The sequence below is a fragment of the Streptomyces kronopolitis genome (genome assembly GCF_014646275.1).
GTDB classification, from domain to species: domain Bacteria; phylum Actinomycetota; class Actinomycetes; order Streptomycetales; family Streptomycetaceae; genus Streptomyces; species Streptomyces kronopolitis.
In genome coordinates this window covers 458,773-545,367 of the sequence record NZ_BMND01000001.1, presented here as the reverse complement: position 1 = coordinate 545,367, position 86,595 = coordinate 458,773, and the positions used below count along the sequence as shown (strand labels likewise).

Here is an 86,595-nt window from a genome sequence, read left to right as displayed (position 1 = left end):
TCCAGGATGCACATCCTGTCGGACGCGAACGGACTGCCCTTGGTCGTCGGCGTCTCGGCGGGGAACACCCACGACAGCCAAGGGCTGAAGCCGATGGTCGAGGGTCACCAAACGAGACACGACCCTCACCGCGGCCGCTACTTCAAACCCGCGAGCGCCTGCATGCCGACAAGGCGTATGACAGACCCGACCTGCGGAAATGGCTGCGTGGTAGGCGGATTGGAGTGCGGATCGCCCGCAAGGGCATCGAGTCCAGCGAACGCTTAGGGCGGCGTAGATGGGTGATCGAGCGCGCCATGTCGTGGCTGTCGGGCTACCGCAGACTCAGCCCCCGCTACGAACGCGGCCACCGCAACTACCTGGCCTTTCTCGGACTCGCCGCCGCCATCTGCTGCTACAAGCGATACGTCCGCCTCACCACATAGGACACGGTCTAAGGGCTGTCCCGGATGGCCTCCGGGACGTGAGCGCCCGCTCGTCGGCACACCCAGTGGTCACCGAGGAGCAGGCTCAGTACGCGGGGAGAGACGAACGCCTCCAACATCGCGAAATAGCGATGTTGGAGGCGTTCGCGCGTCGGGGCGCAAAGCTGTGGCCTTGCGACGCGCAAAGGCCAGTCCTCAACTTCCCGGGCTTAGCGTCCGGGATGTTCGTGTCGGCGCGGTAATTCAGCGGGGGTTGGGGAGTTCTGGGCGGCACAGCCAGCCGTTGACAGCGAAGCGGCTGTCCGCGGGCTCCTTGGTCGGGCAGCTGACCTTCCGCACCTCGTGCCAGGCGGAGGGCGGAAGAACACGATGCTGTCGTGTTCGGGCTCCCAGTCCCGCCAGGTACGGTCCTCCCAGGACGCGACGCCCTCGGTGTGCACCGGCAGGACCACGTCGAACACTCTCAGATTCCCGCCCTGAAAAGGGCGGGGTGTGCGATGCAGGTAGTACACGAACGTGAGCAAGCGCTGTGCGGCCGGCCCGGGACCTGTGTCCTGATGCGGTAGATAGAAGTCGCCGTCGTTGTGCACATTGAGGCCATAACTGGGCTCGGTGCCCTCACAGGACACTCCCAGCGTCTGCTCGACTGCCTCCCGTACGTCCTCAATGGCCGACAGCAGCTCAGGCACCGCGAAGTCACCATCCGACCGCGACCTGCGCATCGCCGGGTCCACCTCCCGATTGACGCGAACCGTGGAAGGCGGCAAAGCACCCGAAGCGGAAGTGATGGCGCGCTCCAACAGGGCGCCGGACGCTCGTTCGCCCAGGAAATTGGAGATGCGGCACACCGTCACCGGCAACCGCCACAGCGCATCCATGGACACCAGCGACGGTGCTTCCGACGCCTCAACAGTGATATCCGACCGTGCCATGGTCGCCTCGGATGTCATGCTGCCTACCCTCAACACTCAGAATCGGTGAACCGCCCTCACAGCCGGCCCACGCAAGGGAAAACGGAATGGATGGCGCCGCCGATGCCCCACCCAAGGCGTCATGGCGAACCAAGAACCACGCCCGACCAGAAGCACCCTGACGTCCTTCGGGATGTCCGGTGGCCGTGCCTCCCAGAAACTCCCCCGACCAAATGTCCGCGCTATCACAGCAGACACGTCATGCCATCACGGTGACGCGGCCAATGATCGGCTGGCCCCTCGCCATATCGACAACGACCGATCTAGCGGGACGTTACTCCAACGTGAGCTGTTTTCCCCGCGGGCAGCTCAGCCGACCGGTGCATGCCCCAAGGGCGGTGCGGTCGCATCCATTGGGGGTGACTTTCCGTCCTGGCACTGTCAGCCACATACCGAACAGCCCATCGACGCCTCCTCCACCATCCGCCATTGAGCAGAACAGGTGAAGAGACGGAGCCATTCGCACCCTGCTTCTTCGCTGCTCGTTCTGGGTCTGTGGTCTCATCGACAGGACCGCATTGCTGACCATGGAGGAACAATGCTCAGGCAGGCCGCCTATATCGTAGCTGCGGCGAGCGGGCTCGTGCTCGCGGACGCAGGCTTGGCCATTGCCGACTCGGGCGCCCACCACGCCGGTAACGTTCACCATGTCCAGGTGAACTCCAACAACCTCGACCAAGAGTCTCACAAGGTGTACATGGACTCCCACGACATTGCTCAAAACAGCAGCACCAGGACGTGTGCCATCGCCACCGGGTCACTGGCACCGAACTCATGTGGCAGCGCGAATGTCTACCACCCCGTCATCTTCGGCGACGTGCTCGGGGCAGTACTCTCCCCCGGCGCCGCCACGCCCCTTCTGTAGAGGACGCTGCCCCTGAGCCTGGGTAACTCCTCCTAGGCCCCAGTGCTGAGGTCCGGAGGTCCGCAGTCCACCGACTGCGGACCTCCGGACCTGCCCGGCCACCACCTACCACGCATTTCGCCGCCATTCCGAGCACGAGATGCGTAGCGACGTTGCCTATATGCCGGTCGCGGCGGCGAACACACGAGGCCACTTCGCCAAGGTGCGCGAGATGTACGGCAACGGTGTTCCCTGCAGGTGATTACCCAGACACTGCACATGGACCGCAAGACTGTACGCAAACTCGCCCCTCTGACCCTGCCCTAATCGAACGGCGCGGTCGAAGGCTACGTCAACCGCGGTAATTCCGCAAACGCCAAGGCTACGGGCCGGCCCAATTCGACCTCCTCCGACTCCACATCCTTCTCACGCCGTGCGCGGTCATGCTCGACGAGCTCGAAACGCTGATCAGAGCTGAACCTACTGACCGCCGCCAGCCGCGAAACGCTGCGAGTTCGGCTCCCCTGCAGGAAGTCCGACGAAATGAAACTTGCCACCAGCGTTCCTGGCAGACCGTGGCAACTCTCTGGCATCGTCAACTGCGCGTCGAACGGCGAATCGCCCCTCCCCCGTCATGTGTCGTAAGCGGAACAGGTGAATTGAGAGGGCCATTCGCACCTTGAAGTTTGTCTGGTCGTTGTGAGGTCCGTGGCCTCAACACAGGCCACATCGCCGATCAAGGAGGGGAATTGCTAAGGCAAGCTGCCTACATTGTGGCTGCGGCGGGCGGGCTTGTGCTCCCGGACGCAGGCTGGGCCATTGCTGACTCGGGTGCTCACCACGCTCATGGCGTTCACCATGTCCAGGTGGACTCCCACAATATCGATCAACAGTCTCACAAGATTCACAGGGACTCTCACGACGTTACTCAGCGTCGGCGCAGCAACGTGTGTGCTATCGCCTCCGGAGCGATGGCACCGAACTCGTGTGGCAGCGCGAACTCTTACAACCCAGACCTCCTTGGCGACGTGCTCGGGGCGGTGGTCTCCCCTGGCACTCCCGGGCCCCCGGGTACCCCCGGCACCCCCGGCAGCATCGGACCCCCCGGCACCCCCGGTACCCCCGGGGCGCCAGGCGCCAAGGGAGAAGCAGGCCCCCCGGGCCCCGAGGGACCCCCCGGCCCCCCTGGTCCCTCTTGGTAGGGGGCGGATGGCCTCGACCCTGGCGGCTCGCTGCAAGGGTCTCGGTCCTGAGGTTCGAAGCTCCGCCGAGGGCTGCGGAGCTTCGAATCTGGTCAACCTTGTTGAGATTCAGCGTGGCACCGTGAGTCTGATCTGCCTCGGTTCGTGATCGCCCGAATGCTGATCGCCGTCGGACCGCTTGGCGAGCAAGTCCACATTGAGCTGCGGGACGGGAAGAGAGAGCCGTACCCCAACGATCTATCGGACGGGCAGCAGGCGTTGATCGAGTCGATGATCACGGCCTGGAAGCAGGACAGGTAGCGCGGCCGGCGACCGGGGATCCCGGCCCCGACGACCGCCTCCAGGAAGGTCGTAAACGCGATCTTCGATCAGAACCGGACGAGCCGTCAGCGGCACCTCATGTCAGCTGACTTCCTGGCCTGGTCGGAGCGATGTTCCACTGCTTCTGACTGTGACGTGAGGGGGCTGGATCAGCGGATCCAGGCCCCCCTGTGCTGCCAGATGCGGGAGAAGGCCCGCCGATTAGAGGACGCTTCTCTCGTGATGATCACGCCCAGTCGGCCCGCGCCGCGGCGGGGGTCCTGAGGACCACGATGGGCGGGATGCGACCAAGACGCTTTCTTGCCCCGCCCATTGCGTTAGCGGCCGGCGCCGAAGTCAGCCTGACTGAGGACAAGCGACTCATTGGATCAGCACCGCCCCAACGCCCCGGAATGTCCAAGTTCATTGGATGCCTGCGGCGCCTGTTGTCATTCATTCGTTCGTTTATCGACAGGCGCGGCGCGGGGTAGACCTCACACCTTGAGGCGCCGTGCTCGTCGTGGGGGTTAGCGTCCGGTCCGGTTGGCCTGGGACATGTAGGCCACTACCTTGCGCTTGGTCTCCGGATTGTCCAGGCCGCCGCCGTGGCCTACCTTGTCGGTCCGCACTTCGATGGCCTTGTGCCCGAGCTGGCGTGCCACGCTGTTGACCCAGGTGAGAGGGGTGGCCGGGTCGAGCGTGTTGCTCAACAGCATGGTGGGGTGAGCGCTGCGCGACGTCACCGCCTTGTCCGACTTCTTGGCGGGGTGGGGTCCGGCGAGGCAGATCGACGTGTAGTTGTTGCTGTTCGTCGAGAATCCCAGGACGGGGGCCGCCTTCCGGGTGGCCGTCAGGTCGCGTCGGGCCTGGCCGACGTTCTTGACGGACAGGTCGAAGTCGGAGCAAACAATCGGATCCGCGTAAGGGTAGGTCTTCGGTATCTGGTCCTGGCCCGTTTCCTCGTCGCCGGGCATCGGGTTCTTGCCCTCCGACAGCTTCTTGAGGCCGTCGGCGGCGTCCTTGAAGCCCTTTGACGCGGTGAGCTCGAAGTACCGGGTGACCGCCACGGACGACCAAGGTGTCGTGATGAGCGAGCCGGGGATGTGCCCTTCGTCGGCCTTCTTCTGAGCCTTCCTGAATGCGGATACCACGTCCTTGCCATGGAGCGCGCAAGCCGCCTCCTCTTCGCACCACTTCTTGAATCGGTCGAAGATCGCCTCCATGCCGTGGGCCGCGCTGGTGACGAATTCCCGCCGCGACTGCGCGGGGTTCATCACTCCCTCGAGGACGGATCCGTTGACGTGGTCTCCGTACAGGCCGAGATAGCGCTCCGCGATCAGAGTGCCGTACGAGAACCCGTACACGTTGATCCGGTCCAAGTGCATGGCCTTGCGGAGGGCCTCGGCGTCCCTGGCGTTGCTGTAGGCGTCCAGATGGTGCTTCAGGCCCGCCGGGTTGGTGGTGCACGTCGACCAGAACGAGCGCTGGTTCTCCTTCAGTGCATGGAACGTCCGCCGGTCCATCGGGGGGACATAGGGAATTTTGAGCGCCTTGTCGGTTGCGCAGCTCAGCGGGCCGCTGGCCCCCACACCGCGCGGGTCGAGCGCGATCAGGTCGTAGCCGGGCAGACTCTTACGCAGTGTGGCAAAGGCAATGTCGCCCGTTTCTCCCGGACCTGACGGGAAGTTGAGGATCGTTCCCTTGGTTTTCGACGGGCCGGCAGCTTTCCAGCGGTAGGCGCGCAGAGCCACGGCTCCCGATTCCGGCTTGGCCCAGTCGACGGGAACCGTGAGCGTGCCGCACTGGACCCCGTCCGCGACCGGCATGTCCGCAGGCCGGTCGCACGTGCCCCACGCAATGGTCTCCTGTGCTTTCTGCGGCTCTGGTAGAGCAGTCGCGACTCCAGGCAGGCCGACGGCACAGACTGCGGTCGTAAGGGCGGTCAGGGCGATGGACTTGAGGATCATGTGGCGTATTCCTTTACTCATCGGGCCGCCCCTACGGTGACGGGGGCGGACAGGACGAAGCACAGCCCGGCGGGGCCGCCAGGGCGAAATGGAGACGGGTGGGAATCGGCTTGCCCGTCGACGATCCCGCCGTACCGCCCTGCCCGTCCTCGGCCTCCGGGCCGGTCCCGGGCAGCAGGCATCGGCCTGCAGGCCGACCCGCTCCCAGGCCGTCCGGCGTGTCATCACGGCCTCGCTCTGCGGGGACCTGGCCGTGGTGTGGCTGCTCGACCTGAGGGCCAACTACAACCCGCACGAAGGGTGGAGGAACGGGCTGCCCCTCGTCTCCGACCCGCTCGCCACCGCGCTGCTCTTCCCCGCCCGCCGGCCAAAGGTCCCGCGTGGTCCGAGCTGGCCACTGCCGCGCCGGATCCAGGTGGCGACGGCCAGGGGCGCGATGGGGCCATGGCCAGTCTTCACTCGGCCAGCACCGCGTAGTCGTACGAGACCTTGCTCCCGTCGACCTTGGTGACGGAGACCGCGATGTGCTGCGTCTTTCCGTCCTGGGGCGTCACCGTGCACTCGACCGTGTCCTCCTTGTACGGCCTGAGGCCTCCGACGCAGCTGACCGCCTTGGGCTTCTTCTGCACCGGTGGTACTGCGTAGTTGTCGCGGACTTGCTTCTCCACCTCTGTCCGGGACACGGTCGCCGCGGGGCCCATGGTGCTGGTCGACTCCGTGCTCAGCAGCCGAGGCACGGCCACGAATGCCAGTCCGGCCACTGCGACGGCGCCGACTGTCGCCAGGGAAACAGCGAGGTACTTCATGGTTCTCCTGAGGGATGTGCTCGCTCCGGCGGAGCTGTCCTGAGGAGAGTGGCCCGTGGAATGGGGGCACCGCTTCGGCCCGCAGGCCGATCGGGGCCGCCATGGGTCGGCCCGGAGGCCGATCCCGCGAGGATCAGGCCGGCGGGCCCTGGCGTTCGCGTACTGTGCCGGTATCCCAGGCCCAGGCGGCGATCTCGACGCGGTTGCGGACACCCAGCTTGTCCTTGACGTTGGCCAGGTGGGTCTTGACGGTGCCCAAGGACAGGTAGAGCTGGTCGCAGATCTCCTGGTTGGTGCGGCCCACCGCGACCAGTCGTACGACGTCGAGTTCCCGCTCGGAGAGCGGATGGGGAGCGGCGGACGCCGGCTGCTGTCCTGCGAGGTGCTCGAGCAGGCGGACGGTGACCGCCGGGGAGATCAGGGCGTCGCCGCGGGCGGCGGACCGTACGGCCTCGATCAGCAGGCTGGAGGCGGCGTCCTTGAGGAGGAAGCCGCAAGCGCCGTTGCGCAGGGCGGCGTAGGCGTAGTCGTCCTGGTCGAAGGTGGTCACCACGACGACGCGCAGGGGGGCGGTGGTGCCGGGGCCGGCCAGGGCGCGGGTGACCTCCAGGCCGTCCAGCTTGGGCATGCGGATGTCGACGAGGCACACGTCGGGGCGCAGTCGGCGGGCGAGTTCGACGCACGCGGCGCCGTCGGCGGCCTCGCCGATGACCTCCAGGTCGGGCTGGGTGCCCAGGATCAGCCGGAAGCCGGTACGGACCATCTCCTGGTCGTCCGCGATCAGCACCCGCGTCCGGGGCACACTCGCCACACTCGCCTGGCTCACCCCGTTCGCACCACCGGCACCGTTCATGCCGGTGATCCTTCCACAGCCGCCAGGACGGGGAAGGCGGCGCTCACGCACCAGCCCCCGTCCGCTGTCCTGCCGCTGCTCAGCGACCCTTCGACGGCCTCCACCCGCTCGCGCAGGCCCACCAGGCCGAAGCCGCCCCGGCCACCGGTCGGCACGGTGCTGCTCGCGCCCGGCGCCGCGTTGCGCACCTCCACGCGCAGCAGCTCCCCACAGGTGTGCCGGTCCAGGCCGAGGCGGACGACGACATCCGCCCCGTGGGCATGGCGCCGTACGTTGGTCAGCGCCTCCTGCACCACGCGGTGGACGGAGGTCTCCACCTCGGGCGCCAGCCGCACCCCGCGCGCCTCGGGCGTGATGTCCAGCTTCACCTCGGTGCCGTTTCCGGAGAACGCGCCGACCAGGCGGTCCAGCTCGCTCAGCAGCTCGCCCGGGCGTGCGGCCTGGTGGTCGTCCTCGCGCAGCACCCGTACCAGGCGGCGCATGGAGTCCAAGGTCTCCCCGCCGGCCCGTGAGATGCCCTCCAGCAGCGGTTTGACCTGCTCCGGTGAGGTCTCCTGGATCATCAGCGCCGCGTTGGCGTGCACGATGATGCCGGTGACGTGGTGGGCGACGAAGTCGTGCAGATCGCGCGCGAGCTCCAGCCGTTCGTTCTGGCGTACAGCGGTCACGGCCCGGGCCCGGCGGGCGTCCAGCAAGCGCAGATAGCAGCCCAGAGCTGCCGCCCCGCCGACGGCGAAGGTCAGGAGGAAGCAGAACGTCACGGCGTCGGAGCCCCCCGGGCGCAGCGGCAAGACGATCACCGCGACACCCAAGGCGGTCGACAGCGCCACAGCGGCGGCCGGACGCCGCACCCGGTGCGCGGTGCGCACGAGCAGGACCAGCAACGCCACGGTCTCCAGCAGCCCCCACGCGTACGTATACGGAGCGAGGACGAGGTATGCCACGGTGAGCAGCAGCGAACCCAGTGCCGCGGCGCCGGCCCGCGTCCCGGGCCCGGGGCCGCGGTCGGGCCTGATCAGCGCAAGGGCGGTGAGGACGCCGAAGCCCAGCACGAGCGGTCTCAGCGGCCAGCCGCCGAGGTCGGAGACCGCCAGGTCGTACAGCCACAGCAGCACCAGGCCGGTGACGAGCGTGCCGATCATCAGCCGTCGTAGGGCCGGGGGGAGCGGAGTATCGGATTCCACACTGTGCAGCCTAGAGACCTGCGGCTGAGGAGGGGGTCGGCCCGCAGGCCGATCCGACCGGTCCGTACCAGCCCGGTGGCCGAGGACAGGCGCGGCGCCACGGCGGGATCGTCGAGACCATGCAGATCCTCACTGTTCCCGGCCGCGTCCGGTCAGCCCCCGCTGGGCTCGGTTTCGTCCTGTGCGCCCTCCTCACCACGGAGGCGGCATGATGACCTCGCGCGCTACGGCCGCCACGGCCCCCGTTCTGAGGGGGACCGGCCTGACGAAGTCCTTCGGCCTGACCCGCGCGCTGGCCGGCGTCGACGTGTCCGTCCCGGCGGGCGAGTCGCTGGCGGTCATGGGCCCGTCCGGGTCGGGCAAGTCCACCCTGCTGCACTGCCTGGCCGGCATCGAACGGCCCGACGAGGGTCAAGTCCTGCTGGCCGGCGCACGCGTGGACCATCTGGGCGAGCCGGAGCGCAGCGAACTTCGCCGCACCCACTTCGGATTCGTCTTCCAGTCCGGCCAGCTGCTGCCGGAGCTGCCCGCCGACGAGAACGTGGCGCTGCCTTTGATGCTCGGCGGGATGCCGCGCCGCCAGGCGGTCCGCAAGGCGCGGGAGTGGTTCCCGGTCCTGGGCCTTGCGGGTAAGGAGGGGCGGCGGCCCGGGGAGCTGTCCGGCGGGCAGGCGCAGCGGGTGGCGATCGCGCGGGCGCTGGTCGGCGGCCCGCAGGTGATCTTCGCCGACGAGCCCACGGGAGCGCTGGACCAGGCCACCGGCACGGAGGTGATCGGCCTGCTGGTCGAGGTCACCCGCCGCCAGGGCGCCGCGCTCGTCGTGGTCACCCACGACGTGAACGTGGCGCGCTGGTGCGACCGCACTGTCGAGGTCCGCGACGGGCGCCTGACCGAGAACGGCCGGGCACCGGCCCACGCCACCAGGGCATTCACCCACGCCGCCGAGGACGCGTCCGCTGCCGCCTCGCGCGAGCCCCGCACCGGGTTCGGCCACGACGCGGGCGCGAGGTACGACCGATGAGGGCACTTGATGGCACCACATGGACCCTGACCTGGCGGCTGACCCGCGCCGGAGGGCGGATGGGGCTGCTCGCCACCGGGCTGGCCGTCGCCGCGGCCGCGGTGAGCACCGCACTGCTGCTCCTCTGCGTGGCCGCCAACCTCGGCTTCCAGCAGCGCGCCGACCGCACCGACTGGCGCAGCCCCGTGAAGTCCGCCGCCCCCGTCGCGACCGAGGCCGTCGGCATGACCTTCAGCGGCGGAATCCCGGTCACCGTCGTCGATGTCGCCGAGCTCCCCGGCAAGAAGGCCCCTGCCCCGCCCGGCATGCCCCGTTTCCCAAAGCCGGGTGAGGTGTGGGTGTCCCCGGCCCTCGCCGGCCGGCTCGGCCACCTGCCCTCCGACCAACGCCCCGTCGCCGGCACACCGACGGAACCCTGGGCCGCGCGGCCCTGGCCCACCCCGGTGAACTGGTCGCAGTCGTCGGCCACAAGCCGACCAACCGTGCCGTCACCGTCCCGCGCGAGGCGGACCCGCGCCGCCCCGGCGACACCGTCACCCCCACCCGCGTCGCCGACTTCACGGGACGGCCCATGGCAGGCGGAATCGGCGAGGAGTACGTGGGCCTGGCCAAGATCGCCACCATTCTCGTCGTCGTACCGCTGCTGGTCCTGGGCGCCTCCTCGGCCCGTCTTTCGGTCTCCCGCCGCGACCAACGTCTGGCCGCACTGCGGCTGATCGGCGCGAGTCCCGGCCGGATCGCGGGGATCACCGCTGCCGAGGCCGTCCTCACCGGCACGGCGGGGGCCCTGCTGGGTGCCGCCGCTTACGGCCTGCTGGTGCCGGCCGCCGCCGAGGTGAGCGTGGCGGGCGGCAACTGGTACACCGCCGACTTGTGGACCGGAGTGCCGGTGCTGCTCGCCGCACTCGCCGCAGTGGTCGCCATGGTCGTCGTCAGCGCGCTCGTCGGACTGCGGCAGGTCGTGGTCGGCCCGCTGGGTGTGGCGCGCCGCTCGCAGGCGCCCAGGATGAGCTTCCTGCGGGCACTCGCGTTCGTCGGGGTGATCCTCGGCTACGCATGGTTCACCGACGAGAAGAAGGACGACACCAACGGCGTCCTGGTGGTGTTCGCCATCGTCTTCCTCGCCCTGTCCCTGATCGGCCCCTGGGCGGTCGGCGTCCTCGGCCGGATCGTCACCGCGAAGGCACGGCGCCCGGCGACCCTGCTGGCCGGACGCCGCCTGCTGGACGACCCCAAGGGCGGCTGGCGCACGGTCTCCGGGCTCACCCTCGCCGGATTCGTGGCCGGATTCTTCGCCCTCTTCAGCATCAGCGGCGTCTCCGTCTGGGGTAGCCCCGACACCCTTGCGGTGGCCGTGCCCAAGAGCCGGGTGGCCATGGTCCAGCAGGAGGCACGGTCACGATTGGAACGCGCCGGTGTCGCCGCCACCGTCGGCAGCGACACCGACTGGGTCGCCGTGGGCGGCGGCGAGAACAGCGCCCAGGTCACCGTCAGCATGCGCGGCGGCACCGAGAACCTGGACCGCGCCCGCACCGCCCTGACGTCACTCGTGCCCGGCCAGTACGCGGTCACCGGCACCGACGTCAACTGGTCCCGCAAGCTGTTCGCGAAGGACTTCTCCAATGCCACCCGGGTCGTCCTCGGCGTCGCGTTCGTCACCGCCATCGCCTCGGCCGGGATCACCGCGGCCTCCTCGGTCCTGGACCGCTGCCGCAGCTACGGCCTGCTCCGGCTCGCCGGGCACCCCGCTGGAGGTCCTGAACGCGGCCCGCCGCGCGGAAACCCTCATCCCGGTGGCCGTGCTGGCCGGCGGCGCCGTCCTGACCGGCATCTTCTGCGCCGCCCCGCTCACCCTGGGCGGCGGCTCCTCCTCCCTCGACGCGAGCAGCTTCGCCCTGCTCGCCGCGTGCTGCGGTCTCGGCGTCACAGGACTGCTCGCGGCGAGCGCGCTCAGCCGACCGCTGCTGCGATCGGTCACGACACGGACCGGCCCACGCCCCGAGTGACCGGTAACCTCCGGGTGCCCCGCACCGAACCCGGTCAACCACTCCACCGATCAAGGAAACTGAGACGAACCCATGGCGTCGCTCGTGTTCGCGGTCCCCGCCGGACTGTCCTTCCTCCTCTTCCTCTCCCGGGTACGACGCGACCCTCGACGCTTCAGCAACGCCGTCCTCCTCGGACTGACCCTCGTCCTCGTGACCGTGGCCCTGCTCGCCCAGGTCGCGGACGGCAGCGCACCCGCGCCGCTCGTCGTGGCGGTGACCCTCACCCTCCTGCTCCTCGCCCTGAGCGTCCTCGTCCTCGCGTTCTTCCTGATCGCGAACGGGGTCCAGATGATCCGCAAGGAGGGCCCACGCCCCGCCAACCTTCTCTCGGGCCTGGCGGGGGTGAGCATCCTCGGCGTGTTCGCACTCGCCCTGACCGCCTACCACACCAACTCCGCGCCGCTGCAACGCGTCGCGGGCGCGGTGCTGCTGGTGAGCGGATACGTCTCCTATCTCTTCGTCTCGTTCCTCGTCTACGCCTTCTTCTACGCGCGACTGACACTCCGTCAGGACGTGGACTACGTGGTCATCCTCGGCTCCGGTCTGATCGGCGGATCCCGGGTGCCGCCCCTGTTGGCGAGCAGACTGGACCGGGCCCGAGCGGTATACGAGAGGCAGGCCGCGCGGGGAACACCGCCGGTACTGATCACCTCCGGCGGCCAGGGCCCCGACGAAGACATACCCGAGGCCGACGCAATGGCCGCATACCTCATCGCCCACGGCGCTCCCGAGGGCCATGTCCTACGGGAAGACCGTTCGCGCAGCACAGAGGAGAACCTGCGCTTCAGCTCGGCGATCATGCAGGAACGCAATCCGGAATACCGCTTCGTGGCCGTCACCAACAACTTCCACGTCTTCCGAGCCGCCCTCACCGCACGCCGCACCGGCATCGACGGCCACGTCATCGGCTCTCCTACCGCCGCCTACTTCTGGCCCACCGCGACGATCCGCGAGTTCACCGCGATCTTTCTGCACCACAAGAAGATCAACCTCGGGGTGTGCACCCTGCTCACCCTGTTCAGCACGCTCCTCTGAGATCACCTGCGGACACGCCTGGCGCGTCTCCCCCGCCAGCGGGAGCGGGAGCCTGCGGTTCAGCCGCAGGCGACAACGGGGAATGCCCGAGCCCGGGCCGTCGAGCGCGAGACGCATCCGAGGTCTCGTGGTCAGCGGAGGGTGGAGGCCATCCGCATGACGGCCTCCACCGCCGCGCTGAGCGCGCCGCGATTCGTCAGGGCCGGCAGGGCGGCCGGACGTTGAGCAGTTCGGTTCGCAGCACGGGTGTGCCGTCGACAGGTGCCGGATCCTGCGCGGTGGGCGCGATGCCGCCGGCGGCGACCTTGTCGAGAGTCTTCAGGCCGGCGGTGCCAACCGTGCCGAACACCGTGTAGTTCGGTCGCAGGGCGGAGTCGCCGTAGACGACGAAGAATTGCGAACCGTTCGTGTTCGGACCGGCGTTGGCCATCGCCAGCAAGCCGCGCCCGTAAAGGCGACGGGCGCCGGTCGGATCGCTCGGTGCCGGCGGCAGGTCCACCGGCAGCTCGTCCTTGTACTTGTACCCCGGCCCGCCCTCGCCGGTACTGGTCGGGTCGCCACACTGCAGGACCTTCAGCGTCGGGTACGCCGTCAGCCGATGGCACACCGTGCGGTCGTAGAACCGGTGCCGCGCCAGGTGTAGGAAGCTCTGGACCGTGCACGGCGCCTTCGCCCGGTTCAGACGTAGCGGGAGCGGGCCCTGGCTGGTCCGGACAGCCATGCCGACCGTGCCGTGACTGGGGGTGTGCCGCGGATCGCGTGGCAGGGGAACCGGCCGCGACGCCGGCTCGTCCGGGGTCTGGGTGTACTGGCAGGGACCGTGCGTGGTGCGCGGCGGGGCATCAGAAGCGGAGGCGGAGGCGGTGGTGCTGCCCCCGGACACGACCAACGCTGCCGCAGCCAATGCGGTCATGAGAGTCCGTCTCATCCTGCACACCCTCCAGAAGATCGCCAGATTTCGGAGCGGTCGCAGTCTAGAGCGCGGCCCGGCGGGCGAGAAGCCGCCCGCCGGCCACATCTGAAGTGGTCGCGACCGCAGGCCACTTCGGAAGCACGGTGCTCGTGGTGCGGCCCCCTGAGTTCGGCAGGGCGTGCCCGGTATCGGAGTCACCCTGCACGTCCTGATCCGCGGGGCGCCGTACTGGGGGATCAGTACGGCGCCCCGCCGGTCCGGACGGCGGCGGCTCAGGCAGGGGGCGCGCTCAGCTGCTCGGTCACGAGGTCGGCCAGCACCTGCGGTGTCGGGCACTCGTAGAGGAGGTCCGCGGGCCACTCCAGGCCGGTCAAGCCGGTCAGGTGGTCGCGCAGTTCGAGGGCGGTGACCGAGGTCAGGCCCATGTCGAAGAACTCTCCCTCGGGGTCGATCTCGGACGCGGACTCGTACCCGAGCACGGCGGCCGCGAGGCCCCGCACACCGCCGAGCACGGCCTCCGCCCACTCCGCTCGGGGGAGTTCCGCGAGGGTGGCCCGGAGGTCGGAGTCCGCATGCCGCGGACCGTCGGGCTGAGGCTCGGACTCGTGCTTTGGCTCGGGCCCGGGCTCCGGCGTGAGGTCCGTCGCCTCTTCCGTAGTCTCTTCCGCCACCGCATCCGTCGCCTCATCCGTCGCCGCTTCCGTAGCCTCCTCGGGCTCCGCTTCCGGCGCGGTCCGTGTCACGTGCGCGGTGTCCAGGAGGCGTACGGCCGTCTCCTCGGTGGACATAGCCCGCCACAGCCCGCTCACCGCAGCCCTCGGGTCGAGGTCGGGGTGGACCGACACGGCGAGCGAGGCGCCCGCTTCCCGCACGGTCTCCCCCACGGACACGACGACCACCAGCGGCGCCGCCACGTCCTCGAAGCCGCTGCCGGCCCGGACGATCGCCGCCGCGAGCCGCACGGTCCCCTCCGCGTCCCCGAACTCCCGGGCGCCGGCCGGGCGGTCGGCACCGCCGGCCACCAGGCAGCGCGCCCCGGACGCGAGCACGGCGTCGACGGTCGCCGCGGTGAGCGCGTCCGCCGGGCCGGCCACCAGGACGTCCCCCTCGGGACGCCACACGCCGGTGCGGTCCAACGGCTCGTAGGTGCGCACGAACAGCCCGTCCGATTCGATCCGCGTCTCCCGGTACCCCTCGGCCACGGCCGCGCACAGGCGGCTGCGCGCGGGCGCGTCGAGCTCCTTCGGGAGGGTCACGGCGTGGTCGCAGGCGGGCACCACGCCGCCGCCTTCGACGAGGGCCCACCGGGGCACCCCCGCCTCGGCGGCCGGTTCGGTCCCGGGCAGGGCCAGCACGAGGTCCGGGCGCTCGCCACCGCCCGAGCGGACCCGGGCTCCGTGCCGGACCAGGGCGCCAGCGACCCCGTCGGCCAGCTCCTCGTCGCCCGTGGAGGGGGCGAGCAGCAGGACGTCGTGGGCGAGTTCGGGGACGGGGCCGTCCGGCACGCGTGTCCACCGCGCCCCCTGGAGGACCGGCGCCGCCGCTCCGGAGCGCAGTCGGCAGAGGGCGTCGAGGACCTGGGCCGGTGTCTCGTCGCCCCGCAGGTTCAGCAGGTCGAGGGCGGCGCCGAGGTCGGCGCTCTCGACGGCCGACCAGAACGGATCGAGCGCGGGCGCCCCCGCCCCCGCATCGGCTGCGGATGCGGATACGGGTACGGGCGCAGGCGCGGGTACGGGCGCGGGTACGGGCGCGGGTACGGGCGCGGGTACGGGCGCGGCCTGCGCCGCCTCGGCCGGCTCGGGCCAGTAACGGCGCTCCTGGAAGGCGTACTTCGGAAGCCGCACCCGGGTGGCCGGCCGCCCGGCGTGGACGGCCGACCAGTCGGCCTCCACTCCGTGGGTGTGCAGGAGCCCCAGCGCCTCGACGGCGGTGCGGACATCGTCGCGGTCGCGGCGCAGCAGCGCGACGGGCCGCACCGGGAGGCCGGACAGGCACGAGTCGGCGGCCGGTGCCAGGACGGTGTCGGGTCCCAGTTCCAGGAAGGCCGTGACTCCGTCGCCGTGGGCCTCGCGGACGGCGTCGAAGAAGCGCACGGAGCCGCGCAGTTGGTCCACCCAGTAGTCGGGGGTGTCCATCGCGTGGGCGGTGCGGACGGTGGAGACGATGGGGATTCCGGGCCGTCCGAAGCGGACCTCGGCGGCGGCATCCCGGAACTCGGCGAGCGCCGGGTCCACGCGGGGCGAGTGGAAGGCGACATCCACGCGCAGCCGGCGCGTACGGTGCCCGCGCTCCGAGAGTTCCCGGGCCGCGGACAGGACCTCCTCCTCGTCCCCGGACAGGACGACCGACCGGGGGCCGTTGACGGCGGCGATGCCCACGTGGTCGGCGCGGCCCTCCAGGACGGCGAGGACTTCCTCCTCCGTCGCCCGTACGGCCACCATGGCTCCCCCGGCCGGCAGTTGGCCGAGGACCCGGCCGCGGGCGGCGACGAGGGCGGCGGCGTCGGCGAGGGGCAGCAGGCCCGAGACGCAGGCCGCCGAGAGCTCGCCGATGGAGTGCCCGATCAGGGAGTCTGGGGTGACGCCCCAGCTCGACAGCAGCCGGAACTGGGCCACTTGGAGGGCGAAGAGGGCCGGCTGGGTGTACTCGGTGCGGTCCAGCAGGTCCTCCCGTTCGAAGACCGCTTCCCGCAGCGGGGTGTCGAGCCGGAAGTGCGCGGACACCTCGTCGAAGGCCTGCGCGTACACGGGGAAGGTCTCGTACAGGCCCCTGCCCATCGCGGGGAGCTGGCTGCCCTGCCCGGTGAAGAGCAGGGTGAGCCGCTGCCCGGCGGCGCGCACCCGGCGCAGGCCGTCGGCCGTGCCGCCGGACGCCAGAGCCGTGAGGGCGGCGCGCCTGTGCTGTGCGTCGGCGCCGCTCACCATGGCCCGGTGGCGGTGGGCGGCCCGGGTGGTGGACAGGGCCCGCGCCACGGCGGGGAGGTCGGAGGTGTCCGACTCCAGCAGTCGGCGGGCCTGGCCGCGCAGGGCCTGCTCGGAGCGTGCCGACAGCAGCCAGGGCACTCCGTCCAGGGCCGGCAGCGGCTCCGGGGGCTCTTCGGGGTCCGGTGCCTGCTCGATCAGGACGTGCACGTTGGTGCCGCTGATGCCGAAGGAGGAGACTCCCATGCGCCGCGGCCCGGTCCCCTCGGGCCACGGCTGCGCCCGGTCGAGCAGAGCGATATCGCCGGCGGTCCAGTCGACGTGCGGGGAGGGCTCGTCGATGTGCAGGCTCCGGGGCAGCAGGCCGTTGCGCAGGGACAGCACCGCCTTGATCACTCCCGCGATGCCGGCGGCCGCCTGGACGTGTCCCACGTTGGACTTGAGCGAGCCGAGCAGCAGCGGGGCCGGCCGGTCCTGGCCGTAGACCGCGAGCAGCGCCTGCGCCTCGATGGGGTCGCCGAGGGCCGTGCCGGTGCCGTGCGCCTCGACGGCGGCGACGTCGGCGGGGTGCAGGCCGGCGGCGGCGAGCGCCGCGCGCATCACCTTCTCCTGGGCCGCGCCGTTGGGGGCGGTGAGGCCGTTGCTGGCGCCGTCGGAGTTGAGGGCGCTGCCGCGCAGTACGGCCAGCACCTCGTGGCCCAGGGCGCGGGCCCGGGAGAGGCGCTCGACGAGCACCACTCCGGCGCCCTCGCCGAGTGCGGTGCCGTCGGCCGCGGCGGCGAAGGGCTTGCAGCGTCCGTCGGCGGCCAGTCCGCGCTGGCGGCTGAACTCGACGAAGGGCACCGGTGTGGAGAGCACGGTGACTCCGCCGGCGAGCGCGAGGTCGCACTCCCCCGCCCGTACCGCCTGCGCGGCGAGGTGCAGGGCGGTCAGCGAGGAGGAGCAGGCCGTGTCGACGGTGACGGTCGGGCCTTCCAGGCCGTAGGTGTAGGCGACCCGTCCGGAGAGGACTCCCCCGCCGACGCCCGGGGCGAGGAAGCCCTCGGCGGCGGCGTTCTCCAGGAGGCGGCCGTAGTCCTGGTACATGGCGCCCACGAACACGCCGGTGCGGCTGCCGCGCAGCGAGGCGGGGTCGATGCCGGCGTCCTCGCAGGCCTCCCAGACGGTTTCCAGCAGGATCCGCTGCTGCGGGTCCATGGCGACGGCCTCGCGGGGCGCGACCCCGAAGAAGGCGGCGTCGAACGCCGTCGCGTCGGCCATGAAGCCGCCGTGCCGGGTGTAGGTGGTGCCGGGGGCGGCCGGGTCGGGGTCGTGGAGGCGCTCCAGGGGCCAGCCCCGGTCGTCGGGGAACGGGCCGATGCCGTCGCGTTCGTGGACCAGCATCTCCCAGAGGTCGTCGGGTGTGCGGACGCCGCCGGGGAGCCGGCAGCCGAGGCCGACGAGGACGACGGGGTCGTCCGCGGCGGCGGCCGCGGCGCGGGTCGCGGGAGCGGCCTCCGGGGTGGTGCCCGCGAGGAGTTCGTCCAGGTGGCGGGCGACCGCCGCCGGATTGGGGTGGCTGAACACGAGGGTGGCCGGGAGGCGCAGGCCCGTGCCTGCGGCGAGGCGGTTGCGCAGTTCGACGGCGGCGAGCGAGCCGAAGCCGGCGTCCTTGAAGGCCCGGCCGGGGTCGACCGCCTCCGGCGAGGCATGTCCGAGGACGGCGGCGGTGTGTCCGACGACCAGGTCGAGCAGGGCGCGCAGGCGCTCGGGGCCGGTCTTCCCGGCGAGGCGGGCGGCCAGTTCGGAGACGGCGGCGCCGCCCCCGGTGGCGGCGCCGCGGCGTGCGGGTTTCCCGGACAGGTCGCGCAGCGGTGCGGGGACGTCCTCTCCCTGGGCCCGCAGGGCGCCGGGGTCGAGCCGGATCGGGGCGAGCACCGGCTCGTCCGAGGCCAGGGCGGCGTCCAGGGCGGCGAGGGCGTCCGCGGTCGGCAGCGGCCGGAAGCCGGAGCGGCCCAGGCGGTCCCGGTCGACGCCGTCGGTCATGCCGCTGGTGGCGTCCCACAGGCCCCAGGCCAGGGAGATCCCGGGCAGGCCCGCGGCGTGGCGGCGGCGGGCCAGGGCGTCGAGGCCGGCGTTGGCGGCGGCGTAGTTGGCCTGGCCGAGGCCGCCGAGGATGCCCACGGCCGAGGAGAACTGCACCAGGCGTGCCTGGGGCAGCAGTTCGTGGAGGTGGAGCGCGGCGTCGAGCTTCGCTCCGAGCACGCGGTCGAGGCGCTCGGGGGTCAGGCCGGTCACCAAGCCGTCGTCGAGGACGCCCGCGGCGTGGACGACGGTCGTGAAGGAATCCCCGCCGGCCAGGACCGCGAGAGCGGCACGGTCGGTGACGTCGCAGGCGACGGCACGGACCTGCGCCCCGGCACCGGCCAGCTCCTCCGTGAGGGCGGCCATGCCGGGGGCGTCGGCGCCGCGTCGGCCGGCCAGCACCAGGTCGCGTACGCCGTGTGCGTGGACGAGGTGCCGGGCGACGAGCTGCCCCAGGGTGCCGGAGGCGCCGGTCACCAGGGTCCTGCCGAGCTCGCCGGTCCCCGCCGGAGCGGGGAGCGCACGTGACAGCCGGGTCACGGTCGCGGTCCCGGACGCCAGCGTGAGCTGGGGCTCGTCCGCGGCGAGGGCGGCGGGGATCGCGGCGAGGGTGGCCGCGTCGAGATCGGCCAGGTCCAGCACCCGGAAGCTGCCGGGGTGTTCGAGCTGGGCGGACCGTACGAGACCCGCGACGGCGGCTTCCGCCACGTCGTGGTGGACCCGGCGGGTGACGAGGACGAGCGTGGAATCCGTGCGGCTCTCGTCCGCCAGCCAGTCCTGGAGGAGGGTGAGCGCGCGGCGCACGGCCTCGCCGGGGTCGCCTGCCGGGGTCGGCACCAGGACGTGGGGCGCGGGGTCCTGGGTGGGCTGCTTCCCCAACTGCCGGGCGAGTTCCGGGTCCGGTACGGCGTAGTCCTCGTGCGCGCCGCCGGGCAGGGCCCGGGTCACCCGGTCGGGGCGCAGCAGGTCGCCCCGGTCGGGGCGGCCGAGAGCGCCCGCCGGAAGCTCGCGGAGCACGAGGGTGTCGACCGAGGCGACGGGTGCCCCGGTGGTGTCGGTGAGGGTGAGGCGGACGGCGTCGGGGCCCGCGGCGGACAGGGTCACGCGCACGGTGTCGGCGCCCGCGGCGTGGAGGCGCAGGCCCTGCCATTCGAAGGGCAGTGCCGGGCGGCCCCCTGCTGCGGTGAGGAACCCGCCGAGGGCGACGGGGTGCAGGCACGCGTCGAGCAGGGCCGGGTGGAGGGTGAACGCGCCGGCCTGGTCGGCGTCGGGCAGTGCCACCTCGGCGTGGAGGTCCCCGTCGCGTCCCCGCCACAGTGCCCGCAGGCCGCGGAAGGCCGGGCCGTAGCTCAGGCCGGCGTCCTCCAGGGTCGCGTAGAGGGCTTCGACGTCCTGGGGTTCGGCGCCGGCCGGCGGCCACGCGGTGGTGGCGGCCACCGGTTCGGCGGCGTCGGGCACAAGGACGCCGGTGGCGTGCGTGGTCCAGTGCCCCGCCCCGGTGCGGGTGTGCAGGAGCAGTCCGCGCGAGCCGTCCTCGGCCGGGGCCGTGAGGTCCACGCGCAGCCGGATGTCGCCCTCGTCGGGGAGGACGACCGGGGTGAGCAGGGTGAGCTGGTCGACGGCGGCGCAGCCGGCCTCGTCCGCCGCCCGGGAGGCGAGCTCCGCGAGGGCCGCGCCCGGCAGGACCACCTGTCCTTCGACGGTGTGGTCGGCGAGCCAGGGCTGGGCGGCCAGGCCGAGCCGGCCGGTGAGCACCAGGCCCTCGGCGGCGGGCAGGGCGGCGCGCAGGACGGGGTGGTCGACCTCGTCGAGGCCCAGGGCGCCCGCGCCGCCGGTGCCGGTGCCGGGGCTCAGCCAGTACGGCTCGGTGAGGAAGGTGGTGGTGGGCAGGTCGATCCGGCGGGCTTCGGGCCAGAGCGCGGACCAGTCGGGGCGTACGCCCGTCACGTGCAACTGGGCGAGGGCGTGCAGCAGTTGTTCGGGGCCGCCTTCGTCGCGGCGCAGGGTGTGGACGACGGAGGTGTCGGTGCCGAGCGCGTCGACGGTCTCCTGTGCGGCGGTCGTGACCACCGGGTGGGGGCTGACCTCCAGCAGGGTGGTGCAGTCGCGCCGGACGAGGGCGGTGACGGCCTCGTCGAAGCGGACGGTCTCGCGCAGGTTCCGGTACCAGTAGTCGGCGTCGAAGGCGTCGGCGGCCTCGATCCAGCGGCCTTCCACGGAGGAGAAGAAGGGGATGTCGGGGGCGAGCGGGCTGACGGGGGCGAGGGCCTCCAGGACCTGTGCGCGGACGCCTTCCACGTGCGCGCTGTGCGAGGCGTAGTCCACGTCGATGCGCCGGGTCCGTACGCCGTCCTCCTCGCAGGCGGCGAGGAGTTCGTCGAGGGCGTCGGTGTCGCCGGAGACGACCACGGAGGCCGCGCCGTTGACGGCGGCCAGCGACAGCCTGCCGTCCCAGCGGCGGAGCCGGTCGCGTGCCTCGTCGGCGGGCAGCGCGAGGGACACCATGCCGCCGCGGCCCGAGAGGGTGGTCAGGGCCCGGCTGCGCAGGGCGACGACCCGGGCGGCATCCTGGAGGGTGAGGGCGCCGGCCACGCAGGCGGCGGCGATCTCGCCCTGGCTGTGTCCGGCGACAGCGGCCGGGCGGACACCGAGGGAGCGCCACACCTCGGCGAGGGCGACCATCACGGCGAACAGGGCGGGCTGGACGACGTCGACCCGGTCCAGGTCCTGTTCGCCGCGCAGAACGGCGGTCAGCTCGAAGTCCACGTAGGGGGCCAGGGCGCTCTCGCACTGGGCTATCCGCTCCCGGAACACCGCGTTGGTGTCCAGCAGGCGCACGGCCATGTCCCGCCACTGCGAACCCTGGCCGGGGAAGAGGAAGGCCACGCCGCCGCTCGGCCCGGTGGTCCCTTCGACAACGGCGGGCGAGGGCCGGCCGGCGGCCAGGTCGTCCAGTGCGGCGAGGAGTTCGGCCCGGTCGCCGCCGAGGACGACCGCGCGGTGCTCATGGGAGGCGCGGGTGGTGGCCAGGGAGAGGGCCACGTCCTCGGGGCGCGGTTCCTGCGGGTGCCCGGTCAGGAAGGCGGTGAGGGTGGCGGCTTGGGCGCGCAGTGCGGCGTCGGAGCGGGCGGACAGGGTCCAGGCCAGGGGTCCGGGCCCGGCGGGCGGCGCCACGGGGGTCTCGGCGCTTTCGGGGGTTTCGGCGCCCGCCACGTCCGCCGGCCGCTCGGCGTCGGGCCGCTCGGCGTCCGGCCGTTCGGCGGTCCGGTCGTCCACCGGCAGCGGGGGTTCCTCCAGGATCACGTGGGCGTTGGTGCCGCTGACCCCGAAGGAGGACACGGCAGCCCGGCGGGGTTCCGTACCGGCGGGCCAGGGGGCGTCCTCGGTAAGGAGTTCCACGCCGCCCGCCGACCAGTCCACGTACGGGGTCGGGGCGTCGAGGTGCAGGGTCCGGGGCAGTACCCCGTGCCGCATGGCCATGACCGTCTTGACGATCCCGGCGATGCCCGCGGCGGCCTGGGTGTGCCCGATGTTGGACTTGACCGATCCCAGGCGCAGCGCCCGGGTGCGCTCCTTCCCGTAGGCGGCGAGCACGGCTTGGGCCTCCACCGGGTCGCCCAGGGGGGTGCCGGTGCCGTGCGCCTCCACCGCGTCGACCTGCTGGGGCGTCAGTCCGGCGTCGACGAGGGCCTCGCGGATGACGCGCTGCTGGGCGGGGCCGTTGGGTGCGGTGAGGCCGTTGCTGGCACCGTCGGAGTTGACGGCGGTGCCCCGGACCACGGCGAGTACGCGGCGGCCGGCGGCCAGGGCGGTCGCGAGGCGTTCGACGACGATGACGCCGGCGCCCTCGGACCAGGCGGTGCCGTCCGCCCCGGCGGCGAACGGCTTGCAGCGGCCGTCGGGGGCCAGGCCGCGCTGGCGGCTGAACTCCACGAAGGCGGCCGGGGTGGCCATCACCGTGGCCCCTCCCACGAGGGCCATGTCGCACTCGCCCCTGCGCAGGGAGCGGACAGCCAGGTGGAGGGCGACGAGCGACGAGGAGCAGGCGGTGTCCACCATGATGGCGGGGCCGCGCAGGCCCAGCTGGTAGGCGACGCGGCCGGCGACGACGCTGCCGGCGCCCTGGGCGCCCGGATAGTCGTGGTGCATGACGCCGGTGAACACGCCGGTGCGGCTGTCGCGCAGCGAGCTGGGGTCCAGGCCGGCGCGCTCGACGGCCTCCCAGGACATCTGGAGGATCAGCCGCTGCTGCGGGTCGGTGTGGAGCGCCTCCTTGGGCGAGATCCCGAAGAATCCCGCGTCGAACCGGGCGGCGCCGTGCAGGAATCCGCCCTCGCGGACGGTGGTGGTGCCCGGGTGGTCGGGGTCCGGGTGGTGGAGCGTGTCCAGGTCCCAGCCGCGATCGGCGGGGAACGGGGTGATTGCGTCCCGCCCCTCGGCGACGAGCGACCACAGGTCGTCGGGGGACTCGACGCCGCCCGGGTAGTGGCAGGCCATGCCGACGATGGCGACCGGCCCGGCGGATCGCTCCTCCACCTCGCGCAGCCGCTGCCGCGTCGACTGCAGTTCCGCGGTCACCCGGTGCAGGTAGTCGCGGAGCTTGTCCTCGTTGGTCATCGGGAGCGTTCCTCCAGTCCCGGCAGCGGGCTGCCGAGCTCGGCGTCGATCAGGGCGAAGACCTCGTCGTCGGTCGCCGAGGCGAACGCGGTGGCGGGTTCTGTCGCGGTGTGCGGTGTCAGGTGGTCGAGCAGGCCGCGGACGCGATCCGCGGTGCGGTCGCGGGACACGTCGTCCGTGGCCGCCGCGGTGAGGGCAGCGGCCAGGCGGTCGAAGGCCGCGAACAGGGTCGGCAGGTCGGTCGCCCCGGACTCGCCGGTGAACCGCTCGTCGAGGTGGGTGACCAGGTCGGCCGGGGTGGGGTGGTCGAAGACGAGCGTGGCCTCCAGCGACAGGCCGACGGCGGTGCCCAGCCGGTTGCGGAACTCGATGGAGCTCAGCGAGTCGAAGCCGAGTTCCTGGAAGGACCGGTCGGATTCGATCAGGCCGGCGTCCGCGTAGCCGAGGACGGCCGCGGCTTGCCCCCGGACCAGCGCGGACAGCCTGGCGCGCCGCTCGTCGGGACCGAGGCGGGCCAGGCCCGGGTCGGCGGCGGGGGCTGCCGCCGCGGTGCGCACCAGGCTGCGCAGCACGTGCGGTACGACGGCGGCCGGACCGCGCCCGAGCCGCAGGGCGGTGACCGCCGGGTGCGGTCCGGCGAGGGCCGCGTCGAGCAGGGCGAGGGCCGCCCCGGTGGGAAGCGGTTCGATGCCGCCGCGGGCCAGGCGGTCCCGGTCGGCGGCCATGCCCTCGTCGAGCGCCCACGGCCCCCAGGCCACGGACACGGCCCGGCGGCCGGCCGCGGCGCGCTGCCGGGCGAGGGCGTCGAGGAAGGCGTTGGCGGCGGCGTAGTTGCCCTGCCCCGGGCCGCCCAGTACGCCCGCCACGGAGGAGAACAGCACCAGTTCGGCCTCGGGCAGCAGGTCGGCGAGGTGGGCGGCGCCGTCGGTCTTGGGCCGCAGCACCCGCTCCAGACGGTCCGCGTCGAGGGCGGTGACCACTCCGTCGTCCAGGACTCCCGCGGCGTGCACGGCCATGGTCACCCGGCGGCCGGCCAGCAGGGTCAGCAGGGCGGCGCGATCGGCCACGTCGCAGGCGGCCGCCTCGACCCGGGCGTCCAGATCGGCCAACCCGGCCGGGACCCGGCCGCTGCGGCTGACCAGCAGCAGGTCGCGTACGCCGTGCCGCTCGACGAGGTGGCGGACCACCGGTCCGGCGAGGGCGCCGCTCGCACCGGTCACCAGGACGGTGCCGGCCGGGCGCGGTGCGGGCGCCGGTCCAGCGGCCGGTACGCGGACCAGCCGGGCTCCGAGCACCCGGCCGTCGACCAGGCGCAGGTGCGGTTCGTCGGAACCGAGCGCGCGCGGCAGCGGCGCGAGGTCCTCGGCGTCCACGAGGCCGAAGCTGCCCGGGTGTTCGGACTGGGCGGAGCGCACCAGTCCCCAGGCCGCGGCCGTGGCCAGACCGGGGGCGGTGGTGACGAGGACCAGCCGCGCGGAGGCGAACCGGCGGCCGGCGAGCCACTGCTGGAGTAGGCCGAGCACCTCGGTGGTGAGGGCGCGGGCGGCCGCGGCCCCCTCGGCGGCGCCGGACGGGGCGGCCTGGACGGGCAGGACCACCACCGGCGGCACGTCCGTCAGGGCGTCCAGATCCGCGGCCCGCACCAGCCGCGCCCCGGAGGCCGCCAGGGCGGCGCCGATCCCCTCCGGGTCCGGGCCGACGACCGCGTAGCGGGCCCCCGGTGACGGCTCGGGGGTCTCCACGGGCAGCCACTCCACTTGGTGCAGCGGCTCGGCCGGAGCGTCCGCCCGGCGCAGCACCACCGAGTCGACGGAGGCCACGGGCGCGCCCGCGTGGTCCGTGAGGAGGAGCCCGACCGCGTCGGCCCGGTGGTGGACCAGCCGTACCCGGGCTGCGGTCGCTCCCGGGGCGTGGACGCGTACGCCGGACCAGGCGAACGGCAGGTAGGGGCTGTCCCCGTCGAGGGCCGAGGTGAGGGCCACGGTGTGCAGGGCGGCGTCGAGGAGTGCGGGGTGCAGCGCGTGCGCCCCGGGACCGCTGTCGGCGACACCGTCGGGTACGGCGACGTCCGCGAAGGCGGCGTCGGCGGTGCGCCAGGCGCGGCGCAGGCCGCGGAAGGCGGGCCCGTAGCCCGTGAGCGTCTCGTAGAGGCGGGTGACGTCGAGTTCCTCGGCGTCAGCGGGCAGGGCCGGGGACGCCTCGGGCTCCTCGGGTGCGGGGGCGAGGACGCCGGTGACGTGGCTCGTCCAGCCGCCGTCCCCGGTGCGGGCGTGGATCCGGAAGGCCCGCGTGCCGTCGGGCTCGGCGAGGTCCGCGACGAGGCGCAGGTCGGCCTCGCCCGATGCCAGCGGTGTGTGGGTGACGAGTTCGGCGATCCGCGGGCAGTGCAGCCGGGCTCCCGCCCGCAGGGCCAGGTCGATGAAGTACGTCCCGGGTACCAGGACGACGCCGTCCACGGTGTGGTCGGCCAGCCAGGGCTGCTCCGCCGTGGAGAGCCGCTCACTGAACACGTGTCCGTCCGGCAGTTCGACCTCTTCGGCCGCGCCCGGCGAACTCCCGGACGGGGTGCGGGTGGTGGTGACCCAGTGGCGCTCGCGGGCGAAGGGGTAGCCGGGCAGCGAGAGCCGTCGCGGCCGGTCGGGCGCGGGCAGGCTGACCGCGGCGCCCTCGACCCAGCCCCGGGCCAGCTCGTGCAGGTCGTCCCCGTGGACCGGTGCGGCGGAGCGGTGCCTTCGTCCGCGGTACCGGCCGGTGCCGGTGCGCAGCGCGTCGGCGAACTCGGCCGTCGTCGTGGCGACGACGGCGAGCCGCTCGTCGAGGTGGTCGCGTCCGGACCAGAGCGTGAAGGCGAGCGCCGCCGGGTCCACGCCGCCGCCGGTACCGGTGAGGCGGCGCGTCAGCTCGGCCGGGGTCGTCCCCCCGTCGACGTGGAGCCGGACGCCGCACTCCTCCTCGATGCGGCGGGCCAGGCGGGTCAGGCGCGGGTAGTCGAGGCCGAGTTCCGCGAAGGGTTCACCGGGATCGACGGGGAAGCCCACGACCTCGGTGAGGATCCGCTCCAGGGCTTCGGGGCCCGCGCCCCGGCCGGCCCGGTCGAGGTGGGCGAGCATCCGCGCCACGGTCTCGTCGAGCCGGGTGGCGTCCTTCGCCGAGAGCACGAAGAGCTGCGGACGGGCCTCTTCCGGAGCCTGCGGGCCCCGCGCGAGCGGGTGTTCGGCCAGCACCACGTGGGCGTTGGCGCCGCCCGCGCCGAAGGAACTGATCGCCGCGGTGCGCGGCGCGTCCGCGGGCGGGTTCCAGGGTTCCAGGGTGCGCTGCACGCGGAACCGCGAACCCGCCCAGTCCACCGCCGGGTTGAGCGGCTCGGCGTGCAGCGAGGGCGCCAGGGCGCGGTGGCGCATCTGGAGGACGACCTTGGTGAGGGCGGCGATGCCCGCCGCCGACTCCAGGTGGCCGATGTTCGACTTCACGGAGCCGATGGGCCAGGGCCCCCGGCCCGCGCCGACGGCGTCGAAGGCCCGCTCCAGGGCGGTGATCTCGATCGGGTCGCCCAAGCTGGTGCCGGTGCCGTGGGCCTCCAGGTAGCCGAGGTCGGCGGGGTCCACCCCCGCCGCCGTGAGCGAGTCGCGGACCAGGGCGGCCTGCGAGGCCGGGTCGGGCACGGAGAACCCACCGGTGTGACCACCGTGATTGAGGGCCGTACCGCGGATGACGGCGTGGACGTGGTCTCCGTCGCGCAGCGCGTCGCGCAGCGGCCGCAGCAGCACCACGCCGACGCCCTCGCCGGGCACGTAGCCGTCGCCGCCCTCACCGAAGGCCCGGCAGCGGCCGTCGGTGGAGAGGAAGGACGACTGGCTGAGCAGCAGGTACTTGTTGGGGTGGACGTGCAGGTTGACGCCTCCCGCGAGGGCGGCCTCGCACTCGCCCCGCCGGATCGCCTCGACGGCCAGGTGCAGCGCCGTCAGCGAGGAGGAGCACATGGAGTCGAGCGCGATGCTCGGCCCCTTGAGATCGAGGAAGTAGGAGACGCGGTTGGCGATCGAGGCGCTGAACGACGACGGCACCAGACCCGGTTCCGCACGGACGCCGTGCAGTTGGTACTGGTTGTACATCACGCCGGCGAACACCCCGACGGAGCGGCCCCGCCAGGCGGAGGGGGCGTGTCCCGCCTCCTCGAAGGCGTGCCAGGCCTCCTGGAGGAACAGCCGCTCCTGCGGGTCGAGGACGGCGGCCTCATTGGGCGAGATGTGGAAGAAGACGGCGTCGAACTCGTCGATGCCGTCGACGAATCCGCCCCAGCGGCCGTACGAGCGTCCCGGCACACCCTTGGCGTCGCTGTGGATCGCGCGGTGGTCCCAGCGGTCGGCGGGCACCTCGGTGATGCCGTCCCGGCCGTCCTTGAGGTTCTCCCAGAACTCGTCGAGCGTGCGGGCGCCCGGGTAGCGGCCGCTGATGCCCACGACGGCGATCGCGTCGTCCTCGTCACCGGTGCCGTCGCAGGCCGCCGGCTGGGAGGTCGCGGGGGCGGTGACGGCGGTGACGGCCGCCTCCGGAACGGCGGGGACCGCGGCCGCGGGGGCCGCGACGGCAGGGGTGAACCGTTCGGTGATCTCGGCCGCCGAGCCCACGAGCGCCACCAGGTGCGGCCGGCCGCTGCCCGCGGCCCGCAGCATGATGTCCACCGCGGTCGGGGTGTCCATGGCCCGCAGGCCCATCCGGCGCAGCGCGCGGTCGTCGAGCGGCATGCCGCCGTCCGACCAGCCGGGCCACCCGATCGACACGACCCCCGGCTTGCCCTCGGCGAACCGGTCGAGGAAGGCGTTGGCGCAGGCGTAGTCGGCCTGGCCCTGGTTCCCCCAGGCGGCGGCCGTGGACGAGCAGAGCACGAGGAAGTCCAGCCCCAGGTCCCGGGTGGCCTCGTACAGCAGGCGGGTGCCGGTGACCTTGGGCGCCAGCACGGCACGGATGTCCGCGGCGCTCTTGCCCGCGATCAGCCCGTCGCGCAGCACACCGGCGGCGTGCACCACCCCGTCCAGCGCGCCGAACCGGGAGAGCGCCAGGTCGACCACCCTGCGCACGTCCTCGGCGCGGCAGATGTCCGCGCCGACCACCTGCACCTCGGCCCCGAGGGCGGTCAGTTCGGCGCTCAGCGCGGCGGTCCGCGCGCTGTCGCCCGCCGTCCGTCCGCAGAGCACGAGCCGGGCCCGCACGGTCCGCGCCAGGTGCCGGGCGAGGGACAGGCCCACTCCGCCGAGCCCGCCCGTGATCAGGTACACGCCTCGTTCACGCAGCCGGGCCGGCCGGTCCGGGGCCGGGGCGGGCAGGATCTCGCGCACCTGGCGCCTGCCCGCCTCGTAGCGCACCTCCATATCCGGTACGCCCGCGGCGAGTTCGGCCAGGGCGTCGGCGCGCTCCGGCGAGCACACCACCGCGGCGCGTACGCCGGGCTGCTCCCGGTGGAGCGTGCGCAGCAGACCCGAGACCGCCGAGGCCGCCGCGCCCAGGGGCAGGTGGCAGACGATCCGTACGGGGCTGCGCCGGTTGCGCAGCAGGGCGGCCGCGAAGCCGGTCAGGGCGACGGCCTCGCCCTCGACGTCCTGCGGATCGGCGGGGGTCCAGAGCACGTCGCCGGCGTCGTGCCCGGTGAGCAGGGCCGCCCAGTCGCGCCCGGTCCGCGCGTCGACGGTCAGGACGGCGGCCGGATCCGGAGCCGGTGCCGGCGGCAGCGGCGCGTCACGCCAGCGGGGCGCGAACCAGACCACCTCGGCGGGCACGTCCTCGCGTACGTCCTCGGGTACGTCCTGCTCCTGCGGCGCCCCGGCGGCCTCGCGGGCCCCGCCCTCGGGCAGTTCGTACCCGCCCAGGTACTCGACGAGGGCCTCGAAGGAGCTGTGCTCGAACAGCAGGGTGGGCGAGAAGTCGGTGCCGTACGCGCGCTCCAGGTCGGCGGCGATGCCCAGCAGCGCCGTCGAGTCCAGGCCCAGCTCGTAGAAGCCCGCCTCCTCGTCGAACCCGTCGCGGCCGAGCCGTTCGGCGAGCAGGCCGCGCACCAGGCTCGCGGTGGTCTCCCCGTCGAGTGCCGCGCCAGCCGGCGCGATACCCGACGGCTCCGCCGCGCGCGCGGGGCCGTCCAGCCGGGTGATGGCGTCCTCCTCCCGGACGCGCTTCGAGGTGAGTCCTCGCAGCCACAGCAGGACCCCGCCGTCGGCGTCGAAGAAGCGCAGGTCACAGGTGGTCAGATCGCCGGCCGGGCCGGTGGCGCGGGGCGGGGTGGCGTGCACCAGGGTGCGGTCCCCGACCGGCCCCCGGGCCCGGAAGGAGTCGATGAGCATCGGGATGTAGGGCCGGGCCGCCTCGCCGGCCCCGGCCGTGGCGAACTGCGTCGGCAGCAGGGTCGAGGAGTCCAGCGCGGCCGGGTGCAGGTGGAAGTACTCCGCGTACGCGGCGGCCTCCGGGCCCAGCGACAGGTCCGCGAGCAGCTCCTGCTCGCCGACGTGCAGGGTGCCCCGGGCACGCATGAACTCCCCGTGCTCGATGCCGGTCCGGCGGACGAGCGCGTACAGGTCGGCCATGTCGGCCTCGAGGGGCAGGCCCGCGCGCAGGGCGGACAGGTCGACGGCCTCGGCCGGGAAGGGCACGTCCAGGTGGAGCCGGCAGTCGAGGACCGGTTCGGTCTCGCCCGAGGGGCGGCGGGTTCCGGTGACGGAGACCCGGTAGCCGTCCGCGTCCGCCGCGAACTCCACCCGCAGTTCGGTGTCGAAGTCCGGGCCGGCGGCCACCGGGTTGCGGAACAGCACGCGGCGCAGCTCCACGCGGGAGGTGTCGACGCCACGGGCCCGCAGGATCCGGTAGATCATGTCGAGGAACGACACTCCGGGCAGGATGCGCGTGCCGTGCACGCGGTGGTCACGCAGCACCGGGTCGGTACCGCGCACCACCACGGAGCAGGTCAGGCCGTCCAACAGGGTCATTTCTTTCCTTCCGGCACGGCGGAGAACTGGAGCTCGAAGAACGGCGCGGGGGCCGGTGCGGGCGTGCGCGCGGGCGGTTGTACGGGCTGTGCGGGCCGTGCGGGGGCGTCCGCGGGCGCGTCGAACCAGAAGCGCCGCCGCCGGTAGCGGGGCGGGTCCAGCGGTCCGCGCGCGGGGACGTGGGCCTCGGGTGCCTGGCGCACCACCATGTGGGCGTTGGTGCCGCCGAACCCGAAGGAGCTGACGGCGGCCCGGCGCGTACCGTCGCGGCCCGTGAAATCGCGCGGCTCCCGTACGGGGAACAGCGGCGACTCCTCGAAGCGGAAACGGCGGTTGAGGGTCGCGCAGTGCAGCGTCGGCGGCAGCTGCGCGTGGTGGACCGACAGCAGGACCTTGATCAGGCCGGCCATGCCGGCCGCACTGAGGGTGTGTCCGATGTTGGTCTTGACGCTGCCGACGCCGCAGAAGCCGACCTCGTCGGTGCGGGCGCGGAAGGCCTCGGTGAGCGCCTTCAGTTCCATCGGGTCACCGATCATGGTGCCGGTGCCGTGGGCCTCCACGTAGCCCAGCCGGTCCGGGGAGACACCGGCGTCGGCCAGGGCCGCCTCGATCACCTCGCGCTGTGCGCGCGGGTTCGGTGTCGTGATCCCCATGGTGCGGCCGTCGTTGTTGACGGCGCTGCCCTCGATCACCGCGTAGATCCGGTCGCCGTCGCGCACGGCGTCGGACAGCCGCTTGAGCAGCAGCGTGCCGGCGCCCTCGCCGAGGACGATGCCGTCGGCCCGCTCGTCGAACGTGTGGCAGCGCCCCGTGGGCGACAGGGCGCCCGCACCGCTCATCCCGACGAAGGGCACCTCGTCGAGGAGGATGTCGACGCCGGTCGCGAAGGCCAGGTCGCACTCCCCGGTCCGCAGGCCGGCAGCGGCCATGTGCACGGCGACGAGCGCGCTGGAGCAGGCCGTGTCGACGACGACGGACGGTCCTCGCAGGTCGAGGTGGTGGGACAGCTGCGCGGCGATGAAGTTCTGCGCCATTCCGCTGATCGAGTGCGGACCGGCGGCGGCGACGTGCGCGCCGTAGTTCGCCGCACGGGCGCCCGCGAAGACGCCCACGCGCCGGCCCGCGACCTCCTCCGGGGTGAGCCCGGCGTCGGCCAGGCACTCCACGCCGGTCTCCAGGACCTGCCGGACCAGGGGGTCGACGTGTGCGGCCCCGGCCGGGTCGATCTGGAAGTGCTCCGGGTCGAAGTCCTCGATGGCGTCGAGGAAGCCGCCCCACTTGCTGACGGTGGTGCCGGGCTGCGGGTCGGGCCGCCAGAAGCGGTCCTTGTCCCAGCGGGAGGGCGGCACCTCCGTGACGGAGTCCGTCGCGGACATCAGGTTGCGCCAGAACGTCCCGTGGTCGGGGGCGCCGGGGAAGTGGGCGGCGATGCCGATGACGGCGACATCCTCACGCCGCGCGGCCGCTCCCGCTCCCGCTCGCGGAGCGCCGGACACGACGGCCTCGGGCGAATCCGGAGCCGGGGCCGGGGCGGTGGCCTCGGCAGGGAGCGGCGGGACGGCGGGTGCGACGTCCGGGACGGCGTCCTGCGCAGCGGTCGCGAGGTCCGGCACCAGGTCGCGCAGGGCCTCGGTGAGGAGGGCCACGGTCGGGTTCTCCAGGATGGTCGAGGGCTCCGCGACGACGCCCAACTCCCGCTCCAGCGCGGCCAGGATCTGGGCGATCATGATCGAGTCCACGCCCAGGTCGGCGAAGTCCTCGTCCGCTCCGATCGCAGCGGCCTCCAGCCGGAGCGTCGAGGCGAGCACCCCGGTCACACGGCGGACGAGTCCGTCCGCGGCCGGGACCGCGCGCGGGGCGGCCGACGGAGCCGGCGCGGGCGCCGCCCCGTCCGGCCGGCCCGCGCGGTCCGGCGCGGGCACCTCCAACAGCCGGGCGGCGTCGAAGCGTCCGGCGTCCACGACGCAGGGCAACACGACCGGGTCGGGGCCGCTCATCGCACGGTCCAGCAGGTCCAGTCCCGCTTCCGGGGCCAGGGTGCGCAGGCCGAGGTCCCGGTAGGCCGGGGTGTCGACCTCGGGCATGCCGGCCGCCCGCCAGCTCGGCCACTGAAGCGACCGGACGACGGGGGCGAAGTCACCGCCGGTGGCGGTGCGGTACTCGGCGACGCGGTCCAGCACGGAGTTGGCCAGCGCGTAGTCGCTGAGGCCCACGGCCAGCGCGGGCACGCCGCCCGCGACGGACGAGTACAGCACGACGAAGCGCAGCGGGTCGCCGGCGCAGCCGTCCAGGACGGCCTGGAGTCCCGCGGTCTTCGGTTCCAGGACCCGCCGCACGTCCTCGGTGCGCTTGCCGATGAAGGCCGGATCGCGCATGACGCCGAGTCCGGCGCAGTGCACGATGCCGACGATCGGGCCCATCTCGCGCCGGGCACGGTCGAGCACCTCGGCGATCGCGTCCAGCGGGCCGGTCTCGAACGCGACCCGGACGCCTGGGCGTTCCAGGGCCGCGAGGTCGCGCAGCCTGGCCGCGAGGGCCGGGTCGGTGCCGGGGTCCGCGAGGAGCGCGGGCCACTCGGCCCGGGCGGGCAGCGCGGTACGGCCGAGGAGCACGAGCCGGTCGGCGCCCCGTTCGACGAGCCGGGTCGCGAGCAGCCGGCCCAGCGCGCCCGTCCCTCCGGTGATCACGACGGTCTTGCCGGCCAGGTCCGCCGACCAGTCGGCACAGGCGGGCGCATCGTCGGCGGGGCGCAGCACCGGCCGGTGCCGTACGCCCGCCCGTACGCAGGCCTCGGTTACCGGGTCGGTCGCCGCGAGTTCGGCGGCGGCCGCCGCACGCAGCGCGTCCGGCTCCAGGGTGTCGAGGTCGAGGGTGCGGGCGGACAGGCCGCGGTACTCGGCCGTGAGCATCCGGACGAGGCCCGCGTAGGCCGCGCCGCGCAGCGTGGGCCGCTCGGTCCGGAAGGTGGCGAGCCCCCGGGTCAGGTGGAGGTAGCAGAAGCCGCGGGTGCGGTTTTCGGTGACCAGCTCGCGCAGGAGCGCGATCCGCGTCCAGTCGGGCTCCGGCGCGGTGAGCGGCGTGTCCGACAGGTCGGCCAGGTCGATCACGGCCGTCGCGAGGCGGGCCGCTTCCGCGATCCGCCGGGCGGCGTCCTCGTCGCCGTCGTCCATGCGGACCACCGTGGCGGCGGGTCCGAAGGCCTTCGCGGCGAGCTGCTCGTTCTCGCCACGGGCCAGCACCAGGATCCCCGCGGGCAGTTCGGCGGGGGGCAGCGGGGCAGCCTCCCATCGCTTGACCAGGAGCAGGGCGGAGTCCTGCGGGGCGGACGCGCCCGCGGTGGCGGCCGGCGCCGTGAGCCAGTGCCGTTCGCGGGCGAACGGGTAGGTCGGCATGGACACCGGCTGCGGCCGGTCGGTACGCAGCGCGGCCCATTCGATGTCGGCGCCGTCCTGCCAGAGCCGGGCGAGCCGGTCGAGCCGTCCCTCCCGGACCAGCCGGGCGAGGTACTCGGCGCCCTCGGGTTCGGACAGCCAGGCGTGGTCGGCGTCCGGACCCCCGGGGGCGTGCTCGGTCGCGAGGTGGCCGGCCAGCTGCTCGCGCAGGTCGCGGGTGGAGCGGGCGACCACCGCGAGCCGGGCGGCCATGGAGACGCGGGCGACCTGAGAGGTGTACGCGAGCGAGGCGAGCGACGCCGCGGGCGCATCCTTACCGCCGGCGCTGCCATGGTCAGCGTCCGCACCCATGTCCGTGTCCGTGTCGAGGAACTCCACCATCGCGGCGGCGTACCGGCGCAGGGCGGCGTCGTCCCTGCCCGACAGCAGGAACACCTCCTCGGCGTCGTCCCGCGGCGGGGCCGGGGGTGCGCCCGTGGGCGCCTCCTCCAGGACCAGGTGCGCGTTGACTCCGCCGAAGCCGAAGGAGCTGACGCCCGCGCGCAGCGGCAGGGGCGCGCCGTTGGCGTCCGTGGGCGCCCACGGGGTCGTCTCCCCTACGGGCCGGAACGGGGTACCGGTGAGGTCGATCAGCGGGTTGAGCGTCCGGAGGTGCAGTGTCTTCGGCAGCGTGCGGTGCCGCATCGCCAGCACCACCTTGATGACTCCGGCGACGCCCGCGGCGGGCTCCAGGTGTCCGATGTTGGACTTCACGGTGCCGATGCCGCAGGGCGTGGCGGGGCCGTCGGCCAGGGTCCGGTGGGCGCGGACGAGGCCGTCGATCTCCACCGGGTCGCCGAGGGCGGTGCCGGTGCCGTGGAGTTCGCTGTAGGACACCGTCCCGACCGGTACCCCCGCGTCCTGGTAGGCCTCGGCCAGCAGGGCGGCCTGGGCCAGCGGGTTGGGGGCGGTCAGCGACGAGGCGTGCCCGCCGTGGCCGACCGCGCTGCCGCGGATCACCGCGTGCACCCGGTCGCCGTCGGCGAGGGCGCGGGAGAGCGGCTTGAGGACGAGTACGCCCACGCCCTCCCCCTTGACGTACCCGTCGGCCGTGGCGTCCAGGGCCTTGCAGCGGCCGTCCGGGGAGAGCACCCCGAGCTGGTTCCCGGCCACCACGGTCTGCGGCGAGAGCACCAGGCTCACGCCGCCGGCGACGGCGAGTTCGCTCTCCCCCGCGCGCAGGGCCCGGACGGCGCGGTGCAGCGCCACCAGGGAGCTGGAGCAGGCGGTGTCGATGCTCTCGCTCTGGCCCTTGAGGTCCAGCAGGTACGAGATGCGGTTGGCCAGGATGGTCCGCGCGAGCCCGGTGCCCGCGTGGGGGTTGACCTGCTCGCCGCGCAGGACCATCGACTCGTAGTCGTTGAACTGGACGCCGGCGAAGACGGAGACGCGGCGGCCGGCGAGCCGGTCGGCCCGGCAGCCCGCGTCCTCCAGGGCGGCCCAGGTGTGTTCGAGGAACAGCCGGTGCTGCGGGTCCATGACCTCCGCCTCGGCGGGCGAGATCTTGAAGAACCGTGCGTCGAACCGGTCGACGTCGCTGAGGAATCCGCCCCAGCGGGCGGTGCCGCCGAAGCGCCGGGACACCTCCTGCCAGTCCCAGCGGTCGGCGGGTGTCTCGGTGATGAGGTCCGCACCGTCCCTGAGGTGCCGCCAGAACTCCTCCAGGTCCGCCGAGCCGGGGAAGCGTCCGGACATGCCGACGATGGCGACGGCGTCCTCCCGGGCGGGCGCGGTGGAAGCAGCGGTGGAGCGGGCCGGAGCGGTGGCGGTGGTGACGGTGGTGGTGGCGGGCCCGGCGGCCGGTTCCGCGCCCGCGGTGGCGGGCGTCCGGGCCGGTTGCGCCAGGGAGGGGTGTTCCGCGAGCAGGTGCCGGGCGAGCCGCTCGACGGTGTTCTCACCGAACAGGGTCGTCGTCGGCACCGAGACGCCGTAGCGCTCCTCCAATGCCACGGAGAGGGACTGGAGCCCGAAGGAGTCCAGTCCGTACTCCCCGAAGCCGGCCTCCGGGTCGAGCGCCTTCGGCGCCAGGCCCAGCAGTTCGGCGACGAGCTCCCGCAGCCGCTCGGTCAACTCGCCCGCGTGCACGGGAGCGGCGGGAGCGGAGGGGGCGGGCGCCGGGGCGGCCGGGCGGGCGCGGTGCCCGTGCTCCCGGATCCGCATCGCGGCGACCTGCTCGCGCATCCGCTCGGGCGCTCCGGGCAGTACGGCGACCTGGGGGCGTCCCAGCCGCAGGACGAGGTCGAGCAGCCGTTCCCCCTCGTCGGCCTCCAGGTAGCGGAAGCCCGTCTCGGCGAGGTAGCGGCGCTCGTCCTCGGCTTCCACGTGCATGCCTCCGGCACGCCACATGGGCCAGTCGACCGAGACCGTGTGCCCGCTGCGGCGGCCCGCGGTACGCAGGGCCGCGCGCTCCTCGGCGAAACCGTCGAGGTAGCGGGCGCCGACGGCGTAGTCGACCAGGCCGTAGTCGCCGAGCTGCCCGGCCAGCGAGGAGTACAGGACGAACAGGTCCAGCGGTTCGTCACGGGTCACCTCGTCGAGGACCCGGGTGCCCTCGAAGCGGGCCCGCAGGTGGGAGCGGAACTCCGCGAGGTCCTTTCCGGGCAGCGGAGTGCGCGAGGCGGTCGCCGCCAGGTGGAAGACCCCGTGCAGCGCGCCCCACTTCTGCTTGACGTCCGCCACGACGCGGGTCATGGCGGCCTCGTCCTCCACGTTCGCCTGGAAGTAGGCGACCTCACCGAGAGCGCGCAGGCCGGCGAGTTCCCCGGCCCGGTCCGTGGCACAGGAGCGGCCGGTGAGCGCCACCCGGGCGCCGCGCGCCAGCAGGGTACGGGCGAGCAGCAGTCCGAGTCCGCCCGTGCCGCCGGTCACCAGGTGGACGGTCCCCGGACGCAGCGGGGACTCCGTGACGGGGCTCGGGTCGGCCTCCGTGAGCACGCGTACGGTGCGGCCGGCCGCGGAGAGGCGGACGGCTGCCGAGGAGAGCCGCTCGGCGGCCACCTCGGCGAGCAGGGCGGACGGTTCGGCCCGGCCGGCAACGCGTACGACACCGAAGGCGGTGCCGGGCAGGGCGGCGCGCAGCGAGGCGTCGAACCCTCCCCAGGCCTCCGCCATGGCGCCCTCCGGCACCAGGACCTGGATCCGCGCGGCGGCCCGGGAGGCCGTCATGGCGCGTACGAGCAGGAAGGCCGACTCGATGCCCAGGTCCGGGCGTTCGGGGTGGAGCAGCGGCCACTGGTGCACGATCCGGTCCGCTCCGGCGGCGAGCAGCCGCGTGTAGTCCTCGGCCTCGCCGGGGCGGATCGTGACGGTGGAGCCCTCGTCGGCGTACGCGGATCCGGCCCGTACGGTCACGGCGCCGGGGACCGGCAGGTCGCCGAAGACCAGCACCCGGCCCGGGTGCGGGGCGGCGGGCGGCACGGGCACGTCCTCCCATGCGGCCGTGAAGAGGCTGACGGGTGCCTCGCCGGCGGGGCCGGCGGCCGTCGTGGGGGCGGTGGCCGGCGCCGCCGGAGCTCCGTCGGTGAACCAGTACCGGTCGGCGGCGAAGGGGTACGACGGCAGCGAACGCAGCTTCGGCGCCCGCTCCCACCGGGTGGACCAGTCGACCGTCGCGCCGCGCGCCCACGCGGCAGCGGTCTCCTCGTCGCCCCGCCCGTCGAACGGCGCACGGTCGGTGTGCCGTTCCACGCGCCCCTGGTGGATGCCGGCGAGGTCCCCGGCGAGGTAGCGGCGCAGGGTGTCCACCGCGTGCGCGCCCGAGTCCGCGACGAATGCCAGGCGTTCGGCGTGTGCGGTGCGGCCGGACTGGAGGGTGCGGGCGGTGCCGGCGAGGTCGTGCTGCCAGTCGTCCCGGGCGTCGACGAGGGAGTGGGCGGCGGCCCGCAGCCGCTCCGGGTCGCGGGCGGAGAGGGCGAACACGGCCGGGCGGCCGGAGGGCGCCGGTTCGTCGGCCGGGTACTCCTCCAGCACGACATGGGCGTTGACCCCGCCGTAGCCGAAGGAGCTGACCCCGGCGCGGCGCGGGACACCGGGCGCCACGGGCTTCCAGTCACGTGCCTCGACCGCGATCTCGCAGGCCGTGCCCTCCAGCGCCAGGTGGGGGTTGAGTTCGGGGCCGTGCGGGTCCCCGGTGATCCGTCCGTGCCGCATGGACAGCAGGACGCGCAGCACGGCGGCGATGCCCGCCGCCGGCTCCAGGTGGCCGATGGTGTTCTTCAGGGCCCCCAGGGCGCAGTGCGGGGCGGCCGGGGCGGAGTGGCCCCAGTCGCGGTAGAGCTCGGCGAAGGCCTGGCGCAGGCCGTTGGTCTCGGCGGGGTCGCCGATGACCGTGCCGGTGCCGTGGGTCTCGACGTATCCGATGGTCGCCGGGTCCACGCCCGCCGCGCGGTGCGCCTTCACGATCACCTCGGCCTGACCGCGCGGGTTGGGCGCGGTCAGCGAGTTGGAGCGGCCGCCGTGGTTGACGGCGGTGCCGCGCAGGACGGCGAGCACCGGGTTGCCGTCGGCGCGGGCGCGGCTGAGCCGCTTGAGCACCACGGCTCCGACGCCCTCGCCGCGCACGTATCCCGCGGCTTCCTTGTCGAAGGCCCGGCCCACACCGTCGGGGCTGAGCATGCCGGCCCGTTCGAGGGAGGCGAAGGTGACCGGGGAGAGCATGAGGCTGACGCCGCCCGCGATGACCGTGTCGCAGTGTCCGAGCCGCAGGGCCTCCGCCGCACGGTGCAGGGCCACCAGCGAGCTGGAGCAGGCGGTGTCCACGGGTTCGCTGGGGCCGCGCAGGTCGAGGTGGTACGAGATGCGGTTGGCCAGCATGGAGGGGGTCAGGCCGGTCGAGGAGTAGGCGTCGGTGGCGGTGTCCGAGCGCTGCACCAGCTCGGCGTACTCGGACGAGCCGACGCCGACGAACAGGCCGGTGTCGGTGCCGGCGAGGCGGGTGGGGTCGATCCCCGCGTCCTCCAGCGCCGACCACACCGTGCGCAGCAGCAGCCGCTGGCGCGGGTCCATCCAGCGGGCCTCGCGGGGCGAGATGCCGAAGAACAGCGGGTCGAAGCGGTCGATGTCCGGCATGAAGCCGCCCCGGGTGATCCGGGTCCGGTCGGGGTGCAGGGCCGGGTCGCCGTAGTGGGCGCTGCTGTCCCAGCGGTCGGCGGGCACTTCGGAGAAGAGGTCGCCGCCCCTCTGGAGGGCCGCCCAGAACTCGTCGAGGTTCCGTGCGCCGGGCAGGGTGCCCGCCATGCCGACGATCACGACGGGGTCGTCCTCGGCCGGCAGGTCCCGCGACGCGGGGCCGGCCGGCAGGGGCGCGGCGGCGTCCGGGTGCTCCTCCTCCAGCCACGCGGCGAGCGCGGCGGGGGTCGGGGTGGCGAGCAGCTGGTCGGGGCCGACGGGCACGCCGAAGGCGTTGGAGGCCTCGTCGGCGAGCCGGATGAGGCCGAGGGAGTCCAGGCCGTGCTCGTGGAAGGAGTCCGCCGGGTCGAGGTCGGCGGGGGCATATCCGGTGACCGTGCCCAGCAGGGCGAGTACGCCGTCCAGGAGCCGGGCGCCCCGGGAGGGGGCGTCCGCGGTCCCTGATGCCGTCGGGGCCGCGAGGGCCGCCGGGGCGGCCGGGGTGACGGCGTCGATCCAGCAGCGGGTGCGCGCGAAGGGGTATCCGGGCAGGGACAGGGCCGGTACCGGACCGGGCCGGCCGGCCTCCCAGTCGAAGACCTCTCCCGCGGCCCAGCGGCGGGCCGTGTCGTGCGGATCCGCCGCGGAGGGCACGACCGCGGCTCCGGGCTCGGCCGTCACGACGCCGGTGTGGCCGCCGCCGGGCCGTCCGGCGAGGAACGCGTCGAGCGCCTCGGCGAGTTCGCCCGCCGACCGTGCGACGACGGCGAACCGGTGGGCCATGGCCTCGCGGCCGGTCTGCAGGGTGCGGGCGAGCCGGACGAGGTCGACGGCGGCGCGGCCCGCGAGTTCGCGCAGGGTCGTGCCGCCGTGCACGGAGCCGGCCCCGACCGTGTCGCCGAGGCCGATCAGCCGCACCATCACGGCCGGGTCCAGGCCCAGTTCGTCGAGGGGTTCGTCCACCGCCGTGACGGGGACGCCGGCCGCGGCCGCGATGTCCCGGGGGTCGGCGCCGGTGCCCGTCGAACCCAGCCAGGTCCGCATGCCCGCGACGACGCGGCGCAGGCCCTCCGCGTCCCGCGCGGAGAACGGGAAGACGTCCGGTCCCGCCGCGGCGTCGGGCCGCGGGTCCGGCATCCGGTGCTCCTCGACCACGAGGTGGGCGTTGGAGCCGCCCGCGCCGAAGGCGCTGACGCCCGCGCGCAGGGGCCCGGAGCCCTTCCAGGGGGCGAGTTCGCGCTGCACCCGGAAGGGCACACTGCTCCAGTCGACGGCCGGGTTGAGGGCGTCCGCGTGCAGGGAGGGTGCCAGTTCGCGGGCCCTCATCTGGAGCAGGACCTTCGTGAGCGCCGCGATGCCCGCCGCCGACTCCAGGTGGCCGACGGAGGACTTGACCGAGCCGAGCGCGACCGAGCCGGCCGGCAGGTCGCCGAAGGCCCGTACGAGTCCGGCGACTTCGGCCGGATCGCCCAGCTGGGTCCCGGTGCCGTGCGCCTCGACGTACGAGATCCCGTCGGCCGGCACTCCGGCCGTGCGCAGGGCCTGGGCGATGACCTCGCCCTGGGCGCCGGGGCTGGGCACGGCGAACCCGCCCGTCTTCCCTCCGTGGTTGACGGAGCTGCCGAGGATCACGCCGAGGATGCGGTCCCCGTCGCGCTCGGCCGCCGCCAGTGGCTTGAGCAGGACGGCGCCGACGCCCTCGCCGGGCACCATGCCGTCGCCGTCCGCCGCGAAGCTGCGGCACCGCCCGCTCTCACCGGTGAACCCGCCGGCCGCCAGCTGGCGGTACTTGCGCGGGTGCGGGGCGAGGTTGACGCCGCCGGCGAGCGCGTAGTCCGCCTGACCGGCCGCCAGGGCCTCGCAGGCGAGGTGGATGGCGGTGAGGGAGGAGGAGCACATGGTGTCGACGGCCAGGCTCGGCCCGTGGAAGTCGAAGAAGTACGAGACGCGGTTGGCGATGGACGCGTAGCCCATGCCGCCGGCGAGGCCCTGCTCGTCCTCCAACAGCTGGTAGTGCCCGTACATCACGCCCACGTACACGCCGACGCGACTGCCCCGGAGGCGGGCCCGGGTGTAGCCGGCGTCCTCCATGGCGTGCCAGGAGGTCTGGAGGAACAGCCGTTCCTGGGGGTCGGTCAGTTCGGCTTCCCGCAGGGACATCTGGAAGAAGCGCGGGTCGAACTCGTCGATCCCCTCCAGGAATCCGCCCCAGCGGCTCACCGGCCGGCCGTCCGCGGCGGCGGGAGCCCGGTGGTCCCAGCGGTCGGCGGGCACCTGGCTCACACAGTCCCGGCCGGACCGCAGGTTCTCCCAGAAGGCGTCGAGGTCCTCGGACCGGGGGTAGCGGCCGGCGACGCCGACGATCGCGACGCGGCGGTCGGTGGCCTGCACGGGCCGCGCCGGACGGGCGGCCGGACGTACGCCGGCGGCGGGCTCATGGACGGCCGGGACGGCGGCCGGGGCCGGAGCGGGAGCGGGCTCGGCGGCGCTCTCGGTGGCGGGCTCGGGAAGGAGCGCACGCACCCGCTCGGCGTGCCGCTCGACGAGGTAGTCGGCGATCTCGCGGACGGTCGGGTACTCGAACAGCAGGGACACCGGCAGCTCGCCCATGCCCTCGGCGAGGACATCCACGATGAGGGGGACCGTCAGCGAGTCGACGCCGAAGTTCTCGTACGTCTCGTCCAGCCAGAGCCGTTCGCGCGGTACCTGGAGGATCTGCGCGAAGGCGTCCTTCACGTACTCCCGCGCGGCTTCCACCAGCGCGTCGCCCTCCGTGCCGGACGGCCCGGCCGAGGCGAGCGGGGGTTCCGCGGTGCGGGTCGGCGCGACGGGCGCCGCGGCGGCGGGAGCCGTGCGGCCCGGTGCCGTCTCCGCGACCACCACGTGCTGGCTCAGCCCCTCGTCGGCCGGCACGGCCCGGCTGCGCGTGAAGCCGGCGAGGGCGAGGGCCCTGCGCCATCCGGGCGCGGAGAGCAACGGGGAGCCGGGCAGGCGCAGTTCGGCGTCCTCGTGCAGCCACCAGCCGTCGAGCAGGCCGAAGGTGAGGGTGGCGGTGAGGACGTTGCTGCTGGCCTCGTTGAGGACCAGCCGTCCACCGGGCTTGAGCAGCCGGGTCACGGCGCGCAGGGTGGCGAGCAGGTCGGCGGTCGCGTGCAGCACGTTGGCCGCGACGACCAGGTCGGCGCTGCCCGGGGTGAAGCCCTGGGTCTCGGGGTCCGCGGAGATGTCGAGCCGCTGGAAGCGGACGTACGGGTGCTCCTCGGCGAACCGCTGCTCCCCGTGCCGCAGGAAGGCGCGGGAGATGTCCGTGTAGACGTACGTCACCTCCGTGCCCGAGGCGGCGAGAGCGGGCAGGACACTCGCGGTGGTGCCGCCGGTGCCCGCGCCGATCTCGATGACGGTGAGCGGACCCTCGTGGCGGGCCAGCAGGTCCTGGACGGCGCCGACGACGAGTTCGTTGGCGCGGTCGACGACCGGACTGCCGCGGTAGGCGCCCTCGACGAGGGCGCTGGAGCCGCCAGGGAACATCACGTCGGTGGCGCGGACGGTGCCGCGCAGCACGCCGAAGAGGTTCTGCATGCAGGGGCGCAGCAGCCGGTCGAACCGGTTGAGCGCGGGCTTGCGCGCGCAGAGCTCGACCAGGTCTGCCTCGGGGTCCTTGGCCGCCTCGCGGTCGGCGGGGACGAGTGCTCCGCCCCGGTCGTCGAGGAAGCCGCCCTCGGTCAGCTGGCGCAGGAGTTCGGCGAAGAGCCTGCGCTGCGCGGGGACGACGGCCAGCCGTTCGGCGAGGGCGGCGGGCTGCCAGCTCTCGGCGTCGCCGAGGAAGACCCCTTCGCGACGGAAGAGCGTCCACAGCCAGTCGCACATGACCTCGGTCAGGCGGGCGTCGTCGGCCTCGGTGAGCAGCCGGGCGACCGGGGGGAGTTGGGCCAGCGACGGCACCAGGGCCACGTCGTCGGCGGGTGTCCCCGGGTCGGTGGGCGTTCCCGTGCCGGACGTCGTTCCCGTGCCGGACGGCGTGGTGTCCGGGCCGGCCGGTTGCCCGGCGGCCGTGCGCGGCTGGGCGCCGACCGCGGCGAGTGCGGCCGCGTCGGCCTTGACCACGACGACCTGGCGGTCCTCGCGTCCGAGCACGGCGTGCACGGCGGCCATCCCCTCCTCCGGGGTGATCGAGTGGATTCCGGTGGCGGCGAGCCGCTCGCGGTAGCGCTCGTCGGCGACGATGCCGACGGTCCCCCAGTAGCCCCAGTTGATGACGGCCACCCGGGCGGCGAGCATCCCGTCGAGGTGGTGGGCGAAGGAGTCCTCGAAGGTGGATCCGGCCGCGTAGTTGCCCTGGCCGGCGCTGCCGGACAGGGCGACCGCCGAGGAGAAGAACAGGACGAAGTCCAGGCCGCCCACGCCGCGCAGGGCAGCGTGCAGGGCGACCGAGGTGTGCGCCTTGGCGTCGAGGACGGAGCGGAAGGTCTCCTCGGTCATCGTGGCGACGGTCTGGTCACGCAGGACGATCGTGGCGTGGAAGACGCCGTGCAGGGCGCCGTGGGCGCTCCTGGTCCACTCGACGGCCTCCCGCAGCGCGGCGGGATCGGTCGCGTCGGCCCTGCGGTAGGAGACGAGGGTGCCGTCCGGGTCGATGGCGCGCAGCCGTGCGCGGCGCTCGGCGTCGAGTGCGCTGCGGCCGAGGAGGACGACCTTCGCCCGGTAGCCGCGCACCAGCCATTCGGTGAGTTCCAGGCCGATGCCCCCGGCCCCGCCGAGGATCAGGTAGGTGCCGTCCCGGCGGATCCGCTCCTGCGGGGGCGTGACGGCGACCGGGGCGAGCCGGCGGTGGAGGAGCACGCCGCGGCGCAGTGCGTAGGGGCCGCCGGCGGGGGCGTCGAGCACGTCAGCGGAGGGCGCGTCGGCGGACGAGCGGTCGACGACGGCGACCTGCCAGCGGGGGTGTTCCTGGGCCAGCGACAGGGCCAGGCCGTGCAAGCCGGCCGCGTACGGGTTGGCCACGGGTTCGCCCGCCGTGGTGAGGGCGTCCTCGGTGACCACGGTGAGGCGGACGGCCGAGCGGGTCCGCTGGAGGACCTTGGCGAGCCGGAACAGGGCGAGGACACCGCGTTCCTGGGCCGCTTCGAGCGCGGCGGTGTCATCGGTCCCGCCCGCGGCACGGGGGGCGAGCAGGATCACGTGGTCGGGTCGGCCGGTGGCGGTGGTGACGCCGTCGGGGCCGAGTTCGACGACGGCGCCGCCGAGGCGGGCGCGCAGGGCGGCCGCCAGTGGCGCCGAGTCGGGTCCGTGCACGAGCCAGGTGGTGGCCCCGTCGGGGAGCGGCTGCGGGGAGGGGCCGGGCAGTTCGGTCCAGCGCGGGGCGAACATCAAATCGTCCGCGGCGGCAGTCGCCCCGGCGGAGACGGCCGCCGCGGCGGGGGCTCCGGCCGGCCGGGCCGGGGCGACACCGGGCGCGGGCCGCAGCGACAGATCGCGCAGTCGCACGTGGACGTTCCCCTCGGAGTCGGTCAGGGTGAGGTCGTAGCGGTCGCTGCCGACGGTGCGGACGTGGGCGTACCCGAGGTCCGTCACCGGGGCGTGGATCTCCGCGGCGGTGAGGGCGTACGGCACCATCGCGGGGCCGTTGTCCCGGTCCCGGAGGACGGCGAAGGCGTGCAGGGCGCCGTCGACCACCGAGGGGTGGAGGGCGGAGCCGGCGAAGCGGGCGGCCTCGGCCGGGATCCGCAGGCGTACGAGCGCCTCGCCGTCGCCCGCGGCGATCGATTCGACGGCCCGCAGCGCGGGGCCGTAGAACAGCCCCGCCGCCGCGAGGTCGGCGTAGAGCGCGTCGCCCTCGTGGTGGCTGCCGAGGCGGGCCCGTACGGCGTCGATGTCCAGGCTCTCCCCGGCGGGCGCGGACAGGGGCTCCACCCGGCCCTCGGCGAGGAGTTCGCCGGTCTCGTCGCGCAGGTCGAAGCGCGTGCCGGTGTCGCCGCGGCGCAGCCGGGTCCGTGCCGTGCGCGCGGCGCCGGCCACGACGAAGGGCCGCAGCCAGCGGACGTTCGACAGCCGCAGCCGCTCCCCCGCCCCGGCCGCCTCGGCGGCGGCACGTGCCATCTCCAGGACGGCGGCGGCGGGCAGCAGGCGGGTCTCGCCGAGCCGGTGGCCGCCGATGTACGGGTGTTCGGGGTCGAAGGCGGTCCGGTAGGTCAGGCCGTCCAGGCTCTCGGCCGGGTCGATCGCGTCGAGCAGCGGGTGCACCGGCCCCGCTGCGGTGCGCCCCGCGGCCGGCGCGGCCGGCAGGGGCGGCAGGGGCGGCAGGGGCGGCGACCAGATGGCGTCGGTGAGCCAGCAGCGGAGTTCCTCGAAGGGGTAGCCCGGCAGCGGCACGCGGCTGCCGTTGGCCGCCGGCCACGTGACCGGAGCTCCGGCGGCCCAGGCGGCGCCGATCGACGCCGGGTCGCTGCCGGTGGGGGCCGCGGCGCGGGCGGCGGCGCGGCCGCGGGCCTGGCCGGTCCAGACTCCCGCCGGGTCCTGGCCGCGCAGCCGGGCCACCAGCTCGGTGACGCCGGAAGCCAGGACGACCATGCGGTCCGCCCATTCCTCGCGCCCGTGCTGGAGGGTGAACGCCACGTCCGCGAGACGGGGTGGCGAGCCGTCCGCGAGGCCGCGCTCCAGGGCGTCCGCCAGTTCGGCGGCGAGCACGGGGAGTTGTTCGGGCACCCGGGTGGAGAGCGGGAACAGGTACGGGCCGGGCTCCTGCCCGGCGGCCGGCGCGGCGACGTACTCCTCCACGACGACATGGGCGTTGGCCCCGCCCGCGCCGAACGAGCTGAGGCCCGCGCGCCGGGGTGCGCCGTCGGGCCGGGGCCACGGGGCGAGGTCGCGCTGCACGTGCAGCGGGGTCGAGTCGAAGTCGATGTTCGGGTTGAGCGGGTCCGCGTGCAGCGAGGGCACGAGCCGGCCGTGCCGCATCTGGAGCAGCACCTTGCACAACCCGGCCATGCCGGACGCCGATTCGAGGTGGCCGACGTTGGACTTGACCGATCCGATCGGAAGGCTGCCCGGGGGCAGCCCGGCCTCGGCCAGCGCGCGGGCGAGTCCGCGGATCTCGACGGGGTCGCCGAGGGCGGTGCCGGTGCCGTGCGCCTCCAGGTAGCCGAGGGTGGCCGGGTCCACGCCCGCCTCGCCGAGCGCCTGGGCGACGAGGTTGCCCTGGGCGACGGGGTTGGGCACGGTGAAGCCGTTGGTGCGGCCGCCGTGGTTGACGCTGGTCCCGAGGATGACGCCGTGGATGTGGTCGCCGTCCCGGACCGCGTCCGCGAGCGGCCGCAGCAGCACCGCGCCGACGCCCTCGCCGGGGACGTAGCCGTCGCCGTCCGCGCCGAAGCTGCGGCAGCGGCCGTCGCTGGAGGTGAAGCTGCCCTGGCCGAGGAAGCGGTACTTGTACGGGTGGACGTGCAGGTTGACCCCGCCCGCGACGGCCAGGTCGGTGTCCCCGGCGCGCAGGTCGCGCACGGCCAGGTGGAGGGCCGTCAGCGAGGAGGAGCACATGGTGTCCACGCCCAGGCTGGGGCCGGTGAGGCCGAGGGTGTAGGAGACGCGGTTGGCGATGGAGGCGTGCGAGGAGGCGCCGATCCGGCCGTCCTCGGCCTCGTGCAGCTGGTAGAGCCCGTACATCGCGCCGACGTACACGCCGACGCGGTGGGAGCTCAGATCCGCGCGGGTGCGTCCGGCGTTCTCCATGGCGTGCCAGGCGGTTTGGAGGAACAGCCGTTCCTGGGGGTCGACGATCTCCGCCTCGCGGGGCGAGACGCCGAAGAAGAGCGGGTCGAACTTGTCGATGCCGCGCAGGAAGCTGCCCCAGCGGCTGTAGCGGGCCGCCCGGTCGGCGGGGGTGGCCTGGTCGTAGTCCCGCCAGTCCCAGCGGTCCGCCGGGATCTCGGTGATCAGGTCCCGGCCCGCCTGGAGGTGGTCCCAGAACTGGTCGAGGGTGTCCGATTCGGCGAAGCGGGCGGCGACCCCGACGATGGCGATCGGCACGGGGCCCGAGGGGGCGGGGGCGGGAGCCGCGGCGGCGGCCGCACGCACGGCCGGGGCGGCGGCCACCGGCTCCGCGGGCCCTGCCGCCCGGGGTACCGGCTCGGTCTCGGTCACCGGCTCGGTCGCCGGCGCCAGTTCCGCGAGGCGGGAGCCGTGGTGCTCGGTGAACCAGCCGGCGAGGGAACGCAGGTCCTGGTACTCGAAGAACAGGGTCTTCGGCAGGGATCCGAAGTGGTCCTCCAGGCGGCGGGTCAAGTCCATGATCAGCAGCGAGTCGATGCCGAACCGCTCGAACGGCGCGTCGGACTCCATCTCCTCGGCCGGGTACTCGAAGACCTCGGCGAGCACCCCGCGCAGGAACTCCTCGGCCGCGTCCGGGGCCGGCGCCGCCGGCTCCGCGGACGGGATCGACGGGGCGGAGGGGGCGGACGGAACGGCGCGCGGGGCGGGGACGGAGGGGGCCGAGGGCGCCGGCGCGTCCAGCACCTCGCGCAGGCGCGCCAGGTTGCCGTGCGCCACCAGGACGTGGTCGCCCTCGTGGCCAAGGGCCCGGTCGAAGGCCGCCAGTCCGGTGTCGGTGGGCATGGCCACCAGCCCGACCTGGCGGGCCATCCGGGCCGCCGCGGCCTCGTCGGCGTCGACGCGTATGCCCCCGTCGGCCCACAGCGACCACAGCACGGAGAGGCTGCGGCCCGGCCGGTCGCTGCCCCGGCGCCAGGCCGTGAACGCGTCCAGGAAGCGGTTCGCGTAGGCGTAGTCGGTCTGGCCGGGGCTTCCCGCGGCCCCCGACATGGAGGAGAAGGCGAGGAAGAAGTCCAGCGGGTCGCCGGCGGTGGCCCGGTCCAGCTCGATGGTGCCGCGGACCTTGGGGCCGAGCACGGCCGCGCTCTGCTGGTCGGTCTTGCCGATCAGCAGCGCGTCCCGGGTGGTTCCGGCGAGGTGCAGGACGCCGTGCAGCGGCCCGAAGGAGCCGTGGATCCGCTCGACGAGGTCCCCGGCGGCGCCGGGGGCGCCCAGGTCGGCGGGTATGTAGTGGACGTCGAGGCCGGCGGAGCGCAGCTCCGTGAGGTCGGCCTGCGCCGAACGGCCCGTCAGGACGTAGCGGGCACCGCCTCCCAGGTGGGCGACGAGCCGGCGGCCGAGGGCGCCCGCGCCGCCGGTGACCAGCACGGTGCCGCGCGGGGCGAGCGGCGCCGGGTCGGGGCTGACGGGCTCCCAGCGCGGCACCTGCCGGCCGGCGGCCGTGTACCGGACGCGGAAGGCGTGGGCGGCGCGTGCCTCGGACTCGACGGTGGCGGCGAGGCCGGCCGTGCCCGCGTCGACCGCGGAGACCAGGAACTGCGGGTCCTCGTTGGCGAGAGCCCGGGCGAACCCGTCCAGGGCCTCGGCCCGCGCGTCCCCGGCTCCGCCGGACGTGCGGAACACGTGCAGGACGCGCACCGGGTGGCGGGTCGGCTGGGCCGCCCAGGACCGGTACAGCCCGGTGAGGGCGGGCAGCGGGTCGCCGTCCGCGGTGTGGACGAGGAGGAGTTCCTCGTCGCGGGGGAAGACCGTGTCCCCGGTGGTGCGTTCGGCTCCGGTGAAGCTCTCCTCGCCGAGCAGGAGGGTGCGTACGGTCCGGCCGGCGGCCGGCGCGGGGGCGTCCTGCCAGCGCTGTACGAGCAGGTGGGCGCCGATGGTGCCGTCCAGGCGGGCGGCGCCGTCGACGGGCCGGGTGACGACGGCGCGCATGCGCAGGCAGACCCGGCCCTCGTCGTCGGCGAGGGCGATGTCGTGGCCGGCCGGGGTCCGCACGGCGTGCACGTGGCCCTGTTCGGGCAGCGGCCCGAAGATCTCGACCGCGTCCAGGGCGAAGGGCAGTTCCCGGGCGCGCGGGGCCGAGGGGTCCTCGTCGGTCCACAGGCAGGCCTGGAGCATCGCGTCCAGGAGGGAGGGGTGGAGGGCGAAGTCGGAGAAGGGGAGGTCCGCCGCCGCGGGCACGGCGACGTGCGCGAGGACCTCGCCCGGCGCGGACCGCACCGAGCGCAGCCCCTGGAGGCTGGGCCCGTAGCCGCCGCCGAGCGCGCCGAAGACCTCGTAGCACTCCTCGGCGGTGGCCGTACGGGGCAGCCGGGCGCGGATCGCGTCCAGGTCGAGGCGCGGTGCCTCGGGACCGGCGCCGAAGCGGAGGGTGCCGGCGGAGCAGAGCGCGCCCTCGGCGCTGCCGTCGGTGAGCCGGACCTCGTAGGAGACCCCGTCGTCGGCGGTGGGCGCGAGGTGCAGGCGCACCCGGGCCGGCTCGTCCTCCACGAGCACGGGGCGGGCCCACAGCACGTTGACGATGCCGGTGGCGCGGCCGTGGCCCGCCTGTTCGGCCGCGGCCACCGCGAACTCCAGGGCCGCCACGGCGGGCAGGACCCGGATCCGCCCCAGGGCGTGGTCGCGCAGGTAGAACTCGTCGCCGGTCAGCAGCCGTTCGCCGGGGCCGTCGGCCAGTCCGGCGGGCGGCTTGATCCAGTAGCGGCGGGTCGGCAGGGGCGGCTGGGGCAGGGAGAGCCGGGCCGGGCGGTCGCCGGAGGGCTCGGGCAGGACGACGTCCTGGCCGGTGACCCACAGGCGGGCGGCCTCGGCCGGATCGTCGGTGCCCACGGGCCCGGCGCCGGAGGCCGCTGCGGCGCCGGCCGTCGCGGTGCCGGTGACGAGGCGTTCGCCGTCGCGCAGGCGCGCGGCCAGTTCGGCGACGCTCCCGACGACCAGGGCGGCGCGCTCGCGCAGGGGTTCCCGGCCGACGCGCAGGGTGTGCGCGACGGCGTCCAGGGAGGCCGACGGGTGCTCGTCCAGCCAGGTGCACAGCTCGGCCCGGTAGCGGTCGAGCTGTTCGGGGCCGTCGGCGGACAGGAGGACGAGTCGGGCGGTCCTGCCCTCGGTGGTTCCGCTCATCAACGCTGTCCCGCCTCTTCGAGTACCACGTGCACGTTGCTGCCTCCCATACCGAACGAGCTGACGCCGACCCGGGCCGGTGTCCCCTCGCGTGTTTCCCATGTCTGTGCTGCGGCCTGGATCCGGAACGGACTGCCGTCGAGGTCGAGCATCGAATTCGGCGTCCGCAGGTCCACCAGGCCGGGGAGCGTGCGGTGACGCATCGCCAGCAGGACCTTCACGACGCCGGCGACGCCCGCCGCGGCCTCCAGGTGGCCGATGTTCGTCTTGACCGACCCGAGGCCGGTGCGTCCCGGAACCACCGGGATCCCCCAGTCGGCGTACAGGCGGCCGAACGCCTCCTTGAGGGCGTCGATCTCGATCGGGTCACCGAGCGGAGTCCCCGTGCCGTGCGCCTCGATGTAGTCGATCGTGTCGGGCGCGACCGCGGCCGACCGGTGTGCGGCGAGCACGACATCGCGCTGCGCCTGCGGGTTGGGGACGGTGAGCGAGTGGGTGTGCCCACCGTGGTTCTCCGCCGAGCCGATCAGCACGCCGTGCACCGGGTCCCCGTCGGCCAGGGCCCGGTCGAGCAGTTTGAGGGCGAGGAGCACCACGCCCTCGCCCCTGCCGTAGCCGTCGGCACGTTCGTCGAAGGTCTTGCAGCGGCCGTCGGGGCTGAGCATCCCGGCCCGCCGCAGCCCGGTGAACCCGTGCGGGGACAGCAGGAGGTTGGCCCCGCCGGCCAGCGCCAGCTCGCAGTCCCCCTGCTGGAGCGCGCGGGCCGCGCGGTGCACGGCGACCAGCGAGCTGGAGCAGGCCGTGTCGAAGACGGCGCTGGGGCCGTGCAGATCGAACACGTAGGAGATGCGGTTGGCCGCGATCGAGGGGACGTTGCCGATCAGGAAGTGGTCGCCCATCTCCGGCGAGCCCGGTCCGAGCAGGCTCAGGTAGTCCGTGCCGCTGAGTCCGACGAACACCCCCGTGCGGCTGCCGGCGAGCGCGCCCGGGACCTGGCCCGAGTCGAGCACGGCCTCGTGCGCGGCGTGCAGCAGCAGGCGCTGCTGGGGGTCCATCTGCGCCGCTTCCCGGGGGGAGATGCGGAAGAGCGCCGCGTCGAAGGCGTCCACGTCCTCGATGAAGGAGCCGCGCAGGCCCTGCGGGAACACCCGTGCGGAGAAGCCCCGTTCCATGGGGTACGGCCGGGTGAGGTCGCGTCCGGCGGCGAGGTGCTGCCAGAACTCCTCCAGGCCGGAGGCGGAGGGCAGCCGTCCGCCGATGCCCACGACGGCGACCGGCGCGAATCCGTGCGGCGCTGCGGGCGCCGCGACCATCGGCTCGGACCCGGTCCGAGTGGTGGCGCGGCGGTCCGTCGCGGCGAACGCCTCGGGGTGGGCCGTGCTCAGGTGGGCGGCCAGCGAGGTGAGGTCCGGGTGGGCGTAGAAGACGGTCGGGCGCACCGTGACGCCGAACTGCTCGCGCAGCGCCACCGCGAGGCGGGTGAAGCCGATCGAGTCGAAGCCCACCTCGCCCAGGGGCCGGTCGAGGGGGATCTCCTCGGCGGGCAGCCCGGCGACGGCCGCCGCGCTGCGGCGCAGCCGTTCCGCGAGGTCCGCGGGGCCGGCCGGCGGGGGCCGGAGGCCGCCTTCCACTTGCCGTGCGGCGGAGCGGTCCTCGTGTCCGAAGCGGCGGACGAGTTCCTCAAGGGGCAGGCGCGTCAGCGGGCCGGTGTCCACCTTGGCGTTGGGGGTCAGGGGGAAGCGCGCCAGCGCGACCGTGCGGGAGGGGACCATGTACTCGGGCAGCCAGGCCCGGATCCGCCCGACCGCGGCCTCTGCGGCCTCCGGGCCGGCCTGCACGAAGGCCACCAGGCGCGGCTGCCCGGGCAGGTCCTCGCGTACGGCCACCCGCACGTCGCCGATGCCGTCGGCGGTGCCCGCCGCTCCGGCGCGCCGGATTGCGGCCTCGATCTCGCCGAGTTCGATGCGGTGGCCGCGCAGCTTGACCTGGCGGTCGGCGCGCCCGAGCAGCACCATGTCCCCGTCCGCCGACCAGCGGGCGAGGTCGCCGGTGCGGTAGAGCCGTTCGCCGGTCGCCGGATCGCGCACGAAGCGTTCGGCGGTCAGCTCCGGCTTGCCCCGGTAGCCGCGGGCGACGCCGTCGCCGCCGATGAGCAGTTCTCCGACCGCGCCGAAGGGCACGGGGGCGCCGTCGGGACCGGCGGTGCGGAAGGTGGTGTTGGCGAGCGGGGTGCCCACGGTGACGGGGCCGCCCCGCCGGATCCGCTGGGCGGAGGACCAGATGGTCGTCTCGGTCGGCCCGTACATGTTCCACAGCTCGTCGCACCGGTCCAGCAACCGGTCCGCGAGTTCGGCGGTGAGGGCCTCGCCGCCGCACAGCAGCCTGCGCACGCGTCCGCTCCAGCCGGCGTGCAGCAGCATCTCCCAGGTGGCCGGGGTGGCCTGGACGACCGTCGGGCCGGCGTCGCCGATCAGATCGGCCAGCGCGAACCCGTCCCGCACCACGTCCTCGGGCGCGATGTGCACGGTGGCGCCCCGGGTCAGCGGGAGCAGCAGCTCCAGACCCGAGATGTCGAACCCGGCGGTGGTCACCGCCAGCAGGGTGTCGTCCTCGGAGCAGCCGGGCCGCTCGGCGGTCGCGGCCAGCAGGTTGACGAGGTTGCCGTGGCAGACCTCGACGCCCTTGGGCTCGCCGGTGGATCCGGAGGTGTAGAGGACGTACGCGAGGTCGTCGTCGCGGCGGGCGACCGGGGCGACGGTCTGCGCCTCGGACTCCAGGCCGGTCAGCGGGACGCGCACGCCCGGTGCGTCCGCGGGCAGCCGGTCGGCCAGGTGCGGATCGACGATCACGGCGGTGGGTGCCGCGTCGGCGGTGATGTGGGCGAGCCGGGCCGCCGGGAAGTCCGGGTCGAGGGGGACGTAGGCGGCTCCCGCGCTCTGGACGGCGAGGAGGGCCACGATCAGCGCGGCCCGGCGGGCGACGAGGACGCCCACGACATCGCCCGGGCGTACCCCGTGCTCGGTGAGGATCCGGGTGAGGGCGTGCACCTGCCCGGCGAGTTCCCCGTAGGTCAGCGAGCCCGTCGCGTCGACGACGGCGGTGCGCCCGGGGTCGCGCCGGGCGCGGGCGAACACCAGGTCGGCGGCGGTGACGTCGCGCGGCCGTGCGGCGCGGGTGGTGTTGGACCGCTCGACCGTGCGGCGTTCGGCGGGGGTGGCGGGATCAAGGTCCCCGAGGCGTGCGGAGGGATCGGCCGTCACCGTGTCCAGCAGCAGCCGGTAGTGCTCCGCCAGCCGTTCGACGGTGGAGCGGTCGAAGCGCTCCGGGTCGTACTTGAGGTAGAGGAGCACGCCGGTGTCGCGCACGACCACCTCGGCGACGAGGTCGTTCTCGCCCTCCTGGGTCAGGTCGAGCGCGTCGCGGAAGACGGTCTGCCCGGCCGCCATGTCCTGGTCGCCGCCGACTCCCTGCTGCATGTAGAAGCCGATGTCGAAGCCGGCCGCGGTGCCGGTCGTGCGGCGCAGCTGGTCGACGACGGAGGCGAAGGGGTACGCGCTGTGCTCCTCGGCCTCCGCCATCCGGGCTCCGACGGCGGCCGTGAGCTGCCCGAAGCTGTGGTCGGGGTCGCAGTCCACGCGCAGGACCACCGGGTTGATCAGGTAGCCGACGGTGCGGTCGAAACGCTGCGCGGGGCGGCCGTCGGTCGGCACCATCACGCTGAGGTCGCGGTGTCCCGAGTGGCGGTGCAGCAGTGCGAGGAAGGCACCGAGCACGACGCTGAAGGGCGTCAGCCCGCCCGCGCGGGCGGTGTCCTGGACCGCCGCCCAGGTGGCGGGCGGGAGCCGCAGTTGCACCATCTCGCCGCGGGTGTGCGAGCCGGATCCGGTGCGCCGGCGGTCGGCGAGCGCGTCCAGCACCGGCGCCGTGGAAGCACCGGTCAGCCGATCGAGCCACCAGCGCCGGTGTTCCTCCGTCTCCGGGGCGGCGAGCATGGTCCGCTGCCACTCCACGAACTCGGCGTAGGACGCGGCGGGTTCGACCGGCGGCAGCTCACGGCCCCGGGCGAGCGCGTCGTGGCAGGCGACGATGTCGCGCAGCAGCAGATGGCTGGAGACCCCGTCGGTGATCAGGTGGTGGAAGACCAGGAGCAGCAGGGTGGCGCCGCCGGGGGCGACGATGAGCCACATCCGGTACAGCGGATCCTGCTCCAGGTCGAACGGGCGGCGGACCAGGTTGCGCACCCGGGCGGCGAACTCCCCGTCGGTCACGTGGCCGAGGTCCAGGCGGGTCACCTCCGGCGCGCGGCCGGTGACCTCCTGGACGGGCCCCGAGGCGTCCAGGCGTACGGAGATCCCCAGTTCCGGGTGCCTGCGCACCATCGCGGCCAGCGCCTCGACGAGCCGGTCCTGCTGCACGTCCGGCCCGAGCCACAGGCCCAGCGGCAGGTTGTAGGAGACGGTCTGCGGATCGTCGGCGTGCAGGGCCCATAGTGCGGCCTGCCCGCGGCTGAGCGGGTAGGGGCCGGTGGGCGCCTTCGGGGCGGCGGCCGCGGGCGCGGCCGGGGCGGGTGCGGCGGCCGGAGCGGGCGCGTCGACCAGGCCCCGTACCAGCAGCTCGGCCACGTCGTCGGACAGCTTGCCGGAGGCGATCGCCGCCAGCAGTTCACGCAGGTCGGTGCTCATCGGCCCGCCCCTCCTTCGAGTACGGCCAGCGCGTCGTCCACGCGGACGGTTCCGTCGCGCAGCCCGGCCAGCAGAGCGGCCACCCGGTCCACCGGTGCGACGGCGGGAGCCGGATCGGGCTCCCGGTCCTGGTCCTGCTTCTGCGTCTGCTCCTGGAGCGCGGGCAGTGGCCCGTACGCCTCGAACACGGCCCGGGCCACCGCCCGTACCGTCTGGGCCACCCCGAACATCCGGGTCGGCACCTCCACCTGGTAGTCCGCACCGAGGCGGCGGCTCAGCCGGCGCAGACCCAGCGAGTCCACTCCCGTGTCCGACAACGCCTGGTCCAGGGGCAGGCGTTCGGGCCGCATGCCCAGGTGGGCCGCGAGGAGCCCGCGCACGTGCGTGCGGACGGCGCCCTCGGCGTCGTCTCCGTCCGGCGCCCCGGCCTCGACGGGCTGCGCGGCGGCGGGCGTCTCCACGGGAACGGCGGTCTCCACGGGAACGGCAGCCTCCGCGGCGGCGGGTGTCCGCGGCCCGGCCGTGGTCGGGGTGTCCGCATCCGCCTCGGCACCGGTGTCGGCGACCAGTCCCGCCTCGGCCGCCTGGAGGGCGTCGAAGCGGGGTCCGGGGGTGAGCCAGTAGCTCTCCCGGGCGAAGGGATAGGTCGGTGCGGGCACCCGCCGGGGCGCCGTTCCCGGCCACAGCTCGGCCCAGTCGATCGGGGCGCCCCCGACCCACAGCCGGGCGACCTTGTCCAGGCGGCCCGCGTCCACCACGGCCCGCAGGTACCGGCCGCCCTCGGGACCGTCCAGCAGCAGGGCGGTGGTGGCGTCCTTGCCGTCTCCCGCGAAGACGCCCGGAACCGGTCCGCCGGCCTGCCACGCCTCCAGGGCGGCCGCCAGCGCACGCGGCGAGTCGGCGACGACCGCGAGCCGCTCGGAGAAGGCCTCCCGGCCGGTGCTCAGGGTGTGGGCCAGGGCGGCCGGGTCCACGTCCTCGTGGTCCGCGGCCCAACGGGCCAGGTGCGCCGCGTAGTCGCGCAGCCGCTCCGGGGTCTTCGCCGACAGGACGAACAGCCGCTCCCCCGCCGCCGGGCGGACCGGCGTCTCCCGGTACTCCTCCACCACCAGGTGCGCGTTGACCCCGCCGAGGCCGAAGGAGCTCACTCCCGCTCTCAGCGGCGCCTCGGCCCCGTCGGCCGTGCGGACCCGGTTCCAGGGCTCGTTCCCGGACGGCAGGCGCAGCGGGCCGCCGTCGAGACGCAGGTGCGGGTTGAGCTTCTCCAGGTGGACGTTGCCGGGGATCGACCCGTGGCGCATCGCCAGCAGCGTCTTGATCAGGCCCGTGACGCCGGCGGCCGCCTCCAGGTGGCCGGTGTTGGTCTTCACCGCGCCCAGCACCACATGCGGCTCCCCAGGGGCCGCGCCGTGGTCGGCGTACAGCTCCGCGAAGGCCGACTTGAGGCCCTCGACCTCGACGGGGTCGCCGAGTTCGGTGCCGGTGCCGTGGGTCTCGACGTAGCCGACGGTCCGCGGGTCCACACCGGCGCGCCGGTGCGCCTTGACGATGCAGGCGGCCTGCGCGTCCGGGTTCGGGGCGGTCAGCGAGTTGGTGCGGCCGCCGTGGTTGACGGCGCTGCCCCGCAGGACGGCGTGGATGACGTCGCCGTCGGCGATCGCCGCGTCGAGCCGCTTGAGCACCACCACGCCCACGCCCTCGGCACGAACGATGCCGTTGGCGCGCGCGTCGAAGGTACGGCAGCGGCCGTCCGGGCTCAGCATGTCGGCCTGGCTCATGTCCACGAACAGCGTCGGCGAGGCGATGACGTTCACTCCGCCCGCCAGCGCGACCTCGCAGTCGCCGCCGCGGATCGCCTCGGCCGCCCGGTGGACGGCGACCAGCGAGGAGGAGCAGGCGGTGTCGATGGTCTCGCTGGGGCCGTGCAGGTCCAGCAGGTACGAGACCCGGTTGGACATGATCGCGTGGGCCCTGCCCACCGTGCTGTAGCCGTCGAGCGGGACGCCGAGGGCGTGCTGGAGCTCGAAGTAGTCGTAGGTGCTGCTGCCGATGAAGACGCCCGTGTCGGTGCCGGCGAGCGCGGAGGGCCGGATGCCGGCGTTCTCGATCGCGCTCCAGGACGCCTCCAGTACGAGCCGGTGCTGCGGATCCATCGCGACGGCCTCGTGGGGGGAGATGCCGAAGAACTGCGGGTCGAACAGGTCGACCCGGGGCAGGAACCCTCCCCACTTCGCCGTCGTGCGGAACTCGCCGGGTGTGGGCTCCCCGAACAGGCGGCGCCAGTCCCAGCGGTCGGCCGGGATCTCGTCGACGAGGTCGTCACCCGCCGTCAGGTGCTCCCAGAACGCGTCCAGGTCGTCCGATCCGGGGAGCATGCCGGCCATGCCGACGATGGCTACGGCGACGGGCTCGCCGGTGCCGGGCGCCGGCGTGGCGGCCGGGACGGCGGCGGCCGGGGAGGCCTCGGCGGCGACGGTCCGTGCGCGGGCCGGCTCGGGGGCGCGGGCCGGTTCGGCTGCCGGGTGCGCGTCGTGTGCCGTGGCCTTGTCGGGTGCCGAGGCCGGGCCGGATGCCGTGGCCACGGGCAGTGCTTCCCGCCCCAAGTGCGCTTCGAGAGCCGCTCCGTGGTGCCGGAGGACTTTGTCGATCAGGTCGTCGGCGGTGGCCACTCCGAAGAACGTGGCCGGGGTCAGGTCGAGGTCCCAGCGGGCGTTCATCCGGGAGCTCAGCCGCGTGTACGTGATCGAGTCGAAGCCGAACCGGCTGAGCAGGCTGTCCGGCGCGAGTTCCGCGGGCCGGACGCCGGCCACCTCGCACAGGACGGCGAGTATCCCGTCGGCCGCCGCGGCACGCCAGGAGGACCCGGCCCCGGACGTGACCTCGGCCGCGGGCTGCTGCGGTACGTCCGCGCCGGCCGCCGCGACACCGATCCGGCCGAGGAACTCGTCCGTGCCCGAGACCACTGCCACCTGAACCTCCTGTCGGCCGAGCACCCGGCTCAGCGCTTCGAATCCCGCCTCCGGCGAGAGCGGGTGGACCCCTGCCGCGGCCAGCCGGTCCCGGTGGCGCTCGGTGAGGGCGGAACCCGACCAGGCCCCCCAGTTCACGACATGGACGGGGTAGGGCAGCCGCGCGGCGAGCGCGCGGCCGAGGGCGTCCTGGGCGGTGCACCCGGCCGCGTAGGCCGCCTGGCCGGGGTTGCCGAGGAAGGACTGCACCGAGGAGAACAGCGCCAGGAAGTCCGGCCGCCGGCCGCCCAACGCCTCGGCGAGGGCCTCGGTGGTGCGGCTCTTCGCCGCCATGCCCCGCAGGAACCACTCCTCGTCCATGGCCGCCAGCGAGCGGTCGCTCGGCACGGTCACCGAATGCAGGACCCCGTGGACGGTGCCCACCCGGTCGAACACGGCGCGCAACTCGCCCGGTTGCGAGGCGTCCGCCCGGTGGACCTCCACGCGGGTGCCCGAGGGGTCGAGGGCCTTGATCCGGGCCGCCCGGTCCTCGTCCGGCGCGGAGCGCCCGACGAGGACGACGCGGGCGCCGTGGCGCCGTACGAGCTGCTCGGCGATGTCCAGACCGATGTCGCCGGTCCCGCCGACGATCACGTACGTACCGCCGTCGCGCAGGACGGGGGCGGCCAAGGCCGTGGCGTCGACGGGTTCGAGGACCTCCCGGTACCAGCGTCCGGCGTGCAGCGCGTAGTCGCCGGGGGCGGCCACCGGGACCGCCGTCGGGTCCTCGGGGACGATGTCGACGGTGGCCACCCGCCAGCGCTCGCACTCGCTCCGCACCGACCGGGCGATGCCCAGTGCGGCGGCCGACGCCGGGTCGGTCGCGGCGCGGGTCACGACCGTCAGGGCGAGTTCGCCGCCCGCTCCGGGGCGCGCCTGGAGGTGCTGGACGATACGGAAGAGGTCGAGGACCCCGCGCTCGCCCTCGATCACGGCGTGCACCGCGACGGGGGTCGGCAGGGACTCCAGCGGCGCCGCGCCGATCCGGTGGACCGCGTCCCCCGGCAGCTCGGCGGGGCCGAGCACCCAGACCGGGCCGGTGACCGGTCCGCGCAGGGCCACGTCGGCGATCGGCTGCCGGCGCGGGGCGTAGACACCCGCCCGGGCCGGGGACGCCGACGCCGGGTCCGTGCTCGCCGGGGCCGTGGCCTCTGCGGACGGGGCCTCTGCCGACGTAGCCTCTGTTGCCGGGGCGACCCAGCACCGGCGGCGTTCGAACGGGTAGGTGGGCAGTGGGATCGAGACCCCGCTCGCCGGCCAGTCGACGGCGTCCCCGGCCACCCAGCGGTCGGCGTCCGTCCCGCCGGCGGGCCGGGCCAGCGCCGGGTGGTCGGTGCCGTCGGCGGCGGCCTTCAGGGCGGCGGCGAGGGTGGACCGGTCGGCGGCGGTGACCGCGAGCCGCTCGGCCATGGCGTCGCGGCCGTGCTGGAGGGTGTGGGCCACGTCGGCCAGTTCCGCTGTCCGGTCCGCCCGTTCGACGGCCCCGAGCAGTGCGGCCGCGTACCGGCGCAAGGCGTGCGGGGTGCGGGCGGACAGCGGGAACACCCAGGGGCCGTGCGGCCGCCGCACCTCGGGCGCGGCTCCCGCCTCCTCCAGGACGACGTGGGCGTTGACGCCTCCGTAGCCGAAGGAGCTGACGCCCGCGCGGCGCGGCCCGGCGGCCGGCAGCGGCCAGTCCCGCGCCGAACGGAGCAGCTGGAAGGGGCTGCCCTCCAACCGCAGGTGCGGGTTCTGTTCCCGCAGTCCGGCCAGCGGCGGCTGCACGCCGTGCTCCATCGCGAGGAGCACCTTGAGCACTCCGGCGGCGCCGGCGGCGGATTCCAGGTGGCCGATGTTGGCCTTGACCGCTCCGAGGCCGCAGTACGGCTCGGCCGGCGGCGGCGTGCCCCGGCGGCTCAGCAGTTCGTCGAAGGCCAGCCGCAGGCCGTTGATCTCCACCGGGTCGCCGAGCTCCGTGCCGGTGCCGTGCGTCTCCAGATAGCCCAGCGTGGCCGGGTCGGTTCCGGCGCGCTCGTGGGCCCGCACGATCATCGCTGCCTGGGCGGCCGGGTTGGGCGCGGTCAGGGACCGGGCCCGGCCCCCGTGGTTGACGGCGCTGCCACGCAGCCAGGCGCGGACCTGGCGGCCCCGGGCCCGCTCGGCGCGGGCGAGCACCACGAAGCCGTAGCCCTCGCCGCGGACGAAGCCGTCCGCGCGGGCGTCGAAGGTCCGGCACCGTCCGTTCGGGCTCAGCATGCCCGTGCTGCTGAGGAGGGTGTGGTTGTGCGGGGACAGCACCAGGTTGATCCCGCCGGCCACGGCGATGTCGCACTCGCCCGAGCGGAGGGACTCGGCGGCCCGGTGGATGGCGACCAGGGAGCTGGAGCAGCCGGTGTTGACCGGTTCGCTCGGGCCGTGCAGGTCGAGGTGGTAGGAGACCCGGTTGACGAGGATGGAGTGCGCGGTGGCGGTGGCGGCGTGCGCGTCGACGGGCAGGCCGGAGGCCTTGCGGATCTCGTCGTAGTCGCTCGATCCCACGCCGACGAACAGTCCGACGTCGCCTCCCGCGAGGCTGCCCGGCGCCAGGCCGGCGTCCTCCAGTGCCGTCCAGACCCCTTCCAGCACCAGCCGCTGCTGGGGGTCCATGCCCTCGGCCTCGTGCGGGGAGATGCCGAAGAAGAGGGGGTCGAAGCGGTCGACGTCGTGGATGAAGCCGCCGCGGCTCGCGTGCACGCCCTCCGGGAGGGCGTGGCGGTCCCAGCGGTCGGCGGGGACGTCGGTGACCAGGTCGTCCCCTGCCACCAAGTGCTCCCAGAACGCGTCGAGGTCGGCGCTGGCGGGCATCCGTCCGCTCATTCCGATGACGGCGATCGCCGCCGGGTCGACGGGGCGCGCGGCCCGGGTCGTGGCGGGCCGCTCCTCCGGGGCCGGCGCGACGGGCGGCGTCGCGGTGGGCGGCGTCGCGGTGGGCTGCATCGCGGTGGGCGGTGCCGTGCGGTGGTCGCGCGCGAGGCGGTCGGTGAGGGCCCGCAGGGTCGGGGTCTCGTAGAACAGCGCGGGCGTCACGTCCAGGTCGAAGGCCTCGTTGAGCCGGCTGGCGAGGAGGTTGTAACTGACCGAGTCGAAGCCGTAGTCACCGATCTGCCGGTCGAGGTCGAGTTCGCCGACGGGGATGCCGGAGGCGTCCGAGGTCAGGTCGAGCAGCGTGTCCGTGAAGGCGGCCGTGGCGGCCCCGGTGGCCTGTGTGGTTGCCGTGCCCTGCGTCGTCCCCGTCGCCCGCGGGGCGGCGGGTGCGGTGTCGCCGGCCGCCGCCCTCGCCACCAGGACGTGCTGGAAGTTGCGGGTGGTCCGGGCGGAGTCCGGCGAGGCCGTCACCGCCTCGTACCCGGCCGCGCCGAGCACTCCGGTCCAGCCGGGAACGTCCAGCAGCGGCGAGCCGGGCAGCCGCAGGCCGGTGTCCCCGTGGGCCCACCAGCCGTCGAACAGCCCGTAGGTGAGCGTGCCGGACAGGGTGACCGTCGTCAGCTCGTTGAGGAGCAGTTCGCCGCCGGTACGCAGGACCCTTCGCAGGTGGCGCAGGGCGCGGCCGACGTCCGAGGTGGCGTGCAGGACGTTCGCGCCGACCACGAGGTCGAAGCCGCCCTCGTCGAAGCCCTGGCCGACGGGGTCGGTGTCCAGGTCGAGGCGCTTGAACCGCAGGAAGGGGTACCGGGCGCCGAACTCCTGCCGGCCGTGGGCGAGGAAGGTCACCGACAGGTCGGTGTACCAGTATTCGAGCCGGTCGCCGTACGGTGCGAGGGCGCGCAGGAGTCCGGCGGAGGTACCGCCGGTGCCGGAACCCACCTCCAGGATGCGGACGGTGGCGTCGGCGGGCAGGCCTGCGAGGCGCTCCTCCACGTGGGCGACGAGGCGGCGGGTGAGCAGGTCGTTGTAGAGGTCGCTGATGGGGTTGCCGCGGTAGACGCCTTCCATGAGCGAGGTGCCGGAGGACGGGAACAGCAGGTCGGTGGCGAGGAGTTCGCCCCGCAGCAGCTCCGGGTAGCGCTCCAGGCACAGGGCCAGCAGCCGTACGAAGACGGCGGACTCGGGGTGCGCGTCGGCGAGGGCGGCGAGCTGTCCGAGGTGCCCGCCGGCGCGGGCGGCGGCCAGGGCGTCCGGGGCCGGGCGCAGGCGTCCGGCGTACGACGTGAGCAGGCCGTCGCCCACGAGCGCGTCGAGCACGGTGCGCAGCAGGCGTTCGTAGCGGGGGGTGACGCCCACCCGGCGCAGGACCTCGTCCGCGTCGGGGTCGGGTCCGTGCCAGGTGCCCAGGTCGTCGAGCAGGGCGAGCAGGGCCCCGCCCGCGATGCGGGTCATCTGTCGGTCGAGTGCGTGGAAGTCCTCCACCACGCGCAGGTCGGCGGCGTGCGCACGCCCGCTGGTGGGCGTCATGTCGGTGCTCTCCGTTTTCCTGTTCGGTGCCATGCGCGCGCGCAGGGCCTCGGTGCCGGGCACGACGACGCTCTGCGGCGCCGGGCCCCGGAGCGTCTCGACGAGCGCGGCGAAGCCCGCCCGGGGGGTGATGGACCGGAAGCCGGCAGCGGTCAGGCGGTCCCGGTGGGTGTCGTCGGCCACTGCCCCGACGGTGCCCCAGAAGCCCCAGTCGACGGCGCGCACCGGGTAGGGCAGGCGGGCGTCGAGCGCGTGGGCGTAGGCGTCGAGGAAGGTGGAGCCGGCGGCGTAGTTGGCAAGGCCGGGGTCGCCGAGGAAGGACTGGGCGGAGGAGAAGAACACCAGGAAGTCCGGGTTCCGTCCGCGCAGGGCCTCGACGAGGGCCGCGGCGACACCGGACTTGGCCGCCAGGCTCTGTGCGAGGTCCGTGTCCGTGAGGTCGCGTACCAGCCGGTCGCGCCGGACCAGTGCCGCATGGATGACGCCATGCACCGGGCCGGCCCCGTCGAGGACGGCCGCCAGCCGGCCGGGGTCGGTGGCATCGGCGCGGGCGTAGCGGATCCGGTCCCCGAGGTCGGCGTCGGCGAGCGCGCTGCGGCCGACGAGCACCACGTGGGCGTCCCAGTCCTCGACGAGGCGGCGGGCGAGGGCCAGGCCGATGCCCCGGGCGCCTCCGACGATCACGTAGGTGCCGCCGCGGCGCAGCGGGACGGGCCCGTCGGCGGCCGGGGCGGGCCGCAGGACCTGGACGTGGCGGACGATTCCGGTGTACGCGACGCGGGTTCCGCGGGGTGCGGGCGCCAGGAGGGCGGCGGACGGGTGGGCGGGGTCGAGGTCGACGCAGGCGACGGACCAGCCGCGGTGCTCGTTCTCCATGACCCGGGCGAAGCCGGTGATCCCGGCGGCGTAGGGGTCGGTGACGAAGCGGCCGGGCGGGGCGGCGGCGCCGGCGGTGACGATCACCCAGTCGAGGGTGCGCGCACGGGACCAGGCCCGGGCGTACGGGGCGAGGGCCTTGACACCCGCGTCCTCGGCGCGCACGACCCGCTCGGCCTCGTCCAGGGCGGTGTCGGCGGTGTCGGTGGGCCCGGTCAGGACGTAGACCAGCCGGGGTGTCACTCGGATCGGGGTGCCCAGTTCGGCGAGGACGGCGTCCTCGTGACGGGCGGCCAGCTCGCGGGCCAGGCCCGCGCGGGCGGGGGCGTGGAGCACCACGACCGGGCCGTCCGGCGCCGGCGGCGTGGTGGGCGTCGGAACGGCCTCCCAGGCGGGTACGTCCAGCGGGAGCGGCTCGACGCGGGGCTCGGCAGCGGCCCCGGCGGTCGCGGGGGCGGCCTGCCGCACGGCCGGTACGTCGACCCAGCACCGCACGCGGGCGAACGGGTACTGCGGCAGCTCCACCTTGCGCGGCTGCCGGTCGCGGTGCAGGGCCCGCCAGTCGGGTGCGGCGCCCTCCGCCCAGCCGCGCGCCCACGCGGACGGGTCGGCCGGGAGCGGTTCCGCCGCCAGCGGGCCGTGAGCGGGGCGCTGCCCGGTGACGGTGCCCCGGTGCAGGCCCGGCGCCGGCGAGCCGGCCAGGAAGGCGCGGAGGGCGGTGCGGAGTCCGGCCGTGTCGGAGGCGACCACGGCGAGCCGCTCCTCCAGGGCTTCCCGGCCGATCTGCGTCGTGTACGCGATGTCGGCCAGCGCGGCCTCCGGTCCGGCGCCCGCCGAGACGGCCTCGGCGAGAGCGGCGAGGGTGGAACGGGCGTCGACGTGCGGGGCCCGGCCCGGGAACCGGTCGGCGAGGACCCGCGCGAGCCGGCGCAGGTCGGCTACGTCCAGGCCGAGTTCGTCGAGCTCGGCCTCCGGGTCGGCGCCGGCGAGGCCGGCCGCTTCGGCCACCGCGGCCACCGCGTCGAGCGGGTCGCCCGCCGCCGGCTCCACGTACCGCTCGGCGAGTTCGCGCAGCGCCTGCGGGGTGCGTGCGGAGAGCAGCACCACCTGCGGTCCGGCGGTGACGGGGCCCTCGGCGGGCGGCGTGTGCGGCAAGAACTCCTCGACGATGACATGGGCGTTGGACCCGCCCGCGCCGAACGCGCTGAGGCCGGCGCGGCGCGGGCCGCCCGCGGCTCCGGCGGGCCACGGCTCGCTCTCGCGCTGGACGCGCAGGCCCGTGGAGTCCCAGTCGATGCTCGTGTTGGCCGGGTCGGCGTGCAGGGAGGGGACCAGGGTGCGATGGCGCAGCTGGAGGAGGATCTTGGTCAGTCCGGCGATGCCCGCGGCCGACTCCAGGTGTCCGATGCCGGACTTCACCGATCCGAGCCTGCTCGGCGCGTCGCCATAGGCCTGGGAGAGGGCGGTGATCTCGATGGGGTCGCCGAGCGAGGTGCCCGTGCCGTGCGCCTCGATATAGCCGACGGAGGCGGGGTCCACGCCCGCCCTGGCCAGGGCCCGGCGCACCACATCGGCCTGCGCCGCGGGGTTCGGGACGAAGAACCCCCCGGCGCGCCCGCCATGGTTGACGGCGCTGCCCTTGATCACCGCGAGGACCCGGTCGCCGTCCGCCAGGGCGCGGGCGAGCGGCTTGAGCACGACGACCCCGACGCCCTCGCCGGGTACGTAGCCGTCGCCGCCGTCGCCGAAGGCGCGGCACCGGCCGTCGGAGGAGACGAAGCCGACCTGGCTCAGGTGCAGGTACTTGTACGGGTGGACGATCAGGTTCACCCCGCCCGCCAGCGCCAGCTCGCTGTCCCCGGACCGCAGGCTCTCGCAGGCGAGGTGCAGCGCCGTCAGGGACGAGGAGCACATGGTGTCCAGGGCCAGGCTGGGGCCGCGGAGGTCGAGGAAGGCGGAGACGCGGTTGGCCACGGCGGAGGAGAAGGACGTCGGCAGTACGGGCAGCCGGTCCTCGGCGCCCAGCCCGAGCATCTGGTACTGGTTGAACATCACTCCGGCGAAGACGCCGACCATGCGGCCGGCCACGTCGGCGCGGGTGAGCCCGGCGGACTCCAGGGCGTGCCAGGAGGTCTGGAGGAACAGGCGCTCCTGCGGGTCCATCCCCGCGGCCTCGCGCGGGGTGATCCGGAAGAAGCCGGGGTCGAACTCGTCGATGCCCGCCAGGAATCCGCCCCACTTGCTGTACGAGTGTCCGGCCGCGCGGTCGGGCCGGTAGAACGTGTCCGAGCTCCAGCGGTCCGCCGGGATCTCGGTGACGCAGTCCCGGCCGGCGCTGAGGTTGCTCCAGAACCGGTCGAGGTCCTCGGCCATGGGGTAGCGGCCGGCGACGCCGATCACCGCGATGTGCCCCTCGTCGGTCTCCGGCGTGCCGTGGGTCTCCGCGGGCCGGGGGGCGGCGGCGGGGGCGGTGGAGACGGCCCCGGCGGGGGCGGCGTCGGCGGGGGCGGCGTCGGCGGGGGTGAGGCCCAGGGCTTCGCGGGCCCGCTCCGGGTCGCCGTGGAGCACGACCAGCTCGGTGCCCGACAGAGCGAGTGCCCGCTCGAACACGTCCAGGCCGGCCGCGGTCGGCAGCGGGGCCTGGCCCTGCCGGGCGAACAGGGCTTCGGCGGCGGCGTCCGTGCGCATACCGCCCTCGGCCCACAGCGGCCAGGCGAAGGAGAGCAGTCCGCGGTCGCGGGCGTAGGCGTCGAGGAAGGCGTTGGCGGCCGCGTAGTCGCTCTGCCCCGCATTGCCGGCGACACCGGTCACCGAGGAGAACAGCGCGAAGAAGTCGAGGTCCAGGTGGCGGGTGGCCTCGTCCAGCAGGACGGCTCCGCGCACCTTGGGCGCGAGGACCGCCGCGAGGTCCGTGGCGGGCTTCGTGGTGAACAGCCCGTCGCGCAGGACGCCGGCCGCGTGCACGACGCCGTCCAGCCGGCCGTGCCGTTCGAGGATGCCGCTGATCAGGGCGTCGACCTCGGCGGGCACCGTGATGTCGGCGCGGACGTAGGGAACTTCGGACGCCGGGCGCGGTGTCCGTCCCACGAGGACGGGCGTGGCGCCGCGCGCGGTCATCCGGGCGGCGAGTTCCCGGCCGATGCCGCCCGCACCGCCGGTGATCAGGTAGACGCCGCCGGGCCGGAGGGGGACCGCGGGGCCGGGGTCGGCGTCGCGGTAGCGGCGGACGTGGCGGCCGCCGGCAGCGTGCCGTACCCAGGACTCCCCGTGGTCGGTGAACTCCGCGAGCAGGGCGTCCGCGTCGGCGGGGCCGTCGGACTCGACGGCGGTGATCGCGAGGCGCGGCTGCTCCAGGCGCACCGTGCGGGCCAGTCCGGCCACGGCGGCGGCGACCGGGCCCGGGCCCACGTGCACGACGGGGACCGGGCGGTCGGCGAGGACCTGGGCCAGGGCGAGCACCTCGGCACAGGCTGACTGCACGGCCTCGGGGAGGTCGGCGGCGTCCCGGTCCGCGGCGTGCAGGACCGCTTCCGGGGCCGTGCCCTGTTCGGCGAGGTCGGCGAGCAGCAGCCGCAGATCCCCGGTCTCGGCGGGGCGCAGCTCGTAGGAGTGGGGGGCGGTCCGGCGGAAGGCGGGACCGCGCCGGACGGTGATCTGGTCGGCCCGTACCCGCTGGTCGCCGATGACCAGCAGGGGTCCGGCGACCGGTGCGAGGGAGTGCGGCGCCGCCTGCCACAGGCCGGTCAGGCAGTGGGTCCTGGCGGGGGTATCCGCCGCAGGGGCGGAGGTGGCCGGGCGGGCGGGCCGCTCGGCGGGCAGCAGTCCGGCGAGGTGAGCGGCGACCGCGTCGACGGTCGGGTACTCGAACAGCAGGGTCGGGTAGAGCGCGATGTCCCAGTGCTCCTCGAACAGCCGCACCAGGGTGAGGAGATGGGAGGAGTCCAGGCCGAGGTCGTAGAAGCCCCGGTCGCCCTCGACCACCAGTGCGGGGTCGGCGACCGCCCGTCGGACCAGCTCGACCACCTCGGCCCGGAGGTCCGCCGGTCCGGCGTCGGCACGGACGGGCTCCGCGGGGCTTTCCGGCCGGGCGGGGGCGGCCGATTGCGCGGGGACGGCCGGCTGCGCGGGGACGGCTCCGGCCGCGGTCTGCGGGGCCGGCTCCGTCCGCTCGCCGGCGAGCCGGGTGATCGCCGCGGCGGAGCGCACGCGCTTGAAGGTCAGGTCCGTGAACCGGGCGGCCAACACGCCCGATCCGTCGTGCAGTTCGATGTCGGCCTTCACCACGTCGTCCCCGCCACCGGCTCCCGCCGGGTGCATGCGCAGGTCGACGGTGCAGGCGTCCCCGAGGGTGCGGGCGGCGCGGAAGGAACCGATGTGCAGGGGGATGAGGGGGCGCCCGTCCGCGTCCGCGCCGTCAAAGGCGAGCGCGTACGACTGCATGGTCGAGCCGTCGAGCAGCGCGGGGTGCAGCAGGAAGTCCCCCACCGTGCTCCGCGCCTCGTCACCGAGCGCGATCTCGGCACGCACCCGGTCCGGCGTGGCGCGCAGGGTTCCCGCGCAGCGCATGAACGCCCGGTGCTCGATGCCGGCCGACCGGCCGGTGGCGTAGACCTCGTCGACGTCACGCGGCATGCCGGACGGCTGGGGTGCGGCGGCTCCGGTGAGCGGGGGCAGGTCGGTGCGCAGGGTGGCCCGCAGGTGGGTGGTCACACTGTCGTCGACGGGCTGTCCGTCGCGGACCCGGCGGCTGGTCGCCGTCACCCGGAAGACGGCGCCATCGGGTGTGATGTCGACGGTCAGCTCACGGTCGAACGAGTCCGTGGTGACCACCGGCTCGACGAACAGCACATCGCTCAACTCGGTGCGGTCCAGGGGCATGTCGCGGGCGGCGAGCAGCCGGTAGACGATGTCGAGGAAGGTGACACCCGGCAGGGTGCGCACCCCGTGCACCCGGTGGTCGTCGACGATCGGGTTGTCCCGCTTCAGGTGCAGGGCACAGCGAACGGACCTTCGGTCCACGTGTTCTCTCCTGGTGGTCGGCGATGCGGGGGCCTGATCGGGCCCGGCCGCGCCGGGTTACGGGAAGGTCAGGTCGAGCCGGGCCGAGCGGACCGGCGCGAGGGCCGGTCCGGGCGCGGCGGGCCGGCGCCAGAACCTGCTGCGCCGATAGGCGGGCGTGGACAGCGCCGGCCGTCCTGGTTCCCCGGGGGTGCCGGGGCCCAGCAGGACGTGGGCGTTGGTGCCTCCGAAGCCGAAGGCGCTGACGCCCACCCGGCTCCCGGCCGGCAGGTCCGCCATCCGGGTGACCGGATAGAAGGGCGAGTCGGCGAAGGCGAAGCGCGGGTTCGGCCGGTCGCAGTGCAGCGTGGGCACGAGCCGGCCGTGCCGCAGGATCTGGACCGCCTTGATGAATCCGGCGACGCCCGCGGCGCTGAGCAGGTGCCCCATCGAGCTCTTGACGCTGCCGATGCCGCAGTAGCCGCGGTCCTCGGTGTACTTCCGGTGCACGGCGGTCAGGGCCTGGAGCTCGATCGGGTCGCCGATCATCGTGCCGGTGCCGTGGGCCTCGACGTATCCGACGGTGCGGGCGTCGGCTCCGGCGCGGGCCAGCACGTCGGAGATCAGCTCGCGTTGGGCCCGGCCGCTCGGCGTGGTGTGGCCCATGGTCCGGCCGTCGTTGTTGACTCCCGAGGCCTCGATGACGGCCAGCACCCGGTCCCCGTCGCGCAGGGCGTCGTCGAGGCGCTTGAGGAGCACCATCCCGGCGCCCTCGCCCGGGACGAGGCCGTCGGCGGACTCGTCGAAGGTACGGCAGCGGCCGGTGGGCGACAGCGCCTTGCCGGCGCTGAGCATGAGGTAGGGCTCCTCGTCGAACAGCAGGTCCACGCCGCCGGCCAGGGCCATCGACGTCTCCCCCGACGCCAGGCTCCGGGCGGCCAGGTGGATGGTCACCAGCGACGAGGAACACGCGCTGTCGACCACGAGATTGGGCCCCGTCAGGTCCAGGAAGTGCGAGATGTGGGCGGCGACGAAGTTCTGGTTGACGCCGGCGATGTAGGGCCGCTCCGGGGGCTGCAGGTGTGCGCGGTGGTTGCCCGTACGCGTGCCGACGAAGACGCCGACCGCCCCTCCCCGTACCTCGTCCTCGCGGTACCCGGCGTCCCGCAGGGCTTCCACGGACACCTCCAGCGCCTTGCGCGCCAGCGGGTCGAGGTGGCGGGCCGCCTCGGCGTCGAATCCGAAGAACTCCGGGTCGAACAGGGCGGCGTCGTCGAGGAATCCACCCCACTTGCTCTGGCTGCGTCCCGGTCCCCCGTCCGGGCTGTAGAGGGAGGCCGTGTCCCAGCGGTCGGCCGGCACCTCGGTGACGAGGTCGCGGCCGGCCAGCAGGGCTTCCCAGAACTGCGCCGGGTCGGACGCGCCCGGCAGGCGGCAGCCCATCCCGATCACGGCGATGGGCGTCGGCCGCCCGTCCGCGGCCGGGATCAGGACCTGTGCCGGGGCCTGTGCGTCGGCCCGGGACGGCTGCGTCGGCACCGCGGAGGCGGGCGGGCCGGCCGGCTCGGGTACGAGGTCGGCCGGGGGTCCGCCGAGCGCGGCGGCGAGGCCGCCGAGCGTCGGGTGCTCCTGGAGGAGGCTCGGATCGACCGGCTGGCCGAGGATCTCCTCCAGGGCGCGCACGAGTTCGGCCATCAGCAGCGAGTCCACGCCGATGTCACCGAGCAGGGTGTCGGCCGCCAGCAGGCCGGGGGCGACCTTGGTGGTACGGGCCACGACGGCGTACAGCCAGTCCGGCGACGCCGCCGTGGCCAACTCCCCGGACGGTGCGGTCACGTGCGGTACGGCCACTGCCTCGGCCGAGGGCTGTGCGGGCCGCGGCTCCGCAGCACGCCGCGGTGCCAGGAACAACTCGTCGGCGGCCACGGCGGTGCGCTCCACCCGGCACGGCAGGACCACGGGGTCACCGGGCACCCGCAGGGCGAGGTCGAGCAGTTCCAGCGCGTCGTCGGCGGCCAGGTCGGGGATGCCGAGCCCGCCGGCGGCACTCGTCCGCTCCAGCCCCATGCCCACGCCCTGCCACAAGGGCCAGCGCAGGGCGCGCACCACGCACCCGGAGGCGCCGGTGTCGTGGGCGGCGGCGAAGTCGTCGAGCACGCCGTTCGCCGCCGCGTAGTCCAGGTGGCCCGCGGCGAGGGACGGCACCGCTCCCGCCACGGAGGAGAACAGCACCATGAGCCGGGGCGGCGTGGCTTCGAAGGCCGCCCACAGCACCCGCAGCCCGTCCGTCTTGGGCCGCAGCACCCGGGAGATCTCCTCGGGCGTACGGGACAGGAAGGACGTGGGCGGGTCCATGACCCCAGCGCAGTGGAAGACGGCGTCGATACCGCCGGCCTGCTTCCTGACCCGGCCGATCAGCCGGCGCAGGGAGGCGACGTCGTCCAGGGCGTCGGTCCGCACGGTCAGCGTCACCCCGCGCTCGACGAGGGCGAGCAGCGCGGTGAGGCGGGCGCGCAGCGCCGGGTCGGTGCCGGGCGCGGCGACGAGGGCGGCCCACTGGTTGCGGACCGGCGCCCGGGAACGCCCGACGAGCACGATGTGGCGGGCTCCCCGGTCGGCGAGGTGGGCGGCGAGGCGCAGGCCGATGCCGCCGAGGCCGCCGGTGATGAGCACCGCGCCGCCGTCGACGCCCGCGAGCAGGTCCTCGGCGGCCCGCGCCGGCGCGAAGACCGCCACGCGCCGGCGGCGGCGCGTGCCCTCGTACCGGATCTCCGTCTCGCGGTCGACGGCATCGGTCTCGGCCCGGACCGCGGCGGCGAGTTCGTCGGGGTCGCCGTCGACGCGGACGGTGCGGCCGTGGAGGGCCTGGAACTCGCCGGACAGGGAGCGGTAGAACCCCGCGAGCGCGGAGCGTTCGGCGCCGCTGACATGGACGCAGCGCAGCCCGACGCGGGGGTTCGAGGTGAGCGTCCGCTGCAGCAGGCTGATGCGCTCGGTGACGAGGGTGCCGGGGGCGGACCAGTCGACGAGGTCGACGATCCCGCCGAGGCCGGCCAGTTCGGGTACGGGGTCCCCGGGGACGTGCACCAGGGCGCGGCCGCCGAGCACCGTGCGGGCCAGTTCCGGGTCGGTGGTGACCACCAGCAACCGGCCGGTGTCGCCGGTGTCCGGCGCCGGTGCGTCCGTCCACTCGGTGGTGAGGAGTTCGGCGCCGGCGACGGGCGCGACCCAGTGCTGGTCGCGGCCGAAGGGATAGGTCGGCAGCGACACGGGCGGTGCGTCCGGGGCCGTCCGGGCCGGGCCCGACCCTTGGGACTGTCCGTTCACGGGCGCGTTCGGCGGGGTGTCGAGCACCGAGGCGAGGCGCGCGGCGAGTTCGCCGAGGTCCGACGCCTCGACGGCGACGCGGTAGGGCAGTGCCGCACGCCCGGTGCTCAGGGTCCGCGCGATCGACGCGAGCGGCGGGGCGTCCGCGGAGCGGACCGCCTCGAGCAGGCGGGCCACGGCCTCCCGCAGGGCCTGCGGGGTCCGGGCGGAGACGGGCACGACCACCGGAGCGGCCGTGGCGGGGGCCGCCGCCGGGCGGGGGCCCTCCTCCAGGACCACATGCGCGTTGGTGCCGCCCATCCCGAAGGAGCTGACCCCGGCACGCAGGGGGCCGCCGCCCAGGGGCGACTCCCATGCGCTGCGGTCGCGTTGGAGGCGCAGCGGCGTACCGTCGATCTTGATCATCCGGTTCGGGCGGTTCAGGTTGCGCGCGGCCGGCAGCGTACGGTGCCTCATCGCCAGGATCACCTTGACCATGCCGGCGATTCCGGCGGCGGCCTCCAGGTGGCCGATGCTCGTCTTGACCGAGCCGACCGCGCAGTGCGGCGCGGTGGGACGTGCGTGGCCCCACTGCGCGTAGAGCCGCTCGAAGGCGGCGACCATGCCGGAGACCTCGATCGGGTCGCCCAGGCGCGTGCCGGTGCCGTGCGCCTCGATGTAGCCGACCGTGCGCGGGTCGACGCCCGCCTCGTTGTAGGCGGTGACGAGCAGGTCGGCCTGCGCGTCCGGGTTGGGGGCGGTGAAGGACTGGGCCTGCCCTCCGTGGTTGACGGCCACGCCGCGGATCACCGCGTGCACGCGGTCGCCGTCGGCCAGCGCCCGGTCCAGCGGCTTGAGGAGCAGGGCGGCGACGCCCTCGCCGCGGACGTATCCGTCCGCGTCGTCGTCGAAGGTGTGGCAGCGGCCTCGCGGACTCAGCACGCCGGTGCGCTGGTAGGCGTGCTGCCGGGCGGGGTCGCACAGGACGTTGACGCCGCCCGCGAACGCCTGGTCGCATTCGCCGGCGCGCAGCGCGGCGACGGCCTGTGCGACGGCGACCAGGGACGAGGAGCAGAGGGTGTCCACGGCGACGCTGGGTCCGCGCAGGCCGAGGGTGTACGAGACGCGGTTGGCCACGAGGGAGGGGGAGACCGCGACGCTCAGGTGCGGCTCGTCCCGCCCGGCGTGCCGGGCGATCAGCGCGGCGTAGTCGGAGTGGCACACGCCCGCGTAGACGCCGGTGCGGCTGCCGGTGAGCGAGGCCGGATCGCGTCCGGCGTCCTCGGCCGTCGCCCACACGGTCTCCAGCAGCAGCCGCTGCTGGGGGTCCATCAGAGCGGCTTCCCGCGGGCTGATGGCGAAGAACTCGTGGTCGAAGCCGCGTATGTCGTCGAGCAGGGCCGCCTTGCCGATCAGACCGGGGTGGTCGGCCGCACTCCAGCGGTCCGCGGGAACGTCGCGGACGGCGTCCTCGTCGCGGCCCAGGAGCTCCCACAGTTCGGGCACGCTCGGCGCGCCGGGGAACCGGCCGGCCATTCCGATCACGGCGATCGGCATGGCGCCGGGTCTCTCGGCCGGCGGTAGGGCCGCCGGCGCTGCGGCCGCCGGTGCGGCCACGGCCGGATCCGGGCGTTCGCCGCGCAGGACGCGGGCCATGGCGGTGACCGTGAAGGCCTGGAACAGGGTGCTGGGATCGATCTCGCAGCCGACCTCGTCCTCGGCCCGTACGGCGGCCTCGGACAGGGCCAGGCTGTCCAGTCCGCGCGGGCGCAGGTCGTCGTCCGCGGTCAGCGAGCCCGCGGGCTCCCCGAGCACGGTCTCCATCAGGGCCAGGAGCCGGCTTTCGAGGTCTTCGGGCAGGGAGCCGCGCGGCGGTTCGGGAACGGCGGCGGAGGGGGAGGCGGACCCGATCGCGGCGACCGGGGCGGCGCCGTCGCCCGGGAGCGCGGCGAAGGCCTCGGGCCGGACGAGCCGCTTGACGGTCTCCAGGCGGGCGAGCGGCCGGCCGTCGCGTTCGCGCAGGAGGGAGGAGGAGAGGACCACCCGGTCCTCCGGCCCCAGCCGGAACCCGTCCAGGCGGTAGCGCACGGCGTCGGCCAGGCCGCAGTTGCCGAGGTAGACGATGTCCCGGCTGAGGGTGACGGCGTCGACGGCCCACTCGCCGCCGGGCACCACGGACCGTACGTAGTTGCGCTCGCCGCGGTCGTTGATGTGCGGGTACGAGGCGAAGTAGAGCAGGCCCGCCGCGTTCACGTCCGCGAAGGGGTTCAGCTCGTACGTGTCGGTGTAGAGGCCGGCGGCACCGTCGCCCTCCAGCTGGGTGAGGGCCCGGAACTCGCCCTGAAAGTCGCGGTGTTCCCCGCTTGCGTCCGCCACGGGGCCGCGGCCTTCGTGGCGCGGGGTGCCGGGGACCAGCCAGTTGCCGGGGCCCCTGCGGACGAAGGAGGTCAGGAGCCGGACGTCGACCGACGTCGTGGCCGTGGCGAAGCGGATGTCGCTGACGAACTCGTGCTCGTCGAGCCGGGCGAGCGTGCCGGTCAGTTCTCCCTCGTCGTGCTCGGTGAAGAAGCGGAGGGAGCCGGCCGCGGTCAGTCTGGCGCGGGTGAAGGCGGGCAGCAGCCGTTCGCCGTCGGCGTCGGCGAGTTCTGCGACCGGGAGGCCGAAGTGCTCGCCGATCAGGGACCAATGGAGGTCGCCGGCCTCGCGTAACAGCCAGTTCTCGGAGAGGCCGCCGACGGAGAGTGCGGGAAGGCCGAGGACGATCCGGCGGGTCAGCATATGGACACCCGCCCGGCTGCGGTACGCCCGGCGGACGCTGCGGACCGGCGCGCGTCCCGGCGCGCATGCGGCCACGACTGATCACAGCGCTGAATCATCTACATCCCCCGATGAATTTCCTGAAGGCCCGTCAAGCACACCGGCCGTCAAAGTAGTTGAAAGTAAGAACTACTTACGCCGGGGCCCGTATGGCGCAGCGACCACTGATGTGGTTGATCATTGAAGCCACCCCTGGCTCGACCCTCTCCCCCGTCACTGCAATTCGAGGGCCGACGAGAATGAATCGTGGACGACAATGCCTGGTTGCGCAAGTGGAATGGGTCGCCAATGTCAGGAATTCCAGAGCCGGTTCCCGGCATCCACCATCCGGCACGGAAGTCCGGTCCGACCTGGCCGGACGGCGTGAACCCCGGTCCCCGCACGGGGCCGGGGTCCGGGCCGCACCCCGACGCCGGGGCGCCCGGCCTACTCGTCGGTACGCTGCCGGACGTCGTGATCGTGGAACTGTTCGCCGACCCGCCGGACATCCACCTCTACCCGGAGGAAGCGGACAGGGTGAGGCGCGCGGTCGACAGGCGCCGACGAGAATTCGCCACCGTCCGGCTGTGCGCCCGCACGGCCCTGGCCCGCCTCGGGGTGCCACCCGGGCCGATCCTCCCCGGCCCCGCCGGGGCACCGGCCTGGCCCGAGGGCATCGCGGGCAGCATGACCCACTGCCCCGGCTACCGTGCCGCGGCGGTCGCCAGGACCGCGACGGTCGCCGCGGTCGGGATCGACGCCGAACCGAACTCCGCGCTGCCCAGGGGCATCGAGAGGAGGGTGGCCTCACCCGAGGAACGGCGCACGCTGGACCGCCTCGCCCTGTCCCACCCCGCCGTGGCCTGGGACAAGCTGCTGTTCAGCGCGAAGGAGAGCACGTACAAGACCTGCTTCCCGCTGATGGGCCGGCTGATGGATTTCAGCGACTGCACCATCACCCCCGATCCGGAGCGGGGCACCTTCAGCAGCTCCCTGCACGTGCCCGGCCCGGTGGTCGGCGGGCGACGGGTGAACACCTTCACCGGTCACTGGCGGACCGTCGTCCGGGAGGGCGTCGAGTACGTGGCGACGGGGATCGTCGTACCGGCCGCCCCCGCACCCGCGGTGTTCCGGTGACCCGTGACCGGTGGCGGAATGCCGAATTCCGACCACGGTCGACGCCTGACCGAAATGCATGGGACACGAGTGCATTCTCCCTGGAGGCTGCACAGGAATTCAGCCGAGTAACTCGCCGAGCCCCGCGTGACCTGCCCGCAGGGGAACCAGCGAATCAATGGCCGGAACTCGATCACAACCTTGTGGGCTCTTCGTGCGTCAGCAGGATGATCGGCATGCGGCAAGAAGGAAAAGCAACGCACTACTGACGGCCCTTCGCGAGGGCGGCCCTCGTCGCCGAGATCGTGGTCGGCGGGTTCAGCCGCCACCTCGGCATCCGAGCCCCCGATCTGGTCCACCTCGGCGCGGCCCCCGAACCGGCCCGCCGCGAGCCGCACCAGGAGGTGCAACAGCCCCTCCAGGCCGGCCCTTCGGGCACGGGTGGCAGCCCTTTCGCATGCGCGCCCGCAGCACGGCCGTCACCTTCCCTTAATGCATTTCAGATACAACTTCGTATTGGAATACAGTCTTGTATCTGGAAAGTGCGTCAAGGAGGCGATCACCATCACCAAGCGACTCACCCGGCAGCAGAGCCGGCAGGTCACCCGCGACCAGATCCTTCAGTCGGCGGCCGCGCTCTTCGCCGGCCAGGGGGTCAGCGGAACCTCGGTGGAGCAGATCGTCGAGGCCGCCGGCTACACCCGGGGCGCCTTCTACGGCAACTTCGAGGGCAAGCACGAGCTCGTCCTCGCCCTGCTCGAACAGCGCACCCACCACGAGCTGGAAGAGATCCAGGCGATGAGCCGCGAGGCGGCCACCTTCGAGGAGATGCTCGCCCACCTCCGCTCCTGGCACCGCCGGCGCGACGAGAACCTCGCCAGCTGGCTCGCCCTGCGCACCGAACTCTGGCTCTACGGACTGCGCGACCCGGAGCTGCTGCCGGTACTGGCGGACCGCGAGCGCCGCTCCCGGGACGCGATCGCCCAGTCGCTGGAGCAGGGCTTCGCCGCGCGCGGCGTGACCACGCCGGCGCCCGTGGAGCTCCTGGCGCTGATCGTGCACGCGCTGGACGACGGGCTGTCCATCCAGCGCGTGCTCTTCCCCTCCGACAGCGGCACGGACCCCGTCGTGGAGGTGGTGGACCTCCTCATGAAGTCCTGGACCGCACTCGCCCGCAGCACCGCGACCGCTGCCGGACCCACCGCGGCATCCGCCGCCGAACCCCCGACCGAGAACCTGGAGAAGAACCCATGAGCAAGGCAGGCCAGGCAGAAAAGCCGGCGCACGCCGGCCCACCTGTCGCCCCCGACGCACCCGAGCCCGACCCGAAGCGGTGGCTCGCGCTGACCGTCCTGCTGGTCGCCACCTTCATGGATCTGCTCGACGCCAACATCATCACCGTGGCGATCCCGAGCATCCAACGCGACCTCGGCGCCTCGACCGTCGCCATCCAGGCGATGACGGCCGGCTACACCCTGAGCTTCGCGGTCCTGCTGATCACCGGCGGCCGGCTCGGTGACATCTTCGGCCGCAAGCGGATGTTCCTCCTCGGCGTCAGCGGCTTCGTCCTCGCGTCCGCGATGTGCGCCGCCGCGCCCAGCACCGAGTTACTCGTCGCCGCCCGCGTGCTCCAGGGACTCACGGCAGCGATCATGGTGCCCCAGGTGCTCGCGCTCATCCACGTCTCCTTCGCCCCCCAGGAGATCGGCCGCGTCGTCAGCCTCTACGCGAGCATGGTCGGCGTGGCCATCGTCTCCGGTCCCCTCATCGGCGGCGCCCTGATCAGCTGGAGCCCGCTGGACCTCGGCTGGCGCAGCATCTTCGTGGTGAACCTGCCGGTCGGCGTGCTGGCCCTGATCGGCGCCACGAAGTGGATGCGGGAATCGAGCTCACCCCACGCGAAGCGCCTGGACATCATCGGCATGCTGCTGATCATCGTCGGACTGCTGCTGCTCATGGTGCCGCTGACCCTCGGCCGCGAACTCGACTGGCCGGTGTGGAGCATCGTCTCGCTCATCGCCACCGCCCCCGTCCTCGTGCTGTTCGTGGTCTACGAACGCCACAAGACCCGCAAGGACGGCTCGCCCCTGGTGACGCTGTCCCTGTTCAAGGTCCGCGCGTTCGGCGCCGGCATCAGCGTGCAGCTCCTCTTCAGCGCCATCCCCGCGGGCTTCTTCCTGAGCTGGACCCTCTACCTCCAGGCCGGCCTCGGCTGGTCGGCCCTGCACACTGGTCTGACCGCGATCCCGTTCTCCCTGTGCGTGCCGATCGTCGGCGGACTCGCGGTCCGCAAGCTCTCCCCGCTCTACGGCCGTTACTGCCTGCTCGCGGGGGCCGCCCTGATGCTCGCGGGCATCCTCTCCTACGCCTGGGCGGCCGGCCACTTCGGTACGGACATCACCTCCTGGCACGCGGTCCCGTCCATGCTCCTGATCGGCTCCGGCATGGGTCTGCTCATGCCCCCGCTGACGGCGCTGGTGCTCAGGGAGGTCCAGCCGCAGGAAGCCGGCGCCGCCTCCGGCATCATCAACGCCACCGGCCAGCTCGGTGCCGCGCTCGGCGTGGCGATCATCGGCAGCCTCTTCTTCGCGGCCCTCGCGGGCAACGCCGGGCCGCAGGCCGAACGGGTCGTCCCCACCGTGCGGTCGGTGTCGCCCGTGCAGGCCTCGGGCCTCAAGGACTGCGCGACCGAGGCACTCGGCCAGGACGACCTGGCCAGGGTTCCGGACACCTGCTCCACCCTGGTGCAGGGCGCCGACGTCGGCACCCGGAATACGATCGCTGGCGCGCTCGACGAGATCCGCGCGAAGACGTTCGTGTCCACCTACAGCGAGACGCTGTACTGGGTGGCCGGTGGCCTCGTCCCGCTCACCACCCTCGTGCTGCTCCTGCCGCACCACCGGGTCCGGCGGGAGGAAATGGCCTAGGTCGTGTCGTCAACGTCCCGTCGTCGGCCCGGTGGGCGGACGACGGGACGTTGCAGACAGCCCCTAGGCGGAGACGGCCCGGCCCGCCGCCACGGGTGCCGGCCGGGGCCGGCGCACCGCCTCCAGTACGGCGGCCTGGTACGGGGTGAGGCCGCCGGCCCGCTCCTGCGGGAACAGTGCGGCCCAGTTCGGCTCCCGCCCGCAGGCGTACAGGGTCCCGAGCGAGGCGAGCATGGAGCGGACCTCGGCCCGGCGCCTGCCGGACGGCAGCAGCCATCCCTGCCGCTCCCCGTGTTCGAGGGTCTGGCGCACCGGGCTCAGCAACACCGGATGGGCGCTGACCTCCAGAAACACCTCGTGTCCCGCGGCGCCCAGATGCTCCACCGCGGCCGCGAACCGCACCGGTTCCCGCAAGTTGCGCATCCAGTACGCGGCCCCGAGCCCGGCGCCCCGCACCGGCTCGGCCGTCACGGTCGAGTACATCGGCAGGCGGGTGGGGGCCGGCTCCAGGGTACGCAGGGCGGTGTGCAGGTCCTCGCGCAGCTCCTCCACGTAGTGGCTGTGCGAGGCGACCGTCCCCTTGATCACCCGGCAGTAGACGTCCCTCGCCTCCAGCTCGGCGACGAGCGCCGCGAGCGAGTGCGAGTCCCCCGCCAGGACGGTGGAGCGGGGGCTGTTCTCCCCCGCCACGCTGATCCCGCCGCCGCTCGCCTCGGCCACCGCCCGCGCCTCGGCCGGGGAGAGTTCCGTCGTGGCCAGCGCCCCCTTGCCGGAGATCCGGCGCAGCAGCGCGCTGCGCCGGCAGGCGACCATCAGGGCCTCGCGCAGGGTCAGGCCGCCGGCCGTGTGGGCGGCGGCGATCTCCCCCATGCTGTGCCCGACGACCGCGTCGGGCGTGATCCCCCAGCTGCGCCAGAGCGCGGTCAGGGCGATCTGCAGGGAGACCATCGTCGGCTGGAGGACGTCCAGTTCGTCCAGCCGGGCCTCCCCCGCCGGCAGCTTCAGCTGCTCGACGACGGAGAAGCCGGCGAACTCGCTTACCAGTCGGTCGCACTGGAGCAGCGCCTCGCGGAACACCGGTTGCTGTGCGAGGAGTTCACGGCCCATCCCGTACCACTGGGCGCCCTGTCCGGCGAAGACGAACACCAGCCCGGGGCGCCGGGCCGTGACCTGGGCCGGGACCCGCCCCACCTCCCCCGCGCAGGCCTCTTCGAGCTGCGTGCGCAGGTCGTCGTACGAGTCGACGGCGAAGGCGATCCGGTGGGCTCCGGTCGTGCCCGTCGCCGCCTCGTGGCAGTACCGGGCGAGTGCGGGCAGGTCGCGTCCGGCACGGATCCTGTCGAGGTGGGCGTGCAGCAGGACCTGGAGCAGGTCCTCGGTGCCGGCGGCGACGGCGAACAGCCGTGGGTTCATGCTTCCCCCCTTGCGGTTTCGGCCCGGACTGCGGTCATCGGCGGACGGCGATCCGGTGGCGGTAGCTCTCCATTGGCAGGCCGCTCATCCACGGCACGATGCCCAGCTTGCTGAGCGCCTTGATGGCGGGCGGCGGCTGGTAGCCCGCGAACATGCCGCCGAACATGAGGATCTGGCTGTGCGCGGCGATCTGGCGCACCAGCGGGTTCATGCGCTGCTTGCCGAGGGTGGTGCGGAAGTGGCTGCCGGGTGCCATCCGGCGGCGGACGGCGGCACGGACCCGGTCCGAGATGTCGTGGTCGGCCGTCCATTCCAGGCCCTTGATCTCCTCCGCCGTGCGCCGCATGGTCTCCGTGCGCTGCCGGGTGTAGACGTCGATGTGGCTGAGGAAGCCGCCGGGGCGCAGCACGCGTGCGGCCTCGCCGAGGAACCTGCCGAGGTCGGGGTAGGTGTGCGAGCTCTCGATGTTGACGAGCACGTCGACGGAGCCGTCCTCGAAGGGCAGCTCCTCCGCGTCGCCGTGGACGAAGGTGAGCGCGTCCCCGCGGGACAGGGTGGCGGTGCCCCGTGCGACGGCCTTCGGTGACAGGTCCAGGCCGGTCATGCCGGCGCCGGGGGCGACGCGGGAGAGGAAGTTGAGGCCCTCCCCCATGCCGCAGCCGACCTCCAGGACGTGGCGGCCGGCGTAGTCGTCCAGGTCGATGGGGAGTTCGCGCAGGGCGAGGAAGTAGAGCTGCTCGCTGAAGCCGTCGGTCCAGGGCTCGCCGAAGCCGGGCACGCGGGCGCGGATCTCCTCGACGAGCGCGGGGTCGTGCATGCCCCAGTTCCACAGGGCCCCGTGGCCGGAGAGCGTGGCGGCCATGTCGTAGATGGAGGCGCTGGCGGACTTCATGCCGGCGGCGTTCGCGCCGCGGCGGGCGGTGCCGGACTCGTCGAGGTTGATGTCCGCGAGACCACTGGTGAAGGCGGTCATGACGTCAGGAGTGGCACTCATGTGGGTCTCCGGTGAGCAGGTGGGTGGTCAGGCACTGACGGTGTCGCCGCGCACCAGGCCGAATCCGTCGGGTACGTCGGCGGGGTCGCTGCCGGTCGTGACGGGTCGGTTGTCGGCATCGACGAACACCACGCTCGGCTGGTAGGAGCGGGCGTGCTCCTCGCTCATGGAGGCGTAGGAGATGATGATGACGAGGTGGCCGGGGTCGATGAGGTGGGCCGCGGCGCCGTTGATGCCGATGATCCCGCTGTCGGCCTCGCCCTCGATCACGTAGGTGCTGAGGCGGGCCCCGTTGTCGATGTCGACGATGTCGACCTTTTCGCCGGGCAGCAGGTTCGCGGCGGCCATCAGCGTGGAGTCGATGGTGACGGAGCCCACGTAGTGCAGGTCCGCCTGGGTCACCGTGGCACGGTGGATCTTGGACTTGAACATCTCTCGGTACAGCACGTGCTCTCCGTTCACCAGGTCACCGGTAGTTCTTGGACGCCATAGATGATCATGTCCGGGCGGGTGCGGACCTCGGCGGCGGGAATGCCGAGGCGTAGCCCCGGGAAGCGCCCGAACAGGGCCGCGAAGGCGACCCGCAGTTCCAGCCGGGCGAGTTGCTGGCCCACGCACTGGTGGATGCCGTGTCCGAAGGCGAGGTGCGGTACGGGCTCGCGGGTCACGTCCAGTTCGTCCGGCAGGGCGCACAGCACCGGATCACGGTTGGCGGCCGCGAAGGAGAGCGAGACCGCGTCCCCGGCCGCCATCCGGTGTCCCTCGAACTCCAGGTCCTCGCCCACGGCGCGGATGCCGCCCGCGTGGACGACCGTGAGGTAGCGCAGCAGTTCCTCGACCGCCCGCTCGGCCAGGGAGGTGTCGGCGGCCAGCGCGGCCGACTGCTCGGGGTGCTCCAGCAGGGCGAAGGTGCCCAGGGCGATCATGTTCGCGCTGGTGTCGTATCCGGCGGTCAGCAGCACGGAGCCGACCGTGACGAGTTCCTCGTCCGTGAGCCGGCCCTCGGTGACGAGGGTGGCGAGCAGGTCGTCCGCCGGTTCGGCGCGCTTCGCCTCGACCAGCCCGCGCAGCAGGCCGGTGAGGGCGTGCCAGCCGGCGATGGCCTCCTCGGCGCTGGAGTGCACCGCGAAGAGTGCCTTGATGGCCCGGGCGAAGGCCGGACGTTCCGACAGGGGCACGCCCAGCAGCTCGCAGATGACCGACGCGGCCATGGGCTCCGCGAACCCCGTCACCAGGTCGACCGGGCTCTCGCCCTTGCCGGCGCCCATGGCGTCCAGGTGGCGCTCGGCGAGTTCCTTCAGCCGGGGTTCGAGGGTGCGGGTGCGGCGCGCCGAGAACCAGCCGGCCACCGCCCGCCGGTAGCGGGTGTGCTCCGGCGGGTCCATCGCCGTGAACATGCCCGGGGCCGGCTCGGTGCGGTCCGTCGCCATGGGCAGCGGGATGGGCGAGCGCAGCGCCTCCCCCCGGGAGCTCATCCGGCGGTCGGACAGCAGTGCGCGGACCTGGGTGCAGCCGGTGACCAGCCAGCCCACGTGCCCGTCGGGGAACTCCATGCGGGCGACCGGATGGTCCGCGCGGAGCACGCCCAGTTCGGGTGCGGGGTCGAAGGGGCACCGGCCCCGGGTCATCGGCAGACCCGGGACTGCGGGAAGGCCGTCGGTCATCACACCTCGTCCTCCGGCGACAGGCGGACGGGAAGACGCTGCATCGGCATCAGGTAGCGCGGCTCGATCTCCTGCGGGTCGACGGCCAGCGACAGGTCGGGGAACCGCTGGAACAGCGCGGTCAGGGCGACCTCCCCCTCGATCAGGGCGAGGCTGGCGCCCAGGCAGTAGTGCGCGCCCCGGCCGAAGCCCAGGTGCGGGTTCTGCTCACGGGTGACGTCGAGGCGTCCGGGCTCCTCGAAGACCTCGGGGTCCCGGTTCGCGGCGGCCAGCACCACCTGGATGCCCTCTCCGGGCTGCACCTTCACCCCGCCGATCTCGACGGTCTCGGTGGCGAAGCGGCGGAAGGTGTGCTTCACCGGCGCGGTGTGGCGCACGAGTTCGGCGGCGGCCCGGCTGCCGAGCGAGGGGTCGTTCTTCACCAGTTCCAGCTGGTCGGGGTGCTGGAGCAGGGTGAAGACCCCGAGGGCGACGAGGTTGCGGACGGTCTCGTGGCCGGCCTGTACGAGGACCATCGCCAGGGCGGTCAGCTCGTCGTCGGTCAGCCGGTCGCTGTCCTCCTCGTGCACCTGCACCAGCTCGGAGATCAGGTCGTCGCGCGGCTCGGCCCGGCGGGCGGCGATCAGTTCCCGGGTCACCCGGGCCATGCCCCGTACGGCCGGGGCGAACTGCTCGGGGTTCGGGCGCAGGGCCTGGGCGAGGGTCTCGCTCCACTCGCGCCACTGCTCGCGGTACTCCTCGTCGACGCCGAGGAGTTCACAGATGACGATGATGGCCAGCGGGTGCGCGTAGTCCGCGATCAGGTCGGGCTCGGCCTTGCCGGCGAGGCCGTCGAGCAGGCGCTGCGCCACGCGTTCGACGGCCGGGGTCAGCGCCAGCATCCGCCGGGCGGACAGGGCCCGGGTGACGAGGCGGCGGACCCTCATGTGGTCCTCGCCGTCCATGGTCAGCAGGGTGGAGTCGAACATGTCGACGATGTCCTCGGGGATGCCCCGGCTGAGCATGCTCTCGCGGTGGGAGTCGCCCGGCGGGCGGCTGCGCAGGGTCGGCTCGCCGAGCACCGTCTTGACGTCGTGGTGTCCGGTGACCACCCAGACGTCGCTGCCGTCGGCGAACTTCCCGCGGCAGACGGGACGGGGGCCGCCGAGCCAGCGCTCCCCCGCCTCCGGGTCGGTGATGAACTTCGGGTCGGACAGGTCGAACTCGCTCGCCAAGTCGTCGGATCCGGTACTGAGTTCCGTGGCGGGGGTCTCGGTCATGCGGTCTGCCTCGCTCGTTACTGAGAATGTCGATCGTGCGGATGGTGCTGGGTACGTGGTTCCGCCGCGGGATCAGGAGCTGCGGCTTCGGAGCCCGCTGCCCACGACCTCGGCGGCCTCGGCCATCAGGCGCTCGGCGAGCACGTCGGCGTGCCGGTCCCGCCAGGCGTGCAGCGGGGTGCGGGCCAGCCAGCGGTTGCAGGCGCCGAGCGCCGGTCCGCAGGGGATCTGGTAGTCGGCGACGCGGCCCGGTGTGCCCTCGATCGCCCAGGTGGCCGCCTGGGCGCAGTACCAGCGGAAGACGAGCGCCATGCGCCGCTTGGGGTCGAGGGCGGACTCGGCGGAGTCGCCGAGGCGGGTGAGGACCTCCTCGAAGGAGGCGCCCAGGTAGTCGCGCTCCACCTTCGCGCGCACGGCGGCGGGGACCGCTTCCCACGCGTCGTGGTTGCGCCACAGGTCGTGGAGCTTTCCCGCGCGGGCATGGAACAGCACGCCCTTGCGCAACACCCGTGCGCGGCCGCCCAGTTCGAAGAGGTCTCCGTAGGGCGCGAAGGCGGTGTCGTGGACGTCGGCCTCCTGCAGGAGGTCCTTGGCCGCCGCGCTGGTCCCGCTCTCGGCGGTGCACGCGTTGAGGGAGCCGGTGAGGACGAAGTCGGCGCCCAGGACGAAGGCGGCCGCCGCCGACTCGGGGGCCCCGATGCCGCCCCCGGCCCCGACGCGCACGGCCCCGGCCACGCCGCCGAGCTCCGCGCGCAGTCCGCGCAGCGCGGGCAGCAGCGCCCACAGGGTCGCCATGTCGGAGTGGTCCCCGGCGTCCCCCACCGCGCAGACGTCGTCGGCCAGCGCGACGCGTGCTCCCGCCTCGGCCTCCTCGGCGGTGAGCAGGCCCTCCGCCACCAGCCGGCTGACCAGCGCGGCCGGCGGCGGTTCCAGGAACAGGCGGGCGGCGTCCGGCCGGGTCACCTTCGCCAGTATCTTGCGGGGCACGTGCACGGTGCCGCCCGGAAGCACCCGGGCGCCCGTCAGCCGGTGCCGTACGAGGGCCGGCGTCGCCTCGACGTGGGTGGAGGCCTCCACGAACCGGACGTCGTCCCGGATCAGTACGTCGACCAGCTCGGACTCGGCCCGCGGGTCGAAGGGGTCGTGCGTGACGTTGACCCCGAACGGCGCCCCGGCCGGGACGCGTGCGCGGATCGCGGCGACCGCCGAGGCCACGTCCCGGGCCGGCAGCCCCGAGGCGCCGTAGTACGAGAGCAGTCCGGCCCCGGCCATCCGGGCGACCAGGTCGACGGAGCCGATCCCCTGCCGCATCCCGCCGGCGGCGTAGGCGAGGCGGACGCCGTAGTCCCGCCGGAAGTCCGCCGATCCGAGCGACCCGGCGGTGGCCGTAGCGGCGCGTACGGGCGCGGCCGGCGCTGGCTCGGTACGAACCGGCTGGGCACGGACCGGCTCGGACCGCCCGGGAGCGGCGGGCTCGGCAGCGGGGAGGGGGGTCGCCTCGTCGCGGATCCGGCCGATGAGTTTGGTCAGCACCTGCCCCGGACCGAGCTCACGCACCGTGAAGTCGCCCTGGCCCATGAGGAATCGGACGCTGTCGGTCCAGCGCACGGGTGAGGCGATCTGCCGCCGCAGGGTGGCGGCCACCTCTCCCGTCTCGTAGGGGCGTGCGTGCACGTTGGCGACGACCGGGATCTTCGGCGGCGCGAAGGCGGTGGCGTCCAGCAGCCGGCCGAACTCCTCGGCGGCGTCGGCCATGTACCGGCTGTGGAAGGGCGCGCTGACGTTCAGTGGCGCGCACCGCGCACCGGCCGCCTTCAGCGCGGGCAGCGCCCGGTTGACCGAGTCCGCGGGACCGGCGATCACGGTCTGCGTGGGCGCGTTGTAGTTCGCGATGTCGATGTCGGAGAAGCCCTCGTCGCGCAGCACCCGTTCCACGAGGGCGGCGTCGACGGACGAGACGGCAGCCATCGTGCCGCCCGTGACCTGCCCCATGAGCCGGCCGCGCTCGGCGACCAGGCGCAGGCCCGTCTCGAAGTCGTACACCCCGGCGGCGAACAGTGCGGAGAACTCGCCCAGGCTGTGCCCGAGGACGTAGTCGGGCAGGCGCCCGCCCTCGCCCACGGCCGCCAGCCAGGTGAGGGAGTTGACCACGTACAGCGCGGGCTGGGTGTACTGGGTGTTCCGCAGGTTGCGGCCCGGGTCCTCCAGGCACAGTTCCCGGAGGGAGTAGCCGAGGACGGCGTCGGCGCGGGCGACGAGGTCGGGGAAGCGGTCGAACACCTCCCGGCCCATGCCCTTGGCCTGCGCGCCCTGCCCGGGGAAGACGTGGACGTCGAGCGTCGGTGCGGCGGCGGACCGGTGCGCGGCGGTCGCTGCGGGAGCGCTCACGGGGTTCACCTCGATTCTTGCGGGGGTGGCGGCGAGGCGGGGGCGCGCGTCGAGGACGGCCCGGTACAGCACCTCGTCACGGGCGTACGGGGACAGCAGCGGCAGCACGCGGGAACGGCTGCCCTCCGGCAGGGCGGCCCGCACCAGGTTGGCCATGGACCCGGAGGGCCCGAGGTCGAGGAAGAGCAGGTCATCCCGTTCCAGCAGGGGTCCCAGCGCCCCGGTCAGGTCGAAGGGGTCGCGGAGCACCCGCCACAGGTGCGCGGGGTCGGGTATCCGCACGGTGGCGCCGGTGGTGCCGGAGATCAGCGGGATCGCGGCCGGCTTCATGGTCAGGTCGCCGATCAGGTCCTTGAACACGCCCTCGACCGGGTCGATCAGGGGCGAGTGGAAGGGGAACAGGACGGGCAGCCGCTGGCACAGCGTGCCGGTGGCGTGGAGGTGCCGTTCGATCCGGTCCAGGACCTCGGCGGTGCCGGCCAGGACGAAGTTCTCCGCGGAGTTCACGGCGGCGACGTGGGCCCCCGCGAGGGCCGGATCGCGGTCGGCGAGTCCCGGGTCGGCCAGGACCGCGAGCATTCCGCCCCGCGGGCACTCGGCCTCGAAGACGTCCACCTGGCGCAGCAGGGAGCGCAGGCACTCGTCCGGGTCGACGGCGCCCGCGACGGCCGCCGCCGCGACCTCCCCGAGGCTGGCGCCGAGCACCGCGCCGGGTTCGAACCCGTGGGCCCGGAGCATGCGCGCCAGCGCGTACTCGACCATGAAGATGGCCGGCTGGGTGAGGGAGAACTGCGTCATCGGGTGCTCGGGGCCGCGGCCGGGGCCGTGGATCGCCTCGATCACCGAGTCGCCGCGCACCTCGCGGACCGTCGCGTCCAGGGAGTCGAGGGCTTCACGGAACGCGGCGTCGGCGCCGTAGAGCCACTTGCCCATGCCGTGGTACTGGGAGCCCTGCCCCGCGAACAGGAAAACCGGTGTGAGCATCAGGAGACACGCAGGGAGGACTCGAACACCTTGTGCTGGGTGGGCAGTTGCCCGACCGACTCCACGACGAAGCCGGCCTCCTCCAGGGCGCGCCGCATGGCGGGCTCGTCCAGTCCGGTGGTGCCCTCGTCGCAGGCCACGGCCTGGAACATCG

Annotated in this window: 29 protein-coding genes and 2 pseudogenes (1 of these 31 only partly in view); 11 read left to right on the top strand and 20 right to left on the bottom strand. The window is 74.1% G+C overall.

Annotated elements, in window-relative coordinates; translation table 11 throughout:
• Positions 1-425 (top strand): annotated as a pseudogene (locus tag IEY78_RS01865) (IS5 family transposase); the annotation flags it as partial.
• Positions 426-634: 209 nt separating this feature from the next.
• Here IEY78_RS01865 and IEY78_RS01860 read toward each other — a convergent pair.
• Positions 635-1,147 (bottom strand): 2OG-Fe(II) oxygenase, encoded by a 513-nt coding sequence (locus tag IEY78_RS01860; RefSeq protein ID WP_229699643.1) that lies wholly within the window; start codon positions 1,145-1,147, stop codon positions 635-637.
• On the opposite strand from IEY78_RS01860, the gene IEY78_RS34115 reads away from it, so the two are divergent.
• Both IEY78_RS34115 and IEY78_RS01855 read left to right on the top strand, forming a co-directional pair.
• Entirely contained in the window at positions 1,092-1,406 is a 315-nt protein-coding gene (locus tag IEY78_RS34115; RefSeq protein WP_229699644.1) for a hypothetical protein, read from the top strand. The genes IEY78_RS01860 and IEY78_RS34115 overlap by 56 nt on opposite strands.
• Positions 1,407-1,934: 528 nt before the next feature.
• Positions 1,935-2,261 (top strand): hypothetical protein, encoded by a 327-nt coding sequence (locus IEY78_RS01855; protein ID WP_189095700.1) that lies wholly within the window; start codon positions 1,935-1,937, stop codon positions 2,259-2,261.
• A 2,008-nt stretch (positions 2,262-4,269) separates the two neighbouring features.
• Here IEY78_RS01855 and IEY78_RS01845 read toward each other — a convergent pair.
• From IEY78_RS01845 to IEY78_RS34770, 4 genes are all read right to left on the bottom strand, one after another.
• The gene (locus tag IEY78_RS01845; protein WP_229699629.1) at positions 4,270-5,709 is read right to left on the bottom strand and encodes an alpha/beta fold hydrolase; all 1,440 of its coding nucleotides are present in this window, start codon (positions 5,707-5,709) and stop codon (positions 4,270-4,272) included.
• A 455-nt stretch (positions 5,710-6,164) separates the two neighbouring features.
• Positions 6,165-6,515: a DUF4333 domain-containing protein gene (locus tag IEY78_RS01840; protein WP_189095697.1), complete on the bottom strand. Its 351-nt coding sequence runs from the start codon at positions 6,513-6,515 to the stop codon at positions 6,165-6,167.
• Positions 6,516-6,648: 133 nt separating this feature from the next.
• Entirely contained in the window at positions 6,649-7,368 is a 720-nt protein-coding gene (locus IEY78_RS01835) for a response regulator (protein WP_189095696.1), read from the bottom strand.
• Positions 7,365-8,552, bottom strand: a complete 1,188-nt coding sequence (locus IEY78_RS34770) for a sensor histidine kinase (protein ID WP_189095695.1) — start codon at positions 8,550-8,552, stop codon at positions 7,365-7,367. The genes IEY78_RS01835 and IEY78_RS34770 overlap by 4 nt, the downstream gene beginning before the upstream one ends.
• 208 nt (positions 8,553-8,760) lie before the next feature.
• Here IEY78_RS34770 and IEY78_RS01825 point away from each other — a divergent pair, with 208 nt between their 5' ends.
• The 3 genes and pseudogenes from IEY78_RS01825 to IEY78_RS35280 form a co-directional block, all read left to right on the top strand.
• On the top strand, positions 8,761-9,573 hold the full coding sequence (locus tag IEY78_RS01825; protein ID WP_229699628.1) for an ABC transporter ATP-binding protein: 813 nt from the start codon (positions 8,761-8,763) through the stop codon (positions 9,571-9,573).
• Positions 9,570-10,289 carry a hypothetical protein gene (locus IEY78_RS34105; RefSeq protein ID WP_229699627.1) on the top strand — a complete coding sequence of 240 codons (720 nt, stop codon included), beginning with the start codon at positions 9,570-9,572 and terminating at the stop codon, positions 10,287-10,289. The genes IEY78_RS01825 and IEY78_RS34105 overlap by 4 nt, the downstream gene beginning before the upstream one ends.
• Positions 10,172-10,465: pseudogene (locus IEY78_RS35280) on the top strand (FtsX-like permease family protein); the annotation flags it as partial. The gene IEY78_RS34105 and the pseudogene IEY78_RS35280, both read left to right, overlap by 118 nt.
• Before the next feature lie 158 nt (positions 10,466-10,623).
• On the opposite strand, the gene IEY78_RS34100 reads toward IEY78_RS35280, so the two are convergent.
• Positions 10,624-11,256 carry a hypothetical protein gene (locus IEY78_RS34100; RefSeq protein WP_229699626.1) on the bottom strand — a complete coding sequence of 211 codons (633 nt, stop codon included), beginning with the start codon at positions 11,254-11,256 and terminating at the stop codon, positions 10,624-10,626.
• Between the two features lie 110 nt (positions 11,257-11,366).
• Between IEY78_RS34100 and IEY78_RS34095 the strand changes: the two genes are divergently transcribed.
• Together IEY78_RS34095 and IEY78_RS01815 are read left to right on the top strand one after the other, a co-directional pair.
• The gene (locus IEY78_RS34095) at positions 11,367-11,579 is read left to right on the top strand and encodes a hypothetical protein (RefSeq protein WP_229699625.1); all 213 of its coding nucleotides are present in this window, start codon (positions 11,367-11,369) and stop codon (positions 11,577-11,579) included.
• Between the two features lie 72 nt (positions 11,580-11,651).
• Positions 11,652-12,656 carry a YdcF family protein gene (locus IEY78_RS01815; RefSeq protein ID WP_189095694.1) on the top strand — a complete coding sequence of 335 codons (1,005 nt, stop codon included), beginning with the start codon at positions 11,652-11,654 and terminating at the stop codon, positions 12,654-12,656.
• 196 nt (positions 12,657-12,852) lie between these two features.
• Here IEY78_RS01815 and IEY78_RS01810 read toward each other — a convergent pair whose 3' ends face one another.
• The 7 genes from IEY78_RS01810 to IEY78_RS01780 form a co-directional block, all read right to left on the bottom strand.
• Positions 12,853-13,569, bottom strand: coding sequence for a peptidylprolyl isomerase (locus tag IEY78_RS01810; RefSeq protein WP_229699624.1), 717 nt, complete (start codon positions 13,567-13,569; stop codon positions 12,853-12,855).
• Positions 13,570-13,841: 272 nt separating this feature from the next.
• A complete protein-coding gene (locus IEY78_RS01805; RefSeq protein WP_189095692.1) occupies positions 13,842-23,171 on the bottom strand; it encodes a type I polyketide synthase in 9,330 nt (3,109 codons plus the stop codon).
• The gene (locus IEY78_RS01800; RefSeq protein ID WP_189095691.1) at positions 23,168-30,142 is read right to left on the bottom strand and encodes an SDR family NAD(P)-dependent oxidoreductase; all 6,975 of its coding nucleotides are present in this window, start codon (positions 30,140-30,142) and stop codon (positions 23,168-23,170) included. The genes IEY78_RS01805 and IEY78_RS01800 overlap by 4 nt, the downstream gene beginning before the upstream one ends.
• Positions 30,139-49,620, bottom strand: a complete 19,482-nt coding sequence (locus tag IEY78_RS01795) for an L-histidine N(alpha)-methyltransferase (protein ID WP_189095690.1) — start codon at positions 49,618-49,620, stop codon at positions 30,139-30,141. The genes IEY78_RS01800 and IEY78_RS01795 overlap by 4 nt, the downstream gene beginning before the upstream one ends.
• Positions 49,620-54,302, bottom strand: a complete 4,683-nt coding sequence (locus IEY78_RS01790; RefSeq protein ID WP_189095689.1) for a non-ribosomal peptide synthetase — start codon at positions 54,300-54,302, stop codon at positions 49,620-49,622. The genes IEY78_RS01795 and IEY78_RS01790 overlap by 1 nt, the downstream gene beginning before the upstream one ends.
• The gene (locus IEY78_RS01785; protein WP_189095688.1) at positions 54,299-67,615 is read right to left on the bottom strand and encodes an SDR family NAD(P)-dependent oxidoreductase; all 13,317 of its coding nucleotides are present in this window, start codon (positions 67,613-67,615) and stop codon (positions 54,299-54,301) included. The genes IEY78_RS01790 and IEY78_RS01785 overlap by 4 nt, the downstream gene beginning before the upstream one ends.
• A gap of 57 nt (positions 67,616-67,672) precedes the next feature.
• Positions 67,673-73,678 (bottom strand): SDR family NAD(P)-dependent oxidoreductase, encoded by a 6,006-nt coding sequence (locus IEY78_RS01780; RefSeq protein WP_189095687.1) that lies wholly within the window; start codon positions 73,676-73,678, stop codon positions 67,673-67,675.
• A gap of 492 nt (positions 73,679-74,170) precedes the next feature.
• Between IEY78_RS01780 and IEY78_RS01775 the strand changes: the two genes are divergently transcribed.
• The 3 genes from IEY78_RS01775 (at position 74,171) to IEY78_RS01765 (ending at position 77,739) form a co-directional block, all read left to right on the top strand.
• Positions 74,171-74,833, top strand: coding sequence for a 4'-phosphopantetheinyl transferase family protein (locus IEY78_RS01775; RefSeq protein ID WP_229699623.1), 663 nt, complete (start codon positions 74,171-74,173; stop codon positions 74,831-74,833).
• A 471-nt stretch (positions 74,834-75,304) separates the two neighbouring features.
• Entirely contained in the window at positions 75,305-76,066 is a 762-nt protein-coding gene (locus tag IEY78_RS01770; RefSeq protein ID WP_189095685.1) for a TetR/AcrR family transcriptional regulator, read from the top strand.
• Positions 76,063-77,739 (top strand): MFS transporter, encoded by a 1,677-nt coding sequence (locus IEY78_RS01765; RefSeq protein ID WP_189095684.1) that lies wholly within the window; start codon positions 76,063-76,065, stop codon positions 77,737-77,739. Before IEY78_RS01770 ends, IEY78_RS01765 begins: the two co-directional genes overlap by 4 nt.
• Before the next feature lie 63 nt (positions 77,740-77,802).
• On the opposite strand, the gene IEY78_RS01760 is transcribed toward IEY78_RS01765, so the two are convergent.
• The 7 genes from IEY78_RS01760 to IEY78_RS01730 form a co-directional block, all read right to left on the bottom strand.
• Positions 77,803-79,152, bottom strand: coding sequence for an acyltransferase domain-containing protein (locus tag IEY78_RS01760; RefSeq protein ID WP_189095683.1), 1,350 nt, complete (start codon positions 79,150-79,152; stop codon positions 77,803-77,805).
• A gap of 34 nt (positions 79,153-79,186) precedes the next feature.
• The gene (locus IEY78_RS01755) at positions 79,187-80,146 is read right to left on the bottom strand and encodes a class I SAM-dependent methyltransferase (protein WP_189095681.1); all 960 of its coding nucleotides are present in this window, start codon (positions 80,144-80,146) and stop codon (positions 79,187-79,189) included.
• A 27-nt stretch (positions 80,147-80,173) separates the two neighbouring features.
• Positions 80,174-80,590: an aspartate 1-decarboxylase gene (gene panD / locus IEY78_RS01750; RefSeq protein ID WP_189095740.1), complete on the bottom strand. Its 417-nt coding sequence runs from the start codon at positions 80,588-80,590 to the stop codon at positions 80,174-80,176.
• 14 nt (positions 80,591-80,604) lie between these two features.
• A complete protein-coding gene (locus IEY78_RS01745; RefSeq protein WP_189095679.1) occupies positions 80,605-81,810 on the bottom strand; it encodes a cytochrome P450 in 1,206 nt (401 codons plus the stop codon).
• The gene (locus tag IEY78_RS01740; protein ID WP_189095677.1) at positions 81,810-83,069 is read right to left on the bottom strand and encodes a cytochrome P450 family protein; all 1,260 of its coding nucleotides are present in this window, start codon (positions 83,067-83,069) and stop codon (positions 81,810-81,812) included. Before IEY78_RS01740 ends, IEY78_RS01745 begins: the two co-directional genes overlap by 1 nt.
• A 72-nt stretch (positions 83,070-83,141) precedes the next feature.
• Complete coding sequence (fabD, locus tag IEY78_RS01735) at positions 83,142-86,441, bottom strand: ACP S-malonyltransferase (RefSeq protein ID WP_189095675.1); 3,300 nt, start codon at positions 86,439-86,441, stop codon at positions 83,142-83,144.
• Positions 86,441-86,595, bottom strand: partial view of a methyltransferase gene (locus tag IEY78_RS01730; RefSeq protein WP_189095673.1) — the final stretch only. It continues 847 nt past the right edge of the window; only the last 155 of its 1,002 coding nucleotides appear in the window; its start codon lies beyond the right edge, outside the window — the gene reads right to left on this strand; the stop codon is at positions 86,441-86,443. The genes fabD and IEY78_RS01730 overlap by 1 nt, the downstream gene beginning before the upstream one ends.

Coding starts and splice junctions, on each gene's coding strand:
- IEY78_RS01835 (WP_189095696.1), bottom strand. CDS start 7,368: ATGAACGGTGCCGGTGGTGCGAACGGGGTGAGCCAGGCGAGTGTGGCG.
- IEY78_RS01770 (WP_189095685.1), top strand. CDS start 75,305: ATGCATTTCAGATACAACTTCGTATTGGAATACAGTCTTGTATCTGGA.
- fabD (WP_189095675.1), bottom strand. CDS start 86,441: ATGCTCACACCGGTTTTCCTGTTCGCGGGGCAGGGCTCCCAGTACCAC.
- IEY78_RS01745 (WP_189095679.1), bottom strand. CDS start 81,810: ATGACCGACGGCCTTCCCGCAGTCCCGGGTCTGCCGATGACCCGGGGC.
- IEY78_RS01805 (WP_189095692.1), bottom strand. CDS start 23,171: ATGACCAACGAGGACAAGCTCCGCGACTACCTGCACCGGGTGACCGCG.
- IEY78_RS01790 (WP_189095689.1), bottom strand. CDS start 54,302: ATGAGCACCGACCTGCGTGAACTGCTGGCGGCGATCGCCTCCGGCAAG.
- IEY78_RS01825 (WP_229699628.1), top strand. CDS start 8,761: ATGATGACCTCGCGCGCTACGGCCGCCACGGCCCCCGTTCTGAGGGGG.
- IEY78_RS34105 (WP_229699627.1), top strand. CDS start 9,570: ATGAGGGCACTTGATGGCACCACATGGACCCTGACCTGGCGGCTGACC.
- IEY78_RS01860 (WP_229699643.1), bottom strand. CDS start 1,147: ATGCGCAGGTCGCGGTCGGATGGTGACTTCGCGGTGCCTGAGCTGCTG.
- IEY78_RS01765 (WP_189095684.1), top strand. CDS start 76,063: ATGAGCAAGGCAGGCCAGGCAGAAAAGCCGGCGCACGCCGGCCCACCT.
- IEY78_RS01760 (WP_189095683.1), bottom strand. CDS start 79,152: ATGAACCCACGGCTGTTCGCCGTCGCCGCCGGCACCGAGGACCTGCTC.
- IEY78_RS01815 (WP_189095694.1), top strand. CDS start 11,652: ATGGCGTCGCTCGTGTTCGCGGTCCCCGCCGGACTGTCCTTCCTCCTC.
- IEY78_RS01855 (WP_189095700.1), top strand. CDS start 1,935: ATGCTCAGGCAGGCCGCCTATATCGTAGCTGCGGCGAGCGGGCTCGTG.
- IEY78_RS01795 (WP_189095690.1), bottom strand. CDS start 49,620: ATGAGCGGAACCACCGAGGGCAGGACCGCCCGACTCGTCCTCCTGTCC.
- IEY78_RS01780 (WP_189095687.1), bottom strand. CDS start 73,678: ATGCTGACCCGCCGGATCGTCCTCGGCCTTCCCGCACTCTCCGTCGGC.
- IEY78_RS01845 (WP_229699629.1), bottom strand. CDS start 5,709: ATGATCCTCAAGTCCATCGCCCTGACCGCCCTTACGACCGCAGTCTGT.
- IEY78_RS34115 (WP_229699644.1), top strand. CDS start 1,092: ATGGCCGACAGCAGCTCAGGCACCGCGAAGTCACCATCCGACCGCGAC.
- IEY78_RS01740 (WP_189095677.1), bottom strand. CDS start 83,069: ATGACCGAGACCCCCGCCACGGAACTCAGTACCGGATCCGACGACTTG.
- IEY78_RS01810 (WP_229699624.1), bottom strand. CDS start 13,569: ATGACCGCATTGGCTGCGGCAGCGTTGGTCGTGTCCGGGGGCAGCACC.
- IEY78_RS01800 (WP_189095691.1), bottom strand. CDS start 30,142: ATGACCCTGTTGGACGGCCTGACCTGCTCCGTGGTGGTGCGCGGTACC.
- IEY78_RS01755 (WP_189095681.1), bottom strand. CDS start 80,146: ATGAGTGCCACTCCTGACGTCATGACCGCCTTCACCAGTGGTCTCGCG.
- IEY78_RS01840 (WP_189095697.1), bottom strand. CDS start 6,515: ATGAAGTACCTCGCTGTTTCCCTGGCGACAGTCGGCGCCGTCGCAGTG.